The 112,546-nt window shown below is 68.2% G+C and carries 101 protein-coding genes, 1 tRNA gene and 15 pseudogenes (1 of these 117 cut by a window edge); 47 read left to right on the top strand and 70 right to left on the bottom strand.

The annotated features are described in order from the left end of the window. The 6 genes from ACFYO0_RS35915 to ACFYO0_RS35890 form a co-directional block, all read left to right on the top strand. Positions 1-60: the final stretch of a hypothetical protein gene (locus tag ACFYO0_RS35915; protein ID WP_167526229.1), read on the top strand. Its footprint begins 108 nt before the window's first position; only the last 60 of its 168 coding nucleotides appear in the window; the start codon falls outside the window, past its left edge; it ends in the stop codon at positions 58-60. A 182-nt stretch (positions 61-242) separates the two neighbouring features. Beyond that, positions 243-446: an FxLD family lanthipeptide gene (locus ACFYO0_RS35910; protein ID WP_388684676.1), complete on the top strand. Its 204-nt coding sequence runs from the start codon at positions 243-245 to the stop codon at positions 444-446. 79 nt (positions 447-525) lie between these two features. Continuing rightward, the gene (locus ACFYO0_RS35905; RefSeq protein ID WP_388684674.1) at positions 526-3,576 is read left to right on the top strand and encodes a lantibiotic dehydratase; all 3,051 of its coding nucleotides are present in this window, start codon (positions 526-528) and stop codon (positions 3,574-3,576) included. Continuing rightward, positions 3,576-4,751 (top strand): lanthionine synthetase C family protein, encoded by a 1,176-nt coding sequence (locus tag ACFYO0_RS35900; RefSeq protein ID WP_388684672.1) that lies wholly within the window; start codon positions 3,576-3,578, stop codon positions 4,749-4,751. The genes ACFYO0_RS35905 and ACFYO0_RS35900 overlap by 1 nt, the downstream gene beginning before the upstream one ends. 87 nt (positions 4,752-4,838) lie before the next feature. Next, the gene (fxlM, locus tag ACFYO0_RS35895; protein WP_388684671.1) at positions 4,839-6,062 is read left to right on the top strand and encodes a methyltransferase, FxLD system; all 1,224 of its coding nucleotides are present in this window, start codon (positions 4,839-4,841) and stop codon (positions 6,060-6,062) included. Between the two features lie 270 nt (positions 6,063-6,332). Further along, entirely contained in the window at positions 6,333-8,687 is a 2,355-nt protein-coding gene (locus ACFYO0_RS35890; protein ID WP_388684668.1) for a hypothetical protein, read from the top strand. Between the two features lie 53 nt (positions 8,688-8,740). Here ACFYO0_RS35890 and haaN read toward each other — a convergent pair whose 3' ends face one another. From haaN to haaT, 4 genes are all read right to left on the bottom strand, one after another. Further along, complete coding sequence (gene haaN / locus ACFYO0_RS35885; protein WP_388684666.1) at positions 8,741-9,226, bottom strand: cyclophane-containing RiPP N-acetyltransferase HaaN; 486 nt, start codon at positions 9,224-9,226, stop codon at positions 8,741-8,743. A gap of 92 nt (positions 9,227-9,318) precedes the next feature. Then, the gene (locus ACFYO0_RS35880; RefSeq protein ID WP_388684664.1) at positions 9,319-10,476 is read right to left on the bottom strand and encodes an FxsB family cyclophane-forming radical SAM/SPASM peptide maturase; all 1,158 of its coding nucleotides are present in this window, start codon (positions 10,474-10,476) and stop codon (positions 9,319-9,321) included. Between the two features lie 13 nt (positions 10,477-10,489). Then, positions 10,490-10,693, bottom strand: coding sequence for a HaaA family cyclophane-containing RiPP peptide (gene haaA / locus ACFYO0_RS35875; RefSeq protein WP_388684661.1), 204 nt, complete (start codon positions 10,691-10,693; stop codon positions 10,490-10,492). A 139-nt stretch (positions 10,694-10,832) separates the two neighbouring features. Next, positions 10,833-13,589 (bottom strand): cyclophane-containing RiPP biosynthesis TPR protein HaaT, encoded by a 2,757-nt coding sequence (haaT, locus tag ACFYO0_RS35870; RefSeq protein WP_388684659.1) that lies wholly within the window; start codon positions 13,587-13,589, stop codon positions 10,833-10,835. 532 nt (positions 13,590-14,121) lie between these two features. On the opposite strand from haaT, the gene ACFYO0_RS35865 reads away from it, so the two are divergent. The 3 genes from ACFYO0_RS35865 to ACFYO0_RS35855 all read left to right on the top strand — a co-directional run bounded on the left by ACFYO0_RS35865 (position 14,122) and on the right by ACFYO0_RS35855 (position 16,244). Next, positions 14,122-14,871 carry a DUF317 domain-containing protein gene (locus ACFYO0_RS35865; protein WP_388684658.1) on the top strand — a complete coding sequence of 250 codons (750 nt, stop codon included), beginning with the start codon at positions 14,122-14,124 and terminating at the stop codon, positions 14,869-14,871. 122 nt (positions 14,872-14,993) lie between these two features. Further along, complete coding sequence (locus ACFYO0_RS35860; protein ID WP_388684657.1) at positions 14,994-15,440, top strand: hypothetical protein; 447 nt, start codon at positions 14,994-14,996, stop codon at positions 15,438-15,440. Positions 15,441-15,533: 93 nt separating this feature from the next. Beyond that, on the top strand, positions 15,534-16,244 hold the full coding sequence (locus ACFYO0_RS35855) for a hypothetical protein (RefSeq protein WP_388684656.1): 711 nt from the start codon (positions 15,534-15,536) through the stop codon (positions 16,242-16,244). 199 nt (positions 16,245-16,443) lie between these two features. On the opposite strand, the gene ACFYO0_RS35850 is transcribed toward ACFYO0_RS35855, so the two are convergent. The 11 genes from ACFYO0_RS35850 to ACFYO0_RS35800 all read right to left on the bottom strand — a co-directional run bounded on the left by ACFYO0_RS35850 (position 16,444) and on the right by ACFYO0_RS35800 (position 25,272). Next, on the bottom strand, positions 16,444-17,445 hold the full coding sequence (locus ACFYO0_RS35850) for a ParB N-terminal domain-containing protein (protein ID WP_388684653.1): 1,002 nt from the start codon (positions 17,443-17,445) through the stop codon (positions 16,444-16,446). Between the two features lie 67 nt (positions 17,446-17,512). Beyond that, positions 17,513-19,234 carry a relaxase/mobilization nuclease domain-containing protein gene (locus tag ACFYO0_RS35845; protein WP_388684651.1) on the bottom strand — a complete coding sequence of 574 codons (1,722 nt, stop codon included), beginning with the start codon at positions 19,232-19,234 and terminating at the stop codon, positions 17,513-17,515. Then, a complete protein-coding gene (locus tag ACFYO0_RS35840) occupies positions 19,231-19,878 on the bottom strand; it encodes a MobC family plasmid mobilization relaxosome protein (RefSeq protein WP_388684648.1) in 648 nt (215 codons plus the stop codon). The genes ACFYO0_RS35845 and ACFYO0_RS35840 overlap by 4 nt, the downstream gene beginning before the upstream one ends. A 40-nt stretch (positions 19,879-19,918) precedes the next feature. After that, positions 19,919-20,353: a hypothetical protein gene (locus ACFYO0_RS35835; RefSeq protein WP_388684646.1), complete on the bottom strand. Its 435-nt coding sequence runs from the start codon at positions 20,351-20,353 to the stop codon at positions 19,919-19,921. Between the two features lie 49 nt (positions 20,354-20,402). Further along, complete coding sequence (locus tag ACFYO0_RS35830) at positions 20,403-20,666, bottom strand: hypothetical protein (RefSeq protein ID WP_388684644.1); 264 nt, start codon at positions 20,664-20,666, stop codon at positions 20,403-20,405. Further along, positions 20,663-21,613, bottom strand: a complete 951-nt coding sequence (locus tag ACFYO0_RS35825) for a hypothetical protein (RefSeq protein WP_388684642.1) — start codon at positions 21,611-21,613, stop codon at positions 20,663-20,665. The genes ACFYO0_RS35830 and ACFYO0_RS35825 overlap by 4 nt, the downstream gene beginning before the upstream one ends. Next, entirely contained in the window at positions 21,610-22,299 is a 690-nt protein-coding gene (locus ACFYO0_RS35820) for a hypothetical protein (protein WP_388684640.1), read from the bottom strand. Before ACFYO0_RS35820 ends, ACFYO0_RS35825 begins: the two co-directional genes overlap by 4 nt. Before the next feature lie 9 nt (positions 22,300-22,308). Continuing rightward, a complete protein-coding gene (locus ACFYO0_RS35815; RefSeq protein WP_388684637.1) occupies positions 22,309-22,668 on the bottom strand; it encodes a hypothetical protein in 360 nt (119 codons plus the stop codon). After that, the gene (locus tag ACFYO0_RS35810) at positions 22,665-23,027 is read right to left on the bottom strand and encodes a hypothetical protein (RefSeq protein WP_388684634.1); all 363 of its coding nucleotides are present in this window, start codon (positions 23,025-23,027) and stop codon (positions 22,665-22,667) included. The genes ACFYO0_RS35815 and ACFYO0_RS35810 overlap by 4 nt, the downstream gene beginning before the upstream one ends. A gap of 421 nt (positions 23,028-23,448) precedes the next feature. Further along, a complete protein-coding gene (locus tag ACFYO0_RS35805; RefSeq protein ID WP_388684632.1) occupies positions 23,449-23,652 on the bottom strand; it encodes a hypothetical protein in 204 nt (67 codons plus the stop codon). 177 nt (positions 23,653-23,829) lie between these two features. Continuing rightward, the gene (locus tag ACFYO0_RS35800) at positions 23,830-25,272 is read right to left on the bottom strand and encodes a recombinase family protein (protein ID WP_388684629.1); all 1,443 of its coding nucleotides are present in this window, start codon (positions 25,270-25,272) and stop codon (positions 23,830-23,832) included. Between the two features lie 23 nt (positions 25,273-25,295). On the opposite strand from ACFYO0_RS35800, the pseudogene ACFYO0_RS35795 reads away from it, so the two are divergent. Continuing rightward, a pseudogene (locus tag ACFYO0_RS35795) lies at positions 25,296-25,733 on the top strand (aminotransferase class I/II-fold pyridoxal phosphate-dependent enzyme); the annotation flags it as partial. Positions 25,734-25,971: 238 nt separating this feature from the next. On the opposite strand, the gene ACFYO0_RS35790 reads toward ACFYO0_RS35795, so the two are convergent. The 4 genes from ACFYO0_RS35790 to ACFYO0_RS35775 all read right to left on the bottom strand — a co-directional run bounded on the left by ACFYO0_RS35790 (position 25,972) and on the right by ACFYO0_RS35775 (position 30,658). Next, positions 25,972-26,280, bottom strand: coding sequence for a hypothetical protein (locus ACFYO0_RS35790; protein WP_388684627.1), 309 nt, complete (start codon positions 26,278-26,280; stop codon positions 25,972-25,974). 334 nt (positions 26,281-26,614) lie between these two features. Continuing rightward, on the bottom strand, positions 26,615-27,151 hold the full coding sequence (locus ACFYO0_RS35785; protein WP_386342559.1) for a YbjN domain-containing protein: 537 nt from the start codon (positions 27,149-27,151) through the stop codon (positions 26,615-26,617). A 244-nt stretch (positions 27,152-27,395) separates the two neighbouring features. After that, entirely contained in the window at positions 27,396-30,008 is a 2,613-nt protein-coding gene (clpB, locus tag ACFYO0_RS35780) for an ATP-dependent chaperone ClpB (protein ID WP_388684625.1), read from the bottom strand. 314 nt (positions 30,009-30,322) lie between these two features. Beyond that, positions 30,323-30,658: a hypothetical protein gene (locus ACFYO0_RS35775; protein WP_119101612.1), complete on the bottom strand. Its 336-nt coding sequence runs from the start codon at positions 30,656-30,658 to the stop codon at positions 30,323-30,325. A 450-nt stretch (positions 30,659-31,108) separates the two neighbouring features. On the opposite strand from ACFYO0_RS35775, the gene ACFYO0_RS35770 reads away from it, so the two are divergent. Then, entirely contained in the window at positions 31,109-32,062 is a 954-nt protein-coding gene (locus tag ACFYO0_RS35770; protein ID WP_388684622.1) for a helix-turn-helix transcriptional regulator, read from the top strand. Beyond that, positions 32,059-33,027: a LuxR C-terminal-related transcriptional regulator gene (locus tag ACFYO0_RS35765; RefSeq protein ID WP_388684620.1), complete on the top strand. Its 969-nt coding sequence runs from the start codon at positions 32,059-32,061 to the stop codon at positions 33,025-33,027. Before ACFYO0_RS35770 ends, ACFYO0_RS35765 begins: the two co-directional genes overlap by 4 nt. Here the strand turns inward: ACFYO0_RS35765 and ACFYO0_RS35760 are convergent. Beyond that, complete coding sequence (locus ACFYO0_RS35760; protein WP_388684618.1) at positions 32,999-34,042, bottom strand: LuxR C-terminal-related transcriptional regulator; 1,044 nt, start codon at positions 34,040-34,042, stop codon at positions 32,999-33,001. The genes ACFYO0_RS35765 and ACFYO0_RS35760 overlap by 29 nt on opposite strands. A gap of 368 nt (positions 34,043-34,410) precedes the next feature. Between ACFYO0_RS35760 and ACFYO0_RS35755 the strand changes: the two genes are divergently transcribed. From ACFYO0_RS35755 to ACFYO0_RS35740, 4 genes are all read left to right on the top strand, one after another. Then, positions 34,411-34,710 (top strand): helix-turn-helix transcriptional regulator, encoded by a 300-nt coding sequence (locus ACFYO0_RS35755; protein ID WP_388684615.1) that lies wholly within the window; start codon positions 34,411-34,413, stop codon positions 34,708-34,710. 483 nt (positions 34,711-35,193) lie between these two features. Beyond that, the gene (locus ACFYO0_RS35750; protein ID WP_388684612.1) at positions 35,194-37,059 is read left to right on the top strand and encodes a hypothetical protein; all 1,866 of its coding nucleotides are present in this window, start codon (positions 35,194-35,196) and stop codon (positions 37,057-37,059) included. Continuing rightward, on the top strand, positions 36,975-37,748 hold the full coding sequence (locus tag ACFYO0_RS35745) for a hypothetical protein (protein ID WP_388684610.1): 774 nt from the start codon (positions 36,975-36,977) through the stop codon (positions 37,746-37,748). Before ACFYO0_RS35750 ends, ACFYO0_RS35745 begins: the two co-directional genes overlap by 85 nt. An 80-nt stretch (positions 37,749-37,828) precedes the next feature. After that, positions 37,829-38,380, top strand: coding sequence for an SMI1/KNR4 family protein (locus ACFYO0_RS35740; protein ID WP_388684608.1), 552 nt, complete (start codon positions 37,829-37,831; stop codon positions 38,378-38,380). Positions 38,381-38,444: 64 nt separating this feature from the next. Here ACFYO0_RS35740 and ACFYO0_RS35735 read toward each other — a convergent pair. After that, positions 38,445-38,591 (bottom strand): annotated as a pseudogene (locus ACFYO0_RS35735) (cytidine deaminase); the annotation flags it as partial. Positions 38,592-38,610: 19 nt separating this feature from the next. Here ACFYO0_RS35735 and ACFYO0_RS35730 point away from each other — a divergent pair. Next, a complete protein-coding gene (locus tag ACFYO0_RS35730) occupies positions 38,611-39,492 on the top strand; it encodes a helix-turn-helix domain-containing protein (RefSeq protein WP_388684605.1) in 882 nt (293 codons plus the stop codon). A 12-nt stretch (positions 39,493-39,504) separates the two neighbouring features. Next, positions 39,505-39,690, top strand: coding sequence for a DUF397 domain-containing protein (locus tag ACFYO0_RS35725; RefSeq protein ID WP_388684602.1), 186 nt, complete (start codon positions 39,505-39,507; stop codon positions 39,688-39,690). Between the two features lie 118 nt (positions 39,691-39,808). Here the strand turns inward: ACFYO0_RS35725 and ACFYO0_RS35720 are convergent, their stop codons facing one another. Further along, positions 39,809-41,266, bottom strand: coding sequence for an ATP-binding protein (locus ACFYO0_RS35720; protein WP_388684600.1), 1,458 nt, complete (start codon positions 41,264-41,266; stop codon positions 39,809-39,811). Between the two features lie 213 nt (positions 41,267-41,479). Between ACFYO0_RS35720 and ACFYO0_RS35715 the strand changes: the two genes are divergently transcribed. From ACFYO0_RS35715 to ACFYO0_RS35700, 4 genes are all read left to right on the top strand, one after another. Further along, positions 41,480-43,024: a circularly permuted type 2 ATP-grasp protein gene (locus ACFYO0_RS35715; RefSeq protein ID WP_388684598.1), complete on the top strand. Its 1,545-nt coding sequence runs from the start codon at positions 41,480-41,482 to the stop codon at positions 43,022-43,024. 56 nt (positions 43,025-43,080) lie between these two features. Then, complete coding sequence (locus ACFYO0_RS35710) at positions 43,081-44,013, top strand: alpha-E domain-containing protein (protein WP_388684596.1); 933 nt, start codon at positions 43,081-43,083, stop codon at positions 44,011-44,013. A 7-nt stretch (positions 44,014-44,020) separates the two neighbouring features. Then, positions 44,021-44,863 (top strand): transglutaminase domain-containing protein, encoded by an 843-nt coding sequence (locus ACFYO0_RS35705; RefSeq protein WP_388684594.1) that lies wholly within the window; start codon positions 44,021-44,023, stop codon positions 44,861-44,863. Positions 44,864-44,927: 64 nt separating this feature from the next. After that, the gene (locus ACFYO0_RS35700; protein ID WP_388684592.1) at positions 44,928-45,203 is read left to right on the top strand and encodes a DUF1876 domain-containing protein; all 276 of its coding nucleotides are present in this window, start codon (positions 44,928-44,930) and stop codon (positions 45,201-45,203) included. Between the two features lie 89 nt (positions 45,204-45,292). Here ACFYO0_RS35700 and ACFYO0_RS35695 read toward each other — a convergent pair whose 3' ends face one another. Beyond that, positions 45,293-46,408, bottom strand: a complete 1,116-nt coding sequence (locus tag ACFYO0_RS35695) for a sugar ABC transporter substrate-binding protein (protein WP_388684589.1) — start codon at positions 46,406-46,408, stop codon at positions 45,293-45,295. A 228-nt stretch (positions 46,409-46,636) separates the two neighbouring features. Between ACFYO0_RS35695 and ACFYO0_RS35690 the strand changes: the two genes are divergently transcribed. After that, positions 46,637-47,212: a dihydrofolate reductase family protein gene (locus tag ACFYO0_RS35690; RefSeq protein WP_388684587.1), complete on the top strand. Its 576-nt coding sequence runs from the start codon at positions 46,637-46,639 to the stop codon at positions 47,210-47,212. Position 47,213: 1 nt separating this feature from the next. Here ACFYO0_RS35690 and ACFYO0_RS35685 read toward each other — a convergent pair whose 3' ends face one another. Further along, positions 47,214-47,573, bottom strand: a complete 360-nt coding sequence (locus ACFYO0_RS35685) for a hypothetical protein (protein ID WP_388684585.1) — start codon at positions 47,571-47,573, stop codon at positions 47,214-47,216. A gap of 40 nt (positions 47,574-47,613) precedes the next feature. Then, the gene (locus ACFYO0_RS35680) at positions 47,614-48,066 is read right to left on the bottom strand and encodes a helix-turn-helix domain-containing protein (RefSeq protein WP_388684583.1); all 453 of its coding nucleotides are present in this window, start codon (positions 48,064-48,066) and stop codon (positions 47,614-47,616) included. A 355-nt stretch (positions 48,067-48,421) separates the two neighbouring features. Here ACFYO0_RS35680 and ACFYO0_RS35675 point away from each other — a divergent pair, with 355 nt between their 5' ends. Next, positions 48,422-48,676 carry a hypothetical protein gene (locus ACFYO0_RS35675; protein ID WP_386342548.1) on the top strand — a complete coding sequence of 85 codons (255 nt, stop codon included), beginning with the start codon at positions 48,422-48,424 and terminating at the stop codon, positions 48,674-48,676. 110 nt (positions 48,677-48,786) lie between these two features. Here ACFYO0_RS35675 and ACFYO0_RS35670 read toward each other — a convergent pair whose 3' ends face one another. The 4 genes from ACFYO0_RS35670 to dnaK form a co-directional block, all read right to left on the bottom strand. Beyond that, positions 48,787-49,236: a heat shock protein transcriptional repressor HspR gene (locus ACFYO0_RS35670; RefSeq protein WP_165341470.1), complete on the bottom strand. Its 450-nt coding sequence runs from the start codon at positions 49,234-49,236 to the stop codon at positions 48,787-48,789. A gap of 7 nt (positions 49,237-49,243) precedes the next feature. After that, on the bottom strand, positions 49,244-50,449 hold the full coding sequence (gene dnaJ / locus ACFYO0_RS35665) for a molecular chaperone DnaJ (protein ID WP_388684579.1): 1,206 nt from the start codon (positions 50,447-50,449) through the stop codon (positions 49,244-49,246). Positions 50,450-50,533: 84 nt separating this feature from the next. Further along, on the bottom strand, positions 50,534-51,241 hold the full coding sequence (gene grpE / locus ACFYO0_RS35660) for a nucleotide exchange factor GrpE (protein ID WP_388684577.1): 708 nt from the start codon (positions 51,239-51,241) through the stop codon (positions 50,534-50,536). Beyond that, positions 51,238-53,103, bottom strand: a complete 1,866-nt coding sequence (gene dnaK, locus ACFYO0_RS35655; protein WP_388684574.1) for a molecular chaperone DnaK — start codon at positions 53,101-53,103, stop codon at positions 51,238-51,240. The genes grpE and dnaK overlap by 4 nt, the downstream gene beginning before the upstream one ends. A gap of 432 nt (positions 53,104-53,535) precedes the next feature. Between dnaK and ACFYO0_RS35650 the strand changes: the two genes are divergently transcribed. The 3 genes from ACFYO0_RS35650 (at position 53,536) to ACFYO0_RS35640 (ending at position 57,874) form a co-directional block, all read left to right on the top strand. Beyond that, complete coding sequence (locus ACFYO0_RS35650) at positions 53,536-53,814, top strand: hypothetical protein (RefSeq protein ID WP_388684571.1); 279 nt, start codon at positions 53,536-53,538, stop codon at positions 53,812-53,814. Between the two features lie 175 nt (positions 53,815-53,989). After that, on the top strand, positions 53,990-56,281 hold the full coding sequence (locus ACFYO0_RS35645; RefSeq protein ID WP_388684568.1) for a (Fe-S)-binding protein: 2,292 nt from the start codon (positions 53,990-53,992) through the stop codon (positions 56,279-56,281). 87 nt (positions 56,282-56,368) lie between these two features. Then, complete coding sequence (locus ACFYO0_RS35640; RefSeq protein WP_388684567.1) at positions 56,369-57,874, top strand: FG-GAP repeat domain-containing protein; 1,506 nt, start codon at positions 56,369-56,371, stop codon at positions 57,872-57,874. Between the two features lie 148 nt (positions 57,875-58,022). Here ACFYO0_RS35640 and ACFYO0_RS35635 read toward each other — a convergent pair whose 3' ends face one another. After that, a complete protein-coding gene (locus ACFYO0_RS35635; RefSeq protein ID WP_388684564.1) occupies positions 58,023-60,233 on the bottom strand; it encodes a S1 family peptidase in 2,211 nt (736 codons plus the stop codon). A 34-nt stretch (positions 60,234-60,267) separates the two neighbouring features. Beyond that, positions 60,268-60,768, bottom strand: a complete 501-nt coding sequence (locus tag ACFYO0_RS35630) for a hypothetical protein (protein ID WP_388684562.1) — start codon at positions 60,766-60,768, stop codon at positions 60,268-60,270. Between the two features lie 623 nt (positions 60,769-61,391). Between ACFYO0_RS35630 and ACFYO0_RS35625 the strand changes: the two genes are divergently transcribed. Next, positions 61,392-64,769, top strand: a complete 3,378-nt coding sequence (locus tag ACFYO0_RS35625) for a hypothetical protein (RefSeq protein ID WP_388684559.1) — start codon at positions 61,392-61,394, stop codon at positions 64,767-64,769. 102 nt (positions 64,770-64,871) lie between these two features. After that, entirely contained in the window at positions 64,872-65,255 is a 384-nt protein-coding gene (locus ACFYO0_RS35620) for a hypothetical protein (RefSeq protein ID WP_388684557.1), read from the top strand. Positions 65,256-65,429: 174 nt separating this feature from the next. On the opposite strand, the gene ACFYO0_RS35615 is transcribed toward ACFYO0_RS35620, so the two are convergent. Then, entirely contained in the window at positions 65,430-65,666 is a 237-nt protein-coding gene (locus ACFYO0_RS35615) for a DUF397 domain-containing protein (RefSeq protein WP_388684554.1), read from the bottom strand. An 11-nt stretch (positions 65,667-65,677) separates the two neighbouring features. After that, on the bottom strand, positions 65,678-66,520 hold the full coding sequence (locus ACFYO0_RS35610) for a helix-turn-helix domain-containing protein (RefSeq protein WP_388684551.1): 843 nt from the start codon (positions 66,518-66,520) through the stop codon (positions 65,678-65,680). A 218-nt stretch (positions 66,521-66,738) separates the two neighbouring features. Here ACFYO0_RS35610 and ACFYO0_RS35605 point away from each other — a divergent pair, with 218 nt between their 5' ends. Next, positions 66,739-67,122, top strand: coding sequence for an ATP-binding protein (locus ACFYO0_RS35605; protein WP_388684548.1), 384 nt, complete (start codon positions 66,739-66,741; stop codon positions 67,120-67,122). 17 nt (positions 67,123-67,139) lie between these two features. Here the strand turns inward: ACFYO0_RS35605 and ACFYO0_RS35600 are convergent. Then, positions 67,140-67,409: pseudogene (locus ACFYO0_RS35600) on the bottom strand (copper amine oxidase); the annotation flags it as partial. A gap of 260 nt (positions 67,410-67,669) precedes the next feature. Between ACFYO0_RS35600 and ACFYO0_RS35595 the strand changes: the two are divergent. The 4 genes from ACFYO0_RS35595 (at position 67,670) to ACFYO0_RS35580 (ending at position 70,865) form a co-directional block, all read left to right on the top strand. Then, positions 67,670-68,065, top strand: coding sequence for a nuclear transport factor 2 family protein (locus ACFYO0_RS35595; RefSeq protein ID WP_388684546.1), 396 nt, complete (start codon positions 67,670-67,672; stop codon positions 68,063-68,065). A 131-nt stretch (positions 68,066-68,196) separates the two neighbouring features. Further along, the gene (locus tag ACFYO0_RS35590) at positions 68,197-69,165 is read left to right on the top strand and encodes a YIP1 family protein (RefSeq protein WP_388684543.1); all 969 of its coding nucleotides are present in this window, start codon (positions 68,197-68,199) and stop codon (positions 69,163-69,165) included. A gap of 118 nt (positions 69,166-69,283) precedes the next feature. Continuing rightward, complete coding sequence (locus ACFYO0_RS35585; protein WP_388684541.1) at positions 69,284-70,576, top strand: sulfite oxidase; 1,293 nt, start codon at positions 69,284-69,286, stop codon at positions 70,574-70,576. 94 nt (positions 70,577-70,670) lie between these two features. Beyond that, positions 70,671-70,865 carry a DUF5988 family protein gene (locus ACFYO0_RS35580; RefSeq protein ID WP_388684884.1) on the top strand — a complete coding sequence of 65 codons (195 nt, stop codon included), beginning with the start codon at positions 70,671-70,673 and terminating at the stop codon, positions 70,863-70,865. Here the strand turns inward: ACFYO0_RS35580 and ACFYO0_RS35575 are convergent. Together ACFYO0_RS35575 and dcd are read right to left on the bottom strand one after the other, a co-directional pair. After that, positions 70,829-71,341 (bottom strand): phosphoribosyltransferase, encoded by a 513-nt coding sequence (locus tag ACFYO0_RS35575; protein ID WP_388684539.1) that lies wholly within the window; start codon positions 71,339-71,341, stop codon positions 70,829-70,831. The two genes, ACFYO0_RS35580 and ACFYO0_RS35575, sit on opposite strands and share 37 nt — an antisense overlap. 16 nt (positions 71,342-71,357) lie before the next feature. Beyond that, the gene (gene dcd / locus ACFYO0_RS35570) at positions 71,358-71,933 is read right to left on the bottom strand and encodes a dCTP deaminase (RefSeq protein WP_328770027.1); all 576 of its coding nucleotides are present in this window, start codon (positions 71,931-71,933) and stop codon (positions 71,358-71,360) included. Between the two features lie 621 nt (positions 71,934-72,554). On the opposite strand from dcd, the gene ACFYO0_RS35565 reads away from it, so the two are divergent. Next, positions 72,555-72,628, top strand: a tRNA-Gly gene (locus ACFYO0_RS35565). Positions 72,629-72,677: 49 nt separating this feature from the next. Here the strand turns inward: ACFYO0_RS35565 and ACFYO0_RS35560 are convergent. From ACFYO0_RS35560 to ACFYO0_RS35495, 14 genes and pseudogenes are all read right to left on the bottom strand, one after another. Further along, positions 72,678-73,868 carry a tyrosine-type recombinase/integrase gene (locus ACFYO0_RS35560; RefSeq protein WP_388684537.1) on the bottom strand — a complete coding sequence of 397 codons (1,191 nt, stop codon included), beginning with the start codon at positions 73,866-73,868 and terminating at the stop codon, positions 72,678-72,680. Continuing rightward, positions 73,868-74,080, bottom strand: coding sequence for an excisionase family DNA-binding protein (locus tag ACFYO0_RS35555; RefSeq protein WP_388684535.1), 213 nt, complete (start codon positions 74,078-74,080; stop codon positions 73,868-73,870). The genes ACFYO0_RS35560 and ACFYO0_RS35555 overlap by 1 nt, the downstream gene beginning before the upstream one ends. Then, positions 74,073-75,386, bottom strand: coding sequence for a replication initiator (locus tag ACFYO0_RS35550; RefSeq protein WP_388684533.1), 1,314 nt, complete (start codon positions 75,384-75,386; stop codon positions 74,073-74,075). Before ACFYO0_RS35550 ends, ACFYO0_RS35555 begins: the two co-directional genes overlap by 8 nt. Before the next feature lie 134 nt (positions 75,387-75,520). Further along, positions 75,521-75,775, bottom strand: a pseudogene (locus tag ACFYO0_RS35545) (SpdD protein); the annotation flags it as partial. 14 nt (positions 75,776-75,789) lie between these two features. Beyond that, a complete protein-coding gene (locus ACFYO0_RS35540) occupies positions 75,790-75,984 on the bottom strand; it encodes a hypothetical protein (RefSeq protein WP_033321456.1) in 195 nt (64 codons plus the stop codon). Positions 75,985-75,993: 9 nt separating this feature from the next. Beyond that, the gene (locus ACFYO0_RS35535) at positions 75,994-76,185 is read right to left on the bottom strand and encodes a mobile element transfer protein (protein ID WP_388684530.1); all 192 of its coding nucleotides are present in this window, start codon (positions 76,183-76,185) and stop codon (positions 75,994-75,996) included. Further along, positions 76,185-76,394 (bottom strand): hypothetical protein, encoded by a 210-nt coding sequence (locus ACFYO0_RS35530; RefSeq protein WP_388684527.1) that lies wholly within the window; start codon positions 76,392-76,394, stop codon positions 76,185-76,187. Before ACFYO0_RS35530 ends, ACFYO0_RS35535 begins: the two co-directional genes overlap by 1 nt. 18 nt (positions 76,395-76,412) lie before the next feature. Further along, positions 76,413-77,024 (bottom strand): DUF2637 domain-containing protein, encoded by a 612-nt coding sequence (locus ACFYO0_RS35525; RefSeq protein WP_388684523.1) that lies wholly within the window; start codon positions 77,022-77,024, stop codon positions 76,413-76,415. Next, the gene (locus tag ACFYO0_RS35520) at positions 77,024-77,284 is read right to left on the bottom strand and encodes a hypothetical protein (protein WP_388684520.1); all 261 of its coding nucleotides are present in this window, start codon (positions 77,282-77,284) and stop codon (positions 77,024-77,026) included. The genes ACFYO0_RS35525 and ACFYO0_RS35520 overlap by 1 nt, the downstream gene beginning before the upstream one ends. A gap of 81 nt (positions 77,285-77,365) precedes the next feature. After that, on the bottom strand, positions 77,366-78,727 hold the full coding sequence (locus tag ACFYO0_RS35515; RefSeq protein WP_388684518.1) for an FtsK/SpoIIIE domain-containing protein: 1,362 nt from the start codon (positions 78,725-78,727) through the stop codon (positions 77,366-77,368). Positions 78,728-78,744: 17 nt separating this feature from the next. Then, entirely contained in the window at positions 78,745-79,095 is a 351-nt protein-coding gene (locus tag ACFYO0_RS35510) for a hypothetical protein (RefSeq protein ID WP_388684516.1), read from the bottom strand. A gap of 123 nt (positions 79,096-79,218) precedes the next feature. Continuing rightward, positions 79,219-79,947, bottom strand: a complete 729-nt coding sequence (locus tag ACFYO0_RS35505; RefSeq protein ID WP_388684514.1) for a GntR family transcriptional regulator — start codon at positions 79,945-79,947, stop codon at positions 79,219-79,221. A gap of 62 nt (positions 79,948-80,009) precedes the next feature. After that, positions 80,010-80,300, bottom strand: a pseudogene (locus tag ACFYO0_RS35500) (ATP-binding protein); the annotation flags it as partial. Positions 80,301-80,751: 451 nt separating this feature from the next. Next, positions 80,752-81,645 (bottom strand): annotated as a pseudogene (locus ACFYO0_RS35495) (DMT family transporter); the annotation flags it as partial. A gap of 189 nt (positions 81,646-81,834) precedes the next feature. Between ACFYO0_RS35495 and ACFYO0_RS35490 the strand changes: the two are divergent. Further along, positions 81,835-82,761 (top strand): LysR family transcriptional regulator, encoded by a 927-nt coding sequence (locus tag ACFYO0_RS35490; RefSeq protein WP_388684511.1) that lies wholly within the window; start codon positions 81,835-81,837, stop codon positions 82,759-82,761. Positions 82,762-82,897: 136 nt separating this feature from the next. Here ACFYO0_RS35490 and ACFYO0_RS35485 read toward each other — a convergent pair. Beyond that, positions 82,898-84,106: pseudogene (locus ACFYO0_RS35485) on the bottom strand (IS481 family transposase); the annotation flags it as partial. A gap of 637 nt (positions 84,107-84,743) precedes the next feature. On the opposite strand from ACFYO0_RS35485, the gene ACFYO0_RS35480 reads away from it, so the two are divergent. From ACFYO0_RS35480 to ACFYO0_RS35470, 3 genes are read left to right on the top strand one after another with little or no spacing between them, the layout of a single operon-like run. After that, a complete protein-coding gene (locus ACFYO0_RS35480) occupies positions 84,744-86,231 on the top strand; it encodes a reverse transcriptase domain-containing protein (RefSeq protein WP_388684509.1) in 1,488 nt (495 codons plus the stop codon). Positions 86,232-86,233: 2 nt separating this feature from the next. Further along, complete coding sequence (locus tag ACFYO0_RS35475; protein ID WP_388684507.1) at positions 86,234-86,842, top strand: hypothetical protein; 609 nt, start codon at positions 86,234-86,236, stop codon at positions 86,840-86,842. Positions 86,843-86,893: 51 nt separating this feature from the next. Further along, complete coding sequence (locus ACFYO0_RS35470; RefSeq protein WP_388684505.1) at positions 86,894-87,418, top strand: hypothetical protein; 525 nt, start codon at positions 86,894-86,896, stop codon at positions 87,416-87,418. Between the two features lie 914 nt (positions 87,419-88,332). Here ACFYO0_RS35470 and ACFYO0_RS35465 read toward each other — a convergent pair. Continuing rightward, positions 88,333-88,793 (bottom strand): annotated as a pseudogene (locus tag ACFYO0_RS35465) (site-specific integrase); the annotation flags it as partial. On the opposite strand from ACFYO0_RS35465, the pseudogene ACFYO0_RS35460 reads away from it, so the two are divergent. After that, positions 88,788-89,402 (top strand): annotated as a pseudogene (locus ACFYO0_RS35460) (ISAzo13 family transposase); the annotation flags it as partial. The pseudogenes ACFYO0_RS35465 and ACFYO0_RS35460 overlap by 6 nt on opposite strands. 103 nt (positions 89,403-89,505) lie before the next feature. Here ACFYO0_RS35460 and ACFYO0_RS35455 read toward each other — a convergent pair. The 3 genes from ACFYO0_RS35455 to ACFYO0_RS35445 are packed head-to-tail and all read right to left on the bottom strand — an operon-like array spanning position 89,506 to position 93,350. Then, positions 89,506-90,897, bottom strand: coding sequence for a hypothetical protein (locus tag ACFYO0_RS35455; protein ID WP_388684502.1), 1,392 nt, complete (start codon positions 90,895-90,897; stop codon positions 89,506-89,508). A 59-nt stretch (positions 90,898-90,956) separates the two neighbouring features. Next, positions 90,957-92,327: an MFS transporter gene (locus ACFYO0_RS35450; protein ID WP_388684499.1), complete on the bottom strand. Its 1,371-nt coding sequence runs from the start codon at positions 92,325-92,327 to the stop codon at positions 90,957-90,959. Positions 92,328-92,348: 21 nt separating this feature from the next. Beyond that, entirely contained in the window at positions 92,349-93,350 is a 1,002-nt protein-coding gene (locus ACFYO0_RS35445; RefSeq protein WP_388684497.1) for an MBL fold metallo-hydrolase, read from the bottom strand. Positions 93,351-93,476: 126 nt separating this feature from the next. On the opposite strand from ACFYO0_RS35445, the gene ACFYO0_RS35440 reads away from it, so the two are divergent. Then, on the top strand, positions 93,477-94,373 hold the full coding sequence (locus tag ACFYO0_RS35440) for a LysR family transcriptional regulator (protein ID WP_388684495.1): 897 nt from the start codon (positions 93,477-93,479) through the stop codon (positions 94,371-94,373). A 434-nt stretch (positions 94,374-94,807) separates the two neighbouring features. On the opposite strand, the pseudogene ACFYO0_RS35435 reads toward ACFYO0_RS35440, so the two are convergent. The 3 pseudogenes from ACFYO0_RS35435 to ACFYO0_RS35425 all read right to left on the bottom strand — a co-directional run. Beyond that, positions 94,808-95,119, bottom strand: a pseudogene (locus ACFYO0_RS35435) (transposase); the annotation flags it as partial. Then, positions 95,109-96,094: pseudogene (locus tag ACFYO0_RS35430) on the bottom strand (sensor histidine kinase); the annotation flags it as partial. The pseudogenes ACFYO0_RS35435 and ACFYO0_RS35430, both read right to left, overlap by 11 nt. After that, positions 96,091-96,219, bottom strand: a pseudogene (locus tag ACFYO0_RS35425) (DNA-binding response regulator); the annotation flags it as partial. The pseudogenes ACFYO0_RS35430 and ACFYO0_RS35425, both read right to left, overlap by 4 nt. On the opposite strand from ACFYO0_RS35425, the gene ACFYO0_RS35420 reads away from it, so the two are divergent. After that, positions 96,211-96,378, top strand: a complete 168-nt coding sequence (locus ACFYO0_RS35420) for a hypothetical protein (RefSeq protein WP_388684493.1) — start codon at positions 96,211-96,213, stop codon at positions 96,376-96,378. The pseudogene ACFYO0_RS35425 and the gene ACFYO0_RS35420 sit on opposite strands and share 9 nt — an antisense overlap. A 138-nt stretch (positions 96,379-96,516) precedes the next feature. Next, positions 96,517-97,803: a DUF418 domain-containing protein gene (locus ACFYO0_RS35415; RefSeq protein WP_388684491.1), complete on the top strand. Its 1,287-nt coding sequence runs from the start codon at positions 96,517-96,519 to the stop codon at positions 97,801-97,803. 965 nt (positions 97,804-98,768) lie between these two features. Here ACFYO0_RS35415 and ACFYO0_RS35410 read toward each other — a convergent pair. Then, a complete protein-coding gene (locus ACFYO0_RS35410; protein WP_388684488.1) occupies positions 98,769-100,571 on the bottom strand; it encodes an ABC transporter ATP-binding protein in 1,803 nt (600 codons plus the stop codon). 507 nt (positions 100,572-101,078) lie between these two features. Here ACFYO0_RS35410 and ACFYO0_RS35405 point away from each other — a divergent pair. Beyond that, positions 101,079-101,501: pseudogene (locus ACFYO0_RS35405) on the top strand (PIN domain nuclease). 435 nt (positions 101,502-101,936) lie between these two features. Here ACFYO0_RS35405 and ACFYO0_RS35400 read toward each other — a convergent pair. The 8 genes and pseudogenes from ACFYO0_RS35400 to ACFYO0_RS35365 form a co-directional block, all read right to left on the bottom strand. Beyond that, positions 101,937-102,350: pseudogene (locus ACFYO0_RS35400) on the bottom strand (GNAT family N-acetyltransferase); the annotation flags it as partial. A 52-nt stretch (positions 102,351-102,402) separates the two neighbouring features. After that, positions 102,403-102,954: an RICIN domain-containing protein gene (locus ACFYO0_RS35395; RefSeq protein WP_388684487.1), complete on the bottom strand. Its 552-nt coding sequence runs from the start codon at positions 102,952-102,954 to the stop codon at positions 102,403-102,405. Positions 102,955-103,097: 143 nt separating this feature from the next. Next, positions 103,098-103,289, bottom strand: coding sequence for a hypothetical protein (locus ACFYO0_RS35390; protein WP_388684485.1), 192 nt, complete (start codon positions 103,287-103,289; stop codon positions 103,098-103,100). Between the two features lie 359 nt (positions 103,290-103,648). Next, a complete protein-coding gene (locus tag ACFYO0_RS35385) occupies positions 103,649-103,957 on the bottom strand; it encodes a transposase (RefSeq protein ID WP_388684483.1) in 309 nt (102 codons plus the stop codon). 190 nt (positions 103,958-104,147) lie between these two features. After that, entirely contained in the window at positions 104,148-104,903 is a 756-nt protein-coding gene (locus ACFYO0_RS35380) for a metallophosphoesterase (RefSeq protein WP_388684480.1), read from the bottom strand. A 420-nt stretch (positions 104,904-105,323) separates the two neighbouring features. After that, entirely contained in the window at positions 105,324-105,590 is a 267-nt protein-coding gene (locus tag ACFYO0_RS35375; RefSeq protein ID WP_388684478.1) for a hypothetical protein, read from the bottom strand. Positions 105,591-105,977: 387 nt separating this feature from the next. Next, positions 105,978-106,394: a hypothetical protein gene (locus ACFYO0_RS35370; RefSeq protein WP_388684475.1), complete on the bottom strand. Its 417-nt coding sequence runs from the start codon at positions 106,392-106,394 to the stop codon at positions 105,978-105,980. Positions 106,395-106,507: 113 nt separating this feature from the next. Further along, complete coding sequence (locus ACFYO0_RS35365) at positions 106,508-107,227, bottom strand: DUF5677 domain-containing protein (protein WP_388684473.1); 720 nt, start codon at positions 107,225-107,227, stop codon at positions 106,508-106,510. A gap of 254 nt (positions 107,228-107,481) precedes the next feature. Between ACFYO0_RS35365 and ACFYO0_RS35360 the strand changes: the two are divergent. Both ACFYO0_RS35360 and ACFYO0_RS35355 read left to right on the top strand, forming a co-directional pair. After that, a pseudogene (locus tag ACFYO0_RS35360) lies at positions 107,482-108,098 on the top strand (DUF1152 domain-containing protein); the annotation flags it as partial. Between the two features lie 43 nt (positions 108,099-108,141). Then, complete coding sequence (locus ACFYO0_RS35355; protein ID WP_388684471.1) at positions 108,142-108,927, top strand: DeoR/GlpR family DNA-binding transcription regulator; 786 nt, start codon at positions 108,142-108,144, stop codon at positions 108,925-108,927. 353 nt (positions 108,928-109,280) lie between these two features. On the opposite strand, the gene ACFYO0_RS35350 is transcribed toward ACFYO0_RS35355, so the two are convergent. The 3 genes from ACFYO0_RS35350 to ACFYO0_RS35340 all read right to left on the bottom strand — a co-directional run bounded on the left by ACFYO0_RS35350 (position 109,281) and on the right by ACFYO0_RS35340 (position 112,052). Further along, complete coding sequence (locus ACFYO0_RS35350) at positions 109,281-109,688, bottom strand: SseB family protein (protein ID WP_388684469.1); 408 nt, start codon at positions 109,686-109,688, stop codon at positions 109,281-109,283. Positions 109,689-109,934: 246 nt separating this feature from the next. Next, entirely contained in the window at positions 109,935-111,200 is a 1,266-nt protein-coding gene (locus tag ACFYO0_RS35345) for an IS701 family transposase (RefSeq protein ID WP_388684881.1), read from the bottom strand. A 435-nt stretch (positions 111,201-111,635) separates the two neighbouring features. Beyond that, a complete protein-coding gene (locus ACFYO0_RS35340; protein ID WP_388684467.1) occupies positions 111,636-112,052 on the bottom strand; it encodes a TetR/AcrR family transcriptional regulator in 417 nt (138 codons plus the stop codon). A 95-nt stretch (positions 112,053-112,147) separates the two neighbouring features. Here ACFYO0_RS35340 and ACFYO0_RS35335 point away from each other — a divergent pair, with 95 nt between their 5' ends. Next, positions 112,148-112,348: a type II toxin-antitoxin system VapB family antitoxin gene (locus ACFYO0_RS35335; protein WP_388684465.1), complete on the top strand. Its 201-nt coding sequence runs from the start codon at positions 112,148-112,150 to the stop codon at positions 112,346-112,348. Positions 112,349-112,546 lie beyond the last annotated feature (198 nt).

Below are 112,546 nucleotides of genomic sequence, written 5' to 3'. Positions count from 1 at the left end.
CTGCCCGTCCTGGTGACCGGCACAACGTTGACCACGCTCTACGCGGGCCAGTTCCGGTAGCGGCCCGTGTCCTCGACCCCCCTCTCCGGATGCTCCGAATCCATGTCCCCCACGGAATCCGGTCAACCGGAGAGGGGCCGCACCCAAGGTGCGAACGCAGAAACCCGGCCCTGCGGCTATCCATACGCAGGCCGGGCGGCACGACGAACCGTTCGGATCCTTCCGACAGAAGAGGAAGTGCGATGACCGCAACCATGCTCGCCCCGATCACAACGGCCACCACCGGGGCGTCCGCTGCGACGGCCGCCCCCGGAGCGTCCGCCGATCCGTTCGACGTCGACCTGACCATCGTCACGGAGATCGGCGCCGACCTGCTCCCCAAGGCGTGCGGCACCGGCGACGGGTGTGCGCCGTCCTGTGCCTCGTCCTGCGCCAGCGCCGTCTGACGGCGGCTCGTGCACGGGGTCGGGGGCGCAGCCGCCCCCGACCCCGCTCGTTCACAGCACTGACGGCGGAGGCATGGAGATGGGAAGCGACGGAAAGCTCTACCAGCACACGGGCGCGGCGCTGCTGCGGGCCGCCGCGATGCCGCTGACGGGTCTGCCGACATGGTGGCCTGATTCGTCCGACACGGAGGCGTGCGGCAAGTGGCTGAAGCAGGTGTGGGCCGATGCGCGGTTCGCCGACGCCGTACGGCAGGCAAGCGGCGATCTCGCCTCTCGGGTCGACGCGATCTGCGCTGGGCAGCCGACACGCTCCAAGCAGGTCCGGCGCGCCGCCATGGCCACCGTCCGCTACTTGTTGCGCGCCAGCGGACGACCGACCCCGTTCGGTCTCTTCGCGGGAGTCACCGCGGCCAGCGTGGGCTCGACCCCGCACGTGAGGTGGGGCGACGCCCACCGGGCCGTGGCGCGGGTGGATACCGAGTGGCTGGACGACGTCATCGTCAGCTTGGAGGCGTGCCCGGCCCTGCTGGAGCGCCTGGATGTCGTCCTGAACAACCTGGCGGCGCGCCGCGGCGGACGCCTTCACGTCCCGCACGGCGGACCGATGGGCGCCACCGTTCGGCGCACCAGCGCGGTACGCGTGATCGAGGACCTGGCACGTCGGCCGGTCCACTTCGCCGCCCTTGCCGAACAGTTGGCCGCCTCCTTCCCTCGAACCGAGCCGCAGAACATCCGCACGCTGCTCGGCGCGCTGGTGCGCGAGAAATTCCTGATCACCAGTTTGCGCGCGCCGATGACCAACACCGATCCGCTGTCCCACCTGATTGACCGGCTGCACGGCGCGGACGCAGGCACGGTGCCGCAGGTCGCGCAGGTTCTGCACGAGCTGGAAGCAGTGCAACGCGCCGTACACGAGCACAACCGGCGCCCGGCGAGCGCGCAAGGGCTGGCTCGGGAGGAACTCACGGGTCGACTGCGTGGGCTCTCCGACGCGGGCCGAAGCCCCTTGGCCGTAGACCTGCGGCTGGACGCCGAGGTACGGATTCCCGAGAGCGTCGCGCAGGAGATGGAGAGGGCTGCCGACGCCCTACTGCGGCTCACGCGCCGACCGGCGGGCCAGGGCGTGTGGAAGGAGTACCAGGTCGCGTTCTGGGAGCGGTATGGCACCGGCACGCTCGTGCCGGTGAAGGAGGTCGTCGACCCGGCGTCCGGGCTCGGCTATCCAGCCGAGTACCCCGGCAGCCGCATGACCGCACCGCCCCCGACAGTCTCCGAGCGTGACGAGCGGCTGCTGGCCCTGGCCTGGCAGTCACTGGCTGACGGCAGCAGGGAGATCGCCCTCACCGACGACCTGATCGACCGCCTGGCCGGCGATGCGCCGACCGGACAGGAGGCACCACCCCACGTGGAGATGTGCGCGCGCCTGCACGCCGACAGCCTGTCCGCCCTGGAGGACGGGGACTTCACGCTCACTGTGACACCGGCACGCGCCGCGGGAACGCTCACCTCCCGGTTCACTCCGGTCGCCACCGGCACGGGACTCGACGAGGTCTACTGCCAAGTTCCCACGGGCGTCGAGAACGCGCTGACCGCGCAGCTCTCCTTTCCGCCGCTGTACCCGTACACAGAGAACGTCGCTCGCATCCCCGCTTATCTTCCACACGTGATCCCGTTGAGCGAGCACCGCAGCCCGGATGACACCGCGCCGACGTTCATCGACGTCGACGACCTCGCGGTCACGGCCACGCACACCCGGCTGTACCTGGTCAGCATCTCCCGCCGTCGTCTGGTGGACCCGCAGGTCTTCCACGCCATGGCCCTGGACAAGCAACCCCCGCCCCTGGCCAGGTTCCTGGCGCACCTGACCCGCTCCTTCGGCCCTGCCTGGACCAGCTTCGACTGGGGGCCGAACGGCGCACGGCTGCCGTTCCTGCCGCGCGTCCGCTACGGGCGCGTGATCCTCTCTCCCAGTCGCTGGGACGTGACCGCCGACGACCTTCCAAGCCGCGGCGCGGACATGCGGGAGTGGACCGACGCCCTCGGCCGGTGGCGGAAGCGGTGGCACTGCCACGGTGCCGTCGAGCTGCGGGAGGACGACCGGACACGTCGGCTCCAACTCGACGTGCCCGCACACGCCACCGTCCTACGCGCCCACCTGGACCGGGAAGGCCACGCCGTGCTGACGGAGGCGCCGGCCGAGGAGACCTACGGCTGGATCGGCGGCCACGTCCATGAGATCGCCCTGCCGATGACCAGCACCCGCCCGCCGATATCCGACCCGCTCTCCGGCTTCCTCCCCGTGCTCACCAACAGCACCCTCGGACCCGTACCGGGGGCGGTACAGGCACCCTGGCTGAACGCCAAGATCTACAGCCACCCCGAACAGCTCGATGAGCTGATCGGCACCCACCTCGCGAGGCTCGTGACCCAGCTCCCAGGTACGCCCGAATGGTGGTTCGTCCGCTACCGCACCCCGCACGACCTCGACCACCTCCGCTTGCGCATCCGCACCCGCAGCCCCGGGCAGTACACCGCCTGCACCGAGCTCGTCGCCGGATGGGCCGCCGGGCTGCGCCGCGAGGGGCTCAGCAGCAGGCTCGTGTTCGACACGTACACCCCGGAGATCGGCCGCTACGGCCCCGGCGCCGCCCTGCGCAGTGCCGAGGCGGTGTTCACGGCCGACTCGGCTTATGCTCTCGCCACCCTGCAGAACATGGGAGCCGACGGCATCGACGGACGCGCGCTGGCCGCGGCCGGCATGGTGGACATCGCCTGCGGCTTGCTCGGCCCCGACGAGGGCATGCAGTGGCTGGCGAACCGCCCCGCGCCTCCAGCTCGCGTCGAGCGAGGCGTCAGCGACCAGGCCATCGAACTCGTTCGCCGCACTACGCCTCATGCCCGGGGCTGGGGCGAAGAGCTCGCCCAAGCGTGGCACGGTCGCGCCGTGGCCTTGGCGCTGTATCGCGAGGGCCTCGCCGAGAGCATGGACCTCGACTCCGTCCTGGAATCCTTGCTGCACATGCACCACAACCGCCTGCGTGGCCTGGACCGGGAGGACGAGAGGATCTGCCGCCGCCTTGCCCGTCAGTCCGCCGTCGCATGGGCCGCCTGGCCGGGGGAGAGCCGCTGATGAACTACGACGCGCCGCCCACACCCACCGGGCCCGGCTGGGGGCAGTCGCTGTACTCCGGCGCGGCGGGGGTCGCGCTGCTGCACGCCGTCAGGGCCCACACCGGCGTAGAGGACCGGGACGCGCTCCGGCCGTGGGCCACCGCCATGCTCAAGGGCCCGATCCAGGCCGCCCCCGAGGCATCCGGTCTGTACGAGGGCGCTCCGGCCGTCGCGTACGTCCTCAGCTTCACGCACACGAACACCGCCACGCGCGCCCTGGCGACCCTGGACACACACCTCGCCGACGTCACAGGCCAACGACTCAAGCGTGCACATGCCCGCATCGATCGCGGCGCGTTGCCCACCCTGGGCGAGTACGACCTCATCAGCGGACTGACCGGGCTGGGCGTATACCACCTGCACCGCGGCAACAAGACGGAGCTTCAGGGCGTCCTTGCCTACCTGGTGCGGCTGACGGAACCGATCACCATCGAAGCGCAACGTCTGCCCGGCTGGTGGACGGGAGACAGCCCCGATCTGCGACCGACGCCGCGTTGGCCCGGCGGACACGGCAACTTCGGCCTCGCCCACGGCATCACCGGACCGTTGGCGCTGCTGGCCACGGCCCTGCGACACGGCCACACGGTGCCCGGACAGACGCAAGCCATCACCCAGATCTGCGACTGGCTCGACCGGTGGCGCAACGGCGCCGACTCGCGCGCCTGGTGGCCGGACCTGATCACCCGAGCCGAACACCGACGCGGCGAGCTCCAGCGCCCAGGACCGAGACGCCCGTCCTGGTGCTACGGCACCCCCGGCATCGCCCGCGCCCAGCAACTCGCCGGCATCGCCCTCGGCGACCGTGACCGGCAACGGCAAGCTGAGCAGGCCCTGGCCGGATGTCTGGCCGACGACCAGCAGCTCGCCCAGCTCACCGACGCATCCCTTTGCCACGGCTGGGCGGGGCTCATACAGACCGTCTCCCGTGCCTCCGCGGACGCCCTTGACCACGAACTCGCGTCGCATCTACGCCACCTGAACGTCCGGCTCAACAAGCACCTGGACCACCACGGACTGCCGGACGGCGCCGGCCTGATGGACGGCACGGCAGGTATCCACCTGGTCCGTCTCGCCGACCCCGTCAACACGGCGATCACCGCCCCCTGGGACCGCTGCCTGCTCCTGACAGGGTGACGCCGCGAACCGCATCCGCACACCAGAACAAATGAGAACGATCTGCCCCTGCCGTACGCACAGCCGGGCACCTTCCGAAAGGACGCGATGAACACCACCACTGGCGCCTCCCCCGAGGACCTGCGCAACCGCCTGGTCGACGCCATCCTCAAAGAGAACCTCTCCGGCCTCCGCGACGCACACGTCGAAACCGCCATGCGGACCGTACCCCGCCACGCCTTCCTCCCCGACGCACCCATCGAGGAGGCGTACGCCAACAAGAGCGTGACGATCAAGGAGAACCCCGACGAGGACGCACTCCCGCTGAGCTGCGCCTCCCAGCCCGACGTCGTGCACTTCATGCTGGTCCAGCTCGCCGTCCGCGAAGGCGACAACGTCTTCGAGATCGGGGCCGGCACCGGCTACAACGCCGCCCTGCTCAAGCACCTCACCGGGAAGTCCGGACAGGTCACCACATGCGACATCGACCCCGACGTGACCGCCTACACCCGCCGGACGCTGGACGCCAACGGATACGAAGACGTTCGCGTCGTAACGAGGGACGGCGCCCTCGGCGCCCCGGAGTTCAGCCCGTACGACCGAATGATCGCCACGGTCGGCATGTGGGACCTCCCCGGCGCCTGGTGGGACCAGCTCGCCGTCGGCGGACGCCTCGTGGTTCCACTGCGGTGGCGCGGGCTCTCCAGGGCCGTGGCCTTCCAACGCGAGGAGGGGCGGATGCGGTCCGACTCCGTCAAGATGTGCGGCTTCCTCCCGGTGATCGGCCAGGACGGAGAGCGGGACGGCTACATCGACGACGACCGGCTCGTCAGGCTCTACTGGGACGAGGACCAGTCCATCGCCCCGGAACTTCTTCGCGACGCGCTCACCCGACCGAAGTCGGTCGTCTGGACCGGTGTGACGGTCGGGCCCGTCGAGTCGTTCGACGGCGTCTGGCTGCGGCTGAGCGCCACCGAGCGAGCGACCTGCCGCATCACTGCGAAGCCCGCAGCGGTGGAGGCCGGCCTCCACCGCCCCGCCTCACCCGCCCTGAGCCCCGCCCTCGTCGAGAGGGACTCCATCGCGTACCTCACTCTGGAGCGGACCGCCGAAGACCCCGAGACAGAACCCCGGTTCCGGCTGGGAGCCGTCGGCTATGGCCCGGCCGGCGCCGATCTCGCCGAGCGGATCTGCGCGCAGATCCGCGCCTGGAGCCCGGCCCGGACCGCCGAACCCGTCGTCACGGCCTACCCCGCAGACACACCGGACAGCGACCTCGCCGACGGAGCCGTGATCGACCGGCCCTCCGCGCGGCTCGTCATCGCCTACTGATCCTGACGCAGGCGGGCGTGGCCATTGGCAGGTGCGGCCGCGCCCACCGTCGGTGCACCGCCGCATGGCCCACCGCCCCGGATTGACTGCGGTGGCGGTCACCGGAAAAGCACTCGCCTCCGAGGCCGTCGGCGCCGGGGCTCCGCCGGAGGCGAGGACGACGGCACCGCCGGGCACGTCGTCGCCAAGTGGCGCGCCACACGAGGTTGTAGCAGCCTGTAACTGAGGAGCAATTGCTGAGCAAGCCATGCCGTCAAGGAAGTGGACCAGATGGCTGCTGAAGATGCTGTCCTCGGATCAACAGCATTCTGGGATGTTGCTCGCACCGTGCTCTTGATCGGTATAGGTCTCCTCATCTGTGCACGGCTCGTCGCACTCTTGGTGAGGCGCAACGCCAGAACTGCAATGGATGACCTGGGCTGGGCTTGGAGAGCCTGGGGCGGGTTTGGTCTGCTGGCGCTGGCGACAGCCGCGTGGAGCGGCTTCGCGCGTGGACGCGGTACCGTGCCCACCTGGGTGGTCATATCCACCCTGTCCGTCTGCGGAGCCGCCATCGTTACTGCTTTGGCGTTTGAGCTCGTGTGTCTCCGTCCTCCTTGGAAGAAGGTTCCTGAGTGCACGCGCCTTTTGGCGCCGGCTCACGTTGACGGGCGACCTCAGTCGCAGGATGCCGCCCAGCCTCGTCCCGACGACGACCTGGATGGCGGCCGCCGTAAACGTCGAACGCTGAGCACTCGCCAACTGCTGTTGCTCATTTCGGCGGGTTGTCTCGCTCTGGCAGCGGGCGTCACCGTGTTGACCATCTTCCTGCCACACGACGGTCGTTCCGGATACCCGGCTCTCGCCGTAGGAACAGTTCTCGGGTTGTACTACTTCGGGTACGTCGGGCTGGGTAAACGGCTGCGAGTGCGACTGAAGGTGGTCGGCCCGGATGGCAGCAAGTACCCCCCAGGTGTCGCCTATGTGGCAGCCCTGCTCGAGACCATGGGAAGACACAAGCCCCGCGGGCTCAACGCGCCTGAGGGCGCTGACGTGTTGCAGTTGCCGAGCGAGGCGATCTCTGCACTTCCAGCCACAGAGGGCAAAATTGTTGCCGCACTGCTGAGCGTGCTGCAGGCTCTTACGTCGGTCAACCCTTGGCATGCCCAAGTGGTGATCGTCGACGACAATACGGTCACCGTCGAACTCAGCCGGAATGGCAGGCCCACGGACTCCGCTCTCATGACCAAGGCCAACTTGGCCCTGGGAGACGGCAGGTCGGCTCAGACAGGCGGGGGCTCCCCGACACGCCCTGAGCTACTTACCGCAGCTGCGGCCTTCCTCCTGATTCGGCTCAGCGAGCGCCACACCGTCCTCGAAGAGGGCCTGTGCGGGACGAGTAGGTGGCGCAGTCTCGCCTGCCAAGTACTCGCTGGCACTGGGCCTTACAGCGACCACATGAGGGAGCAGCTCTTCGCAACAGCCATCGAAAAGGATCGCAACAACAACGCGGCCCGCCTCGGATACTTCTATTACCGCTCCGGGACAACGGTGGGTACGGCCAAGAACGAGAAAGACTACGTGGACCGTCTCGAGCATTTCTGCGCGCACCTGTCGAAGCCGGAATTGGCAAGCGATGAAGGTTACATTGCGCTACGCCTGCGGGCTATGTTGACACTCATCAATGCGCGCCTCAACTACGTACTTACCTTGTCTGGCCAAACTGCAGACCGGCGACGCAGGGGAACACGCCACCTGGCCCGTCCCGCTGCAGCTCGAACCGGCAACACAAATATTGATGACCAGAAAAGGTGGGCCTACGCGGAATGCAATGACTTGCTAGACAGTATCGACGAGCTAACAGGTGACGCGGTTCTGCGGCAGCGGGGAACCGGGACGCTGAAAACACCTCGTGAACGTAGGGAATCCTTTGCAGTAGAAATGCGTCCCATGGTTGAAATATTCCGCGCTGCCGCCCGAGGCGAGCCACCAAAACTCGCTCGGGTGGACGCGAAGCCATCGGAGTGGTACGCCCAGGCATGCGCCGAAGTCGGCGCCGAGTCCGGTAGCTACGTGACAGCCCTGGCCGAACTGGAGATGGCACTCGGTGACGACGCTCTTCGGAGGGAAGCTCCCCACGATCCGTCCTTGCAACCGCTACTCAAGGCCCGACCCGCAGACCTCATGGCTTTGATCGATAAACAGCGCCTCTCCGACATTTCAGCTTTTGAGTCCCATCTTAAACAACTCGAGAAGGATGGTGTGCGTTTCACCGAAGAGCTCTTGGCTCGCAGTGAAGGGGAAGCTAATAGCAAGACCCTCGCGGAGTCCCTCCGTGTGCCCCCTAGCACTGTTCAATGGATGCGCGAGGTGTGTCAGATCATCGATGCTTGCCCCGATAGAACCCAGGCCATACCGTGGATGAACCTCCTTGTTCAGGAGGGAGTGGAAACCTGTGCATCCATGGTACGCGCACTGAATGATGAGGCAGAAAAATCACGCCTAGAGAAACTTGCCTGCAATTTTGACGCGAGGCCGCTTACCGAAGAAGAGCTCGGGAAATGGGTGAGAAAACTGAGCGACCGTAGACACACCCGTCTGAAGAGGCAACTGCAGGGCCACGCCCGCCACCGGGGATCCCGATGACGCCCCGGCTCACACCAGCCGCAGTGACCGGCGCTCTTCAAGGGGGAAACCTCTCATTCTGAGGCCGCTCCGGTGTCGACTCGGTAGACGATCTTCCCGTCGAACTCCGCGAACCCGAGTGACTTGTAGAAGGCCCGTGCCCCCGGGTTGTCGCTGTCGGTCATCCATTCCACGCGGCTACACCCGGGGCGCGCCGCGGCGATGGCACGGAGTTCGTCCATGAGGCGGGCACCGACGCCCTGCCGTCGGAGCGTGCCACGGACGTAAAGCTCCTTAAGGAAGAGGGAGTGCGAGGAGCCGGCGGCCGGCCAGAGGAGGGAATAGGCGGCGAGGCCCACGATGTCCCCGGTCTCGTCCTCGACGAGCAGGGCGGAAGCCAGCGGTGGCACGCCGAAGAGGGCTTCTTCCACCTGGAGGCGGCGCTCCTCGATCGGCTGGATATCTGTGTCGGTCGCCCCGTAGAACCGCTCGATCTCCTCGATCAACTCGGCCACGGCCGGGACGTCCCGCTTCTCCGCGGGACGGATCGTCACGGTCATCGGCGCCTCCTGTCCTTCCTCGATTGCTTCGGTCGCTGCTGCACTCGTTCGTTCCAACGCGTGATCCCCTCCTGGCGGTACGGCACACGCGTCTACGGCGGCGACGCGGGCGCGTAGGGGTTCCAGCCGTGCTGCCGCAGGGAGCCCTGGACGTGCTGGATGAGGTACTCCAGGTCCGCGCAGTAGACAGATGGGTTCCGGTAGCCCTGGGCTTCGCTGAAGCGGTTTGGGAGGTAGCCACCGCCGCACACGTCCACGAGTGGGCAGGCGCGGCACTGCTCGGCGAGCGCCTCTTTGCCGTGCTGCCGGTGCAGCAGCTTCGGGTGCGACAGCGCTTCGTCGAAGGAGTGGCGGAGGACGTCGAGCCCGAGCCAGGAGGCGCCCTCCTCGACCGACCGCAGGGTGTCCACGGCCTCGATGGAGCCGTCGGACTCGATCACGACGCTCGTCGGCGGGGCCAGGCCGAGTGTCTCCACCGAGCCGCGCACGCCAGAGCTGAGGGCCACGATGTCCTCCAGCATCCGGACGCTGTGCCGATACTCGGGCCGGGCGAGCCAGGCGTCGTACACCTTGCTCATCCACAGCCCGTACTCGGGCACGCTCGGGTCGGCGCGGTGCGGCGGGTCGTCGTGGGTCGCGTGCGGCAGGCCGAAGTCGATCACGGGCGGTTCGAACGCCGCCAGGTAGTCGTGGACCTCCACGGGGTCGTTGGCCAGGTCCACGACGGCGAGCAGCCCCGCGAACAGGTGTGGCCGCGACCGCAGGAGTTCGATGCCGCGCACGGCGGAGGCGGCGCTCGACCGCCCGGCGTGCGTCAGCCGGTGCCGGTCATTCGCACGCGGCGGTCCGTCGAGGCTGACGCCCACCGCGACCTCGTACTGTTCGAAGAGGTCCAGCCACGCACCGGAAAGAAGAGTCCCGTTGGTCTGGAGCTCGAAGAGGACCCGGGTCCCCGCCGGCGCGGCGGCACGGACGGCCTCCAGCAGACCGGCCATGTGCCCGGCGCCAACGAGAAGCGGCTCTCCACCGTGCAGTACGACGTGGATGGTCCGAAGGCGGTGTGCGGAGGCGTGCTCACCTATCCGCCGGGCCGCAGCCCACACCACAGCGAGGTCCATTCGGGCGGGCAGGCGCCGCGCCGCCTGGTCCTTGGAGTTGAAGACGAAGCAGTAGTCGCAGTCGATATTGCAGCGGTTGGCGACCTTGAGGATGAACGTCCGGAAAGGAACGGGGCCTTCGGGTTCTGTCATCGAGCGGACGTGCTCACAGCGGCCAGGGCCAGATGAGCGAGGCCGCGTGGGCACCGTCGCCGACCCGGGCCGTCGCGCCCTCCTCTGCCTCCAGCCGTTGCCGGACACGGACGGCCACGCGATCCAGGACGGCAGTGCCGGCCGCCGTCGGCTCCCTGGACGCCGGGCCGGCGGGCGTGATGGTGCGTGGCTCGGTGACGGACGTGGGTGACGGCATTCAACGCTCCTCGTGAGGTACGTGCCGGAGGTGGCACGGTGCGACGGGGTTGAAGCGACAGATCAGCCGGAAACGTAGCATCCTCAACCACCCACCTGGCACAGGAATTTCGGCCACTTGGTCGGCGTCAGCCGGACCGCTACACCAGTAACCGTTCGATGTCGTCCACGGACGCGCTCACTCCCAACCGCCGGTAGAGAGTCACGGCGGCTCGCAGCGAGCCCACGCCGTGACCAGGCCCGTCAACCGTCCAGTCGCAGCGGCCGATACCCTCCAGCGCCCGCGCCTCCTCCAGCGGGCAGCGGATGTCCCGCGCGAGCGTGAGCGCCTGACCAAAGTGCCGACGGGCGGCTGTCGGTTCATCGGAGGTGAACAGCAGCATCCCCCAGTGGTTCAGTGCCTCCGCCTCGCCGCACCGGTCACCCAGGCCCCGCAGGATCTCCAAACCGCGCTGGAACGCGTCGATCGCACCGTCGCGCTCACCGACGATCCCGCGCGCCACGCCCAGCTCGCTCAGCGAGGCGGCCTCACCCCCGCGGCTGCCGAGCTCGCGATAGGCCCCCAGGGCCTCCTCCAGAAGCCGGATCGCCTCTGCCGCATCCCCGGTCACACGCTCCACGACGCCAAGGTGACGGACGCTGTTCGCGCGGCCGAACCGTTCACCGAGCTCAGTGAAGTGCGTCAGGGCCTGGCTGTGTGCCGTCCGCGCTGCCTCGATGTCTCCGGTCAGCCGTCGGACGACGCCCAACTCGTTCAGCGCGTAAGCCTGGTGAACACGGTCGTCCAGCTCCAGGTAGATGTCGAACGCTTCCTGGTGATGCCGCGCGGCCAGGTCGTACGCGCCCATGAGGCAGCGCACGACGCCCAGGTCCCGCAGGGAGTTCGCCTCTCCGTACCGGTCACCGAGTTCCCGGTAGATCGCCAGGGCCTCGCTCTGTGCCTCCACAGCCGCGTCGAACCGGCTCAACTGCCGGTGTGTCATGCCGAGGTCCGCGAGCGCGTTCGCCTGCCCGAGCCGGTACCCCAGCTCTCGGTAGAGGGCGAGGGCCTCGGTCTGGGCGCGGGCCGCGTCCTCGTTGTCCGCGGTCAGGTACCAGACAATGCCGAGCTGGTTCAGTGCCTCGGCCTTGCCACGCCGGTCGTCGACCGCTTCGTACGCCGTCACCGCGTCGTTGAGGGCCTCGATCGCCTGTGGGTAGGCAGCCATGAAACGGCGTACGACACCCAGCTCGGCGAGGGCATCACCCCGCGCCCGCTGGTCGCCGGTATGGCGGGCGGCCTCGGCAGCGGTCCGATGGAGCGCGACGGCCTGGTCCCAGGGGCCGGCCTGGCGCAGGAAGGGCGCCATGGCCGCAGCGAGTCGGACCACGAGGTCGTACAGGGCGAGGCCGTTCGCCCGACGGACGCAGGCCAGGATGTTGGCCCGCTCGGTCTCCAGCCAGCTCAGGGCATCCGCCCGCGACTCAAGGACCGGGGTCTCCACCCGCGAGGTGTCGTCCGGCGCCGGCGGCACCGCGGCTCCGCTGCGCCCGATGTGCCCGTTCGCGACGGCGAGAGCGGCCAGGTAGTAGGTGCACACACGCTGGACGGCCTGTACGTGGTCCATGCTGTCTCCCTCGGCAGCGAGACCGCGAGCGTAGTCGCGCAGGAGATCATGCAGCCGGTACCGACTCCCCGGGTGCTCATCGATCAGGTGGTCGTCGTAGAGCGCCTCAAGGTGCCGACGGGCCACCACGACCGAGACCTCACCAAGCGCCGCACCGACGTGCGAGTCGAGATCGGTGCCGGGGAAGACCCCGAGCTGTCGGAAGAAGTGCTGCCGCTCCGGCGCGAGATCCCGATAGGAGAGATCGAACGTCGCGGTGACGGCACGTTCCCCGGCACGCAACTCTCCCAGCCGGTCCCGCGCCGCCACCAGCCGCCCGCGCAGGTCCTCGGCGCTCCAAGACGGATGGTGCCGCAACCGTGCCGCGAGCAGCGACACCCCCAGCGGCAGACACCCGCACAGCCGCACCAACTCGTCCACCACATCCCGGCCGAGAGCGTCGGCCGGCCGCCCACTGAGCCGCACGAAGAGGTCGACCGCGTGATCCGGCGGCAGCGCGTCCACCGACATGACCACCTCCTCGTTCGCCACCAGCCGCTTGCGACTGGTCACCAACACCAGACACCCGCTCCCACCGGGGAGCAGTGGCTCCAACTGTCGGTAGCTGGCCGCGTTGTCGAGAATCAGCAGCGCCTTCTTGCCCGCGAGCCTGCTCCGCCACATGGCGGCCCGGGCCTCCGTAACCGCTCCGACGTCGTCACCGACGGGAATCTGCTGTGTCGGCACGCCGGCGGCCGCGAGAAGCGAGGCGAGCGCCTCGCCGGCCTGCACCGGGGTACGCCCCGGCGTGTGCCCGTTGAGGTTCACGAAGAGCTGTCCGTCGGGGAACCGCTCGGAGAGCAGGTGGCCGGCGTGCACGGCGAAGGTGGTCTTCCCGACGCCTGGCATGCCGTCGATCACGTGAACGGGCAGCCCCTCGCCACGCTCCTGTGAGGCCCGCACCGAGCCCACCAGCCGCTCCAGCTCCGCGGCACGGTCGGTGAACGCGGCGGTGTCGCGCGGCAACGAACGCAGCACCTGGGCGGCCCCGGGTGGCCCCACTCCATCCTCCGGTCGCCCCGTTGGGGTGGGAGGCCGAGTCTCGGAGAGCCCGGCGAGCAGGGCCGTCAGCCCCGCCATCGCCACGCCCAACACGACGAACGAGAACCAGGCGTGCTCCTGTAACCACCCCAGCCAACCGGGCCACCGCGACTCATCGGACACGGCGTTCGTGACGAGCCCGACCAGCATCGTGGTCACAGCGCCGCCTCCGGCGACGACGGCGATCGCGAGTCCGCGCCGGAGTCTCATGCGGAGGCCCCAGCAGCCGAGGGAACGGCCGATTCCCCCCTGGTGCCGCTGATGAGACACCACGCACTGCCAACCGACCTGGTCACGAAGGCAACCCCCGAGTAGAACGCCCCAGCTTCCCTAACGGAACAGTCCTCGTAGACCTTGGTCAAGGGCGCGTCTGCGCCATGGGGGTGCACCAGCTTCCGCAAGGCGCGCTGTCGGCTACGACAACGGCAGGGCTAGGACTCCCAGGCTAGTCGATCAAGTGCGGGATGTGGACCGCGCTGCGTGCCATCGGTGGCCGTCCGTCGTGGGCCACCGCGACGTATGCCGCTGGCGATCACACGCCGGAGCTGCGATGGGCGCGGCCCGCCTCTTTGGGCAATCCTGTCCATCTTTCCACTAGTTCGCCACAGGCAGACAGGAAAGATCCCGAAACGACTGGCGAACAGCCGCACAGCCATGTCACCCTCCAACACCTTGCCGGAAGACCTGGTCAGGGAAGTGATGCCGATGATCCTGGACGGCCAGTGTTCTACCCCACGAGCTCATGGAGGCGCCCCTGCTCCCGCACCACTCCAGCGACCGCTCCCGACCGGACTTGCCGGACCCGGTGTACTGGGTCACCCCGCGTCATCTGGCCGGCGACGACGGTGTGCTCGCCGAACGGATCGGCGACATCCTGTCCGACCTCGGCTGGCGCATGTGGCCCGCCTCCCGTCACACCCTTCTGTACGTAAGCCCGGACGGGCTGCGTGGCGCCGAGTGGATCCTCGCGGCCTACCCGTTCGAGCTGGGCGGTCTGCCCGTCGCCTGGCAGCTGAGCGCCCGCGCGCATGCCGCCTCCGCGATGCCGGAGTGGAACGCGTACTTCACCACCGGCGTCTCCTACGAGGCGCTCGCCGATCTCCTCATGGCGCTCGACGCCCGTGAGGCGCCCGACGTCGCCTTCAAGGAGCCCGAAACGGTCCTCGACGCGCTCAGTGTCCGGGGCTGGATCCGCGACGTGGACCGGCCCCACACCACTGCCACGGACCCAGGGTTCTCCTCCTGCGTCTCTCAGGAGATGCTGCCGCCGCTCATCCAGGACGCCGACCCGCGGCCGGATTTGGTGGGTTGGCAGGCGTGGGCGGAGCCCGTGCCCGGTGCGCCGTATCTGTGGTGCGCCAGCTTCAGCGCCAGCGTCCCCCATGACCTGGTCGCCGCGTTCGCCTCCTCGCTCGCCTCCCCGGTGCCGGTGCCTCGCCACACTGTGCCCAAGATCGCGGAGAGGCGGCTCACTATCGTCCGCCGCAGCTGACAACACCTGCCGCAGAGGAGCTGCTGTTGTGCGGCCCGTCACCGAATCCCCCCGAGTTGCAGCCGGCCAGACGTATGAGGAGCGTCCCCCGCGCCTGCCCTATGACAGAGAAGGAGAGAGTCTTGTTCTTTCGACGCACTCGCGAGGACCGCGCGTTCCGTGAAGCCCAGCGTGCGGGCCACGAGTTGCTCCTGCGGCTGCAGTCCGCACGGCCGTGGCCCGACTGCCCCGAGCCGATCACACAGGCCCCTGCCGCGGAGGAAACGGTGGTGCCTCATTTCCTGCCGCCGGAGTTGCGGGTGCCGTCGCGCCATGAGGTGGCCGGGATGATGATGCGCTGGCTGCAGCCGCTCGTCGTCGACGGCGAGGTCCGTACGTGTCCCGGGTGCGGTGCGTACCGGGACTGGATCGTCTTCTGCATGCGCGACGACTCGGTGTGGCTGCGCTGTCGGGCGGGCCACGAGACAAAGGAGCCCGGCCTGGATGCGGCCTGGTTCAACCGCCACTCCGGTCCCGTCGACCGGTTCCACCCCACTCTCGAAGAGGGCCTGCGCCACCTCGGCCATTGACCTACCGAAACCCCCACTCCCCTTCGTACTGCCGGCGCCTGGAGGGCCGGCCTGGTCAGACCGTCCGTTTCGCAGGCCACAAAGGGGTTTTCTATGCGCGTTCACACCACGACCGTCCTCAGCTTCAGCGCCCTCGCCGTCCTGGCCCTGGCGGGCTGTTCCCATGGCAGCGCCACCTCCTCCGGCCCGAGGTCGTCCACGACCATCCCGGTGCACCCGGACGGCCAGAGTGCCCCGGCGCCCACTCCCCTGTCCTCGACCGCACTGGCCAAGCGGCTCCTGGACGAGAGCGACCTCGGCGAGGGCTACACCCGCATGCCACAGCGCACTGCGGGGCACGACGACGTGACCGTGATCGACTGTCCCACGCTGGGGGAACTCGCTGGCGATGCAGCGGCCGGTGGCAGCCTCGATTTCCCGCGCAACGCGAAGGCGTCCTTCACCTATGCAGGCGGCCCCGGTTCCGAGGTAGCCGAGGAGTTGTACAGCGACACTGAGGACAAGCTCTCCCGAGAGGTAGGCCGGATCTTCGAGGCGATGACCTCCTGCCCCACCTACCAGGTCCTCGCCGGCGGTACCCCCGTCACGGTCACGACTCAGAAGGCGCTCGTCGCCCGCCAGCTGGGCGACGAGCAGTGGAGCCAGCTGCTGACCTTCACCGTCGGCGGGCGCAGCAGCATCGTCAAGCAGACGGCCGTCCGCACCGGGACGGTGGTCGTCGTGGTCTCCGGTAGCCCCGGCCTTGTTGATGCCCATGTGCGCAAGGCGGTCGCCAAGGTCACAGCGGTCAGGCTCACGGGGTGATGAGGCGGGATCGGCAGGCACGGACGGAGCCGCAGGTCCCAGGGTCAAGGCCGGTTCTCATAGCGTCAGATCCCTGCCCTGGTCGCGGAGTTGCCTGTCGTTTCCCCACGGTGGTGAGCCCCGTGACCTGGGCGGGCTTCACCGCCTTCGCCCCTGGAGGCCGGAGCCAACAAGGCCGGCCGCCAGGGGCGCCGCCGTGTCAGGCCAGGGCGGTCAGGTTCTGCACGAGGGAGCGGACTTCGGGCGTGAGGCCGTCAAGGATGTCCCGCCTGTAGGGGGTGTCGGGTCGGGCAGCGAGGTCTTGGACCGTAGCCCAGTTCTCGGCGACCACCTGGAGAGCCTGCTGCGCTTGCTGGACAGCGTTCCGCCGGTGGACGAGGAACTCTTCGGCGCGCTCGTGGGCCTGCTCCCAGGTAATGTCTCCCCGCTCGACGAGCTGGGCCAGGGGCGGGGTGGGATCGCCGTCGGAGAGGCGGAGAGCGTCCGTGTGCTGCACGGACTGCCGGAGCTGTTCTTCGTGCTGCCGCTGGTCGAGTGCGGCTATGGCGTCGTCGAGGGTGCGGAGCCCCTCGCTGACCTGTTCGGCGAAGTCGGGGGCGTGCTCGCGCAGGCGGCCGTGCTGGGCCTCGATCTCGGCAGAGCGGGCCTGGTGTTCGCGGACCGTGCTGTAGGCGGCATCGAGGCTGAGCTTGCCGCTGCGGACCTGCTCGGCGAGGTGGGGGTTGTGCTTGAGGACCGTGGCCGCGTTGGAGAGGCGGGTCAGGCTGATGCTGTGGACCTTGGCCTGGTGGCGCAGGGAGTGTTCCGAAAAGGAACGGGCCATCGCGACGATCATCGCCTGCTGGCCCTTGCTGATGTGCCGGCGGCGCAGGTTGTGGGCGAGTATCAGCCCCTTGGGGTCGCTGCCGGTATAGGTGGTGAAGCGCGGCTCGACGCCGGCGATCTCGCAGGCGGCCAGACGGTTACGTCCGTCGAGGAGGACGCCGTCGGCGCTCAGGACGATGGCCTCGTGCTGGCCCTCGGTCTTGATGGACTCGGCCAGGTCGTGCAGCTCGTCGGCGCTGAGCTTAGGGAACATGTCGGCGGTGGGGTGGGTCTGGATGATGTGCTCCTTGTCGGGTGGGGTGCCGGTGGCGCGCCGCAGATGTTCTGCGGCGTCGTAAGGCCGGGGACAGGGCTGTTGTCGTTGATCGGTCGTCATCGTGACTTCGGTGGTTCTCGGTAGCGGGTGCGAGGCGTGCGCGGCCGCTGCGTGAGGGGGCTGGTGCTCACCGCGGCCGGTGAGTGCGGGATGGCGGTGGCGCGGATGTGGGGGGTGTCGCGGCGGTGGCCCGCGCTGTGGACAGGACGTGGGGGATGTGAGGGCTACGGGATTGTGCGGCTCGTGCACCTGGGCCGGGGGCGTGCCGGTCGCCGAGGCGTTGGATGCGCCAGACGAGAACTTCGGATGCCGATTTGGCGTCGCTCAAGGAGCGTTGCTGGGCTGCCTGTCGGAGGACGGCTGCGGGGTTGTGGCCGGCGGCTTCGGCGGCGGCGAGGGCGGCTGTGAGTGCGGGCCAGGCAGCCTCGGTGAGGATCTGTCCGGAGTGGGAAGGCAGGACCTCGTGCAGGGTCCGGGCGTACCGATGGACGGTGCCGTCGGAAGGCCGACGCCCGGCGAGTACGGCGAGGCTGGTGGGGGCGATCTGGTCGTAGGCGGCCTGGAGATGGATGAGCGTTTGCCGGGCTGCTGCCACCTGCCGGTCGTGGTGGTGCAGCGCGCTGCGGCGCTGGGCTGCGAGGACGACGAGGATGGCGACGTCCAGGAGCATGGCCAGGCCGGTGTGGTCCGCGGGCTGGTAGCGCATGGCCTTCAGAGCACCGCGCAGGGCGCGGGCGTGCTGGTGGTCGGCGCGGGCACGGGTGTGGGCCGCGTGCTCGAAGGCGACGGCGGCGCGGTGGAGTTCGGCCTTGAGATGGACGGGGGCGTGGGCGGGCAAGGCGTAGAGGACTTCGCTGAAGGCGGTCAGGTGGGCTTGGGCGGCGCTGTCGGTGGCGTGATCGAGGTGGTGGGGGATGCGTTCTGCGGCGGCGGTGGCCTGGTGCCAAGGGCTGCGGCGGTAGTGGCCGGCTGGTGAGGCTGCCGTGGCGGTGTGCGCTTCGGCGGCGGCCAGACGCTGCTGGATCTGCGGGAGGGACAGGTCGGTGGCGAGGCTGGAGCCGGAGTACCAGATGGGTGTGCCGTCGTCAGGCAGGGCGACCTTGTAGCCGCCGAGGTCGCCGGAGGGCAGAGTGCGTGTTTCGACTTGAAGGCCGGCGTCGGCGAGCAGGTTGAAGAACTCGTCCAGGTCCTTCGCGTGGGAGAGCGCGGTGCGCACGGTGTGCCGAAGCTGCTCGCGAGCCGTCTTGTGGTGGCCCAGCCGTTTGGCCTTCTCCTGCTCGGCGCGGGTGGGGCGCTTCGCCGCCGGAGTGCCGGTGGCGGCTTCGGGGCCGCGCGGAACCTGGGTGAGGCCGAAGTCCTTCTCGATCCTGGCGAGTTCGGTCATGGCGCGGTGGTAGTCGTTCCAGTTCCGCGGCGGGCGCAGATCGCCGCGGACTTTGGTGGCGACGATGTGGATGTGGTCGTCCGCATGGCGCACGGCCACCCACCGGCAGCCGTCCGGATCGCCCTCCGGTGCGATGCCGGTCGCATGGACCATGCGCTTGGCGATCGTCGCCCACTCGGCATCGGTCAGGAGGCGGTCCTCGGGCGCGGCGCGCACCGAGCAGTGCCACACGTGCCCCTCGGGTGCCTTGTCGCCGGCCTGCTCGACCCGCAGATCCAGGGCCTTGGTGAGCTGGCCGAGCCGCTGCTTGTGCCCGGGACTGTCATACGGGCCGGGGTCAGGAACGAAGTCATCCCAGGATGCGACGATGTGCTGGTCGGTGTGTTCGTTGGCGCGGCCCTTGTCGAAGAGGTAAGCCAGGACGCCGTAGGTGTTGCTGCCCGGCTTGACGATGTTCGCGATCAACTTAGGCCGCCCGCCTTCTGCCCGGCTGCCCGGAAGGCCGCGTCGTCGATCGCCCGGACCGTGTCGTGGGCGGTGGCGAGCAGGCGCTCGGCCCGCTGAAGGATCGCGGCGTCCACAGGGTGTGGATCGCCGCCAGAGTTGAGGCGGCGGGCGATCTGGTTGACGTTGTTGCCGATCCGGGCGATCTGCGCCCGCTGGGTGGCGAGCTCGTCGACCGCATCGTCGTAGACAGTGCGAGGGGCCGCGACGGTGATCTCACCGCGGACGCGGGCCATGGTGGCGTCGGCGATGTATCGCGCCATGGTCACGTGCTCGGCTTTCGCCGCCGACTGGATGTCGTGCTTCTCATGCGGCGCAAAGCGGGCGGTTACGTGCTCGGAGCGCTGCGCGTCGAGGTTCGCGCGGCGGTGCGGCGTGTGCTGCTTGGCCCCAGTGACGAGACCGGTCGGCTGTTCGCCGGCGCTCACCCACTCCTGCTCTGGCACGCCCTCGTGCCGGAGCTGCTCCTCCGCCACCCCCGGGGCGGAGGTGTTCGCGATGGACCGGCCTATGGACGGTCCATCGCTATTGCTTGCTGCGCGTGTGACGGGAGTGGTGACCATCTGCTTCTGGGGGATGGGGAGTTCGGCGTACTGGTCGCGCACGAAGAGGTGTCCTTGTGTCGGGGTTGCGGGGGTGGTGGGTTCAGACGGCACGCGGTTGCGTGTTGAGCTCGGCGAACTGCTCGGCGGCGAGGTCGAGCAGATCCACCAGGTGCCGCTTCGGGAGGCGAGCGGCGGTCGTCAGGGCGTCGTCGATGCGAGGGTCGAGGGTGCTGACGGCATCCAGTCCGGCGGCGCGGGCGACAACCAGGCGCAGCTCGGCCTCAAGCCAGGCCCAGTGCTCGGTGGAGGGCACCGGGATCCCGTCGCCGACTCCGCCCCTGAGCCGGCTCAGGTAGTCACCGCCGGCGGACAGGATGTCGGGCAGGGGGATGTCGTCGCCGGCCATCCAACGGCCCTGGTCGAGCAGGGTGAGGATGGCGCAACGCAGCATGCTCATCTCGTCGCGTTCCGGAGCGGTGCAGATCGGGCAGGCGTCGTCGTGGCAGGTCCAGGCGGACACGGTCGAACGGGGCATGGCAGGTGGGCCTTTCAGCGATGGGTGGTCAGAGGTGCGGGGGGAGCGTTCAGTGGGGGTGGCCTGTACGGGCGGGCGCCTGGTGCTCGGCCTTGACCGCGTTGACGACGCTCTGGGCAAGGTCGGTGCCGACCTGATGGCCGTCGGCACGGACGGCTGCCTTGAGGGAGTCACGCGAGAGGCGACCCGTCTCGCGGTAGATGCGCTCCGCGTACGCGATGAGGACATGCCGCGGCAGGTCGGGCTTGCGACCCGGGCGTTTCGGCTCCGGCTTCTCGCCAGGCTCGGCAACCGTGTCTCTGCCCGTACTCACCTCCGCACCTGGATCAGTAGCGGATTGAGGGCGGACGATGGATTCCGGGCGGTCCGACCGGTGTACGCCTTCGTCGCCCGGATTCGGTACGGCCTCCGGGCACTCGGGCCTTGCCCGCTTCGCCGCGGCAGTGCGGGACTGACTGACTCGGTCTCCGGGCGTCTCCCACCGTTCGGGCAGCGGGAGCGAGGCCAACCGGGTGGCCTGCTGTCGGGTCCCGAGCTTCCGCAGCAGCAGCTCGTCCTGGCGAAGATCACCGTCGACGTCGGCCCTCTCCAGCGCTTCGTCTCGGGCATCGCTTCGATGCGGAGGATCAACGTGACGGCCCGGCTCAGGGCGCGCTCGCGGATGAGTCGTGCGGCATCGGCGTCCTGGTCGTGGATGCCCAGGCGCGCCAGGAGTCGCTCGCGTGCCTGCCGGCCGAGGATCGCGAGCAGGCTGCGTGAGGCGGCCTCGGGGGTGTGGTTGCGTAGCTCGATTCCCATGGCCAGGTGCCAGAGGACTGCGGCCATGACCGGGCCGATCAGGGCGCGGACCGTGCCGCCGACGGGACCGGACTCGGCGTAGGCGGGGATGATCTGTCCTCCGGTGATCACCCATACCAGGACGCCAGGCGGCCCCGGCGCCTGCCTGGGACCCTTCAGGTTCTGGCGCGCCATCAAGGCCATTGCGAACAAGGCCAGTTCAGCGGTGGCGAACATGAAGGCGCGCTCGACGGTGCTGCCCATGTCGAGGTAGTCGGCGGCGAAGCGCCAGCTGGTGTCCGCGCTATAGGCGGTGCAGCCGATTGCGGCGACAGCGGCAACCGGGATGGCGGCGGTACCACGTCGCTGCCCGACACCGGGCTTCTGGGCGCGTCGGCGCAGCAGCCATCCAGCGAGCAAGGCGACGACGAGGAACGGCGCGCCAATCGCGAGCAGGGACGAGGGTTCGAAGGCGTAGGTCACGCAGCTCCCTGTCGGGTGATTTTCGCGGCGGCGAGGTCGAGGCGCGTCGGGTGGGGCGTGGTGCGGGGCGCATTGCCTCGCGCGCGGCCGTCAAGGCCCACGCGTCGACTGCGGCAGGGTTCGCCCTCGCGGGCATGGCACCACGGGCACCGGACGCCAAGGGCGTCCGGGAGCCCTGCGGCGACGGCGGCCTCGCGTGCGGCACGGGCCGGACGGTAGGGAGCGAGCGCGGCGCGGACTGTCGGTGGGACGCACGATCCGATGGCGCGCAGACGGGCCTCCACGTCGGGGTGCGGGCCACCGTTGGTGAGCTGTCGGTGCGTCGAGGGCGCAGCCGTTCCGGTGGCCACGGCCTGCCGGGTGCCGAGCAGTTCGGCCCGCCATGCGGTCGGGTCGTCGGGGTCGGCGGCCGGCGCGGGGTCGGTGTGCCGGTCGAGACGGTCACGGCGGTACGTGCGCCACGCGCGGGCGACATCCACGGGCAGGATCGGGTAGGGCGAGTCGAGGACGTGCGCCCGAATCGCCCCGCGCACATCCCAGCCGTGGTCCGTGGCGAAGGGGACATCGTGGAGCAGTTCGTGCCACTGGGCGAGCTGGTCGCGGGCCTCGCCTGGGTCGGTACGGATCGTGCGGGGGTCCAGGCGGCCGATGTAGGCGAGGACGGCGGCGACTTCGCGGCGTTCCAAGGGGGTGAGTTACTCCATTCCTGTCGGTTCGTCGAGGGCGGCGAGGAGGGCGGCGGTGTGTGCTTCGGCGCGGGTCATGCCGCCTGCGAGTGGGGCGGCACCGCCGGGCAGGGCGCGCAGGTTCGGCCGTTCCGGGGTGGGAGTGCGTTCCCGGGCGATCCATGTGCGCCAGTCGGCGCCCCACGCGGCGGCTGGGCGGGGCGCCCACGTCGCCCGGTAGGTGCGCCATTTCTCGTCGGCCGCCCGCAGGCCGTGCTCGCCGAGTCGGGCGAGGTGCCCGTCGCGCCGCAGCCAGGCCCAGGTGGCGTCGTCGATCTCCCACTGGGCGGCGGTGATGAGGGAGGCAGAGCTGCTGCTCTTACCGTTCACCTTCGGTTCACTACCGTTCTGGGGGTCGGAATCCGTGCCCCCGGAGGGGCCGAATTCCGGTCCCCCTCGTCTGCTTGGTCGGCGAGGAAGGAGGCGGCGATCGGGAGGTGGTAGTACGTCTCTCCGCGCGGCCCCTTGCGGCCCGCGAGCTGCGTCAGCTCCCCGCTGGCGATCAGCTTCGTGAGGGCGTCGCGCACGGCCGTACGGGAGGCGTTCGAGCGCTTCATGAGGGTGGGCACGGACGCGTACGCGATGCAGCGGCGATCGCGGCACCGGTCGGCGATCAGGGCGAGGACCATGCGGGCGGTGCCCTTGCTGTTGCTGTGGTCCCACACCCATTCGCGGGCGTCGTAGCTCATCGGGTGGCGGCTCCTTCATCAGGGCAGGCGGGTGCGACGGGCCCTCTTCGGGCGGTGCACAGGGTGGGGGTGGGGGTGGGGCACCGTCCCCGGTGCCGACGTGTCGGTGAGGGCCGCGAGGGCACCGGGGGGATGAGACCCGGCCACCGTTGATTCCTTGGCCCAGAGCGCGCGCGCTGGGGTTCCTGTCCGCGCGGGCCAGCGCTCCAGGCGGAACACCAAGACAGCCACACCCGCGCGCGAAGATCCAGCGTTCGGCCGAGAAACCACACAGCTCACGGCGAACGCGTCCTTGGCGGCGTATCCGAAGCTGCCAGCCGGTGCGCTGATGCCGGTTGCTAGCGGCTGCAGGGCCGCCCTGCGAGTCAGTGCCGGCCGTCCTCGGACCCGCGACGAGGCAGGACCGTTCGTCCGGCTCCGGTCAGGCTGCCTGGACGTAGGTCGAGTTAGAGAGCAGGTCCGCGAGCCGCGTGGCGCTCCGTGGGCTGATCGTCGTCGTGAACCCCGCGCATACGCGCTGGAGAGCGGCGTCCCTCGCCGAGTCCACCTTCTGACGGACGGCGCGGGCTCCTTCGGGGGCGATGACGGGCTGGATGACGGCGGGTTCGGTCTGGCGTTGGGGCATGGACGTCCTCAGGGCGGCGTTCGGTCGGCGACCCGCCGGTGTGTGGTGAGGGCCGGCGGGTTGGCTGGGGAGGTCCATGCTCCGGAGAATCGCCGGTTAGGCTAACCGGCGATCGTCGGCTATGTTGCGTCCTTCATCGCCTCGGTCGGCAGGGCGAATTCCACCGGCCTCGCCCCGCTACAGCGGGTTCTGCTCGATGCTGATCCGGTCCCAGTCCATGAACCGGCCGAACTTCTTCGGCTCGTCGATGACCACCCCGGAGAACAGGAACCGCAGCACCGCGTTGCGCCGCTCATCCGTCATGTCCTCGGCGTCCCAGGCGGCCCGCGCGCCCGCGCCCGTCAGCCCGTCGAGAAGCACCATCGGCCGGACGACGACCTTGCGCTGCGCCTTCGCGATGCGATCGGTGATCTCCTTGCGCATCTTGCGGTACTCCGCCGTGGAGATCTCCTTCGCGGTCCACATCTGGTTCAGTTCGCCGAGCAGCCGCTGGTCGTCCTCCAACTCCTCGGTCACGCTCTCGGAGAGGTTGCTGCTGGCGAGTCGGCCGTCCACCCGTAGCTTGCCGAGCAGCTCAACTGCGGCGTCGGCGACGAAGTCCTCCAGCGTCTGGGCCATGATCGACCGGGTGCACTTCTTCTCGTCGTTCCGGCCCCGGCGGTTGCACTGGTAGACCGGGCCGGTGCCCTTCGCCGTACCCGACATCAGCGTCCCGCACCGCCCGCACATCACCAGGCCGCGCAGCAGGTAATAGCGCTGTGCGGGCTTGCTGAGCGCCTCCCGGTACACCGCCGACCGGTACTCGCGCCGCGTCCGCACCTCCGCCCACACGCCCGCGTCGATGATCGCGGGCCAGGCGCCGGGGCCGGCCTCCTCGCCCTGATGCATGCGGATTCCGGCGACGTGCCGTGAGTCGAGCAGCGCACGGACGGTGCCGCTGTTCCATGCCTTGCCGCCGGCCGTGCGGATGCCCCGCCTGTGCAGGTCCTTCGCGATGGGCGCCGCGCCTTCGCCCTTCAGGTAGCGGTCGAACACCTCCCGGACGATCTCGGCCTCTTCCTCGACGATCTTCATCCCGTCCTTGGTGTAACCGAAGCGCCTCACTCCACCCTGCGGCCTGCCCTCCCGTGCCCGGTCCTGCATCGCGGACTTCAACCGCCGTGAGGTGTCGTCCGAGGAGCGGCAGGCGTGCGCGACCTCGATGCGGAGGATGAAGCGGTCGTCGGGGTCGGAGAGGTCCCGCCGGTTCGCCTCGCCATGGAGGGTGATGGCGTGGTCGTCGGAGACCTGGAGCAGCTCCTCCAGGTCCCGGGGCTGCCGCATGAGCCGGTCAGGGTGGTAGGCGATGATGTGCCGGAAGGTACGGTTCCGGGCATCCTCCAGCAGGCGGTCCCAACCTGGCCGCTTGCGTTTGCGACTCCAAGCAGAGCGGCTGTTGTCCACGAAGATGTGGGCGGGATCGATGACGAAGCCGCGCCTTTCGGCGATCTCGCGGCAGATCCGCTCCTGGCGATCGACGCCCGTCTGATCGTCGTCGTCCGCCTGGGATATACGGCAGTAGATGGCGGCCGGCTCACCGGCGGTGCTGGAGTTGCCCCTGGTGGGCCTGTTGCGCGACATGTGAATGAGTGTACGAACGAGGAGTCGCCTGGGTGACGGCATCACCCGCGCTGGTCACAGCCGTGCGCTCGGCCAAGCAGTTCCTGACGTATGTCGCCTCCGGGCCCTTCCAATACGCCGTGGCCGAGGCCCTGCGCCTGCCCGACGCGTACTTCGCGGACTTCCACGCGGACATGCTGGCCAAACGGGACCTGCTCGCGGGCGGCCTGGAGCAGGCGGGCTTCAAGGTCTTCCGCCCGGCCGGCACGTACTTCATCACCACCGACATCCGGACCCTCGGCGAAAGCGACGGCTTCGCCTTCTGCCGCGCACTGCCGGAGCGCTGCGGGGTGGTGGCCATCCCCAACGCCGTCTTCTACGACCACCGTGAGCAGGGCGCACCCTTCGTGCGATTCGCCTTCTGCAAGCGGACGACGGTGCTGGAAGAGGCGGCCTCCCGACTCAAGACGCTGGCCGCATAACAGCCGACAGGCGTACCCGAAAGGGTACCGGCCATACGAACACGGTTGCTCCGAGCCGCCGCGCACCCAGTGGCGCGATGGATGGACGGGCACGACTGTTGACGCGGAGTTGGACGACCAGGTGGGGCGACTGGATTCAGGGGGAGCTGTGGCTGCTCCCGTCCTGGTTGGTTCGCCGACGGCTCGGGTTCACTGCCACCCTGGCGAACAGGCCCCCTGACACCTGGCGGGCCGGTGCTCATGACCCGATGGAGGTTTCCCCGCCGGTCCTCCTGCTCGACCACCGGGCCGACCGACCCCACGCGACCCGCGCCGCCGCGAGCGCCCGGCCGCGGCAGCTGCGCAACTGGCTCCGGGACAGCCTGGCCCGCTGCCCGCCGCCCGCGATCAGGGCGTTGACCGACGCCATCGGGTCGCCTCCGACCGTCCGCGCCACCAAGGCCCCGACCACCAGCGGGACCAGCGCCACCGAGAGGGCCGAACCGGTGGCGGTGACCGTGGCGGTGACGTTCCGGAGAGGGCGCGGGCGTGTGGTGTCCGTGGTCATGACGGCAGTGCACCAGCCGCCCGGGATCCGGGGATACCGGGCAACATACTCAGTCGCTGCGGCCGGGATACTCAGGTCACGCGGCGGGCAGGGCGAGCGCGAGCCGTGCGCTTCGCGTTCTGCAAGCGCACGGAGGTGCTGCAGGCGGCCTCGGAACGACTGCTCAAGCTGCGGCAGTAGCGTGAGCTGCGGCTTTGCCGAAGTCCGGTGCTGTACCGCGCCCCCGTCAAGGCGGCAGCGAAAAGCCCGGTCAGGGCGCGCGAACTTGCTGGTCGCGCCCCTGACCGGGCTCTCGTACGCATACGGGGCCGAGCCCCCGGGCAAAACGCGGAGGTTACTCCTCGTCGTCCTCGGGCTTCTCGGCGTCGTTGACCTCCTGCTCGAGGCCGAGCTGCTCGACAAGCCACTTGTCGAACTCGATGGCGGCCCGCACCCAGCTGACCGTCGAGGACACGAAGTGCTCCAGGCTGACACCGGTACCGATCAGCATCTGCGCCTCGCCGATGAGGCGGACGGTGCCGTCGTCGTGCGTGTGGCTGTAGACCTTGGGCCACAGCGTGCGCCGGTTCCAGTCGTCGATCGACTCGAGGAGCTGGGGCTTCTCGTCGATCTTGTGCGGCCGGTCGTAGAACGTCCGAACCGAGAAGACCTGCTGGTCCCCCTCGCCACGGAACATGAAGTACGTACGGAACTGCTCCCACGGCGCAGCGAGGTCACCCTCGTCGTCGACGACGTACTTCAGCTCCATCTGGTCCAGGAGCTGCTTCACGAGGTCCTGATCCGGGACGACGGGGCCCGCCGGTCCGCCGCTCTGCGGCTCTGGCTCGGGCTGGCCCCCGAAGTTCGGAATCGAGGACGGGTCGATGGACATACTTGGACACTCCTGTGCTCGTCTGGCTCGTCCGGCCATAGCTGAGACCAGACGTACACAGCCCACCCTCTCTCTCTTGCCCCGTGACCGGCAACCGCCCCAGGGGAAGGGCTTGCGAATGTGGCCGAATGAGCGGCGCGATGGCCAGGGGGAGATGCGTGCGCGCGCCCCCTGGCCCTCGGAACCACCGCCGAAACCACAGCCGGAATCACAGCAGAAATCACAGCCGAAATCACAGCTGGAATTACAGCGTCTTGCCCGTAGCCGGCCCCACGATCAACCCGTCGCCGAAGGAGTCCACCCGTACCGTGTCGCCGTCCTTCACCTCGCCTGCGAGGATCTCCTTGGCGAGGCGGTCGCCGATCGCGGTCTGGACGAGGCGGCGGAGGGGGCGGGCGCCGTAGGCCGGGTCCATGCCCTCGTCCGCCAGCCAGGTCAGGGCCTCGTCGGTGACCTCGAGGGTGAGGCGGCGTTCGGCGAGGCGCTTGGTGAGTCGGTCGATCTGGAGCCTGGCGATGCGTTCCAGTTCGGGCTTCGTCAGGGCCGAGAAGACGACCAGGTCGTCGAGGCGGTTCAGGAACTCCGGCTTGAAGGAGGCGCGGACCACCTCAAGGACCTGCTCCTTCTTCTCCGCCTCGGTGATGGTCGGATCGACCAGGAACTGGCTGCCCAGGTTCGAGGTGAGGATCAGGATCGCGTTGCGGAAGTCGACCGTTCGGCCCTGTCCGTCCGTGAGGCGTCCGTCGTCCAGCACCTGGAGCAGGATGTCGAAGACCTCCGCGTGCGCCTTCTCGACCTCGTCCAGCAGCACCACGCTGTACGGGCGGCGGCGGACCGCCTCCGTCAGCTGGCCGCCCTCCTCGTAGCCGACATAGCCGGGCGGGGCGCCGACCAGCCGCGCCACGCTGTGCTTCTCGCTGTACTCCGACATGTCGATACGGACCATCGCCCGCTCGTCGTCGAAGAGGAAGTCCGCGAGCGCCTTGGCCAGTTCGGTCTTGCCGACACCCGTCGGTCCGAGGAAGAGGAAGGATCCGGTGGGACGGTCGGGGTCCGAGATACCCGCACGCGTGCGGCGTACGGCATCCGAGACGGCCCGTACGGCCTCGGTCTGGCCGATCAGGCGGCGTCCCAACTCCTCCTCCATGCGCAGCAGTTTCTGCGTCTCGCCCTCCAGGAGCCGCCCGGAGGGGATACCGGTCCAGGCGGCGACGACGTCCGCGATGTCGTCCGCGCCGACCTCCTCCTTCACCATCGTGTCGGACTTGGACCCCGACTTCGACGCCTCCTCCTCTTCCTCGGAGGCGGCCTCCAAGTCCCTTTCCACGGCGGGGATCTCGCCGTACAGCAGCTTGGAGGCGGTGTCGAAGTCGCCGTCGCGCTGGGCGCGTTCGGCCTGCCCGCGCAGTTCGTCGAGCTTCTCCTTCAGTTCACCGACCCGGTTGAGGGACTGCTTCTCCTTCTCCCAGCGGGCGGTGAGGCCGCGCAGCTCCTCCTCCTTGTCGGCGAGATCGCGGCGCAGCTTCTCCAGGCGCTCACGGGAGGCGGGGTCGGTCTCCTTGCTGAGGGCGAGCTCCTCCATCCGCAACCGGTCGACGGTGCGCTGGAGTTCGTCGATCTCGACGGGAGACGAGTCGATCTCCATACGAAGCCGGGAGGCTGCCTCGTCGACGAGGTCGATCGCCTTGTCGGGCAGGAAGCGGGAGGTGATGTACCGGTCGGAGAGCGTGGCGGCGGCGACCAGCGCGCTGTCCGCGATCACCACCTTGTGATGGGCCTCGTACCGCCCCTTGAGCCCGCGCAGAATCGCGATCGAGTCCTCGACGGTCGGCTCGGCGACCAGCACCTGCTGGAAGCGCCGCTCCAGCGCCGCGTCCTTCTCGATGCGCTCGCGGTACTCGTCGAGGGTCGTGGCACCGACCATGCGCAGCTCACCGCGCGCGAGCATGGGCTTGAGCATGTTGCCCGCGTCCATGGCGGAGTCTCCGCCGGCGCCCGCGCCCACGACGGTGTGCAGCTCGTCGATGAACGTGATGATCTGCCCGTCGGACTCCTTGATCTCCGCGAGCACGGTCTTCAGCCGCTCCTCGAACTCACCGCGGTACTTGGCGCCCGCCACCATCGCGCCCAGATCCAGCGCGACGAGCCGCTTGTCCTTCAGGGACTCGGGCACATCGCCCTTGACGATGCGCTGGGCCAGCCCTTCGACGACCGCGGTCTTGCCGACGCCGGGCTCGCCGATGAGGACGGGGTTGTTCTTCGTACGCCGGGACAGCACCTGCACGACGCGCCGGATCTCCTGGTCCCGCCCGATGACCGGGTCGAGCTTCCCCTCACGTGCGGCGGCCGTGAAGTCGGTGCCGAACTTCTCGAGTGCCTTGTACTGGCCCTCTGGATCCGGTGTGGTCACGCGGCGCCCTCCCCTCGCTTTCTGGAAGGCCTCCAGCAGCTTCTTCGCACTGGCGCCCTGCTGGGAGAGTACGTCCCCCGTCTGGCCGCCCTTCGCGGCGATGCCGATGAGCAGGTGCTCCGTGGAGAGGTACTCGTCGCCCAGTTCCTTGGCCCGCTCCGTGGCATCGGCGATGACGGCGAGCAGCTCGCGGTTGGGCTGCGGCGGCGCGACGGTCGAGCCGGTCACGCTGGGGAGCGCGCTCAGTACGCGCTCGGCGCCGGTCCGTACGGCCGCCTGGTCCGCCTCTGTCGCGGCCAGCAGGTCGGTGATGTTCTCGTTCTCCTGCCCCTCGAGCAGTGCGAGCAGCAGGTGCGCGGGGGTGAGATCCGGGTGCCCCTCGGACACGGCCCGATTGCTGGCCGTGTTGATCGCGTCCCGGCTCCTGTTGGTCAGCTCGGCGTCCACGTCCGCTGTCTCCTCCTTGCGTCAGCCGTCGTCAGCCGTCGTTCAGTCGTCGTTCAGTCGTCACTCAACGCTGACTTCAGCAACGTACACAAAGTTGAGTCTATTCCACTCAAGGCGGTACGGGAGGCCTGTCAAGAAGGCCGGTACGCGCGGCGACGGGAAAGCGACGGAAACCAGCCGCGCTTCACAGCGCCCAGAACAGGCCCATACCAGGAGATTCCGCGCAAACGACAGCGGCGTCACCGTGTTCAGGTCACGGTGACGCCGCTGCGGGGGGAAGCACCTGAGCGATTTACTACGACGGGGGAATCGCGTCAGGCGCTGCGGGGGGTGGCTGAGATGGTTCGTACGTCCGGGGCTTCCGGCTCGACCAGCCGGTGGTCGCGCTGGTCGAGGTTCACAAAGATCATTCCGTACCGGATGGCGCACCGCACGGGCTGCGGCGCTCCTCGCGGGCGCCGTAGACACCGGTACGCCCGCACGTCGTCGTCCTCGTCCCGGGTGACGACGACCGGCTCTCCGAAGACGGTCACCATCAGTGAGTCACCACTGTGGGGGATGGCGGTGACCAGGTCGATGAAGTGCCAGCCGGAGCGGTAGGCGGTGGCCATTTCTCTGCGGAAGGAGCGGTCGTCGGGTGGGGTGGTCATGACTCGGCGGCCCACGAGCTGTCGTGTCCGGACCAGGAGCTGTCATCGTCGCCGCCGGTGGACGCCGGACTGCCCCAGCTACTGTCGCCGGGATCGGCGGCACGCGCCGGACTGACCCAGCTACTGTCGCCGGGATCGGCGGCAGGCGCGGCATTCACGCTCCAGGAACTGTCGCCTGCTCTAGCATCAACCTTCGTACCGTCGAGGCCACTCAGCACCCCGAAGGCCACAACGGCGGAGAAGGCGGCGGCAAGCGCCGAGCGAAGCATTCTCTTATGCATAGTCGGCTTCGTCCTCATTTGAAGGTCACCTCTCCCCCGTCGATTACGACGATGGCGCATTCAGGCACGTCATGGCCACCGAATGGATGCATCATGTTCCTGCACGTTCAGGACCCTGGGGGGTGGAGATTTGGGGACAAGCGAGACTAAGCAGACACATCCTCATGCGGTGACTGAGCTGTGCGAGGAGGGTCGCCGTCTCTATGGGAACGCTCTGCGTACGGGACGCATCGCCCGCGCGGACGTGGAGTCCGCTCCCTGTCTGATGGAGTTCACCCTGCTTCACCCCGACCCCGACGATGCGAACTGGCTGCGCCCGGTGCCCCCGTCGATCGCCCTGGCTCAGCGGCTGCACCCCATAGAGCGCGAGATCAGCAAGCGAAGGCAGCTGTCGATCGAGCTCGCCGACGCTTTCGAGCCGTTCATGGCCCTCAGCGCCCAGGCGACGTCGACCACTCACTCGATCACGGTGCTGGAGGGCATAGAGCGGATCAATGCGGCACTCGATCTGGCCACGGCCCAGTGCCAGTCCGAGATGCTCACGGTCCAGCCGAGCCGCCGCCGTCTCGAGCACACCCTCACTCAAGCGCTGGAGCGCGACAGGCCGTTGATCGAACGGGGTTGCCGCATCCGGACGCTCTACCAGCACACGGCCCGCCACAGCCCCGAGACACTGGCCTACGTGGCCCAGTTCTCCAGCGGCAAGGTGGAGTACCGCACCATCGACGAACTCGTCGAGCGACTCATCATCTGCGACGAGACCGTCGCCTTCATCCCCACGCGCGACGACGGGCAGGTCGCCCTCGAACTCCGTCATCCCGGACTCGTCCGCTACCTGATCAAGGTCTTCGAATTCATGTGGGCCCGTTCAGTCCCCCTGGATGCCAACGCCCCCTACGAAACCGCCCCCGACGGCATCACCGACATCCAGCACTCCATAGCGAAGCTGCTCGTCGAGGGCTACGTCGACGAGGCAATAGCCAGGCGCCTCGGCATGAACGTACGCACCTGCCGAGCCCACATAGCCAAGCTCGCCACGGCTCTGGGCAGCGGCAGCCGGGCCCAACTCGGTTTCCTCATCGCCGAGTCGGGGATCCTGAAGCAGGAGGAGGCCGCGGAGTGACGACCGGGCACCTGAATCATGGGGCAGAGGAACTGTGCGAGGCAGGCGCGAAGGTGTACGCGCAAGCCCTTCGCGAAGGGCGCGTACGCAGCGCGGACGCCGGCGAAGTCTCCTGTCTCGTCGACTTCGGACTGCTGCACCCGGCAGTCGGGGATCCGAACTGGTTGGAACCCGTCGCCCCAGTTGTTGCCTTGCACCGGTTGCTGCGGATCTCCGAGGAACGCATCGCGGATGAACGGCGGCGCGAGGCCCGGCTGACCACGGTGTTCGAGCCGCTCATGCGGATCGACGGTCGTCATACGTCAGTGGCCCCGACGATCAGCATCCTCAACGGCAGACAGCGGATCAATCGAGCCATCGCCGAGACCATGGCCGACGCGAACGAGGAACTCCTCGCCATCCAGCCCCGCGCCAATTACGGCGATCCGCATGAGGTGCCTCGAGCCGACGTCATGGATCGTGACCAGGCCCTGCTCGACCGCGGAGGCCGCATACGCACCCTTTACCAGCACACGACGCGCTACCTGCCCTTCGTCCTCGCCCGCTACGAAGAGCTGCGGGGTGACGCAGAGGCCCGTACGCTCGACGAGGTCACCGACCGCCTCATCGTCGTCGACCGCGCGGTCGCCTTCATCCCCGCAAACAAGGACGGCACCCTCGCCCTGGAAGTCGGCCACCCCGCGCTCGTCGAGTACTTCGTCACCACCTTCGACCGCCTCTGGCGACTGGCCACCCCCATGTACCCCGAAGCCGTCCAGCGCCCGTCACTCGATGGCATCACCCCTCGCCAACGTGCCATCGCAAGCCTCCTCATCGAAGGCCACACAGACACCGTGATCGCCGAACGCCTCGGCATGAACGTCCGCACCGCCCGCGTCCACATCGCCAAACTCGCCGAAACCCTGGGCAGCGAAAGCCGCGCCCAACTCGGCTACCTCATCGGCCAGTCGGGGATTCTGGAGTAGCGGGGCCGGGTGCGATGAGGGGCTGAAGGTCCGGGGAGCGCGGCGGGCCGTCGAGGCCCACCTGGGCGATGCGGACGCCGAGCTGCGTGCGGCTGGCGGCGCCCAGGGTCTCCGCGAGACGGGCGATGTGGGCCCGGCAGGTACGAACACTGATGCCCAGTCGCTCCGCGACCACCGCGTCCTGGTGGCCCTCTGCCAGCAGCGCCGCGATGGAGCGTTCGCGGTGGGTGATGCCCTCAATTCCGGTGTCCGGGAGGGGCGCGGTGAGGGGGATCGCGAGGCGCCAGAGCCGTTCGAAGACGGTGACCAGGTAGTCGACCAGCGCCGGGTGCCGCAGCTCCAGCGCGATCGTGCGGTCGGGGCTTGCGGGGATCAGGGCGACCGTCCGGTCGAAGACGATGAGCCGCTCAGGGACCTCGTCGAGGGTACGGGCCTCGGCCGCGTCGCCCATCAGCTCCATGTAGTTGAGCAGTCCCTGACCATGCCGGGCGACGTGCGTGTACAGGTCGCGCATCCGTACGCCCCTCCGGCGGAGCGCGAGCGCCCGGTGCAACCCTTCGGAGAGCTCGTCCTCACGGCGGATGCCACCGGGCTGGACGGCCAGCACCTCGGACGTGCACGCCTCGGTTGCGGTATCCATGGCGGCACGGATCCGGGGCAGTCCGTCCAGCACCCGGATCGCCACTCCCTCGGCAGGCGACCGCGCGTCGCCGCCCAAGGAGGCGTACCACTCGAAGGCGGACACGGTCGCACCCACACGCGACTGCGCCGCAACGACGTCCTCGTGCATCTCCCGCAGCAACCGCGTCATGACCTCCTGCGGCGACGTCGGCACTAGATACCGCATGTCGTCGGGGTCGGGGTGCAACAGCGCCAGCTCGACCAGACAGGGCACGGTCTCGGCATCCTCACGGGACACCCGGCCACGCCGCACGGCCCGGGAGTACACCCGGTCCCCCGCATCGCACAGACGGTCAGCACCGTGCGGATGCGCCTGCCTCCCGTGCCCGGTCATCTCCCCAACCCCCGGTTCCAGCCTCTTCGGAGCGCAACTATGCGCGGCTCACACCGCCTCCGCAACACTGCTTGCCCGCATCCGTGCCCTCAATAGACACACTTGATGACTATTTGTTCACCCCTCAGGCACGGCCCGCTGCAACAACATGAGGCTGGTACACCCATACGTGGTGGCACGATCCTTGGCCATCACGGGACTTCGACCAAGCCCGTTGCGAAGCGCCCCTGGAAGGCAATGTCCCGCCTCAGGACTGCACCTCAAGAACTTTGGTGGGTACGCAAATTCCGCATCGTAGCGGTTAGTCGCAAGCCGTGACTGTCGCGCCAACCCGGGGGGGCTACACGAGGATGCCGACACAAGAGCACATGGCAAACAAGGATGCTCCGATACCGGAGTTCGCGCCATTCCGAGTCATAGACCTGATAGATCGGCTCAGCAAGAGTCGCGTTGAGGCATTGACGCCGCGTGAGAGAGAGGTCATTTCACTTCTTGGCGGCGGGGCAAGTAATAGAAGCATCGCCACGATGCTTGGCATAACGGAGCGTACAGTAAAGGCCCACATTCCGCGGATAACCGACAAACTCGACGTGAACGGCCGGTACAAGGCGGCTGTTGTGGCGGTATTGGAGTCAACCGGCACAGTTACGGGACCTGGCGGTCGCTGATCAGGCGATACGCCCTCATAGAGAGAGGTTGAGTGAGGCCTCTCTCAGCGAATACACAGTCGGTGCTCCAGCGAGAGGTCCTGCGCCTTCGCGGGGCGCCTGGAAGTCGCGCCCTCACAGATTGCCACCCGGCAAACATGTAAGCCGAGGGCATATGCGCATCTGCCCTGGGAGATCCACCCTCGGAGGGATGCCGCACGTGCCCTTTTCCATGCGCGGAGCAAAGAGCCCCTAGCGTCATGCAGCTCTTCGACTGATTCCCCCGGAGTTTATCCCGGGACGCACGCGAGCGAAGTTGAGACGTTCGCAAGCCCAACGAGCCTGCTTACCTAATCAGAACCTCACGTCGCAATGCGTCCAGCTACGCCTGCAAATGACCTCGAACGAACACCGCGGGTGAACGCGAGATAGATAGCAGGTTGCGGCGCCGTACGTCCAGATCCAGGAGAAATAAGCCTCAATTAGCGATGAACGGAGAGCCGAGTGAGAAGAACCAAGTCACTATGGGCAGCGGTAGCGTTAGCGTTCTGCACGCTGCTCCTGCTGCCAACAGTAAGCCTCGGGCAGCAGCTGCCTGAAACCGCCACCCCAGGCGCCGAGGACACGCAGAGCGACCGGATCACAGGAAAGACACCAAACGACAAAGACAGCCGCGAAAGAATCAGCGGTAAGGCGCCGTCCCAGCACGGTCCAGACGCCACCAAGCCTGACCAGCACGGGGAAGACCAACTGGGAGAGCTGTCGAAGGAGACCAGACAGCAGGCGAGAGAGCGTACCGACTTTGTCGCCAAACTCCGCGCCAAAGGAGAGAACCAAAGGGCAGCCATTCAGGCAACACCGTCAACCTGTGAGTCCGCTCCGGTTGACACGGACGCAGGTGCGGCCCTCGACCACATGACATGGTGCAAGATCACCCATGTCGTACACATCTCCGAGGAATGCGACGAGAACGGCTGTGATGAACTTGGCTGGATGAAGTTCCGCATGACAGTTCTCGCAGAAGGAGGCCAAGGAAACAATCCCGAGGAACGCAACATCGTGGCGACGGTCAGGCTGGATCAGCCAGAAGTCATCAAGGGCGTGCCGAGGATGACAGATATTCTGCATCTCACCGGCTCATGCAGCGACCTCGACCCCGAGACGCCGACCTGTGAGGTGCTCGGCAGTGCACATCGCACGCTCGCAGAATGGCAGTTCAACAGCACTGCCTACATCAACTTCATTTCACCCGACGGCGGTATAGGCATCGACAATATAGCAGAGTATGCGTTCGGCTTCGAGCTCAAGGGGAACCGGAAGACAGAAATAGTCGCAGGTGACTATTTCCGATGCGACTCCGCATCCTACATGCGTTACAACTACGGCTGCGTATTCCATGTCGTGGAAGAAGTGTTCGACCTGACGGCCGATAGCCGGACGCAAGAATCAGCGGACCTCATCTGGACCGCCCAAAATAACTCTGACAAGACCTTCCCGGTGAGCGAGTCCACCAAGAAGATTCCCGGATCGGTGAACGGGATAGAAACTCTGACCCGAACAGCCGCCGAAAACATCAGCCCGAACAGGACAAAATCACAGAGCCAATGCAGACTCTTCTTCGGCGAAGAGTACACGAGAGGAGAACGGCAGTGCGACGAATACCCGCAAGCCTCCACCAACCAAGGTGCAAGAAAGGGTGGTGAAGGCTACACGCATTTCGCAGTAAAACCCATCAACGGCACCCACAACAGAAATGCGGGAACCGACCTCGGGGACTTCTATGAAGATCAGCGGATCCTGCGCAACCAAGATCCTTTCTACGTCAAGGTGGTGAACCCTGACGGCAGCGAATACAAAGGACCGCGGGAGCCGAGCGGCGTCGCTACGAAGGTCAGCTACCGCCAGTGCCCGAACAATGACCTCCCGGAGGTCAAGGAAGTCGAGACCAAGGCGCCACCTGAGGGACTGCTGCTCAACTACGCGAAGAACACGCCTGACGGTTGGACCGGCGGCGATTCAACCTACTCGTTCAGGCTACCCGACGGGCGTCAACTGTATCTGTTCTCCGATACCTTCCTCGGGCCACTGAACGCCGACGGGACGCGGCCGACCAGCGCGAAATTTATCAACAGCTCCTTCGTGATACGGAGCGGGGATACGCTTACCACCGTCCACGGAGGCAGCAAGTCCAACCCGAAGGCGCTTATGCCGCCAGCGATCGACAATCGCTGGTACTGGCTCGGCGTATGGTCTCCAACATCGGTGGCGTCGACTATCTCCAGATCATGTTCCAGGAGTACCGAGGCACCAACGACGGAACTGAATTGCCGTTCGAATGGGTCCGCAACGTGGTCGCCACCTTCGACTTGAATGATCTCACCAAGCCAATCTGGATCGACCCCCTTCCTTCAGAGACCGGGGTGTCCTGGGGTTCAGCCCTGCTGCCGGCATCACGCAGCGGAGACGGCCACACCTACATTTACGGCGTCAGCAATGACCCGACGAACAAGAAGATGCACATCGCGCGGGTGCCCGGTGACGACCTGACCAAGGTCGATGAGTGGCAGTACTTGAACCTCTCGCCAACCGGAAGCAACAACTGGATGAAGAATGAGAAGGGGGGCACCACCTACCTCAACGGGATAGCCAACGAGTACAGCGTTACCCCGTGGAATGGCCAGTTCGTCGTTATCAGCCAAGACAGCACCGAGGCGTTCAGCGGCAAGGTCCGCATCTGGTCAGGCTGTGACCCCTTCGGCACCTTCGGCTCGTGGGTCGGTCACGACGAGGTCTACCGGATGCCTGAAGTAGGCCTGTTCGGCAACTACGGGGATCCAGACATCTTCGCCTACAACGCACACGCCCATCCCATTCTGCAGTCCGGCGATCGATGGACGCTGTCGTACAACGTCAACTCGTTCGACAATCGCTGGTCCGATGCGGGTGCACACTTCCGCGACCCGAGCATCTACAAGCCGCGCTTCGTCTCGTTCCGGTTGGTACCCGGCGCTGGCACACGCGCCAGCAAACAGTTCAAGCTCGCCGACTTGCCGAACTGAACCGGAGAGGTGCCCTGCGTCACATATCGTGGGGCACCACTCCACCCCAGCATGGCCCGGGCAATCAGGAGGGGATCACAATGGCGCTTCACCCCATCAGTCACTCGTGGTGGCGCATCGAGAATTGGGTCCGCGGCCAAGGCGTAATGGAGCAACTTCCCCCGCCAGCCGCCCAGCATGACATCACACTGATCGAGCAACGCCTCGACCTGCAGCTTCCGAAGGAGATCACGGAGCTACTGCTCTGCCACAACGGCAGCGGCAGGTTTCTGCTCCCGCCTTGCTTCAAGGTCCTCAACGCCAGAGGCATAGTGGAGAGTTGGGAGTTGAAGGCAGACACTTCGGCACAGAGCAAGTATTACCCCTATCGCCCTCATTACGTCCCATTCGCTGCAGATGGTGCGGGGACGGTGCTCTACTTGGACGCCAGCGGTACAGCAGAACCAGCGGTCCATGAGCACGACAGGGAAGGCGGATCGCCTGACATCACGTCACACCCGATGTGGGAGTCGATCACCTCGCTCATGCATCACACAGCTGAAGCGCTGGAGTTCGGCGGCGTGCTGGGGCGCTACCTCCCCCCGAGCGAAGAAACCGACTTCCTTGAATGGCGGTTCGCCGATCTTGACTGATGGGCCAACTGATCAGCGGTTGTGCCGCATCAGGCAACGTTCGCCCTGTCGTCGGCTGGCGTCGTCAGCCCGTGCTGAGTGGCGCGGTTTTCTCGGCGTTGAGCTGGTGGTCGGCCCAGACGTAGCTTTCGGGCAGCAGGTCGGTGATGAGGACGGTCCGGATGCGGTCACCCTTTCCGACGATGACCTTGAGGGCGGGGAAGTAGTCGAGAGCGGACGAGGAGTAGCCCGTGGGACTGCGCACCACCATCAGCGAGCGCCAGCGACGACTCGGAGCCGAGCTCAAGCAACTGCGCGAACAGGCAGGGTTGAGCGCCGGTAAGGCCGCCGAGCAGATCGGCATGGGCCGCGCCCAGCTGAGCCAGATCGAGACCGCGAAGACGACGATCCTCACGGCGCGACTCCGCGAGCTGTGCCGCACCTATGGATGCACAGATGAGACGTACATCGATGCACTGGTGGCCCTGTCAGAGGCGACAGGCAAGGGCTGGTGGACCGCGTACAAGAACCGCATCGGCCCCGCCGCCCTTGACCTTGCGGAACTGGAGGCCGGCTCCACCGTGCTACGCGCGCATGAGTCGCTGCTGATTCCAGGGCTGTTCCAGACCGAGGACTACACCCGCGCCATCCTTGCCAGCGCCAAGCCAGCCCACGGGACCATCGACGACGCAGTTGCCTTTCGCCAGGAGCGGCAGCACATCCTGACCGATGACGATCCGCCCACCGTGCACGCCGTCATCCACGAAAGCGCGCTGCGGATGCGCTTCGGCGGCGCCGCCGTCATGCGTGCGCAGCTGCTGCACCTCATCGAGCTGGCGCACCTTCCCCACGTGACCATCCAGGTCTACCCGTTCGAGGCCGACGTGTACGCCGCGTACACGGGGAACTTCCTCTACGCGAGGCCCGCGGTCGATCGCTTGAGCACGGTCGTCCTGGAACACCCCATTGCGTCGCTGCACCTGGGCGACAGCAAACACCTTGCTGAATACGGCGCGCTGTTCGATGCTCTGACCGAACATGCACTCGCCCCGATCGACGCGCGGGCGAAGCCCGAGACGCACGCCGACAAGGACTCGCTGTCCCTGATCCAGCACGTGCTCTACACCTACTGAGGAAAGCCGAGAATGCCCCAACTCACCTGGCAGAAGTCGTCGTTCAGCGGCGGAGCCGAGGGGAACTGCATCAATGTCGCCGTAGCCCCTGACGGAACGATCCACCTCCGCGAGAGCGACGACCCCCGCAACGTTCTCACCACCGCCGCCCAGGGCTTCGCCGCTCTCCTCGACAACCTCCGGCGAAGCGCTACTTGATGCCGAGATGTTCGGCGACCACCGCGTCCTGAAAGCCCTACGCGAGCAACCGCGGTTCCGGTGGTGGCGGCATGCACGCATCCATTCGGCGGGCCCGTGATCCGCCCGCGGCCCCGACTCACTCCCCCCGGTACAACCGCTCGAGGTCAATCAACTGGACGGACGGATCCGATCCAGCAGTGGCTCGAAGGCCGTCGCTGAACCCCGCCCCGCTGAAGCACAGCAGCCGCGTACCGGCGACGTCCGTACCCGAGCGCTTGCGCAACAGCCCGCGGATGCGGCGAAGTCGGTCGAGGTGGCCTGTGCCCATGGTCTCGTTCCACTTGGCCTCGCCGATGGCCAGCAGGACCTCGCGGCCGTCGTCCGTACGTCCGAAGACCGCCAGGTCGACCTCCTGGCTGGTCCTGGCCTCAGGGTCCGCGACCGTGCCGGACTCGACGCGGGTTCGCTGCCCGCCCAGAGTGTCGGCGGCGGCGTACCAACGGGCCCACGTTCGGCAGATCTGCTCGAAGTGCGGGCCGACGACCTTGCTGCGGAAGGTGGACTGCGACCGCTCCCAGACGGCCGGTGCCTGTCCCGGCCGTTCCAGGTCGCTCCAATCCGGGCGCATGACTGCGTAGTAGAAGGTGAGGATGGGCTCGGCGATCCTGTAAGCGGAACGTCTGCCGTGGAAGGCGTCCGGATCGCGCGTGATCATGCCGGTGTCCTCGAGGACGGTCAGCGCGTGGCCGAGGTCGGTGGACTTGCGCTCCAGGAAGCTCGCGATGCCGCCCCGGGTGTGGTTGCCCTGGGCGATGGCAGCGAGGACGCCGTGGTAGAGCGCGGTGTCACGCAGGTCCGGCTCCTCGGCGAGGAGGAAGCGTGCCTCGCGGAAGAGGGGGCGGCCAGGATTGAGGACGTTGCGCAGTATCCAGGGGCCGAAGTCGTCGAGGTCGGCGGGCGTGTCGCCGAGCACGAACTCACGGCCGTAGGCGGGAGTGCCGCCCACCACGGAGTTGAGCACGAGAGCCAGGCGGGCGTCCTCGATGCCCCAGAACCGGGCGGCGGACCGGTAGTCGAGTGTCGGCACGACCAGTTCCAGGCTCGCCCGGCCGCGCAGCGGCGCCGTACCGGAGAGCAGGTTCCCCATGAAGGACAGCGCCGATCCGCACAGCAGCAGCCGGACGGGACCGCCCTCCCGGCGCCCCTGCGGCCCGAGGGCTCGCTGGAGCAGTGACGGCAGCTCGGGCGAGGCCTTGACCAAGAACGGGAACTCGTCGAGTACGACGGTCAGTGGTCCGGTGTCCGGCGTCGCGAGCCGCATCATCGCCTCGACGGCCTCGTCCCAGTGCGCGAACCGGTACGGCGTCCGCCGCCCCTGGAACCGGGCCATCGCCGCGCCGAACTGCCGTAGCGATTCGGCCTCGGTGGCCTCACTGGCCGCGAAGAAGAACCCGCCGTTCGCCCGGCACACCCCGTCCAGCAGAAAGGTCTTGCCCTGCCGCCGCCGACCGGACACCACGCCCAATGTGGCCTCGGGCCCCTGGTAACCCGCGTAGCGCACGAGCTCGGCCCACTCGAAGTCACGGTCGAACATGGTCTCAGGTTTCTCGGGCTTGGGAATCACGGGGCCTCCGGGTCTGCCGCGTCCTGTCGGCGGGGTCCATAAGCAGGGAATTTATTATAGGCGTGTTTATCATTGGTTGCGCACGCCATCGGCGCAGTTGGCACCTCACCTCTAGATCACCCCGTGAGCTCCCCGAAATCCCCGAGTGATCACCCCGTTACCTGCCGCACCTACCGTCAGGCCATGGCGGACATATTTGACGCATACGCGTTGGCCGACGCGTGGGACGAGATGTTTGAGCGGCCGGGTGAAGTCAGGACCGCCTACGAGCCGGTGCTGGCAGCGCTTCAACCGATGGAACCGGCCGAACTCCGGTTCAGGGCCGACCAGATGGCACGCGCGTTCACGGACCGCGGCGTGACCTACGCCTTCGCGGGCGAGGAAAGACCCTGGCCGCTGGACCTCGTGCCCCGGGTCCTCGACGCTCTCGAATGGGACCTGATCCAGCGCGGGGTCGCACAACGGGTCAGGGCCCTGGAGGCCTACCTCGCCGACGCGTACGGGCCGTGCCGGGCCTTCGAGGACGGGGTGGTGCCCTGGCGGCTGCTTCTCAACTCCGGGCACTTCCACCGGGCCGCGCACGGTGTGGAACCGCCGGGCGGTGTACGCATCCATGTCGCCGGCATCGATCTCGTACGCGACGAGGCGGGCGACTTCCGGGTCCTGGAGGACAACGTACGGGTCCCGTCCGGGGTCTCGTACGTCATCGAGAACCGGCGCGCGATGACCCGGATCTTCCCCTCCCTCTTCGCCGAGCAGCATGTGTGCCCGGTCGACGGCTACGGGCAGCGCCTGCTCGCGGCGCTGCGCGCGGCCGCGCCCGACGGCGTCGGCGACCCGCGTGTCGTCGTCCTCACCCCCGGCCCGAACAACGCCGCCTACTTCGAACACGCCCTGCTGGCCCGGCTGATGGGCGTGCAACTCGTCGAGGGCCACGATCTCGTGTGCCGCGGGAACCGCGTCTGGATGCGGACGACGCGCGGCGAGATGCCGGTCCATGTCGTATACCGGCGGCTCGACGACGACTTCCTCGACCCGCTCCACTTCCGCCCCGACTCGGTGATCGGCTGCCCGGGCATCATGAGCGCCGCCCAGGCGGGGAATGTCACACTCGCGAACGCCGTCGGCAACGGCATCGCGGACGACAAGCTGCTCTATACGTACGTACCGGATCTCATTCGGTACTACCTCGCCGAGGAACCCGTCATCCCCAATGTCGAATCGTTTCGCCCCGAGGAACCGGAGCAGTTGGAGGCGGTCCTCGACCAGCTCGACCAGCTGGTCGTGAAGCCGGTCGACGGAGCGGGCGGGCAGGGCATCGTCATCGGTCCGCACGCGGACAAGGCCACACTGGATCGCGTACGCAAAGAGGTCATCGCCGATCCGCGCGGCTGGATCGCCCAGCGTCCCGTCGCCCTGTCCACGTCCCCCACGCTTGCGGGCGACCGGATGGCGCCGCGCCACATCGATCTGCGGCCTTTCGCCGTGAACGACGGCAGCGAGGTGTGGGTGCTGCCGGGCGGGCTCACCCGCGTTGCCCTCCAGGAGGGCAACCTCATCGTCAACTCCAGTCAGGGCGGCGGCTCCAAGGACACCTGGGTGCTCGCGGAGGGTCCGGCGGGCGGGCGGCTCCCGGAGGAGCCCGGCACCGTACCGGACGTCGCCCCGCGCCAGCTCGGCCCCGACGGGGAACGCCTCGTCCCGCAGGAAGGGGCGCAACAGCAGTGACGACCACGCACCGGACACCCCCGGACGGAGCGAACACTGATCGAGGAGGTACGGCCGTGAACGACGTGATCCTCTCCCGCATCGCCGAAGCGCTGACCTGGACGGGCCGGTACGTCGAGCGGGCGGACGCCACGGGCCGCATCCTCGACGCGTATCTGCACCGGCTGCTGGAGGACCCCTGGAGGGACGAGGACGTGGCCTGCCGCTCGCTGTACGCGATCCTCGGCGTCGACGCGGGCGACACACGCGTGGACATGCAGCAGGTACTGGACCAGCTGGCCTTCGACGCCCGCTCGACCTGCTCCATCGAGGGAGCGCTGGGGGCCGCCCGCCTCAATGCCCGCAGCGCCCGCGAGGCGGTCTCCTCCGAGATGTGGGAGTGCCTCAACTCCACCTGGCACGCCCTCGCCGACCAGCGCATGGCGGCCCGCCGCACCGGCCCGTACGCCTATCTCGAACTCGTACGCCGCCGGGCCGCGCTCTTCTTCGGCCTGGCCGACTCGACGATGAGCCGCGACGACAGCTGGCGCTTCGTGGTCCTCGGCCGGAGTCTGGAGCGGGTGGACATGACCGTACGGCTGCTGTCCGTACGGGTACTGGACGCCCCCCACGCGCCGGACTGGCCGACGCTGCTGAGCGCGAGCGGGGCGGACGAGGCGTACGCCCGCGTGTACGGCGGCTTCGGGGACACGGCCCGCGTGGCCGAATTCCTCATCATGGACCGGGAGTTCCCGCGTTCGGTACTGCACGCGCTGACCACGGCGGAGGAGTGCCTGGCGGCGCTCGGCCGCCCGCGCCAGGATCCGGCACGCCGCCCGATAGGCCGGATGCGCACGCTTCTGGAGTACCAGGACTCAACAGCTCTCGAAGACGTACTCCCGTCCCTGCTCGGGGAGTTGCAGACATCCTGCATGGCCTCCGCCGAGGCGGTCGCGGAGAAGTTCTTCCCGTACCAGGGGCCCGTCGAGTGGGCCCAGGAAGGAGCGTGAGCACGCCATGACGAGACGGCTCCGTATCCGGCACACCACGAAGGTGTCGTACGCCCAGGCCGCGGTCTCCTCCCACAACGAGGTCCGCATGACGCCGCTGACGCTCCCGAGCCAGACCACGCTGGACGCCCGCGTCCTGGTGAACCCCTCCACCCCGACCTGGTCGTACTGGGACTACTGGGGCACCCAGGTCACCGGCTTCGACCTGATGGAACCGCACGCGGACCTGATGATCACGGCGGTGAGCCTGGTCGAGACGGCCCCGCCGGGCGGGCTCCCCTCGGCCCCGACCTGGGCGGAGGTGGCCGAACGGGTCGCGAACTCCCGCCTGTTGGAGTACGCGGCACCGACATCCCGTACGACCATGCCCGACGCACTCGTCGAGCGGGCCCGCACGGCCGCGGCCGGCCTCGACCCGCACGAGACGGCGGTGGCGGTGTCGTCCATGGTCGCCGACCACGTCAGGTACATCCCCGGCTCCACCGGCGTGAACACCGCCGCCGCCGAGGCCTGGGAACAGGGCGCCGGCGTCTGCCAGGACATCGCCCACCTCACGGCGGGCCTGCTGCGTGCCCTCGGCCTGCCCACCCGCTATGTCTCCGGCTACCTCCACCCCGACCGCGACGCGGAGCTCCACCGCCCCGTCGAAGGCCAGAGCCACGCCTGGGTCGAGTACTGGGCGGGCGACTGGACCGGCTACGACCCCACCAACCGCGTCCGCGTCGACGAGTCCCACGTGGTCGTGGGCCGGGGCCGCGACTACGACGACGTCACCCCGCACAAGGGGGTGTACCGGGGGGTGGCCGGAGGGCCTCCCGAGGTGACCGTGGAGTTCACGCGGGTGGCGTAAGTGGGGCAGGCGGGCGGATCCTGTTGGTGGTAGCCATAGCCGGCCGTCTCCGGAGGTGATCGCGATGACCCACTCGGCTGTCGGATGGCACGTGGAGCTGGAATTCGAGGAGGACGACCACCGCACCCGCGCCGCCGCCCTCGTACGACTCCGTGATGGAAGCGAGGTACGAGCCCACGGCTACGCCAAACGCCACCCCACCGACTCCAACCAGCCAAGGGTGGGCGAAGAAGTGGCAGGAGCCAGGGCCCTGAACGAACTGGCCATGAAACTCCTGACCAAGGCCCACGACGAAATAGACGAGGCCTCCGGCCGGACGTCACGTCCACTGAATGCGTGACGTGGGGACGGTTGCGATGCCGTCCCGGTGAGGGCGGGACCATCCGGCTCCCGCCCCTGCCTCCTCCTGCCCGGAAGCCGGACCCCTACCTATTTCTTCAGGCCGAGTTCCTCGCATGCCGTCTCGTACTTGGACGTGCAGATGTCCGAGACCTTGTAGATGCCGTCGTTGATGACCGTGTCCTCGATGTTGTCCTTCGTCAGGGGGGAGACGAGGACGAGGTGGGCCGGGATGTTCTCCTTCGTCGGGCTGTCCACCTTGTCGCGGGTGAGTGCGTCGAACTCGATGCCCCAGCCGCGGGCCACGGCCACGGCCAGCTCGGCGGCGGTCTCGGCCTCTTCGGGGTAGGGCTTGTAGACGCTCATGTACTGCTCGCCGGAGACGATGCGCTGCACCGCCTCGAGTTCCGCGTCCTGGCCGGTGATCGGCGGCAGGTCGGTCACGCCGGCCGCCTTCAGAGCGGAGACGATGCCACCCGCCATGCCGTCGTTGGCGGAGTACACCCCGTCGATGTTCGCGGCGCCGATGGAGGAGATCGCGGCCATCATGTTGGCCCGCGCGTTCGACGGCTTCCAGTCCTTGGTGTCGTACTGCTTGGCGATGGTCACCTTGTCGCTGAGTTCGGCGAGGGCGGACTTCTTGAACTGGGCCGCGTTCGGGTCGGTGACCGCACCGTTCATCATGACGATCTTCTCGGACCTGCCGCCGTCCAGGACCTCGGCCAGCGCACGGCCCTGCACCTCCCCGACCTGCTGGTTGTCGAAGGAGACGTACGCGTCGATGGGGCCCTCGGCCAGCCGGTCGTATGCGATGACGGGGATGTCCGCGTCCTTCGCCTTCTGCACGCCGTCCGCGATGTCCTTGGCGTCCACCGCGTCCAGGAGCACCACGTCGACCTTGTCGTCGACCATCCGCTGGAGCTGGTTCCTCTGCTCGCCGGCGTCCTGGTCGGCGTTGGCGTATACGACCTCGCCCTTGCCGTTGGTCAGCTCGTCGACCTTCTTCTTGATGATGGGGTGGTCGAACTTCTCGTAGCGCTGGTTCGCCTTCTCCGGCAGCAGCAGACCCACCGTGATGTCGTCGCCCCTGGTCGGCTTCGCCGATCCGCCCTCCGTGCTGTCTTCGAGCACACCACATGAGGCGAGCGAGAGAGTCATGGTGGACACGGCCAGGGATATGGCGATACGACGCATACGGCTGTTCACTTCTGGTGCCTTCCGAACGAGAGCGCAGTTTTGCGACCCAGGTGACAAAAAGCCAACGCGGGCGTATCAAATGCGTCAAGGAATTCTGTCTAACGAGATCACAACAGCACTCTGCGTGGTTGTCGTGAAGACACAGAGGTGAAGATCTGGAGGACCGGCGGGCGAGGATGGAGCATACGTGATCGCCTGTCCATCGGCAGTTCACCCACCGCGAGCCCGGGAGCCCCGATGCGCAAGATCACGCTGAGTATGTCCGTGTCCCTCGACGGTTACTTCGCGGGTCCGAACGGCGAACTCGACTGGCATCTGGTCGACGACGAGGTGCACCGCCACTTCAACGAGCGCATCAAGCCGATGGGCGGCTTCCTGCACGGGCGGGTCATGCACGAGCTGATGGTCGGCTACTGGCCGACCGCCGACGAGGACCCCTCGGCCACGGAGCCCGTGCGCGAGTTCGCGGCCATCTATCGGGACATGCCGAAGATCGTGTACTCCCGCACCCTGGAGCCGGGTCCAGCCGACTGGAACACGACCGTCGTACGGGAAGTCGTGCCCGAGGAAGTCAGGGCCCTCAAGGAGCAGCCCGGCGGCGACCTCGGAATCGGCGGTGCGGAACTCGCGGCGGAGTTCCGCCGCCACGACCTGATCGACGAGTACCTGCTCTACGTCGTTCCGGTCATCCTGGGCCGCGGACGTCCCCTCTTCCCGGAATCGGACGCCACCACCCGCCTCCGTCTCGCCGCGACCCACACCTTCGGCAACGGCCTCGTGCTCCTGCGCTACGAGCGAGCCGGCGCGTCCTGAGTCAGTCCCCGTCGTCCGGTGGGTGTTCAGGGAAGCGGAGGAGGCGGGGCGGGGGGAGCGGGAAGTGTTCGCCGTCGGGGTGCCGGCGGCGGACGCCGTCGTCGGTACGCGCGTTGGGGGCGGACTCGGGATGGGTGGCGGTGCGGGCGTCGGAGGACGGCGGTTCGGTCGCTCGGGCGTGCTCGTGCCAGCCGGCGCGGAACCAGTTCAGCTGCTGCCGTTGCAGCTCCTCCTCGGTGAGCACGCGGACGCCCTCCGGTCCGGCCGCCCGGACCTTCTCGCCGAGTCCGATGAGCAGTTCGCCCATCAGCCTGGAGACGCGTTCCGCCTCGTCACCCCGGCCGCCGCCCGGATTCCCCATGTGCCGCACTCCCTCGACTCCCTCGCGCTGCCCCCTCGCGTCAATCGCCCTCAGGCAGGAACTGCCTCGCCACCTTGGCGAACAGCTCCCGCAGTTCGGGCGGGACACCCATCCTGCGAGCCGCCTCCTCGGGACTCAGCGCCGTATGGCCGTCCCCGGCCGCGGGGTACCCGCCGCCCGCGATGACCGGCAGGTCGTCCTCCGTCAGCCGCCCCGACCGGATGAGCATCTCGCGCAGCGGCACGCCCAGTACGGCCGCGATACGCCGCATCGTCTCAAGGTCGGGCATGGACTGACGCTGCAACAGCCGGCTCACGGCGGCCCGATGCACTCCGGCATCGTCGGCGAGCTTCGAACGACCGCCCCCACGCGGGCTGTCGATGTCGTAGCCACGGCCGCGCAGCAGTTCCTCGATCCAGCCGGCGAACTCGTCGAGCCCCTCGGCCCGGTATCTGCGATCTGAATGGGCATCGGCCTGTGAGCTGGAACGCATATGTCCGCTCTCCCCTCGTCGCGCGGACAACGTACCGATCGCCCTCGCGCCAAGGTGTGTGCGCGCTCGCGCGTAACCGTGGAGATTCGGCAACGACCGCCAGATCAGCGGCAGTTGACGTACGGCCTGGAGCGTCACCATCGCGCCCACCTCCACGGAGGGTAGTCACTTGCGTACGCGCTCGCACCATGCAAGTCTATTCGCTCGCTCCCTGTTATCGAACACATGTTCCCACACTCGGGGCGAAGAAGAGCGGGGAAGGCCGAAGAGAGGAGCGCCACGATGACCGATGCCACGCGCAGAACGTTTCGTACGGACCGGCTGCTGCGCGAGGACGCCGGGACGGAGGCCGACCATGACGACGACTGAGGCCGACGAAGTCGCACTGGAGCTGGAACGCCTGCGCCGCTCGGTAGACGTCGGCTTCGCCACCACCCGTGGCGACCTGGCCCTCCTGCTCCAGCGCGCCGACCAGACGGACAAGACCCTCGACGAACACGAAACCCGCCTCGAGTCACTGGAACGCGCCCGATGGCCCCTGCCGTCCCTGGCGGCCCTCACGTCATGCATCGCCCTGGCAGTGACGCTTTGGCAGGCGGCGGGGCGCTGACCGCCGACGTACGCACACATCCCGATCGGCGACTTCGGTGTCGTACGACATGCAGGGGCCCGGAGGATCGACGATCAACCTCCGGGCCCCTGCACGCTGTTGCGCTGTCCCTAGTCCGACTGCTGGCGCTTCGGGCGCCACACCACCAGTGCGCTCGTCTGCTGGACGTCCTGGTACGGGACCAGGTCGCGGCGGTACGAGGCGTGCACCGCGGCCTCGCGTTGCTGCATCGCTGCGGCGGCGCCGTCCAGGGCCGCTTGCAGTTCCGCTACGCGGGACTGGAGGGCGGCGACCTGGTTCTCCAGTTCGATGATGCGTTTGATGCCGGCCAGGTTGATGCCCTCGTCCTGCGACAACTGCTGGACCGTGCGCAGCAGTTCGATGTCGCGGGCCGAGTAGCGCCGGCCCCGTCCGGCTGTGCGGTCGGGGGAGACCAGGCCGAGGCGGTCGTACTGGCGCAGGGTCTGGGGGTGCAGACCGGAGAGCTGGGCCGCCACCGAGATGACGTACACCGGAGTTTCCTCGGTCAGCTCGTACGGATTGCGTCGACGGCCATCCATGGTGTCCTCATGCTCCCTTCGCCGCCTGGAACAGCTCCGCCCGCGGGTCCTCGCCCGCGGTCGCCTCGCGGTACGCCTCGAGCGCGTCACGCGCCTTGCCCGACACATCCTTGGGAACCGCGACCTCGACGGTGACCAGCAGGTCCCCGCGGGTGCCGTCCTTGCGGACCGCGCCCTTGCCCCGGGCGCGCATCGTCCGCCCGTTGGGCGTGCCCGGCGGCAGTTTCAGGGTGACCGGCGGCCCGCCCAGAGTCGGCACCCGGACCTCCCCGCCCAGCGCCGCCTCGGCGAACGTCACCGGCACCGTCACCGTGAGATTGTCGCCCTTGCGGCCGAAGACCGGGTGGGTGCCCACATGCACGATGACGTACAAGTCGCCCGCCGGACCGCCCCGTTCACCCGGCGCGCCCTTGCCGCGCAGCCGGATCCGCTGGCCGTCGCTGACGCCCGCGGGGATCCGGACCTGCATCGTGCGCGACGACTTGGCCCGGCCGCTGCCCTTGCAGATCTCGCAGGGGGTTTCCGCCATCAGACCGCGGCCCTTGCAGTCGGGGCACGGATCGGTGAGCGAGAAACCGCCGCCCGAACCGCGCGCCACCTGCCCCGTGCCGACGCACGTCGGGCACACGCGCGGCGTGCCGTTCGCGTCGCCGGTGCCCGAACAGGCCTTGCAGGGCGACTGCGAGGACATCCGCAGCGGAACCGTCGCGCCGTCCACCGCCTCCGTGAAGCTCAGCGTGACCTCGGACTCGATGTCCTGGCCGCGCCTGGGCTGCGTACGTGTGCCGGTGCCCGCGCCGCCCCGGTTGAACAGGCCCCCGAAGACGTCACCGAGGCCGCCGCCGAATCCGCCGCCGGCACCGCCGCCGGCACCGCCCGCCCCGCCCTGGCCGGGTCCGCCTCCGAAGAGGTCGCCCAGGTCGAAGTTGAACGTGCCGCCGGCGCCCGCGCCGGGGCCCGGCCTGAAGCCGCCGTTGCCGAAGAGGGTGCGCGCCTCGTCGTACTCCTTGCGCTTCTTGGGATCGCCGAGGACGTCGTTCGCCTCGGAGATCTCCTTGAAGCGCTCCTCCGCCTTGGCGTTCCCCTTGTTGGCGTCCGGGTGGTACTCGCGGGCGAGCTTGCGGTACGCCTTCTTGATCTCGGCCTCGGTGGCGTCCTTGGGGACGCCGAGGACCTTGTAGTAGTCCTTCTCGATGAAGTCCTTCGTGCTCATCCTCGACGTCCCTCCTTCCTTCTCACGCGCCATACGGTCCGTACGTTCATTCGTACGCGCCATACGCCCCGTACGTCGCCGAAGTCAGCCCTCGTCCGGGCCACCGTTCTCCTTGTCGTCGGCCGGCGACTGCGACGAATCCGCCTCGTCGGCCTTGACGGTCTGCGCGCCCGGCTGCGGCTCGGCCACCGCCACCCGCGCGGGGCGGATGGTGCGCTCGCCGAAGCGATACCCAGGCTGCAGAATCGCCACGCACGTCGTCTCCGTGACGTCCGGCGCGTAACTGTGCATCAGGGCCTCGTGGATCGTCGGGTCGAAGGGCTCGCCCTCCTTGCCGAACTGCTGGAGGCCCAGCTTCGCCGCGACGGTCTCCAGCGACTCGGCCACCGACTTGAAGCCGCCGACCAGTTCGCCGTGATCCCGCGCGCGGCCGATGTCGTCGAGTACGGGCAGGAGCTCGGTCAGGAGGTTCGCGATGGCGATCTCCTTGACCTGGATCCGGTCCCGCTCGACCCGGCGGCGGTAGTTCTGGTACTCGGCCTGGAGCCGCTGGAGGTCCGCCGTGCGCTCACCGAGCGCCGTACGCACCTGGTCCAGCTGCGCCGTCAGGGCCGCCGTCTGCTGTGCTGCCTGCTGGGCTGCTGCCGCGTCCCCGGCCGGGGCCGCCCCCTCCTGAGGGGCGGCCTTCGGCTCCGCGTCATCAGGTGTGGCGCCGGAAGGGACGTCGGGCTGCTGCTGAGGCTGAGCCTGCTGCGGCTGCTGCTCGTCGAAGCCCGGGGTCTCCTCCGTCACGCGGCACCGTCCTTCCGGTCCTCGTCGACGATCTCGGCGTCAACGACATCGTCGTCGGCCTTGGCCTGCGCGCCGCCGTCGGCGGCACCCTCAGGACCGCCCGGGCCGTCCGCGGCCTGCGCGCCGCCCTGAGCGTCGGCGTACATCGCCTGGCCCACCTTCTGCGAGACCGCGGCGACCTTCTCGGTGGCCGTACGGATCTCGGCGGTGTCCTCGCCCTTGAGCGCGGTCTTCAGCTCCTCGACAGCGGTCTCGACCTCGGTCTTGACCTCGCCGGGGACCTTGTCCTCATTGTCCTTGAGGAACTTCTCCGTCTGGTAGACGAGCTGCTCGCCCTGGTTACGGCTCTCGGCGGCCTCACGGCGGGCGTGGTCCTCCTCCGCGTACTTCTCGGCCTCCTGGCGCATGCGGTCGACCTCGTCCTTCGGCAGCGAGGAGCCGCCGGTGACGGTCATCTTCTGCTCCTTGCCCGTGCCCAGGTCCTTCGCGGTCACGTGCATGATGCCGTTGGCGTCGATGTCGAAGGCGACCTCGATCTGCGGGACACCGCGGGGCGCCGGCGGCAGACCGGTCAGCTCGAACATCCCGAGCTTCTTGTTGTACGCCGCGATCTCGCGCTCGCCCTGGTAGACCTGGATCTGCACGGACGGCTGGTTGTCCTCGGCGGTGGTGAAGATCTCGGACCGCTTGGTCGGGATCGTCGTGTTCCGCTCGATGAGCTTCGTCATGATGCCGCCCTTGGTCTCGATACCGAGGGACAGCGGGGTCACGTCGAGGAGCAGTACGTCCTTGACCTCACCCTTGAGGACACCGGCCTGCAGCGCGGCGCCGATGGCGACGACCTCGTCCGGGTTGACGCCCTTGTTGGCGTCCTTGCCGGCGGTCAGGTCCTTGACCAGCTCGGCGACGGCGGGCATACGGGTGGAGCCACCGACGAGAACGACGTGGTCGATCTCGCTCAGCTGAATGCCGGCGTCCTTGATGACGTTGTGGAACGGCGTCTTGCAGCGCTCCAGGAGGTCGGCCGTCAGCTGCTGGAACTGGGCGCGGGTGAGCTTCTCGTCCAGGTGCAGCGGGCCTTCGGCGGACGCGGTGATGTAGGGCAGGTTGATCGAGGTCTCCGTGGAGGACGACAGCTCGATCTTGGCCTTCTCCGCGGCCTCACGCAGGCGCTGGAGGGCCATCTTGTCCTTGCCCAGGTCCACGCCGTGGCCACTGGCGAACTGCTTCACCAGGTAGTCGACGACGCGCTGGTCCCAGTCGTCACCACCGAGGTGGTTGTCACCGTTGGTGGCCTTCACCTCGACGACGCCGTCGCCGATCTCGAGCAGCGAGACGTCGAAGGTGCCGCCACCGAGGTCGAAGACGAGGATCGTCTGGTCGTCCTTGTCGAGGCCGTACGCCAGGGCGGCGGCCGTCGGCTCGTTGACGATCCGCAGGACGTTCAGGCCCGCGATCTCGCCGGCCTCCTTGGTGGCCTGGCGCTCCGAGTCGTTGAAGTACGCCGGGACGGTGATGACCGCGTCCGTGACCTTCTCACCCAGGTACGACTCCGCGTCCCGCTTCAGCTTCTGCAGGATGAAGGCGGAGATCTGCTGCGGGTTGAACGGCTTGTTGTCGAGCTCGATCTTCCAGTCCGTGCCCATGTGCCGCTTCACGGAGCGGATGGTCCGGTCTACGTTGGTGACCGCCTGGCGCTTGGCGACCTCGCCGACGAGCACCTCGCCGTTCTTGGCGAAGGCGACGACGGACGGCGTGGTCCTGGCGCCCTCGGCGTTGGTGATGACGGTGGGCTCACCGCCCTCCAGAACGCTGACGACGGAGTTAGTCGTGCCCAGGTCGATGCCGACCGCACGTGCCATTGTGATTCCTCCAGCTGACTTGAGTGGAACGGACTCAAGTGTGCACGACGCTGAGCGCTGGGTCAAAAGGCATGAGTGGGGGAGGCTCAACTTTTATATGAACCTTACGTTCAGGGGCCCGAGTGGCTCCGGGCCCGCGTCGTCGTCGCGCTCCTCCAGGGCGGCACGGCGTATCCGCCGGCCTGGGGCCGGGCCGTGCCCGAGAGCCCGGGCCACGGGGCAGCACCTACGACTTCGACCGCAGTCTGTACTACCGCTCGACCGTGCTGTTGCTCTTCGCGGTCTGTGCGCTTGCCGCCTGGCGGGCCGCGGGAGCCGCGACAGGCGCCCGCCCGTGGGGCCCGGAGTGGCAGGCCTGGGCGGCGCCGGCCGCACTGGGTGCGGGATGGCTGGTCTTCGTGACAACGCAGCGGGCTGACTAGCTCCTACGGCATGCAGGAGGCCCTCAATTCGTTGGACCATCTCCTGTCTCTCGGCGACGGCGGCATGTACAGCGTCCGCGCCGTCGGCCGGATCGGCCTGCCTCCGGCGGCCCTGTGCTACTCCTTCCTGGCGCTCACGGAGCTCTGGGGCAGCGGTGTCGCCACGCTCGTCCTGGTCGCCGTGATCGGCACCGGAACGGCCATGTGTCTGCGCGGCGCCCATCTGGAGGAACGCGACTACGACCGCTCCCACCCCGGACGCCGTCTCGTCCTGGAGCCGCTCCTCTGACAGGGCGCACGCCACTCAGGCAACCCTCAGTAGCACAGATCACCGCGCCGCTGGCTACAGTGCGGCACAGGATGCGGGTACTCTGAGAAGTACGTAAGTTACCGCTTAGTAATCTCGAGGACGACCTTCGCGGACCTCCTCGACGAATCCCCTCGCAGGCCCGAGGAGCCCCCAAATGCAACTCGCCGCGATCGTCGTGTCGCTGGTCCTGACCGTGATCGGCGTTGCTCTGCTCGCGCGTGCCGTCGGCCAGTTCGTCCGGCACTTCAAGCTCGGCCAGCCCGTTCCCGCCGGCAGTCGGACCGACAACCCCTGGGACCGCAGCGTGACGCTGGTCAAGGAGTTCCTCGGCCACACACGCATGAACCGCTGGGGCATCGTCGGCTTCGCCCACTGGTTCGTCGCGGTCGGCTTCCTGACCCTCCCGCCCACCCTCGCGCAGGCGTACGGGCAGCTCTTCGAGGCCGACTGGACCCTCCCGGTCATCGGCGGCTTCCTGCCGTTCGAGATGTACATCGAGTTCATCGGCGTGATGACCGTCATCGGCATCGCCGTACTCATCGTCATCCGGCTGCTCAGCCTGCCCTCCCGGGCCGGCCGCAAGTCCCGGTTCGCGGGCTCCAAGGCCTGGCAGGCGTACTTCGTCGAGTACGTCATCCTCACCATCGGCCTGGCGATCTACACGCTGCGTGGCCTGGAGGGCGCGATCCACCACGTGGAGCACTACGAGGCCGCGTACTTCGCCTCGTACCCGCTGGTGCTCGCCTTCGAGGGGCTGAGCGTCGGAACGCTCCAGAACCTGATCTACCTCACCGCGATGATCAAGGTCAGTGTGTCGCTGATCTGGATGATCACCGTCTCGGTGAACACCAACATGGGTGTCGCCTGGCACCGCTTCCTCGCCTTCCCCAACATCTGGTTCAAGCGCAACGCCGACGGCTCGACGGCCCTCGGCGCGCTGCAGCCGATGACCAGCGGCGGCAAGCCCATCGACTTCACCGACCCCGGCGAGGACGACGTCTTCGGTGTCAGCCAGGTCGAGCAGTTCTCCTGGAAGGGTCTGCTGGACTTCTCGACGTGTACGGAGTGCGGGCGTTGTCAGTCGCAGTGCCCGGCCTGGAACACCGGCAAGCCGCTGTCTCCGAAGCTGCTGATCATGTCGCTGCGGGACCACGCGCATGCCAAGGCCCCCTACCTGCTGGCCGGCGGCGGCAAGACCATGGAGGGCGAGGAGAAGGCGAGCGAGGAGCAGCTGAAGGACGTACCCGCCGCCGCGCTCGCCGAGGCCGAGCGGCCGCTGATCGGCACCCTTGAGGAGAACGGCGTCATCGACCCGGACGTCCTGTGGTCCTGCACCACCTGCGGCGCCTGTGTCGAGCAGTGCCCCGTCGACATCGAGCACGTCGACCACATCGTCGACATGCGCCGCTACCAGGTGATGATCGAGAGCGCGTTCCCGAGCGAGGCGGGCACGATGCTCAAGAACCTGGAGAAGAAGGGCAACCCCTGGGGCCTGGCCAAGAAGCAGCGCCTGGAGTGGCTGAAGGAAGTCGACTTCGAGGTGCCGGTCGTCGGCAAGGACATCGAGGACCTCTCCGAGGTCGAGTACCTGTACTGGGTCGGCTGCGCCGGCGCCTTGGAGGACCGGGCCAAGAAGACCACCAAGGCCTTCGCCGAGCTGCTGCACATGGCGGGCGTGAAGTTCGCGATCATGGGCGGCGACGAGAAGTGCACCGGTGACTCCGCGCGGCGTCTGGGCAACGAGCCGCTGTTCCAGGAGCTCGGCATGGAGAACGTCATGGCCCTGAACATGGCGTTCGGCGAGGAGATGGACGACGAGGGCAACGTCACGCCCGAGTCGAAGAAGCCGAAGTCGGCGAAGAAGATCGTCGCCACCTGCCCGCACTGCCTCAACACGATCGGCAACGAGTACCCGCAGATCGGCGGCGACTACGAGGTCATCCACCACACCCAGCTGCTCCAGCACCTGGTGGACGAGGGCAAGCTGGTCCCGGTCACCCCGGTCGAGGGCATCATCACCTACCACGACCCGTGCTACCTGGGCCGCCACAACAAGATCTACACGCCCCCGCGCGAGATCATCGCCAACGTCCCGGGCCTGCGGAACGAGGAGATGCACCGCCACAAGGAGCGCGGCTTCTGCTGTGGCGCCGGTGGCGCGCGGATGTGGATGGAGGAGCGGATCGGCAAGCGCATCAACGACGAGCGTGTCGATGAGGCCCTGTCGCTGAACCCCGACATCGTCTCCACGGCCTGCCCGTTCTGCCTCGTCATGCTGACCGACTCGGTCAACGGCAAGAAGAACGACGGCAAGGCGAAGGAGTCCATCCAGGTCGTGGACGTGGCCCAGCTGCTCCTCGACTCCGTCAGGACGCCGGTCGACGACGAGCCGCCGGCGGGCGGGACCGAGTCGGAGAGCGAGCCGGAGCCGCAGCCGGTCAAGTAACGGCGGCCCGACGGCAACGGGTACGGCTGGATAACGAAGCACCCCATGTCCCTGGTTCAAACCGGGGGCATGGGGTGTTGTCGTTGAATGAGAGCGACAAGGGGTGCGGCTCTGGTCACCTGCGCCGTCCTGCTGGGCGCCGTCGTCACCGGATGCGACACGGCTGGCGAGGGCTCCGGGGACGGCGGAAGCAGGGGTACGGGGCCGGGGACGCCCTCCGCCCCCACGCCCCCGAACGCCACCTCCACCGGCTTCACGCTCGGCGCCCTCGCCCAGGGTCCCGACCACCCCGCCGCCGGGCAGTCGCAGAACCGCCCCCGCGAAGGCGACCTCAACGGCGACGGATACGACGACGTGGCCCTCGCCCGCACCGGCGCCGTCTACGTCGTCTACGGCTCGGCGGACGGCCCCGACCCCCGCACCCGTACCTCCCTCGCCGTGGGCGGCGGTCACCCGGGCCGTGACGCCGACAACATGCCCCGGCTGCACCGCGCCGACCTGGACGGAGACGGGTTCACCGATCTGCTGGTCACGGTGAACGACGGCAAGCAGTACGCGCTGTGGGGCGGGGCGCGCGGAATCACCGGGATACGCCAACTCGCCATCGGCGGCGATGCGCTGCGCGAACTCGGTCCAGCGGGTGACGACTTCGGTAGTGTCGCCGACTTCGACGGGGACGGCAGCGGTGACGTCTTCCGCCTCGGCCGCCCCGACCGGTCCGCAGGGGTCGTCTTCCACGGCCCCTTCGACCGCCGTACGGGCAAACCGGCCCGCCAGGCCGAACTCACCGGCCCCGTCCCCGCCGACAGCGCGCCCTACCAGTCCACCTCCGAGGACTACGACGGCGACGGCCGCGCCGAGCTGACCGTGTGGTTCGAGTGGACGGACCCCGACAGCGAGGGCGACGGCGACCTGAGCGTCCGAGGGGTGCACCACTTCCGCGGTACGGCGCGTGGCCCCGTTCTGGCGCAGGAGTCCGAGCAGGGCGAGGAGTTCGCGGGGCATCCCGGGGATGTGGACGGGGACGGCGACGACGAGCTGTACAAGGCGAGCTTTGCCGCCCACGACCAGAAGATCACGGTCAGCGTCAACTCCACGCCGGGAAAGGCGAGTTCCGCGTCGCCGGTCACCCTGGCCGTCCTCCCCGGCCTCAACTCCGGCTGCTGCGGCGGAACCGAGGGCCGAGCGGTCGGTGACGTCACGGGCGACGGACGGCCCGACCTCGTACTGAGTGCGCCCGCGATCAACAGCGCCCACGGGCTCGTCTTCCTGATCCCGGACCTCGCCCACGTCACCCCAGCCACCGAACCCCAGGCGGTCGACCTGGAGTCCACGGGTGTGGACGGAGAGAACCGCGACCCCGGAGAGGGCGACAAGCAGTACATCCGTCACCGCCTGATCTCCAAGCCGCCCCTGCTCGACGTAAACGGCGACGGCCGCCTCGACGTGGTCGCCGCCTCCGGCAACCGACGGTCCGAGGACGGTTCCGCCACGCGCCGTACGACGGGTTTCTGGGTCTTCCCTGGCTCCCCGGACGGCCTGGACACCGAGGCCTCACAGCACGTCGCGGAGGAGGAGCTGGGCCTCGAGTGACCGAAAAGGCGCCTGACGGGAATCCTCCCGGTCAGGCGCCTTTCTCATGTACCGCTCAGGACAGGGCCCTGTTCGCGCCGTTCATGGACACCTACGGACTCCAGTCCTCCGGGGGCCGGCTCTCGCCGGCCCCCGGAGGACACGTGGGTTACCGCGCCGCGTAGCCGAAGCGGGCGCCGACCGACGGGAGGCCGCCCTGGCCGGGCCGGTAGGAGGTGACCGCGGCGACCGCGCCACCCGCGGTCACGTTGGACATCGGCAGGGCGTGAACGGCGCCGGAGCTCGGGCCGTAGGGCATGCCGACGTACAGGTGGGTTCCGGTGAAGTGGATGCTGCGCCCGAGGAACTGGTTGGCACCCGGGGTGCCGGGGATCCCGTCGCCGTCGCCCGGCTCCAGCCATCTGTCGTTGGCACCGGGCGCGCCCAGGAGCGAGAAGGTCTGGACCGCACCCGCGTTCGCCGTCGTGCCGATGGCCTCGTTCGGCACTCCGACGGCCAGCTTCATCGTCGCCGTGGTGCTCACCGCGCGCGGCGCGGTGTTCACGGCGGTCACGGTCGAGCCGAAGCGATCGCCTGCCTCGGAGGTGCCGGACACGTCGTCGGTGGCGCTGCCCGAAGAGAGTCCGTTGAGCTGGCTGTACGTGCCCGAGGCAGTGACGCGGAAGGTGAGGACGTTGCCCGTGTCGACCTTGTTGGCGCCGTCGACGGTCAAGTCCTCACCGGGCGAACCGACCGCGAGGATCGACTCGTTGGCGGTCGCCGCGCCCGACGGGCGGTACGGAGCCAGGGCCAGGGACTTCCCGAACTCGTCACCGGCCTCGGCACCGCCGGAAACCGTGTCCAGGTCCTGGTCGAGACCGAAGCGCGGGGTGGGGCGGCCCTCGGAGTTCAGCGTGTGGCTGAAGACCGCCAGGTTGCCGGCGTCCGCGTTGGCTCCGATGGCCTCACCGGGAGCGCCGACGGCGATGTGGTTGGCGTCGGCCGCGACGGTGCTGCCGAAGCCGTCGTTCGCCTCCACGGCGCCCGGCACATCCGTGGCGTCCTGGTGGGTGACGATGTTGGTGGAGCCGTACAGGTACACGGCCATGCCCGCCTTGGCGGCGCCGCTGAGGCCCTCGCCGGGCGCGCCGATCACCGCGAACGGCTCACCGGCCGCGCTGGTACCGGCGGCGACGGCGTGGCCCATGCGGTCGCCCGCCTCGGGGGACGAGACGGCCAGGGAACCGTTGCCGGCGCCCTGCTCGAAGTGGGTGGCCTTCTTCGCACCCGTGCCGAGGCCGCCCACCGCGCCGTACAGGATGTCGGCGAAACCGGCGTCCGTGACGCTGCCGACGTCCTCGGCGGGGGTGCCGACGACCAGGTCGGTGCACCCGTCCTCGTTGTAGTCGACGGTGTCGATGGCCTCACCGAACCAGTCGCTCGCCTCGGAGCCGCCCGGCACCCAGTCGAGGTCCTGGTTGATCTCGGCGGTGCCCTTGCCGCCGCCGTACACGATGCGGACCACACCCGCGTCGGCGGCAGCGCCGACGGTCGCCTTGGGGTCGGCGATGGCGATGTCCTCGACGGCGTCGCAGTTGAAGTCGGTGATGCGGTTCGCGCCGACCTTGGAGTTCACCCAGGAGGCCAGGTCGTCGACGCGGGCGGCGATGCCGCCGGTGTCGGTCACGGTCGCGTCGATCCCGAAGCAACCTCCCTGGTACGACTGGCTGTTCAGGGCGACCAGCTGGTGCGTGCCGCCCGCCACTCGGACCACAGGGCCGCCGGTGTCACCCATGCAGGCGGCCGCGCCGTCCTTGCCGGTGACCGTGGCCGTGGTGGCGGCGGAAGCGTCCACCGAGAACGCGCCGGTGTGCAGCTTGAGCGGCGCCCACTCGGTCTTGGTGCGCCCGTACCCGGCGAACCTCAGCTCCTCGCCCGCGGCGGGCGCGGTGGTGGTCAGGGCGACGGGGGCGACATTGGTGACCGGCCGGTTCAGGCGTGCCAGGACCACATCGCGGTCGTTACGCGGGACGAGCTCCACGACCTCGCGTACGGCACCGTCGGTGCCGGTCAGGTCGGAGCGGCCGATGGTCGCGGTCGTCTTCAGCGCCGGCTTGCCGGCGGGCACCGCGAGACTGGCGGCGGGGTTGTCGGCGAAACAGCTGGCGGCGGTGAGCAGCCACTCTCGGTCGACCAGGACGCCGGAGCAGCCGCGGTCGTGGCCGCCGATGATGAGCTGCGCGGTGTAGGCGTACGTGGTGTCACCGGAGGCGACCTCGGGGCCGGTCACGGCGGCGGCGGGCGTCGCGGACAGCGCGAGCGAGCCGGCCGCCAGGGCCGCGCCGAGCGCGGCGAGGCGAAGGCGTCTGGTGGAGTGCATGAAGGTCGTGTCCTCTGTTCCTGCTGTGTGACGGCTACTTGGCGGAGCGGATTTCCACGAGCATGTGCTCGCGGCCCTGTTCGTCCGCGCTCTCGCCGACGGCGGTCCAGGTGTTCTTGTCCAGGTCGAAGGACTTCTCCTCCACACCCACGGTCATGTCGACCTGGGTCGTGTAGTCGTTGCCCTTCATGGAGTAGACCGAGGGGATCTCCAGGGTCAGCCAGCCGGAGTTGCCCACGACCTTGAAGCACACCTTGCCGGAGCTCCGCCGTGCCAGGACCTCGATGAAGCCCGTGCCGCTGGCGCAGTCCACCAGCGTGATGTGCCCGTCACCGCGCTTGAGGACGATGTTCTGCTCGGCCAGGATCTTGTCCGCGTTGGGGTAGTTGAAGTCCTCGACCGCGTAGCCGGGCGCGCCGTCGGCGACCGTCGACGCGGCACGGTCCTGGGGAGAGGTGGCGGCGCCGGTGAGCGCGCCCGACAGGGCCGCCCACGCCAGGGCACCGGCCGCCGTCGCGGCGGCGAGAGTGCGCACGAGGAATCTCTTCCGCTGCTTGTTTTCCGTGAATTCCGAAGATTCGGTACGGGCCTTCATCGTGCTCCAAGAGTCGTCGGTTCCGTCCCCCGGGCGGAACAGTTCATAAAGGTGGGGACGGCGCTCCGATGGCACGTCAGGCCAGAAGAGACCCACGGCAACGAAACCGTCTGACGAGGATTTCCACTGCGCCATAACGCACAAAGGAGAGGCGGCTTGCACGTGTCTTTGTGCGAGCCGCTGGGCTTCTCCATGCAATCCGCCTCTTCACGACCTGTCCACTTCGTCAACTACCCGAAAATGGACGCAAGTTCGACAACAAGTGTGAACCCCGTCACCTTCCCGGAAGGTTGCGTTAACACTTGTGAAAAACTTGTGGTGATTCGTTGGCGCAGTTTCTCGTGGCACGAGAATTTCCACTCGGTGGGGTTCCGAGGGGATTTGAGAGCAAGTCAGGCATCACCTTGACAGGGGCTACTGAAAGGGCTCTCCAGGTGTCCGGTTAACCTGCCTTTGTCCAGCAACAATTGACGACCCCTAAGAAATATGAATGGCTAGGATGTCGCGTCACGAATGATTTCCGTCGAGTGCCGCACGGCACTTACCTGGAGGACGACATCCCTATGGAGACAGCGTTCTGGAGCCGGCGACGCCTGCTCGGCACCCTCGCCGCCGTCACGGCCGCCGCCGCCACACCCGGGGCGCTGGCCCCGCCGGCCCGCGCCGCGACAGCGGTGACGGATGAACCGCCCAAACCGTTCGAGCTGCCGGGCACGGAGCGGGCGAAGGTGGTCAAGGCGTGGCTGACGGGCGGTAAGGCGACCAAGGCCGCCGCGGCGGACGCGCTGTACGGCACGGACGCGGACATACAGACGTTCCTCACCACGACGCTCCCGAAGGTGACGGCGGAGGACAATCGCGTCGCGGTCGCCACCTATCTCGCGAGATCCGGTGTGGGGCTGCGGCGTGAGGCGTCCGCGGCCCTGGGCGGCGGGGACAGCACGGTGGCCGCCTTCCTCGACGGCGGCTTCAGATCCGCCCTGCTGGAAGACCTGCAGGTGGCCACGTCCACGGTCTCGGCCACCGGCGGCAAGGGGGTCAAGCGCGAGGCGTCCGCGGCCCTGGACGCCGGCACCGAGCAGGCCCTCGCGGCCTTCCTGTCCCGGGGCCGGTTCGCCGCCCGCGAGGAGGACCAGCGGGTAGAGACCGCCACCATGCTGATGTCCGCCGGCCCGGAGGTACAGAAGTACGCGGACCGCGCGCTCAGCGGCGGTCGTCAAGAGGTGGAGTGGTTCCTGGACACCGGGCAGCACATCGCGCGCGCCCGCGACCAGGAGGCCGCGACGATCGAGGAACTGGTCGCCGTGGTGGAGCGCGAGGGCAAGCGCGCCCAGGCGGAGACCGACCTCGCCGTCGAGGCCTCCGAACGGGCCAAGGCCGCCGCGGAGAAGGCGAAGGAGGCGGCCGAGAAGGCCGCGGCGGAGGCCGAGGCGGCCAAGGACGACGTGGCGAAGTCCGGTGCGGCGGCCCGCAAGGCCGCGAGCGCCGCTCAGGGTGCCGCGAAGGCCGCCCGCAACGCCATCAGCGCCTCCCAGTCCGCGGTCGCGGCCTCGCGTCGCGCCTCGTTCGCCGCGACCGCCGCCGCGCAGGCCGCCGCCACCGCGGGCAGCGCCGCAGCTCGCGCGTACAACGCGGCGATCGCCGCCTCCAAGGACGCCTCCAAGGCCGACGCGGCGAAGAACGCCGCCATCGCGGCGCGCAACGGCGCCGTGCGTGCCCGTACGGCGGCCAAGGCCGCCGACTACGCGGCCACCGCGGCCTCGCAGGCGGCCGGTGCGGGTTCCGCCGCCGCGTCCGCCGCCCGCAACGCGGCCGCCGCCGCCAACGCCTCGGCGCAGGCGGCCACTGCTGCGGGCGTCGCCCAGTCCGAGGCCGCGGAGGCCAAGCGCCAGGCAGCGATCGCGAACAACGCCGCGACCCGCGCCACCAACGCCGCCTCCACCGCACAGGCCCTGGCCAACCAGGCCGCGTCCGCCGCGCGCACCGCACGCGATGCCGCCAACTCCGCGGCGGCACACGCCGACAAGGCCGCCGACGCGGCCGAGGAAGCGGTCAAATATGCGGGTCAGGCCATCGACTACGCCAACAAGTCCACCGCGCACGCGGCCGAGGCGATCAATGCCGCCAACACCGCCACCAAGGCCGTCGAGGACGCCCAGGCAGTGGAACAGGCGGCCCGGGCGGCTGAATCGGCGCGCCTGGAGGAGGACAAGCAGGACGGCCTGGCGGAGGCCAGGCTGCTCGCCCAGATGGAAGCGGAGGAGCGGGCCGCACAGGCAAACCTGCGCACGCAGGACCAGCAGACCGCACAGGCCCTCAAGGACCAGATCGCGAGCGCCGAGAAGGCGCTGGCGGACGGTGATCTCGCGCTGGCCGCCACGCTGGGCCGCAAGGCAGCCATGGGCATGGCGGCCGCGAAGGGAGCCTGGGCGCGGGAGGCCGCCCAGTTCGCACTGGCCGGTACGGATGCGGACGTCCACGCCTGGATCGACGCCGACCGGGCCCTCGCCGAGGACCAGGACGACCGGGAGACGGCCCTTCACATCGCGGAGGTTGGCTCCGCCAACGTCGGAAACGCCGTCCACGCGGCGCTGACGAGCGAAGCCGCCGACGCCGTGAAGGCCTTCCTGACCGACGGGCTGATCAAGGCCGTGGCCGAGGACAACCGCGTCAGCATCGCCGGCGTCCTCTCCACCAGTCCCGGGCCGGCCGTCACGGCCGCGGCCAACGCGGCGCTCGACGCGAACACTCCTCAGGCGCTGCGGGACTTCTTCGACCGCACCTACGCCGAGGCGGTACGGGACGACGACGGGGTCGCCACCGCTGCGCTGCTCAACTCCGGGGGCATCTACACCAAGGCCTACGCGGAGGTCGCCCTGGAGGGCCCGACGTGGATGCGCCGGAACTTCATCGCCCTCGCGCAGTACAAGGCGGCTCAGCTCGACCACGACTCGGCCACGCACATCGCCGCGATCCGGGGCGCGATCGCCGCGGCCGCGAAGATCGCCTACAAGGCGCAGGAGAACGCGCAACTCGCGTCGAAGGCGGCCGCGGAGGCGCGCAACGCGGCGGACCAGGCCAAGGAATGGGCGGACAGGGCGCTCGCCTCGTCGAAGCAGGCCGACACGTACGCCGCGCAGGCCAGGCAGAACGCCGACGACGCGGACAGGTCCGCCCAGGCCGCCCAGGAGTCCGCGAACCGGGCGAAGTCCGCGGCGGAGACGGCCCGCAAGGCGGGTCGTGCGGCCAACTACTCGGCGAACCGGGCCATCGACTCGGCCCGCAGCGCCGTGCGCTCCTCGTACAGCGCCCAGGCCTCTGCGAACAGCGCGCGCCAGTCCGCCATTGCCGCGGGCCAGGACGCGAAGGCGGCAGCGGCGGCGGCCACCGACGCCCGCCGTATCGTCACGGAGAAGCGCAGGGCGGAGGCGGCGGAGGCCGCGCGCAAGGCCGCCGAGGCGGCGCAGAAGGCCAAGGACGAGGCGAGGAACCCGGCCGACAGCCCGACACACGACAAGACCAACTCGGGTGGCAGCGAGGGCGACAAGGACGAGTGGTGGAACGACGCCCAGTTCTACGCCGACGCGTTCAACTGGATCAGCATCGGCTCCGGATTCCTCGCCGCGGGGCTTGCCTTCGCCGCGCCGTGGACGGGCCCGTTCGCACCGTTCGTCGCCGGCGCGGCAGGGGTCCTCGGCTGGGTCTCCGTGGGGTCGGCCGCACTCAGCACGCTGTTCACGGGCATCGAGCACGGCTTCGACAGCGCCGAGTTCGCGGGTTCCCTCGTCGGAACCAGCCTGGGGCTGCTCACGTTCGGCCAGTCCAAGTGGATCGGGGCCACACTGGACGGCGTGGTGTCGCCCATCGCCAAGCGGGCCACGCAGCTCGGCAGCGACATCATCTCGCCCATCACCGGTACGCTGACTTCCCTTTTCGGATAATCACCGGATGACAGCCGACCGCTGATCCGACCAGCGGGGGACCGGTCCCGGGGGCCGGCCCCCGGGACCGGTCCCCCGCCCTGGCACAGAAGGACACCTCCCATGCTCGCGTCCGTACCCATCGGGTGGCTGTGGCTGTTGGCCGCGGCGTCCACCGCCCTGTCCAGCTTCCTCTTGGGCAGATGGATCCCCCTGCGGAAGTTCCGTATCGCCTACCCGGTGATCATGGTCGTCGGCGGCGCGGTCCTGATCGTCGTCTGCCGCTTGAAGGACATCGACCTGAACGGGGCGCTCGTCATGTACTCGTCTGCCCACATCGGCCTGACACTCGGCCTGCTCCCCCAGCGGAAACTGTTCAAAGAGGTGCTCGAGCGGTGGCGCAGGGGTGAGCCCACGAACCACATCAAGATCCCGCGCCGGCACCAGGTCTTCCTCGCCGTCAGCGTGGTCGCCGTCCTACTCGCCGGCTTCGCGCTGACCCGCTGAACCGCGTCCGGGACGCGAGGCCGCAAGGCGAGTGTCGGCGCCACGTCCCGGACCGGGCGGGCGCTGGACCTGAGCCGCGGCAGCAGTGAGGACCTGCTGGTGATGGGGGTGCTCATCACCGTGGTGAGTACGGTTCCTTCGATGGACCTGACAGCGCGCTGGCGGCGCAGCCGCTCAGCCAGCCCGTAGGTGACGTATGAGGGCGGCGAGGCCGGTACCACTGGTTGCTATTACGGTGCCGGGCTCGTCGTTTTCGCGGAGGAGGAGGGGCTGGTGGGCGGCGAGTTCGACGCAGTGGGCGTCGTCATCGCCGCCGGAGAACGTCGACTTCTGCCGACCGACTTCGACACAGTTCGCCGCGTCACCACCGCTGGAGAACGACGACTTCTGCCATGCGATCTCGTGTCCCATGTCCTTACCTCTCACGAGTCTTTTACGAGTCGGTGGATCAACTCCCGGGACTCTACGGCCCCCAGCGCAGCTCCTTCCAGCTTGCGGAGTACCTCGCGATAGCGGGCCAGCTGCGCCTCTGCATCCAGGAAAGCAGTGCCGTGCTGGTTGTCCACCACGACGGTGTCCAACTGCGGCACCGAACCTCGCGCGTACGCCATCGCATCGACGACTCCGGCGAAGCCATCCACGTCGAACGGCACGACGCGCACGGCCACTTGGGGAAGCTCGGACCGCTCCAGGATCTGTAGCAGCTGTTCCCGTGCCACCTTGCGGTCAGCAACCCTGATCCGCAGCGCGGCTTCATGGATCAGCGCCAGATATTGCATCCCCTCCAGGGCCTGCTGGCGGCGCAGCCTGAACTCCACGCGCAGTGCCAGCTCCTCCTCGGACAACTTCGGCACCGACGCACCGAAGATCGCCCGAACCTGCTCCTCCGACTGGAGCAGGCCGGGAATGTGTACGCACTCGAAGTTACTCAAGTGCGTTGCGTGGTATTCCAGTTCGGCCAGATCCAGGTAACCGGACGGCACACGCCCCCGGTACTCCTCCCACCAACCCCGCACCCGCTCGGTTGCCATGGCGGCGAGCGCGTCGACGTGGGCGGCGTCGTCACACGCGTACTGGCTGGCCCAATGCCGTACGCGCTCGGCGCTCACCCCGACACGGGCCGCTTCGGTGGCGGAAAGCTTGCTCTCGGCGATGCCCAACGCCCGCGCAGCCTCCCGGCCGGTGAGCCCCGCCCGTTCCCGCAGCTTGCGCAGCTCAGCACCGAGCCGTTCCTGACGTGCCGTGATGATGCTCCGTGCTGGCATGTGCCCGTTCCCTCCCGGGAGTTGAGAACCCCAGTATCCCGGTCCAGCTTGACGGGGATCAACTTAACCCCATACCGTCAGTGACGCGCCGCACACGCTGCGGAACCGCCGGGGCCCCGGAAGCGCACCGCACCGCCACGCCATGGCGGGCGCGACAGAGCCACCGCCCGGCACCGCCGCGCCCATCCCCTCGATCACCCCCGCCCTGGGAGACCCGTATGCCCAAGTCCTGGGAATACACCCTCTACGTCCCCAACGACCCACGAGCCGTCCGCATCTGCCGCCGTACCCTCCGCGACATCCTCGCCGCCCACCACCTCCCCGCCCTCATCGAACCCGCCCAACTCCTCGCCTCCGAGCTGCTCGGCAACGCCATCCGGCATACCGAGGGCCCGGCTGCCCTCAAGGTCAGGCAGTCCGGGCCCTCGTTCCGGCTCGGCGCATGGGACACGGACCCGAAGCCGCCGGCGACCACGCCCGACCCGAGTACGTCGGGACACGGGCTGCGCATCGTGGACGCGTACGCCGACGACTGGGGCTGGTTCCAGGTCAACCCCGGAGGGAACGGCGGCAAATACGTCTGGTGCGAGCTCGGTCAGTAACTCGGCCCGCAACTCCGTCAGTTGCGGCCGTTGTAGTCCGGCCCGTGCAAGTGGTCCGGAGTCAGCGGGCTCATGTCCGTCTCGTCGCGCGGGACGATCTGGAAGCCCTGCCAGTGCACCGGCATCGGGGTCTGGTCCTCGTCGCGGGCTACGTGGTGGAAGCCGACGTTCACCCAGACGACCGGGCGGGCGAGAGCCTCGCCGTTCACGTACTTGGCCACGTTGGACAGACAGTTGGGGTTGAGGCGGCGGTTGTCGCCGGCGTACTCCTCGCAGGCCTTGTACTGGGGGTGGCGCTCAGCGCCGACGGCCACACCTTCGGGTACTCGCGGGCCGAAGCAATGAGCGACTCCGTCACACGACAGTCGATCACGGTGTGGGACGTCGCGGCCCACCGCAAGCGGGCGAACCGAACATTCCGCACCGCAGGACGTGCGAGGGCTGATACACGGGGGCTACTCGCTCCCAGTGGCTCACCTGGCGGCAGAGGCGAACAATTGCCTACGTAAGCCGTATATCCACGGAGCCACGGAAGGTGGCGAGCACCATGGCTGAACACCCGCACGCAGCACTGGTACGCAAGGGCTACGAGGCCTTCCAGCGCGGTGACATGGACACCCTGCGCGGGCTGATGTCCGGGGACGCCACGCACCACACCCCGGGCACCCACCCGCTGGCGGGCGACTTCAAGGGCCAGGACGCGATCATCGACATGTACCGCAGGCTCAACGAGGAGACGAACGGCACCATGCGTGTCGAACTGCGCCATGTCCTCGTCGACGGCCGGGGCCACGCGGTCACCCTGCACCGCTTCACGGCCGAGCGGGGTGACAAGCAGCTCGACGAGAACGGAGGCATCGTCTTCCGGATCGTCGGAGACAAGATCACCGACCTCGACGAATGTATCGAGGACATCGAGAGGAGCAACGAGTTCTGGTCGTGACGCGGGCACGACGCACGACTCGCGACGCATGACGTACGGCAACGGCAACGCGCTACCCGTACGCGCGTACCGCAAAAACCTGAGCCGACCCTGAGCAGCCACTGAAAACCGGCTGGACAACCCCTTAGGGGATGTCACAGCTCAGCGTCAAAGCCGGGTCCGTTCTCCCGGGCCCGGCGCACGGCTCTGTGAGACCAGGTACGTTCGATTACGTGGCTGGATTCAGGATCGGACGCGGCCGGGACAACCGCACCCAAGCAAGCCCGCAACAGCAAGGGCGGCAGCAACCGTACGGACAGCAGGCGCCTCCGGGCCGCCCGTCGTACGGCTACCCCCCTGCGCCGCAGGCTCACCAGTACGGCAACGGCGGACAGCAGTGGCCCCAGGCGAACGGCCACGGCGAGCCGGAGTACTTCGGTGACCACGGTCATCACGCCCAGGGCCCGGACCCGTACGCGGCGAACAACCCGGGCCACACCCAGGCGTTCGGGATCGGCGAGGACCCGTACAACCAGGGCGGCACCTACCGCGCCGGCCAGACGCCGGCACCCCCGGTGGGGCCGCGGCTGCACTGGAAGGAACTGCTGAGCGGCGTCATCATGCGCCCGAACCAGACGTTCCTGCAGATGCGCGACTACACGATGTGGGGCCCGGCCCTGATCGTGACGTTCCTGTACGGCCTGCTGGCGGTCTTCGGCTTCGACGGCGCACGCGAGGACGCGATCAACGCGACGCTCTCCAACGCCGTCCCCATCGTCCTGACCACGGCGGTCGCGATCGTGCTCAGCGCCTTCATCCTGGGCGTGGTCACCCACACCCTCGCGCGCCAGCTCGGCGGCGACGGCGCCTGGCAGCCCACGGTCGGCCTCTCCATGCTGATCATGTCGCTCACGGACACCCCCCGCCTGGTCGTGGCCCTCTTCATGGGTGGCGACGCGCCGTTCGTCCAGATCCTGGGCTGGGTGACCTGGCTGGGAGCCGCCGCCCTGTTCACGCTGATGGTCAAGAAGTCCCATGACCTTCCGTGGCCGAAGGCCCTGGGCGCCTCGGCGATCCAGCTGATCGCCCTGCTGTCGATCATCAAGCTGGGGACGTTCTGAGCCTGGCCGAGCACTCAGGCGGTACGACCGGCGCAGCACATGTCACATGTGCTGCGCCGCAGCATTTCCTGGGCCGGTTGGTCTCGCGTGGCACGGCTCGCGAGCGCACGATGGACTCATGGACGGACGCGACGCACGCGACGTACGGGCCAAGCGGGATGGGCAAGCCGAGCACATCGTGCCGCACGACGGGCCTCTCGGTGACGCCCACGCAAGCGTCGAGCACGCAGGTGACGCGCACGCCGCCGACGCGCACATCAGCGCGCTGCGGGCCGTCAGCGCACCGTCGCGCGTGGCCGAGCCCGCCGAGGGCATCAGCGCGGAGGAACTCGCGCTCGCGGCCCGCAATCACGGGCTGCCACTGGAGGCCCTGCGGTACGAGGTCACACCGCCCGGACTGCACTACGTACTCGTCCACTACGACATCCCCACCGTCGACGCCGCCGGCGCCGACGACTGGACGCTCACCGTGCGGGGCCACGTACGTACACAGCTGTCACTGGACATGACGACCCTGCGCTCGTTCCCGGCCGTCACACACCGGGTGACGATGGAGTGCGCGGGCAACGGCCGGGCCCGGCTCACCCCCCGGCCCGTGAGCCAGCCCTGGCTGGTCGAGGCGGTCGGCACCGCCGACTGGAAGGGGGTCCCGCTGCGTACGCTGCTTGCCGAGGCCCAGGTCGAGCCGGACGCCGTCGAGGCCGTGTTCACCGGCGCCGACCATGGCGTGGAACGCGGCGTGGAGCAGGACTACCAGCGCAGCCTCCCCCTCGCCGACGCCACCGCCGACGACCCCGAGGTCCTGGTGGCGTACGAGATGAACGGCGCCCCACTGCCACCCCAGCACGGCCACCCCGTACGCCTCGTGGTGCCCGGCTGGTACGGCATGGCCCATGTGAAATGGCTCCGCGACATCGCCCTGACCAGCACGCCCTTCACGGGATTCCAGCAGGCGGTGGCCTACCGTTACCGTCGCTCGGCCGACAACCCGGACGACCCCGGCGAACCGGTCACCCGTATCGCCCCGCGCGCGCTGATGATCCCGCCGGGCTTCCCCGACTTCATGTCCCGCACCCGCGTCGTACGCCCCGGCCCCGTGCAGTTGGAGGGCCGCGCCTGGTCGGGCCACGCCCCGGTGACAAAGGTCGAGGTGAGCACGGACGACGGCGAGACCTGGACGGAGGCCGCCCTCGAGACCGGTCTGGACGACCACGGTCCCAAGAGGAGCTCATGGGCATGGCGGAGCTGGCGTACGACATGGACGGCCGCCCCCGGCACCCACGTACTCACCGCCCGCGCGACCGACGCCGCGGGCCACACCCAACCCCTCGACCAGCCCTGGAACCGCGGCGGCTTCGGCAACAACCTCGTCCAGCGGATCCCGGTGGTCTGCCTGCCGCGGGGCGACTGAAGGCGTTGAACCACAGGAGCTCTGGAAAAACATGGCCACGAAGACAGGCGACAGCAGCACGAGCAACACGTCGGACAAATCAGAGGCAGCGGCCCTGGCAGCCCTCGAGGGCGGCCCCGACGACCTGCCCGAGAGGATCGTCCCCGATACGGCCCCGGCGGGCGAGGACCTGAAGATCCCGCACCGCGGCGGCTACGAACACTTCCGCCCGACGTCACGACGCCAGGACACGGCGAAGGGAAAGCTGCCGGTCTACGAGTGGTGGGAGCGTACGGAGATCGCCGAATAGTCCCTCTTCACGACGGGCTCCTGGACGCTCCAAGGAAAGTTGATCCACTCATCGGTCCGCTTCCACACGTACTCGCACTTCACCAGCGACTGTGACTTCTCGTAGATCACGGCGGACCGCACCTCGGCGACATGCTCCAGGCAGAAGTCGTACACGAGCTTCAGCGTCTTGCCGGTGTCGGCAACGTCATCGGCGATGAGCACTTTCTTATTGGTGAAATCGACGACATTCGGAACGGGCGCGAGCATAACGGGCATGTCGAGAGTTGTGCCGACTCCGGTATAAAACTCGATATTCACCAGATGAAGATTCTTGCAATCGAGCGCATAAGCAAGGCCGCCCGCGACGAAAACACCCCCACGGGCTATGGAGAGGACGAGATCGGGCTCGTACCCGTCATCGGCGATGGCTTGCGCCAACTCCCGTACCGCCCCGCCGAACTGCTCGTAGCTGAGATTCTCGCGTACGTCGCTCATGCCGGCCCTGCCGCCCTCACACCTGGGTCCGATGGAAGTTGAGGAAGGACCGCGAGGCGGTGGGTCCGCGCTGCCCCTGGTAACGGGACCCGTACCGCTCGGAGCCATAAGGGAATTCAGCGGGCGAACTGAGCCGGAACATGCACAGTTGGCCGATCTTCATACCCGGCCACAGCTTGATGGGAAGCGTGGCGAGATTGGAAAGCTCGAGCGTGACATGTCCGGAGAATCCAGGGTCGATAAACCCGGCGGTGGAATGCGTGACCAGCCCGAGCCGCCCCAGAGAGCTCTTCCCCTCGAGCCTCGACGCAAGATCATCGGGAAGCGAGATCACCTCGTACGTACTCGCCAGCACGAACTCCCCGGGGTGCAGGATGAACGGCTCGTCCCCGTCCGGCTCGACGAGTCGGGTGAGGTCGGCCTGCTCGATGGAGGGGTCGATATGCGGGTAACGGTGATTCTCGAACACCCGGAAGTAGCGATCGAGCCGCACGTCGACGCTCGACGGCTGCACCATGGAATCGTCGTACGGAGCGATCCGGACCCGCCCGGAGTCGATCTCGGCCCGGATGTCCTTGTCAGAGAGAAGCACGCCCTGAGGATACGCAGAGCGTGGGGGCCCGCCACAATCCACGGACTGTCCGAGCACATCCGAGGACTGTCCGGGGACTACGACGGGCCCCTGCGAGGTGTGGCCGCGGTCTGCCCGTAGCCGTCTGACCGTGGTGGCCGCTTACCGCTTGCCGTCCGCTGGTTGGCCGGTCCGCGTCTCCGTTACCGCATCTCCGTTACCGCTTCTCCATGGCCACGGGTACGACGTTCCGAAGCCGCGCACAGCGCGGACAGCGGATCAGCCGGCCGGGGCCGAGCCGATCCGCCTGCTGCATCGGAAGCTGGGCGGTGCTGAACACGTGCCCTTCGGCACAACGGACGACGGTGCTGCGTTCCATCAAGTCCTCAGAGTCCCTTCCCCAAGAGCCGCGTCTGACTGACGTGAAACGCCACATTACGGGACGAACGGAACGGCCCTCCAGGCGGCACTCCGATCCCGCCCAACCCCTCTCCCACCCCTCCACCGTACGCCCCAACTCCCGCCCCCCGCAGCCCAGTCCACCCCTCGAAAACCACCACAGGCCCCACGGCTTCGACGCCTGGGGCCTGGCATGAGGTACAGTGAACCCGCGTTTCCGACGCCGCTCAGCCGACGTCTTACGCGGGTGTAGTTTAATGGTAGAACATCAGCTTCCCAAGCTGAGAGCGCGAGTTCGATTCTCGTCACCCGCTCCATGATTGAGGCCCAGGTCAGAGACCTGGGCCGTTTTGCTGTCCGCTGTGATCACTCGCCGCGTGCCAGATTCGTGCCAGAACGCTGATCGTCCGGCTCGGCCGCTTGTTCTTCTGGCACGGCCGCAGCTTCCTGGCGTGCCTTGCGTACGGTCGCGTCGAGCCCGGCAGCAACTTCCTGCTGTCGCTCCTCGTCGGAGTGCTGATAGATCAGCGCCGCCTTCTCGGAGGACTGCCCGGCGCGGACCATCGTGTCTTTGAGAGTCGCGCCGGAACGCGTGGACAGAGTGTGTCCGGTGTGCCGGAGATCGTAGAACCGGAAGCCCTCAGGCATGCCGACGATCTCACGCGCCTTGCGCCACCTCCGCCCGAACGTGCTGCGCCGGAAGGGAGCGCCCTTCTCACCGACGAAGAGCAGCCCATCGGGGCCGGGCTCGGCATAGCTCTCCAGGTGCCAGCGGAGCTCCCGGCGGAGGAACGCGGGAAGAATCACAGTCCGAGTTCCTGCCTCAGACTTGGTGTCGCCCAGAACGCGCCGCCCGTTCATCCGCTCCGGCTCGGCGAGGCGGACGCGGACGCGCAGGTTGTCGAGGTCGATGTCCCGACGGCGGAGGCCGGCCAGCTCTTCCGGCCGCATCGGACCGTACGCGCCGAGGTAGACCATGAGCCGCCACCGCATCCCTATGGCGTTGGCGAGCGCGTCGACCTGGGCGACGGTGGCGATGCGCCGCTCAGCCGCTTTCTCTTTACCGGCGCCCTTGATCCGGCACGGATTTCGCGTGATCAGCTCGTCGTCCACGGCCGTCTCCATGATGGCTTTGAGCAGCCGGTACGCCTTGGCCGTGATTGTCTTGGCGCCCGTGATCCGTAGCCGTTCGGCCCGCCACTCGCGGACGCGTGGGGCGGCGATCTCGTCCAAGTCCAAGTCGGCGAAAGCTGTCAGATGCTTGTCGAGGAGGTAGCGGTACAGGTCCTGGGTCAGTGCAGCGAGCTCCCGTTCCTCCACCCACTTGTCGGCGTAGGCCCGAAAGCTCACAGCCCCGGCATCCGGGGCACGCCACTCTCCACGGCGGACCTCTGTCTGCTTTTCAGCAAGCCAGTCGTCAGCGTCCGCCGTCGTCTCGAAGGTGACGGGAGCCGGGCGCATCACGCCGTCAGGCCCCGGATAGCGCGCCTGGTACCGGCCGGACGGAAGCCGTCTGATCGCCCCGAAGCGGCGCCGCTTGCCTTTGCTGTTGGCCATCAGGCGGCCCTCCCACGTCGGGAACGGATTCGCCGCAACGGCCTCACCGTGTGGGACGCAATGAACTCTTCGACCGCGCTTTCCGGGATGCGGACGTGTCGGCCGACCTTCACGTATCGGATGCGCCGCTCCTCGATCAGCCGCCGGGGGAACCGATCCGTGGTGCCGAGCATCTCGGCGACCTGGACGACGGACAGGTAACGGTCAGCCACAGGTGGGCTCTCCTTCCGTTCCGGGGGCGGGTTCGAGGGAGGCGGCGAGCCAGGATTCGCCGCTGCTGAGGCCAGTACCTGCGAACACCCAGTGGGCGAGGACGAGCGTGGTTTCGCCGTCCTGCGGGGCGGTCGGGGTGTCCGGGGTTGCTTGGGCGCGGCGCCATTCGGCGCGGGCGTCGCGGAGGGCGCCGAGGGTGGTGGAGTAGCGGCGGGACTTGGTGGAGAAGTGGCCGCGGAAGCCGAGCATGTGGGCCCAGGCGCGGGGCCGGAGGTCTGCCAGCTCGGGGCGTGCGCCGAGGTCCCAGGCTGTGCGGATCATGCGGCGGGCGTGGTGGGTGATCCGGGCTTGTGCCAGCTCGGCGAGGAACTTGAGCGGCCGGTCCAGGGTGCCGGTCGCCGTCTCAGCGCCTTTCGTGGCGTACTTGGCGATGTACGCCGCTACGGCTCGCTCGGTCAGCTCCTGGCCGTCGTCGAAGTCGGCGGACCGGATTGGGCGTACGTCGAGCTGTCGGCCGAAGGTGAAGGTGTGCGCCCGGCCGTCGACCTCCGGTCCGTTGACGCGTGCTGCGGTCGTGGCGGCGCGGATGGCGTCGGTCAGCAGCTCGGCCGTGGCCCAGGCCGGAGGCGGAGTGTCACCACCTTCCGGGCCGTCGAGGCGGATGACCGCGTGGAAGTGGACGGCTCCGCGCTTCTGGTACTCCGCGACCTTGGCGAAGGAGACGCGCGCATACTCGCGGAATGCGCGTTGGGTGAGTCCGGCGCGCTTGGCGACCTCACGGCGCAGGTAGATGGAGAAGCGGCGCCACAGGGTCCCGGCGTGTGCGTTCCAGAGCACGGCGGCTTCGTAGTCGTACGTGTCGGGGTCAAGAGGCGTGCCGAGAGCCGCATCCTCCTGGTCGTGGTGGACGCCGCAGCGGCAGCCGCGCCCGCCGGAGGGGCGGTTGTGGACCGGGCCGAAGCCGGGGGCGGTGAAGGTGGCGAACACGCGTGGTTGGGCGCCGACTTGTTCAGAAGTGCCTTTGCCCCCGCGTAGTCCGGCGGTGATCAGGTGGTAGGTGTCTCGGCGGTACGTCTCGGCGCAGGACGCACAGCGGGTGGCGCGGCGGTTGTTGCAGCGGACGAGGAGGTGCCCGGCCGGGAGGGTGGCCGAGTCCAGCTGGTGCAGTACGCGGCCGATCTCGCCGGTTGCCATGTTGACCTCGTACTCCGTGCGGTGGCCGTCGAGGCGTACAGGGCGGGTGCAGCCGCCCAGGCCGGAGAGTTGGCGGGCCAGCTCGGGCATGGTGCCGAGGGAGGCCAGCATGGAGAGTTCCGCCAGCGGGGGCGGAGTCTGCCGGGTGATGATGGGAATTCCTTTCGGCTGTTTCGGCGGTTGGGAGGGACGGCTCCGGGGCGGCGGGATGCTTGGCGGCGTTGTGCCGCCCCGGCGGCCGGTCGGCGGTGGTTCGTGTTGCTGATGAGCGAGCGCAGTACGACAGCCGCTATGGCCACGGAGATGGCCGTGACGGCGACGGCCGCCAGGAGCGCGGTGAGTACGACGCCGACGACGACCACGGCGGCGACCGCACCGACTCCGACGCCCACGTACGGGGCGACCGGACGGCCAGCAGGAGCAGCCGGGGCATGGTTCTGCTGAGCAGTGGTGATGGTCGTCGGCGTAGGCGGGGCGTCGGGCAGCTTGGGACGGAACACGGCGGGACTCCTTGTCAGTCGTGGTTGCCGTTGACGACGTCGACACCGGAGCGGGTGCCGGACTCGATGGCGGGGGCGAGGAAGGTGTGCGAGAGCCAGAAGCCGAACAGCGCGATCACAACGGCGACCCAGAGGCGGACACCGAGGAACTTGATCGCGGCCCAGGCGACGACGCCCAGGACGAAGACGAGCGGCAGCGATACGGTCACGGGATCTCCTCAGCGGACGCGGCAGCGGTGGGTGCGGGCGGCCAGTTCGGCGGCGGCGCGGCTGCCGTAGTCCGTCGAGAAGCCGCACCGCGGGGCCGTACAAGCGGCGGTGTGCTTCTCGCGGCCCCGGCCGTCGTAGTAGGTGGCGACCTGGACAGGGCCGATGCGGACGACCCTGCGGAAGCGAGGATTGGTGGGCATCAGGGGGTCTCCTCCTGGTCGTTGTGGTGGTCGTGGGGTTCGCCGGTGAAGTCGGTGGCGTGGTCGGCCAGCCAGCGCAAGATCTCGTTGCCCTCGTAGGTGTCGGCGGCGAGGATGACCGGCTCGGCGATCAGCACGGCTTCGGTGAGGCGGTTCTGTCGGGTCAGCTCGGCGGCGCGCTTGAGCGTGCGGAGCGTGGACGGACGCAACGGGTTGTCTCCTACGAGTCAGGTGAGTTGGGCGGCGATGGCTTCTGCGAGCGGCATCGGGACGCCGAGCCGGGCGCGAAGCGTCGTGGTGTCGATGGCGGTTCCGGTCCGGGCGTGGTGTTCGTCGGCGACCTTGCGGGCGTGGGCGACGAGCGCGGGCGGGACGGGAGTTGGAGAGGGCGGAGCCGATTCCGGCTTCGCGGTGGGCAGTTCGGGTGCCGCAGCGTTCACGGCGGGCTCTGGTTCCGCCGCTGGAACCTCTGTCGGTGTCGGAGCACCGTGGGCCAGCAGGGTTCCGCCGAGGAATGCGACGGCGGGCCATCCGGCGACGAGGATGCGCAGCCAGGCCGGTACATCGCCGAGGTCAAGCAGTCCGGCGGTGGCGACATTGGCGCCCAGCGATGCGGTCAGTGCGACGAGGAACCAGCACCATCCGGCCGCTTTCGGCCCGCCGGAGCTGAGCCGCCGCCAGGCCGCCACCAACAGCAGGTCGACGGAGACCGGGTAGGCCCACGCCTTCCATCCCTGTTGTCCGGCGGCGTAGGCCAGGTCGTGCAGGTGGGCGAAGGACAGCGCGGCAGCGATCACCGCTTGGACGAGTACGGCGTCAACGCGGACGGGCAGCCGCATCACCGCTCCTCGTCCGGCTCCTGGTCGCCGCCGGTCAGGGCGGCGGCGTAGGTCTCCAGTGCCTTGACGTAGTCGGTGCAGGCGGCGGCCAGGTCGCGGACGAAGGCCAGGTGGTCGGCGATGGGAACCCGGTCGAAAGCCGAGACGGTCAGGGAGTGGCCCTCTCCGTTGAGAGTGAGGATCGGGGTTCGTCGACTGTCGTACTGGCTGAGGTGGACGTTGGTACCGGCGTCCGCGTAGAAGGACATCGAGGCGGTCACGAGCTTTCCTCTCCGTGTTCAGGCATGGCGGGGTAGGGACTTGGCGCGGGACGGCCGCGCCGGCCGATGGAGCGGGTGCGCTTACTCGGTGACGGGGCGAGGAGCGGCCACGGGCCCGGACTCCTTCACGGGCACGGGCGGGACGTACGGCCGGAAGGGCGTGAGCGCCGGTACGTCAGGCGCGAGATGTGCCGTCTCGCGGCAGGTGGCCGCAGCATCGACGAGGGACAGGTACGGGGTTCGGATACGGGACCAGCCGCCGGACGTGTCGCCGACGACGCCCAGACCGGGCAGCTCGGCGGCGATGGCGCAGGCAGCGCCTACGGCTTCCGGGGCGATGTCGCCGAGCGCCATCTTGGCGGAGGCTTCGTCATTCACGCGGTGGCAGACCCGGCCGGTCAACTGGGCCCGGAGCATGGTGGCGCCCTTCCCCAACTCGGCGCCGAAGCGCTGCCCGCAGACCTCCAGGTAGATCCCGGCGGCCCGGCCGAGCTGAGCGAGCCGAATGAGCTGGGTGACCATCTCATCCCTCCGCTCCTCCTCCTTTCGCGTGGCGACGAGGAAGAGTTCCGCCACCTCGTCGATGAACAGCACGACGGGAGCGGGGCGTTCGCTCTCGGGCAGGCCCCAGATGTCCGAGGTGATCCCCGCGTCCGGGGTGCCGGGGGCGATGCCCTGACGGGCCTTGATCAGGTCGTAGCGGTTCTCCATTTCCTTCACGAGCACAGGCAGCAGCTCGGCCGCCTGCTCCGGATCGGTCGCGAGCGCCGACAGCCGTGCAGCGAAGGGCGCCAGCTCCACGCCCCGCTTGCAGTCGATGCCGACCAGGACCACCGGCTGAGCGGCCAGCTCGGCGAGCAGGTTCCGCAGGTACATGGACTTGCCCGAGAGCGTGGCGCCGAGCACGAGTTCATGCGGTACTGCGCGGTAGTCGCGTACGAACGCGGTCGCGTCCTCTCGCAGTGCCACCGGCACGCGGAGCAACCGGCGGTCGATCCGGCGAGGCATCCGTACTTTCCGCAGGACGTCGAAGCCGACGAGCCGCAGTTCAACGACTCCGGGCTTGATGTCCCGCACGTACACAGCGTGAACGCCCCAGGCGTGCCGCAGCCGTTCGGCCGAGGCTGCCACGTCCGCAGGTTCCTGCCCCGGAGCCAGCCGCAGCCGAAGCCGCAGACCGGTCGTGGTCGGCCGGACCATGCCCCGACGCGGGGGCACCGGCCGGACCTCACGGCGAGTGGTCGCCTTGACGGCCAGTGCCCGCCACCGGGACGGCTCGACCGTCAGGCCGCACGCGTCCATGGTCGAGGAGTACGAGGCCAACAGCCGGGCCACCGAGACCGGTAGCCCGACCGTGGACCAGTACGCCGCCGGGTGGGCATGCCGGGCGTAGGCCGCGCCGCTTATCGCAGCGAGCGACCCGCCCAGCTCGACCCACGTCACCAGGTCCGTAACGGCGATCAGCCCGCCTCAGCGGCCGGGAAGGCACCCGGAGCAATGGCAGTGGCCCGGTAGGCGATGCCGTGCCGCTGCTGGCCGTTGAACACGCTCTCCCACGGCCGCGCCACCAGCCCCGGCAGCGCGACCGGAGCTCCGAGCGTCAGCCCCTCGGAGACACCGCTCTCAGGAACCGTGACCTTGATCAGTGACGACTCCCCCTCCTCGATGTAGACGACTCCGATCGTCATCAGTGCCTCACCGCTCACGGCGTCCTTGGCGATCTCCCCGGTCTGCCGGTCCCGCACCTTCGGCGACGGCGCTTCGGTGAGCAGGATCGTGGCGGTCGAGGCATCAATGCGGATCACACGCACAGAGATTTCTCCTTCTGAGTCGATCAACCTGCCACCTGACAAGTTGACTTAGCAAGTTCGAAGGTAGGGATGCCAGGTTGACTTGTCAAGTCGTTGCCGAGCAGAACCCGCCCTGCTCCAGGCTCAGTTCAGGCGGTAGGTGTCTTCCAGTTCCTGCCGATCGGCAGGTAGCAGCACGTCAGAGACTTGCAGCGCCTGCCCGGAAGCGTCGCACGCGACGACAAGGACGCTCAGGACAGGCACGCCATCTGGCAAGCCCAGTAGCTCACCCTCACCGCTCTCAGGCAGTCGAGCTGAAACCCGTTCCGTCACATGGTCGAAGCGGGCTTTCTTCCGCGCCTCCAAGTGCTTACGAACACTGCCGCTCAGGGCTTCGGAGCTCCCCAGCTCGGTGCCCTCAGCCAGGCCGGCGGGGAAGTACGACGAGACCAACTCGACCGCTTCGCCGTCCTCTTCGACCAGGAACCGGCGCATGAGCACCTTGGCCCGCTTCGGCAGCCCAAGCGCCGAGGCGACCCGCGCCGGAACGGGGACTTCACCGACCTCAACCAGACGTCCCAAGGTCTGCGACTCGTCGCGCTCCAGCGCCTCGCGGCCCCGACGATCCTTCTGCTCAACGACTTCCGGACGCCCCCGGACGATCGTGCCGAACCCCTGCCGGGACTCCAGCCAGCCATCCCGCTTCAGCAGCTCAAGCGCCCGCACGACGGTCGGACGGGACATCCCGAAGGCCTGCACCAGCTGGTTCTCACTGGGCACCCGCGTACCGGGCGAGTACGTGCCGTCCTCGATGCGACGCTGAATCGTCTGCGCGAGGCGCACGTACTTCGGTGGCTCCACTTCATACGCCATGAATGCCGCCCGTCGGGATTGGCCAAGTCAACTGGTCAACCAGACTAGCGAAACTTGCACACTCACAGTAGAAGGGGGCCGAAGCCTCCATTCGACGGCCAGGCATCAGCCACCACGAAGGAGACCACCGTCCCGCCGAAGCGGCTGGGCCCGGAGTGCCACGACTCGGCGATGGTATCGACGAGGAGCAGCCCGCGCCCGTGAGCGTCGTTGGCCTCTGGGCACCGCATCCGCACATTCGCCGGGAACCCCGGATTGTGCACCTCGATCCGGAGCGAGGTCTCCTCGCGGTACCACTCGACTCGCACAAGCCAGGTCTCATCCGACCGTCCGTAGAGAATGGCGTTCGTAGCCTGGGCGGGCACCAAATCCTGGCGACTCGACGACCTGGTCCGCGCCGAGCGTGCGAAACACCCCAGCGAGGGAGCTGCCGAGGGCTGATGGTGCGGTTGTGGTGCACGACCGGGCCACCGGGCTGGACAACAAAGAACCCCCGGGTCTCAGGCCTGGGGGTTTCGCAGGGAGTGGGTGACGAGAGTCGAACTCGTGCTCTCAGCTTGGGAAGCGACGGCGCTTGGATGGGCCTTACGGCTCTGACCAGCGCGGATGACTGCCCGCTGCGGCGGTTGTGTCGTCGGACCGCACCGCTGTTGACCACCCCGCGACCGTGCGTCGGGCGGCCGGGACGTCGGCGGCCACGTCATCGGCGGCGGCGTCTTCGGCGGTCGCATCCTTGGCAGTCGGCTTATCAGGCATCGGCTTCTCGGCCGTCCGCTTCTCGGCCGTCCGCTTCTCGGCGGTCCCAGGCGTGCCTTCCACCGCCTCCCCGTCGGCCGCAGCAGCGGCCGTCGTCCCCGTCCGCCGTGTCATCGCGACGCCCGCGAGGACGACGGCCATGCCCAGCCCCACCCGGATGCTCAGGTTCTCGCCCAGGATGACCGCGCCAAGGAGAACGGAGACCACCGGCAGCAGGTAGCCGACCACGGCCGCGTTGGTGGCGCCCTCGTCGTTGATGATCCGGTAGGTGAGGTGGAACGTGATCGCGGTGCACAGGACACTGAGGGCGACGGCCGCGATCACGACCGTCGGTCCCGGGTTGACCGACTCCAGGCCGCCGATCGGCATGGCGAAAGCGGTCAGTCCGCTCGCGGCGACGAGCTGGGCGGCGGAGAGGGAGATAGTGGGTGTGCCCTTGCCGACCAGGGTGCGGCCCATGTATGTGAACGCGACGGCGTAGCTGGCGGCCGCACCGAGGATGGCGAGGGCGCCCCAGCCGGTGGCCCCGGTCGTCTGCCAGGGGGCGAAGATGAGAGTCACGCCGGCGAAACCGAGCAGGAGGCCCGCGAGGCGGACCGGGCGGAGCTCGCGTTCCGAGCCGAGGGTGAGACCGAGGGCGATCGACCAGAGCGGGGTCGTGGCGTTGAGGACTCCGGCGAGGCCCGAGTCGACGGTCTGCTGGCCCAGGCTGAACAGCGCGAACGGGAGCGCGTTGCAGAAGAAGGCCGCGACGACGATGTGGCGCCAGACGGCGATGCCCCGCGGCATGCGTCGGCCCGACGCGTAGCAGGCGACGGTGAGGACGAGTGCGCCGAGGACGCAGCGGACGAACGTGACCTGAAGTGGGGAGAGCCCGCGCAGTGCAAGCTCGATCCAGAGGAACGTCGAGCCCCACAGCAGGGCGAGCACGACCACCCGCACTGCGCCCCCCAGACTCCGTGTACTGCTGCTCACGTTGCTTTCCTCCTTTTCGGTCCAGCGGCTCGTTCGGTCTCCGGTCCTTCGAACCCGTCCTTCGGACCCGTCCTTCGAACCCGGTCCTTTGAAGGTGCCTCAGCCAAGTTTTGAGGACAAGCAAATGGTTCTACCTATTCTGTTAAGCTCTGCTACATGCTTGACGTGAGGCGACTGCAGGTCCTGCGTGCGGTGGTCACCAGCGGCACAGTCACCGCCGCCGCGGCCCACCTGGGCTACACGCCGTCCGCCGTCAGTCAGCAGATCGCGGTGCTGGAGAGACAGGCCGGTACGGCGCTGCTCGAACGGGTCGGCCGCGGTGTGCGGCCCACGGCCGCCGGTCTGCTGCTCACCGAGCACGCGGCCCTGATCAGCTCGGCGGTCGCCCAGGCGGAGACCGCCCTCGCCGACCTCCGCGCCGGACGCACCGGCCGCTTGTCGGTCCGTTACTTCGCCACGTCGGGGTCCACGTTGGTGGCCCCCGCCCTGGCTCGTCTCCGCGCCGAGCATCCCGGCGTCCGTGTCGACCTTCAACTCACCGACCCGGAGGACCCGTTCCAGGAGGTGGCCCGGGGCCGGGCCGATCTGGCCGTGGTCGTCCAGACGCCTGACCGCGTCGGCGACGGCTTCCGGCTCGTTCACCTTCTCGACGACCCGTACGCCGCCGTACTGCCCCTTGGTCACCCCCTCGCCGACGAGGAGATCCTCGATCTGAACGAGCTGTCCGGCGAGCAGTGGGTCGGCAGCGAGCCGCCCGGGCCGTGCCTGGAACCGGTGATCGACTCCTGTGCGGCGGCCGGCTTCAGCCCCGACTTCGTCATCCAGAGCGAGGACTACGCCACCGCTCAGGGCTTCGTCGCGGCCGGTCTCGGTGTCGGCCTGATGCCGAGGCTGGGACTGCGCAGCCAGCACCCCGGCGTCGTCGTACGCCCGGTCCGGGGTCCTGAACCGTTCCGGGTGATCTCGGCGGCCGTACGGGAGACCTCCCTCGAACAGTCCGCCCTGCGCGGCCTGCTGGATGCGCTGCGGGAAGCGGCCTGCGCCGCCGAGTCGCCCGACGGCCCCGGGGCGGACTTACCGTGACCCACGACTGGTGGCTGTACGACGACCGCCTGCTCGCCGTGGGCCACTTCACCCCCGCGGGCACGCGTCGACGCCGCCGGCGAGGGCCTGGACCCGGGCTGCCGGAGCGGAACTCGCGTGGACAAGCCTCCAGGTGTGTGACCCGCCCCGTCGACCGGGCCGGGCCGAGCCAGAACTGTTTACCCGCGACCTGCAGATTTCCACTCGCAGGCACCACCCGCTCGAACTCCACCGGCCCGCCATGCTCGACCGGCGCCACGCTGTCCGGCCCTTGATTCGGCAGGTCAGACGCCTCCGGCGCCACCGCTGCGGGCCGCAGCTCAGCCGGCTCCGCGGCAGGAGGCGCCGCCACAGGAGCCGTTCGCTGCTGCGGGATGAGCGAGAGCACTCCTGGCACTTTCAAGCCCAGCACATCCCGTTCGTCCTCGGGCACCGGTACGAACCAGTCGGCCGGACTCTGCATGTCCAGAGCCTGGTGCGGACGTGAGGAGTTGTACTCCTCCACCCACGCATCCAGCGCCCCCTGAGCCGCCTCGATGCTCTCGAAACGACCGCAGTCATCGAGGAGTTCGCGCCGCAGCGTCTGGTGGAACCGCTCGACCTTGCCCGTCGTGGTCGGTGACGCCGGCTGGGTCAGCCGGTGCGCGATCCCGTTCTCCCTACAGATCCGGTCGAACAGCACCTCACTGCCCTTGCCGAACCGGTCGGTGAACTGTTTGCCGTTGTCGGTGGCCACTTCCTCCGGCACCCCGAACCTCTGCAAGGCCCGGGCGAACGCCGAGCAGACAGCCCGACCGGTCGCACGCTCGACCACCGACGCGATCACGCAGTACCGGGAATGATCATCCACCCCCGTCACGACCTTCGCCTCGGTCAACTCCCCGGTCACCGGGTTGACCAGCATCACCCCGCCGACGATGTCCATCTGCCACAACTGCATCGCACGGTCCCGCTGCCAGCGCTTGTAATCCGACCGCCTCCGACGCCGAACCCCCGGCTCCACCAGCCCATGCCGCACCAGGATCCGATACACCGTCATCCGCGACGGCACCGGCGCCACCGTCCCGGACCGCTCCAGCACATGAGCGATCCGCCGCGGACCCCACCGGGGATGCTTGCGCCGCAGCTCACACACGGCCGCCTCCACCTCGGCAGACGCCTGATGCGAACACGAGGCCGGCCTGCGCGACCGGTCCGCCAACCCCGCCAGACCCGAAGCCTCATACCGGGACTTCCACCCGCTCACCGTCTGCCGCGACACCCCCAGCTGGGCGGCAACCTCCGTCACCGTCGCACCCGCCAGCACCGCAAGCACAGCCCGGTATCTCTGCTCGACAACCGACAACTCCACCAGCGCCAATCCCGGCCTCCCCACACGCACCGCAACGACGCGCACAGAAAAGCCGAACACGGCCACTGTCAACCATCAGCTGGGACCGAAGTGTCAAGCATCTACCGGGACCGGACAAGACCCAGCCGAAGCCTGAGTAACAACTTTCTCTACGGGTTCAAGGCGGCTCGCTCCGCTCCCCGCGCGCGGCACGGCCCCCAGCCGTGCCTGCGCTCCAGTCTCCGCCCCGCTCCAGCCCGGCCGGCGCCCGTGCCGCGCACACAGCAATCGGCTGCTTGCCGTACAAGAGCTACGTCGTGGCTAGGGCGGTCGGCTCCGCGGCTTTACGGAGCCACTTTGGCGCGAGCCTCGAAGATCATGGCCCCAACGTCGTGCTTTACCGGGCAGGTCCACAGACTGCCCGACGCGCCGCAAGCTTACGGGGCCATGATCACTCGCGCCAAAGCAGCGCCACCCCAAAGCCGCTACGCCGCCCTGGCAGCCTTGTGGCGCGATCACCAGTACCCGCTAGCACTGACCAAAGCACACGCATAACCTATGGGGTTCAAACGGGGAGTACGGATCGGCACCGTAGCTCCAGCAACGACGATGTCGCCCAGGGGACTTGATGCTGAGGCCTTCAGAGCCGCTCATGCGGGAATTGGACTTCGAGCGCGCTCTCGGAGAGGAAAAGGATTGGAAGCCGGACCTCGCTCCAACGCAGCTAATTGATGAAGCCTTCCCGTGCGACGCCGATCAGGAGTACGCAGATTACCTCAAGGGAGTAACTCAAGCGGAGATATCTGAACCGTATGCGGACCTAATCACGGCCAGCAAGTGGCGCCACGGTAGACGACCTCTCCATATCATGCCCATTGGGGAGCGAGTTTTTTACAGAGCGCTCGTCAACCTGCTTGAGGATGACCTACCCAAGTACGAGCGAAGCGGCGAAGCATTCGACGATTTCGAACAGGGCCCTATTGTAAGCGACGAAGTTGACTTCGTCATCAAAGCAGACATAGCCAACTATTTTTCCTCTATAGATCACGAGTTGCTGTCGCGCGAAATTGTAAACCGTAGTGGACGCCAGGAGGTAGCCCAGGTTCTATCTTCATTCTGGCGCTCACTTTTCGATCGGGGGGTAGGAATTCCCCAGATGAGCGAGCCTAGCAAATTGCTAGCCGAGCTACTGACTGAGAATCTTCACAGAAGTCTCATCAGGCGTGGCCTACAGGTGTGGCGTTACGCTGACGATTTTCGAATCGGCGTGAAAACTCGAAGCGACTGTGTCTCAGCCCTCGACGCCATGCATGAGGAGTCACGCAGTCTAGGGCTTTCGCTCAACGACTGGAAAACTCACGTACTTCCGATAGGGCGATACACGGAGCTTATAAATGAGCCCCTGGAACAGGAAAATGCGGCCCGCTCCTCTGTAGTGGAGGATCTTACGGCATGGGACCCATACTCGGATACAGGTAGCGATATCTATATCCCAGATGATGAAGATGTGTATGTCGGTGCCGCCGTGCAACTACTCTCTGAGCTAGCCTCCGAAGAACCTGACGCCGTCCTTGAACATAGCGGTTTGCGGGAACGTCATCGACTGATACGCAAGTCAATAGACATCTTGGAGTTCTTCCAAGATGATTCCGGCTTGCCGTACGTTTCGGAAGCATTGACACAAGAACCCCAACTCACACCCGCAGCCTGTCGATATATGGCCGCCGTGGCAGCAAAGAACCCCGATTCTGTGCGACGAACCATTTTGGAAATACTTACTCAATCCGCACCAAATAAATGGCAGAAGATATGGCTTGCCTGGACCCTTCAAGTACCAAGCCTGGAACTTTCTAATCCAAACCAGGAAGCAGAAGCCTTGAAGGCTTTCATAATGGCATTGCTGGTGGATCGCTCAGAGTTTGCGCGCAGCATTGCACTTTGGACGGCAGCACGCCACAGGATGCTCAACAAGGAGCAGTGGGCTGCAGTCGCCGATTCAACGCGCGGACTGGGGGCTCCGTATGTAGCAGCCTCCCTTTCTGGCATCACGGGCCTTAGCGAGGCGGATCGGAAGCGCCTAACACCCACATCAAAACTTGACGCTTTGGCGGCCGAATGGGGTGCTCGTTGTATCCCCTAGACATGTCCGTAGAGGCCGAAGAAGCATGTCGCTCCATAATGCGGATTTGCGCCGATTGGGAGATCGTGTCACGAAGAATCGATCAAGCGGATATGCGAAACAGGGTGGCCATTTCGAACTCAGACAGTTTGACAGCTGAGCAAAGCGCTCAAACTTTGTCTTATATTTCACGAATGGTCGCAGAATGCGAATACTTTACCTTCGGACGCATAAGAGATATGGCTTCGGCGCATGTGGAGGCAGCCGGCAGTCCGATGCTCACCAAGTTGTACGAGAAGAATAAGTCGACCATTGATTCAACATGGCCCAATGCGCTCGCGTTTGCCAAAGATTCCCTCGGTGTCGATCTCAGGCGCCTGTCCGAATGGAGCTCGTTCCAGCATCTCATCACACTCAGGAACGCATCTGCCCATGGGCGAGGTGAATTCACAGAGAAGCAGCTTAAGAATCCTCAAGAAGTCAAAAAAATGCTACAGGGGCTCTCTGATTTTGGATATTCATTTGACGGGCACAGGATAGTTGCTTATAGAGGGTCGGTTAGAGACTCAAGCCGTGACTGTCGATCATTTGCTCTTGCGGTCGATGCGGCAACCCGGAATCTTCCCAGATGACGGCCACTGGTAAGTGTGTCAGGGCGCCCCGATGCAGCGAGAGGGAGGGCAGTGCAGACCGAGACGTGGGTGGGGCTAATCGGTTTCGGAGGCGCAGTGGTGGGGGCGGGAGGAGCGCTGCTGGGCGGATGGCTCCAGCAGCGGCACCAGGCGAGGATTGCGAAGGCCGAACGCCGGGAGGAGCGCCGGTACACGGCGGGCCAAGCCGCGCTGGACATGCTCATACACTTTCGCCAGGCTACCGCAAACCGGATCGATGAAGAGGAGAGTGAGAACGCCTGGACCGAGGTGTTCGTCGAGTGGAGCGTGACCTTCGACGCTGCCCTCTACGTGGTGCCCGATGCCGACGAGATGCGCGACCGGGTATTCGGCATCATGGGGTTCATTGGATATCACGAGGCTCTGGGCCAAACCCACAGTGAGGCGAATCTTTGGATTGACGCCCTCTGCAAGGAGGCCATCGCGGTGCTCTCCGCCTTCCTGCGGGAGGAACCGCTCCCGGAACCCTCGCAGTTCTTTCTAGATCAGCGAGAAATGGTGAGGGCACACCTCCGAGCCCAGCGAGACCCGTCATGACGCCGGTCAGTCGCTCGTAGCCCAGAAACCTTCATGCCCAACTACGGCCCGCGCCTTGAAGCGGCCAAGGAGCCTCTCCACGCCCATCTGTACGGTGGAGCCGGCGAGTCAGGACGCGACCGACGCACCACAAGCGCACCAGATGGAGCGGGAAACAGCGGGGCACCACGGTGAAGGGGACCAAGGGCGATGAGGCCTGGTGCCAGGCGAACGCCCAGTTCAGCAGCCTTATCCACCCCAAATGATCGCAGCTTCCCAAGCTGCGTCACCTCAGACACAGCAAGGGCCTTGATGCCTACCACCAGCATCAAGGCCCTTCCGGTCGTCAGCTCAGACAGGAAGCAGCAGACCAGCTGCGGAACCTTCTGCGACCGCCGCGGCCACCATCAGAACGGCCTCACGTGACTTTCGCATTTTGCTCATGGTGTTCTCCCTTCGAGTAGCGCGGGCAGTTGCGTTACCTGACGTAGTGCTTCCTAGGACCAGTGCAACGAACCTCAGTGCCAACGCGGCCGAAGCGAGTACGAGGAAGGGCGCAAGGGGAATCGAACCCCAAACTCCTGCCCCTAGTCTCAACTGACGACGCGCCGAGCATACATGGACCACTTCAGCGCGAGTGCTCAAACCGAGCCACAGTCCTGTCGAGAACGGCCGTGCCAGATGCGTGCCAGGTCGTGCGGGGAACCACGGGGAACAGCAGGTACCGAAGCGGTGGTCAGCCAGGGCGCCAACGCGCTCCGCCGCAGGTCAACAGGACACCCCCAGCCGGAGCACCCAAGCTTCCCAAGCTGAGAGCGCGAGTTCGATTCTCGTCACCCGCTCCATGCGAAACCCCCAGGTCAGAGACCCGGGGGTTCTTTGTTGTCCAGACCGGTGCACGGGTGGTGCACCACAACCGCGCCATTAGCTCTCCGTTAGCTTCCGGTGGACTCCTCCTTGTGGTGCGCGGTGTTGTCCTTGTGGTGCTTCGCACGCTCGGCGCTCACCATCTCGTCGAGTCCGGCGGCCACCTCGCGCTGCCGCTCGTTGTCGGAGTGCTGATAGATCAGCGCCGCCTTCTCGGAGGACTGGCCGGCCCGGACCGTGGTGTCCTTCAGCGTCGCACCGGAACGCGTCGAGAGCGTGTGTCCAGTGTGACGAAGATCGTAGAAGCGGAAGCCGTCCGGCAGGCCGACGGCAGTACGGGCACGCCGCCACTTCCGGCCGAAGGATGTCCGGCGGAAGGGAGCTCCCTCCTCACCGACGAAGAGGAGGCCATCAGGCCCCTTCTCTGCGTACCAGGCGAGGTGGCGTTTCACCTCCTTCCCAGGAAGGCCGGAAGGACGACGAAGCGTACGCCCGCGTCCGACTTGGTCGCGCCGGGAGCTGCAGCACCATCGGAGCGACCACGACACGCAGCGGACTGTCCGTCCATGCCGAGCTCGACCCCGGCGCCTACCCCACCGGCGTCACCGTCCCCGACACCGTCATGGAACGCCTGCCCATGACGCCGCACGAGTGGCACGGCACGTGGAACTACACCCTGCGCCCCGAACCACTCGCTCCTGAATTGTCCCCACCCTGCGCAGAGTTCGGACGCTTTCCCACCGGCGACAAGCTCCCCATGTAGCTGCGGCACCCCAGCCTCACCGGACTCGAACCCGCCGCCTTCGACGATCTCGCCGCCCGTTACCAAGCCTGGTGTGCCGGGCATCCGCCGATCTTCCTGCCCGGCAAACGCCCCGACGGCGGCCCCGGCGCCGGCAGCAGACGACTCTCCGTCGCCGACCAGCTTGTCGTCTTCCTCCTCACGAAGCGCTGGTCCATGGCCCGGACACCACTCGCCGAGGCAACCGGCCTGGCCAAGAGCCGGATCGGCGCGACCCTCCGAGAGGCCACACCCGTGCTCACCGCGCTCGGGTACACGGTCCCGGTCGGCGTCCTCACCGTGACCACGACACAACAGCTCGCCGAGATCGCCGGGCACGACCTCACGCCCCCGTAACCCTCACCAAGATCTAGGAGTTATTGTTCGGCAGCTTCCTGAGCCTATGAGGCCGGGGCCTTCTGGTGGCAGGAGACCCCGGCCTCTGTTGTAAACCCGGGGGTCAGGGGCGGTCGGCTGGGTGAGCGAGATCGTAGGGGCGCGGGTAGGGGCCGGGCTGGTAGGCGGTGTAGCGGGCCGGGGTCGTGGGGTCGGCGGCCGCGGCGCGGTTGTTGAGGGCGGCGGCGTCGGTGTCGGGCCAGTGGCCGGTGGTGATGCGGTCTTCCAGGGTGTTGAGGGCGCCGAGGCGTTCGGCCGCGCTGAAGGAACAGTGGCCGGCGTTGTCGACGTAGGCCCGGCGCAGCAGGGCACCGGAGCCGGCTGCGGTCACGGCGCGGTGGTAGGCGTTCTCGACCTGCACCGGCAGAGTCGGATCGCCGATGGTGTGGATGTCCATCTGGGGTTTGGTCAGCTTGCCGGTGAGGGCGCTGGTGGTGCTGGTCTCGGCCAGGGCAGCGGGGTTCTCACTGATCGTGGGGGCGTGATTGAGGGTGGTGAGGTCGTCTTTCAGGGACAGGCCGGCGGACTTGTAGAGCTCGCCCACTCCCTTGGCCACGGAGGACTTCGCCAGCAGCGCGGCGAAGTTCACCCCGGTGGTCCAGGAGGGGTTTCCGCCCGCTCGGGCCTCGGCGTCCTGCCGACGTATGAAGGTGCGCTGCAGGAAGCCCAGGATCGCCGAGTACTGGTTGGCCTCCTGGGCGGCCCAGTCGGTGGGCGCGGGGCGGGTCTGGTTCGCTGAGTTCCAGACCGGGATGTTGTGCAGGGCGGCGGCGAGGGCGATCCGGGCCCGGCCTTCGGGGGTCGACTGCGCCTCGGTGACAGCGGCGGTCAATGCGCCCGCGGCATCGGCGGCGGCCTGCGGGGAGGACAGGTCGGTCAGCGGGATGTCGGCGTCGGGCGCGATCAGGGTCTTGAGGGCGAAGACCGTGTCGAGGGCGTCGTTCCAGTTGGCGACGCCACCCTGGACGAGGCCGCACATCGACAACGATCCGTCGATGCTGTTCCCGTGGCGCTCGGCGATCGCCGTGGTGACCAGGCCGCCGAAGGAGTCGCCCCAGGCGATGGTGCGGCGGGCCGGGCCGAAGCGACTGGTGAAGGCGTCGAGGGTCTGCATCTGGCTGGGAACCGCGTCGGCGATGGCGAAGCCGGTGGTGGCGTAGGAGGAGCCGATGAGTGCGTATCCCTGTGCCAGCAGCAGGGACTGGGTCGTGCCGTCGGGCGCGTCGCGGGCCGGGTTGCTGCTGCCGGGGTCGACGTAGCCGTGGCTGTAGACGAGGACGGTGCCGTTCCAGTCGGCCGGGACATCCATCATGTACGTCGCGCCCGAGGGGAGTCGGCCTTCGACGTGGGTGGTGTCGTTCGTCGCCGAGTGCGCGGCGGGCGACGCGGTGGCCAGGAGGAGCGTCGTGAGGGTGACCGCGACAAGGTTGGCGCAGCGGGCGGCTCTCGGTGCCACAGGGGTCTCCTTCGCGGAGGGTGGGCCGGCGGGTGTGTGGTGCCTGGGCGCGCGGGCGGTCAGCTGACCGGGTTCTCGGCCTCCTGCCGTCCGCCTGTCGCGCTGGTGGCCGGTTCCTGGGGTGACAGGTCGGCGTCACGGGTTTCGGCTATGCGCCAGATGCAGACGATCGTGGCCAGTGCGGACGCGGCGACGAACAGGGCGACGAAATGGGTGTCGCCGTCGCCGTAGGCGAGCAGGCTGGTGGCGATGAGCGGGGAGAAACCGCCGCCGAGCAGCGAGGACAGTTGGTAGCCCAGGGAGGCGCCGGTGTAGCGGTGGCCGGTGCCGAAGCTCTCGGCGGTGACGGCGGGCCAGGGGGCGTACATCACCGGCTGAAGCACGCAGCGGCCGATCAGCAGGGCGGCGAGCATGCCGGCCGTCGACCCGGACTGGATCGTCTGGAACAGCGGGTAGGCGAGTACGACGGTGGCGACGGCGCCGGTGAACATGACCGGGCGGCGACCGTACCGGTCGGACAGGGCGGCGACCGCGGGCAGGATCGGCAAGGAGATCGCGGATCCTATGGCCAGCACGAGCAGGACGGTGGAGCGGTCGTGTCCTTCGTTCACGGCCAGGGTGATGATGAACGTGCTCCACAGGGCCTGGATGACCAGAGGGCCGAGTCCGAGGCCGGTGGTCAGGACGAGGTTGCGCGGATGCCGCAGGACCTCCAGGACGGGCAGTCGTGAAGGCTTGGGATTGGTGCGCTTCTGCGCGGCGAAGGCCGGGCTCTCCGCCACCCGTGAGCGGACGAACAGTCCCACCGCGAGCAGCACGATGCTGAACAGGAAGGGGATGCGCCAGCCCCAGGCGAGGAACTGCTCGTCAGGGAGCCAGGACACCGCCAGGACGGCCAGGGTGGACAGCAGTGATCCGAGCGGGGCGCCCATGGTGGTGAAGCTGCTCCAGAAGCCGCGCCTGCGGCTGCCCGCGTGTTCGGTGGTCATCAGCACCGCGCCGCCCCATTCGCCGCCGATGGCGAAGCCCTGGACGGTGCGCAGGAGGACGAGCAGGACGGGGGCCCAGACCCCGATCGCGGCGTAGGTGGGAAGCAGCCCGATCAGGAAGCTGGCCAGGCCCATCGTCGTCATGGTCGCCATGAGCATGGACTTGCGGCCTACGCGGTCGCCGAAGTGACCGATGATCAGGCCGCCGACGGGGCGGGCGAGGTAGCCGGCGGTGAAGCTGCCGAAGGCGGCGATGGTGCCCACCGCCGGGTCCAGGCTGGGGAAGAACAGCTTGTTGAACACCAGCGCGGCCAGGGTGCCGAACAGCAGGAAGTCGTAGAACTCCATGGCGGTGCCGAGCAGCCCGGAGACGGCCACACGGCGGAGCTGGGTCGGGGAGGGCGGAGCGGGGGTGAGCGGGGCAGGGGTGGGCTGCGACATCGGAGCCTCCGGGGACGCGGTTCAGGAGATGAGCGGGATCCTCTGCAGGTCCTCGCCGACGATCAGCCGGCCGGTGAAGTGCTCACCGGCCTCGTGCCAGCGGGGACGGTCGATCTGGGCGGGGACGAGGTGGTTGAGAACGAGCGTGCCGACGCCGGCCTTCTGGGCGACGCGGCCGACGTCGGGGATGGGGGTGTGCGCCGAGGTGTGATGCGCGATGGTCGCCCGCGCGCGGGGTGTGTCCACGGCGCCGTGGGTGCGCTGCACCCACTGCTCGTCGATGACCTCGTGGACCAGCACGTCGGCGCCGGTCGCGAGCGTGATGACGTTGTCGCAGACCCCGGTGTCGCCGGAGAAGACCACCGACCCGCCGGCGGTGTCGAAACGGAACGCGTACGCGGGGCTCATCGGCGCGTGCTGGACCAGGACTGCCGACACCTCGACCCGGTCGTCCTGGTAGACGGGGAGGGGGTCCATCGGCGGCGCGGCCGCGGTATCCGGGTCGAACGGCACGGAAGCCGGCAGCTCGATGTCGTACGCCTCCAGAAGGCGGCCGGGATGGCTGCGGCCGTTGTCCCGCATCCGGTCGTTGATGTCGGTGGCGAACGCCTGCGCCAGGTGACGTACGGTCGCGGCGAAGCCGGGCATCGGGTCCTCCGGACACACCACGTCCTGCGCCCGGAGATCGGCCGAGGGCGCCGCCACGCGGCCCCGGGAACCGGGCCCGTACAGGTGCACGGGCCGGGTGACGTCCTCCAGGTTCTCGTACCAGCCGAACAGCAACAGGTTGGCCAGGTCGGCGATGTGGTCGGAGTGCAGGTGCGTGACGAAGCCCGCCCGCAACTGGCCGAGGTCCAGGCCGGCGAGCTTGCTCTGGCGGCAGGCACCGTAGCCGAAGTCCACGAGGTAAAGCGCGTCGCCGACGACCACCGCCGAGGCGATGCCCGCTCGGTTCGTACGAAGGCGGGGGCCTCCCGCCGTACCGAGCAGGACGATCTCCGTCCCCGACGTGATCTGCTTCATCGCGTGCGGCTCCTCAACAGGGCGATCGACCGGGCACCTCGATTGCACTCCTGCACGAGCCATACGACAAATACCGATTACCCTCGGAGGGGCATAGGAAATTTCTATATCAGGCTGGGAGGGGCTGTGGAACGCAGGCAGATCGAGTACTTCCTCGCGGTCATCGACCAGGGCAGCATCACCGCGGCCGCCGCCGCACTGCACGTCTCCCAGCCGTCGCTCTCCCACGCCATCAAGCTGCTCGAGTCCGATCTCGGCGCGGAGCTGTTCCACCGCATGCCCCGAGGTGTCCGCCTGACCCCCGCAGGCGAGGCGTTCGCAGGGCAGGCGCGACTGATCGTCCGCGAGATGGAGACCGGCCGGGCCGTGGTGAAAGCCGTGTCGGGGCTCGTCGCGGGACGGCTGGACCTCGTCGCGCTGCCCGGCGTGCTGCTCGACCCGCTCGCCGCGGTGATCGGGCAGTTCCGGTCACGCCATCCCCAGGTCCGCATCCGCGTCACCTCGGCCGAGCGCCCCGAAGAAGTCCGTGAGGCGGTCCGCTCCGGCGCCGTCGAACTCGGCCTGACCGACCGTCTCGACCCCACTGAACGCGACCTCGCCGGCGAGCTCGTCACCGAGCAGGACATGGTGCTCGCCCTGCCGCCCGGCAGCCTCCCGCCACCGGGCGGCGTCGTCCGCGTGCCCGACCTGCTCGACCTCGAAGTGGTCACCGGCGTCCGCGACATGGTGGTCGACATGCTGGCCGGGGCGGGCGTCGACAGCGCCACCGCGTTCACACCCGCCGTCGAGACCGAGTTGCGCGGATCCTCCCTCTACCTCGTCCTCGCCGGCGCCGGCGCCGCGGTCCTTCCCCGCACGCTCGCCGAACTCGGGCGAGCCGGCGGAGTCGTCATCGTTCCCTTCGACCCACCCCAGAGCCGCCACTCGTACGTCCTGCGCCGCGCGGCACCCCTGTCCCCGGCAGCGCAGGCGCTGCACAGCCTGCTGTGCCGTGGGGACAACCGCAGCGCAGGGGCGGTGTGATCGCAAGAGCCAGAGCGACACCATGACGACCAGATCACCGCCGCGCACGACCGTCCGGGCTCCTCGGCCTGGTGACCGACGTTCGACGGAACCGTTCCCGCACCCACCTGCAGTGGGATCGAGGGGCCGAGGTAAGTTCCCGCAGCTGTCGCGCCGCTTGAGTGGCCTCGTGCACCTCGACATGGGCAACGCCGGTCGGAGGGCCGACGGCTGTACGCGGCCTGGTAGGCCAACTCTGAGGGCCGGTACCCCCGTTTCCGGGCCACGAAGACGGCAATGGGGATGAGACGTGACTTCTCGTCATACCGTCCCACCCGCGCGCGGTAGCGTCCCTCGTGAGGCCAACGGAGAGGAAGCACGCAGCATGCCGCAGCCCACGGACAGCACCCGCCCTCAAACCCCGCGCGGACTTCGGCGCGGGCTGGGCAGTCACAGCGAGATGCTTTCGAAGCCAACTTCTCACTGTGCACGTCGTAGCGCGGGGTGGGCCGTGTGTTCTTGCGGCCGGGTGGTCGCCCCGGGCCGGGGCGGGAGGATTTCGGTGCTCTGGCGGGGCATGCTGCCTGCGGGCGCAGGTGCCGAAAGTCGCGGCGGACGCGGGCCGGGGTGAGCCTGTTCGGCGGGCTCGGCTTCTCCCACGGCCGGCGCAGGTCGGCCGCCAGCGGCCGGGCCAGCCGCAGCTGCGTGTAGACGGCGAGGATCAGCCAGGTCCACCGGTCAGCCGCCTCAGGAGTACGACGGGCGGGTGGGGGCGGTGTTGGTGACGGTGACGCCGAAGTGGTGGGCGTCGTGCCACAGGCGTACTTCGGCGCGGGCGCCGGGGGCGTGCTTGCGCACGTTGGTGAGGGCTTCCTGAACCGTGCGGTAGACGGTGCGCTGGGCGGTCGTGCTGATGCCGGGCGGGAGCCCGCCAGTCAGGGTGGTCTCGATGCCGCTGTTGGCGATGAGCTGCTGGAGGTCGGCGAGGGTGGGCTGAGGGGTGAGTTCGGTTTCCTTGCCGCCGGAGGCTCGGAGCAGGGTGACCATGTGGCGGAGTTCGTCGAGGGTGTCGACGCTCAGAGTGCGGATGGTGCGGGCGGCCTCGCGGGCGTCGGGGTCCTTGGCGGCGACCTGGAGGGCTCCGGCCTGGACGGCGATGAGGCTGACCTGGTGAGAGACGACGTCGTGCATCTCGCGGGCCAGCTGGGCGCGTTCGCGGGCGAGGACGGTCTGAGCGTGCAGGGCGCGTTCGTGTTCCCGGGCCTCTTCGACCTCGACGAGCTGGAGGGCCACGTCGTGTCTGGCCTGGACGAGTTGGCCGAACAGCACGGGGGCGGTGGCGGTGGCCAGCGTGTAGACGAACTGAATGAGCGTCCAGGTCCGGTCGTCGGCGAATCCCTCGGACAGGGACCAGGCGAGGGTGCCTGCCGTCGCGTTCAGCAGGCGCAGCCGGCCAGCAGCGGGCGGTTGCGGGTGGACGCGGCCAGTGTGTACAGGGCGGTGATCTGCGCGACCGCCACGTCCATGAACAGGGTCATGGGCAGTGTCAGCAGGAAGACGGCCAGCGGAAAGCGTCTGCGCAGGAACAGCGCTGCGCTGCCGAGGGCGACGCAGGACCAGACGAGGGGGGTGGTTCCCTCGCCGTAGAGGTTGATCCAGGCGTCGAGCACGGCGAGTGCGACGAGGCCCGCGTCGACCGCCCAGGGCGGTACCCGCCGCCACGGTGCCCGGCCCGTGCTCATCGTCCGTTGTTCCGTGCCGCGTCGTCGCTCTTCTCGCTGAGCAGTCCGGCGCGCTCGGCGAGCAGTGCGGCCTGGACACGGCTGGTGACCCGCAGCTTGGTCAGGATCGAGCTGACGTGGTCGTCGAGTACGTGGTCTTCGCCGTGAACGTGGTGCTGCTGTTCGCCTGGGGCGTGCTCGCGGCCCGCGCCGCAGGTCGCACGTGGGGCTCCGCCCTGAGGATCGGCCTGGTGGACGCGCTGCTCGGGCTTGTCGTCGTGGTGGCCAACGCCGTCATCAAGTAGGCGGGTGGGCCGTCCAGGCCCGCTGACCGGCCGGGGGGCTGGTCCGCCGGTCGGCGGGTTGGTCCCGGCCGGTCGGCGGGGGTGTCACCGAAGTCTGCCGGATGGTCCGCCTCCTGACGGCACGGCGAGGTTGTCCGTATGACACAGATACAGCCGCCGCAGGAGACTTCGGCTCCGCAGGAGAACTCGCCTCCACGGCCCGCGACCTCGCCCGGGTCCGACGGGAAGGTCTTGAGCAATCCCTCGATGGGACGTCTGGTCGGGGTGGATCTGGCCCGTGCGCTGGCGGTGTTCGGCATGTACATCGTGCACATCGGCCCGATGCTGGGGAACACGAGCGGCGTCGGTACGTGGGTCCGGTTCCTGGCCGACGGTCACTCGTCGGTCCTGTTCGCCACCCTCGCCGGGTTCTCACTGATGCTGATCGCCGGCCGCCGTGAGCCGAAGACCGGCCTCGCCGGCCGCCAGGCGAAGGCGCGGATCGCGATCCGCGCCGTGATCCTGCTGACGCTCGGCAGCGTGCTGGCGATCGAGTACGGGGACGTCATCATCCTCGGCTTCTACGGCGTCTACTTCCTCCTCGCCCTGCCCCTGCTGCGGCTGTCCGCCAGGACTCTGGCGATCATCGCTGCGGGGCTCGCGCTCGTCACGCCGCAGCTGGCGTTCGTCCTGAAGATGTGGCTGGGCGGGTCCGTCCTGCAGAGCATCAACGCCTACGACCCGCTCGAGAAGCTCAACGACGTGGGAGTCGTCGATCTGCTGCTCACAGGCCTCTATCCGACGATCACGTGGATGCCGTTCCTGATCGCCGGCATGGCGCTGGCCCGCCTCGACCTGTCCGCCCCCGCCGTCCAGCGGCGCCTTGCCGCGCTCGGCGCCGCCCTCACCGTGGCTGCGTACGGCCTGTCCCTGCTGCTTGCGGGCAAGGACGCGGTGTTCGGCGGGATCGGGGGGTCGTCCGGCGGCTCAGGTTCGTGGTCCAGTGGTTCCGGTTCGTGGTCCGGTGGCTCCGGGGCGGGGTCGAGTGGCAGCGGGTCCGGCGAGCAACTCGTGTCGTCGGCCTCGGATTTGCTGGGTGCCGGGCCGCACACCGGCACCACGTTCGACATCATCGGCAGCGTGGGCTTCGCGATCCTCGTGATCGTAGGCGCGACGGTGCTGATGGACCGCCTGCCGCGCCTGCGTCGCCTGGCGAAACCGGTCATCGCCGTGGGCACCATGTCCCTGACGGCCTACGTCGGCCACTTCCTCGCACAGTCCGCGTGGCCCGCTTCCGGCGCCGGCACCACGAAGTCCTGGATGCCCGTGCTCACGTACATCCTGGTGGCGATCGTCTTCGCCGCGATCTGGTCCCGCTTCTTCCGCCGCGGTCCCCTGGAGTACCTGCTCAACGCGGCCACCAAGCCGGCGAAGTACGTCCGATGAGGCGGCCAGGCCGGGGCGGTCGGCCTACATGGCCTGCCCCGGCTCCGGCAGCCCCCGCGGCCCGCAAGGGCTGAGCCCATCACCCTTGCGGGAGGATCGGCCGACTCCGGTCGGCCGTGCGGGCCGACGCCCGACGGGGAATCCTGAAGCGCTGTCACTCCTCGTGGTCCTGGCCTGCACCTACATCCCAGGACGCCCGCCCTGGGCACCCATCCCGCCGATCAGCGGCAGCAACCCTGCCGGCAGCCTGGACTCCGGCCATCCGGAAGGCCGCCCGCGTCGCCGGACGGGTCGACGGCGAACGCGCTCGACCCTCCGGTCCCGCACGACGACACGCTGCCGGCCACCGCGCCACGCGAACCACGCGGACCCGGGCCGATGGCCCGCCGAACGGCTCACACAGGCCCCCGAGCGGCCGGGCTTGGCCCTCTTTCTTCCGTACGTGTCTCTTCCGTACGTGCTGTTGACCGAACCGAATCCACATGACGTTCGTGCTGATCGTGATCACTGCCGTGGTCGCCCGGTGGCCGCCGGATGCCCGCTTGTCGCCCGATGGCTGGAGCGGGGGCACGTCAGAGCCTCTCCGGTGCTGGTCCTCGCGGGAAATGTCACGAGGGTGTTCACACACAGCAGCCGGTTCGCGGCCACTCTCAAGTGGCCTCCTGGCCGTCATGGTTCATGCGTCGGATGCGCGGGTCACCTCCGCCTGATCAGCGCCGTGTGGCGGCCTGCGGCGCGAAAGGCGTACCGGTTCTCGTCGATGAGCCGGTGGTGGCCAGGTGAGGCGGCGGACTGGCGGCGGACTGAACGGGTGAGCGAGCCGCCTGGTGACGCAGGCGCTGTCCTCAGCCTCATGCGTCATGCGTCATGCGGCGCTCCGGTATCCGGCTGCTGTCCGGCGTCACCCCGCCACACAGCCGGGCTGCCCCCGCCGCGCGGCGGGGGCAGCCGGTGGGGCACCCGTCTCACCCGTGGGGGCGTACCGCAGGGGTCAGGAGCTGGGCCGCGGCGAGCTGTGCGTACAGCTCGTCCTTGGCCACCAGCTCCTCATGGGTGCCGATCGCGCGGACCTTGCCGGCGTCCATGACGACGATGCGGTCGGCGTCCGTCACCGTCGACAGGCGGTGCGCCACCACCAGGACAGTGGTCTCGCGCGCCGTCTCGGCGATGACGTCCCGCAGCGCCAGCTCGTTGACGGCGTCGAGCTGCGAAGTCGCCTCGTCCAGCAGCAGCAGCCGGGGTCTGCGCAGCAGTGCGCGCGCGATCGCGACGCGCTGGCGCTCGCCGCCGGACAGCTTCGAGCCGCGGTGTCCGACCAGGGTGTCCAGGCCGTGCGGGAGACGCTCGACGAGGGCGTCAAGCCTGGTCCGGACGAGGACGGCGCGGATGTCGTCGTCCGTCGCGCCGGGCGCGGTGAAGACCAGGTTCTCCCGCAGGGTTCCGGCCAGCACCGGGGCGTCCTGCTCGACGTACCCGATGACGGACCGCAACTCGGGCAGTGGCCACTGGCGTACGTCCTCGCCGTCGACCAGGATTCGGCCGCCGGTCGTCTCGTGGAACCGCTCGATGAGCGAGAAGACCGTCGACTTACCCGCACCCGAAGGCCCGACGAAGGCCGTCATCCCGGCGCCCGGCACCTCGAAGTCCACCTGCTGGTGGATGTACGGCAGCCCGGGCCCGTAGCGGAAGGACACATCCTCGAAGCGGACCGACGCCGGACGCCGTACGGCTACGGTCGCCTCGGGCCGCACCGGCTGCCGCGTGGCCGGCCGCTCTGCCGCAAGGCGGTCCACCTCCTTGATCCGGGAGATCGCGGCCGCGCCCTCCTGGTATTCGGAGGCGGCCTCGACCAGCTTGTACACCGGCTCCATCAGGTAGAAGAGGTACAGCAGGAACGCGATAAGTGTGGAGACGGGGATGTCCCCGGACGCCACCCGCGCCCCGCCGACCGCGAGCACCGCGAGGAACGCCAGCTCGACGGCGAGGTTGTCCGCCGTTCCCAGCAGGGCCTCCCACTTCGCGCCGCGCACGCCGTGGCGCCACGCCCGCCGGGCCGAAGCCTCGACGCGAGCGGTCTCCCGATCCTCGGCGCCGGACGCCTTCACCGTGCGGAACGCGCCGAAGACCCGCTCCAGACCGGTGGACATCTCCCCGACCGCGGCCTGGGAGCGTTCGGCGGCCTGCCCGATCTTCGGCATCACCAGGGCGGCGCCCGCCCCGACGACCGCGACCACGACGAGGGCGACGCCGAGCAGGACGGCGTCCAGGAAGGCCATCACCACGACCGCCGCGATCAGCGTCAGCATGCCGGTCGCGGCGTTGACCACCGCCTGGGTGCTGACGGCCCGCAGCAGCGTGGTGTCGGAGGTCACCCGGGACATCAGATCGCCCGGCTGCACCCGTTCCACCGCCGAGAGCCGCAGCCGCAGCAGCCGGCCGATGAGGCTGCGGCGAGCGGCCAGGACCACCGATTCCGCCATCCGCTCCAGCACATAGGCGCCGAATGCCTCGGCCACCGTGCTCAGCAGCACCAGCACGGTCAGGGCCAGCAGGATGGTGGCGATCGTGCCACCGGACGAGAGCCGGTCGACCAGCGCCTTCGTGGCCAGTGGCTGGAGCAGCCCGCCGGCGGCCCCTGCCAGCGCCAGCAGAAGACCGAGTACGACGGTCCACCGGTGCGGGCGGACGTACCCGTACAGCGCCTTGAGCGTCTCGCGGACGCGCAGGGACTCAGCACCCGTCGCCTCTGGGGCGGATGCGGTGTTCACAGGATTCCTTTCTTACGTGGTCGGCCGCGCACCGCGTCAGCGGCTGCGGGCACCGGGCCGCGCGGGTGCCTCGGGGGTCGGCTCAACGGGCCGGTTCGACTGCCCTCGTGGCGAGCGTGTGCACAACGTCATCGCGGAGCTCAGGGCGTACGACGGCCAGACAGAGGCCGCCCGCCGCCAACGCCATGCCGAGGAACTCCCAGAACTCGCTCCTGCGTCGCCCGGTGTACTGCGACCCGCCGCGCTGCATCGGCCGGTGGCCGGCAGGCGGTGTCGAGCTCCCTCTCGTGCGCGCACGGTGTCATACCACCAGCCTGGAAGCCCGGGCCCTTCTTCGACCATCCGGCGATCGTCGGGTGCACCCCCGCCAGGTGGCTGGCACCGCCGCCTACGAACCCCTCAGGGACCGCCTGGGCGCGCGGGGGCTACGGCTTCCGGCCTCACGCCGGAGGCCGACTCACGCTGCCGCTCACCCCGGAGTGCTGAAACACACCTGGGGCTCGAACAGTGAACGCCGCGCAATACCTGATCGACACCAGCGCGCTCGCCCGCCTGCTGCCCGGCGACGCCGAGCAGTTCGGATGGGACCAGGCAGCTGCAGCCGGGCTCATCGCCACCTGCCCCATCACAGAGCTGGAGTTCTTCTACAGCGCACGTTCCGCCGCCGACCGCGCACAAGGCATCGAGGACATGCGTGCGCTCTTCGGCTGGGTGCCGGTCGACGACCGCGCCTACGACCGCGCCTGGCAGGTTTAGGAGGTCCTCACTCAACGCGGACAGCACCGCAGCGCCGGAGCCGTAGACCTCGTGGTCGCCGCCACGGCCGAACTGCAGGGACTCACCCTGCTGCACCGTGACCGCGACTTCGAGTGCATCGCCGCCGTCACCGGCCAGGCACTCCAGTGGTACGGCCCCGAAGCCGGCAAGTGAGCTAGGACCGAGCGCCCTTCTGTTCCCAGGAAGTCGTCCCCGGACAGGGGCCTACTTCGCCGGAAGGCTGCGCTTTCGCCAAGCGTCTCGGAGCCGGTCATCCGACATGGCCGAGTCAAGCGCAGAGCCCGTTCATACAGGCGTTCTACCCCTCTTTCTTCGAAGGCGTGCCCATAGCGTGCCCGTAAGAGCGGACAACCACGGTCACCAGGGGTGCGATGACGCCCGCGCAACAGCATCGCCACAGCGAATCCATGCAGGTCAACAGCCATGTGGCTGTCCGAGCGCCGTCGCTTCCCAAGCTGAGAGCGCGAGTTCGATTCTCGTCACCCGCTCCATGTGAAACCCCCAGGTCAGGGACCCGGGGGTTCTTTGTTGCCCAGACCGGTGGCCCGGTCACGCACCACAACCGCACCATAAGAGCTGGGCTATGGCTCAATCGGACGGCGTGACCGAGGACCGCATGCCGAGCCACTGCTCAGCGTCCCAGGCCCGGAACCGCTCTACCTCGGTGAACCCCAGCTTTGCCGCGAGGCGCATCGAGCCGACGTTGGCGGTCTGGGTGGCGAGCACCACCGGGTCGCCGGGAAGGACGCCGTCGAACCAGTCGAGTGCCGCCGCGCACGCCTCGAAGGCGTACCCGAATCCCCATGCCCGCGACAGGAACAGGTAGCCGAGATCGGCCTTCCCCGCGGCAGCCGGGCGATGGTGCTCCGGTGCTGCCGAAGCCCGCACCCGCGGGATCACCCACACGACCTTCCGCCGCCTCACCGAGGCACTCGGCCTCCCCGGCACCCAGCGCCAAGCCCTCAGAGGACTTCTCGTCGGAAGCCGCCCTGGACAATACGAAGGCCCTCTCTGGTCCATCGTAGGGAGCTAGCCAGCCAACCCGACTCTGCATTCAGGAGCCGTCTTCCGGTATCACGAATGGCATGGCCAATAGCCACTGCTGGTTACCCCCGTCATGCGGCTCCCAGAACACGGGCATCGTCCTTGCCTCAGCGTCGTGAGGGCAATCCAACGCATGGCCTGTTCCCGCATTGATGATGCGATGCGCCCGAAGCCCAGGAGCGGGGAAGACGGCCCACCGTTGCCAAGCCGCACCGTTATCACTGCGCCCCCGCATGCGGGGGTGATGACCGGCCGCTGATGCCTGACCATCCAGCAGCAAGTTGTTGCTCGCGGAGATGATATGCACCTCCCGCCCATGGCCAGACGCCTCCAGGTACCACAACTGATGCGGTTGGCCATGTGGCCCCCAAAGGTGCGGATGGCTGCCATCTGCACTGTGAAGTGCAGTGTCAAGTGCCAACCCGCTGCTCACTGAAATAAGCAGGAACGGGCCGCTCGGTTGACGTCCACGACGCTTGAAGAACGCACCTACATCGTTCGTGCCTATCTTCAGAAACGGAAGACCTATCTCGGCACTGACCTGACGGTCTCTCGGAAGCATGGCCGCCATCCTAGGTTGGCGCGTTATTCGTCGTGCGATGTTTGCAGGATCTTGAAACGGTGCGGCAACCCCCCGGAGGACAGAGGTGTCTAGTCCCAGGTGATGTTTGACGTTCTGGTCCCAGTTGATGCTTGACGGTGGGCCTAGACAACATCGGAAACCTTGAAGGGCTTGTTCGCTTTCACGTGCCGGACGGGGATGTCGGTGGTGCGCTGGATGACGCGGACCTGGCCGTCCAGGTGGACGGTGAGGGTCGCTTCCGCCACGTGCACGGTCACGGTCCTGCCCGCGTACGGGCGGCCGCGCCCGGCGGCGCGCTGCGTGCATGCGGGCAAGGGCGGGACGTCATCCGCGAGTACAAGATGATGCCTGCGGCGAGGGATCGGCCGGCACCGGGATAGAGGGGGGCGCCGTTCCCGACTGCGGGTCCGTAGGGGCGTGCGCGGGGAGCTTCCACCCCGTCCGCCGCCGACCCAGGCAGAGCCGAGCAGACGCGGCCCATGGCGTCCAGGTCGTTCGTACAGTGGCACGCTCCACCTGGACGCCATGAACCACGCCGCTCCACGGAGTGTGGGTCGACGGCGGACGGGATGGAAGCTGGGATAAGTGGTGGGTTGAGGCTGTCAGGAGGCGATGGACAGTTCCCGCAGTACGGGCTCGACCCCCAGGTGAGGGTGCTCGTCGAGGAGCGCAGTCACCTGGGCCGGGTCGAGTCGGGCTGGGCCGCGAAAAAAGCCGAGGCCGTCCGCAGGACCTCGTTCGCCCGCTTGAGCTGGGCGTTCTCCTTGCGCAGCGCGGCGAGCTCGGCGCGCTCGTCGGTGGTGAGCCGGTCGCCGCGCTCACCGGCGTCCGCCTCGGCCTGCCGGATCCAGCCGCGCAGCGCCTCCGGGTGCACCCCGAGGTCGACGGCCAGCTTCTTGATCTGCGGCTTCGGATCGGCAGTGCGATACATCCGTACCGCACGCTCACGCAACTCCAACGAGTACTTTCTGGGGGCAGCCATGGTCGATGTTCCTCTCATGAGTCCCATCTGCCCCTCTGTCACCGACCTCCGCATCTCGGGGGAACCTCACCCGTAGTTCGCATCGAGGGGCAGGCGGGGCCGCCTCTGGGCCGTCCGAGTCCCCTCGGCAGTGGCCAACGATGCCCCAACGAGGACAATCGGTAGTGCCCCGAGGCTCATAACTGGGCCATCAGTTGGTGACGCATCGGTAATGGGTGGTCAGCCGTCCTTCATCGTCCAGGACGTGGAAGGCGAGCGCGGGAGGCTGATCCAGGTCGACGTAATCCTGAGGGTGGGCGCGGCGCTCCCAGGGGAGGCGGAGGGTGGAGGCGACTCCCGGGGCCACCAGCAGCGGGCGCTCGGCGAAGGTGGTGGCCGCGGGGGTGTGGGCGTGCCCGCACAGGAAGGCCACGAGATGGGGGTGCCGGTCGGCGAGTGCAGCCAGCCGCTCCTCCCCGAACTGGCGAATCCCGTCAATGAAGGGCTCGTGCAGCAGGGCCGGGGGGTGGTGGAAGCCGACCAGGACGGGCACCCTTTCGGGGGTTTGGGCCAGCACGTCCTCCAGCCACGTGAGCGTCTCGTCCTCGAGGTAGCCCTCGTGCTTGCCCGGCACCGAGGAGTCGCACAGCGCGATGACGGCATCGGCGGCGCGGTGCACCTGGTTGACCGGGGCCACCGACCCCGGTTGCCCCAGCAGGTGTTGACGGAACGCGGCGCGGTCGTCGTGGTTGCCGGGGCAGACCAGCATCGGGTGCCGGGAGACCAGCAGTTTGCGAGCCTCCTCGTACTCGGTGGGCAGGGCGTGGTCGGCAATGTCACCGGTTACCAGGACGGCATCCAGGTCGTAGGGGAGGTCGTCGAGGTAATCCATGACAGTTCGGGTGCGGTCGATGCTGCGTTGCCCGTCGTCGATATGGATGTCGCTGAGGTGAGCGATTACGACCACTTTCGGGACCCCTTCTTCACTTCGTCTACTCGGCCATGAACCTACGGGGCCAACTGGCTATGGAGACGGACTGTTACTCGATGGCACCGCGCGCCGCCTCGCCCAGGACCTCGCCGATGTACCTGGCGTCGGATTCGCTGGTGCGCCAGTTGCTGAACGCGGCTCGCAGCGCCGGCCTGTCCGAGGGAACTTACGAGGCATGGGCCGGCCGACCCAGGCCCCGACGCGTGCCACAGTCGTGCCACATCAGGCGGTCAACCACAGTCAACGACGGTTCATGGCGGCACCGAGGTGCCGCTGACGTGGATTCCACGCCGTGGCCGACTTGACCAGGGCGAAGGCTCCGTAGAGCACTCCCAGGCTTACAGCAGTGATCATGAGTTGCAGCGAGGTCCTGGACCGTTCGACCGCCCGCGTGGTTCAGCTTTCGGCCCTACCCGCGCACCAGACCACGAGCCGGTCTGCCATGTTGTCAATCTCCTGCCGCGTTGGTGCCAGGCCGAAGTGATCTCCCATTTCGGACCACAGGAACTCGCTGATCTCCGCTCTCCCGGCCCCGCGGTGCAGGCGGCTGAGGAGCGGGGCAATCATGCAGTCGTACTCGTCATTCACAGCGTCGGCAACCCCGATGGGATCCCACTCGTTCAACAGGTGCCGAAGACCGTCCTGCGCATCTATGGGCTTCATGTGGCCATGATTCCAGCCTGCGTGGAGCGCCTCACTACGGGTTCGAGCGGGGGTGGGGCTGACATCAACGACGGTGGACACGTACAGATCCCGGCGGTGCCCTGTGGAGTGGAAGCACGACTCATGACATGACGGTCCAGCAGCGGACCAGTACGTCGATCGAACTCCTAAAGCGGTGATCGCTCGACCCACCGCTGCAGGCGGGCGAAGGCCACCAGTAACCGCACCACTAGGTCCGAGCGCACCACTCGAGCCATCCGCGACCACTCAACCGCCTGAAGCAGTGGCGAGGCATCGCCACCCGCTACGAGAAGACCGCGCCATCTACCTGGCCGGACTCCACATCGCAGGCATCTTCCTCTGATCCGACCGCTGATTCGCCTGAGACTACGTCCTGGCGATCTCTCGCCGGAGCTGCTGGGTAAAGCGGCGAAGGAGGTCCAACGTCTCATGGTGCTCGGCCCTGCGATCGTCCCTGCCCTCACTGGGCCGGGACTTCCAGACTCGACGCGCGAGAATGTTGGCGAGTTCGACGGTGTCGTCGGCACACACTAGGTAGAGGGCCGACCGGGCTTCCTGCATCCGGCCCGCCAGCTCGTTGCCCCCAGCACCGTCGTCACTCAGCTGTGTTTCCCGGAGGTAGTCGATCAGCTGAGTCACGGCAGTGTTGAAGCCGATCCCGGCTTTGAGCTTCTGTTCGCGAAGCCACATGCGGTCTTGTCGGCGCGCGGTGAACCAAGAACCGAACACGGCCCCTATGAGGCCGAAACCGGCGCCGATGGCCACGGACAGGATGTTCACCACGGTCAGCTCAGCTCCCCCCGACACACGATCAACGCCAGGCTACAGAAGCCGTCGAAGGTGCCCAACCGATGAGCGCTCACGCACCAAGGATTCGGTGATCCGAAAGAGACGGCCTAACTGATCGCAGGCAGGATCGGCGGCAGCCCGAGGTCTCTTGCCGCCGAGCGCAAGAACTGCTTGCGCGGCTTCCCGCTGACCATCTCATCGAATGCCCGACCCGCCCAGATGACGCACATGGCAGCGGTCGCCTCCACAACGGAGTTGCCCGTTCGGGGCTCGCTGCGGAGGCTGGGCGGTTCCGTTGCCGTCTCGATGAAGGTGAAGGCGCCGACCGTACTCGGGTGAGCGAAGCCGCAGAGGTGGCGGTACACCGAATAGAGCTCCCTCTTGGGATCGATCTCGTCGCACTGCGTCTGGAACTTGCGGAAGGCCTCGCTCTCGTCAGTCTTCTCGACCGGCTCACTCTTGATCAGGTCAATGAGGTCTTGCGGCAGTTTGAACGCCTTCTCCAGGTCCGTTAGCGCGGCCAGGTTCGTACGTCCGCCCTCAGCCAGCACCCCGAGCGCACCTGCGTCGCCCTTCTGCGAGAGCCAGTGCAAGCTGATGGTTGTCTCGAACATCGTCCGAAGCAGAGGCAGCGACTCGTGGCCGTACCCGAGATCCACGAGATGCAAGGCCGCCTCCGCGAGGCGATGCACCTCAGCACACCAACCGTGCCCGATAAGTACAGATCGGTATCTGCGCTGCTTCGTCTCGATCTGCCCAGCTCCGCGGTAGTCAGCGACGATCTTCTCGACGGCCTCGCGGTACTGCTGAGGCGTGACGTCACCCATGCGCTTTCCCTATTTTCGTTGGGGTTGCAGGCTACTTGACCATCAGCAGGCCGATTCATGAATTTCGTCCGCCCTTCAGCGCCCTCAGGAAGCACCCCCTTGAACGTCATATGGGAGGGCGCCGTGACGCCCTCCCACTTACAAGATGCGAGGCAGGGCCCCGCCTAGGAATTGGACCCCTGTGCCTTACGGAGATCCTTCTCACGTTCCGCACGCACCATCTCATCGAGCCCGGCCGCCACGTCGCGCTGCCGCTCGTCGTCGGAGTGCTGATAGATCAGTGCGGCCTTCTCAAATTCGACGACCTGCGCACTGCACTCGGCCCCGTTTGTCCACACCTTCACATCGAAGGAGGTGGAGCCGATCAGCTCGGTCCTGGAGTGGCACCCGTCCGAGGCGACCGGGATGCTCGCGGCAACGGCCCGAGGCGTACGCGGCACCTGCGAGGTACGGGACGCAGGCCTGCCCGTACCTCTCACGGACGAGGGTCCGAGGGTCCACGAGGTCGACATGGACGAGGCGTTGAGCCGCAATCAGCTGGCGCGCGGTCCTGGCAACCGAGAGCCTGGACGAGGTCGAGGCACACAGCCGCGAAATCTGCGGCTACTCGGAGATCGACTACGAGCGCAACAAGGCCACATGGCTCAAGGAGCAGCCGACGACCGAGTTGGACGCCCAGACCGTCTTGCCAGCGCTCGACAGGTTCGAGACCGAGGCCGCAGCACGTGGCATCACCCACACCACGTTCCGCCACATCACCGAGGTCCTGAACTTCAACAGCCGCCAGCGTCAAGACCTTCGCGAACTGCTGATCAACTGCCGTCCGGAGCAGTACACAGCACCACTGTGGAGCATCGTCCCCACTGTCTGAGCAAAGGGTGTAGCGGTCAAGCGATGACCTGTAGTGTCGCTGCGTGCTGGCTGAACAACGACACCAACTCATCCTGCGGGCGCTGCGGTTCGGCGGCACCGTCACCGTGACCGAACTCTCAGACCAGCTGGGTGCCAGTGCGGCGACCATTCGCCGGGACCTGCTCAAGCTGGAAGAGGACGGGTTACTCACCCGCGTCCATGGGGGAGCACTCGTCCGACGTCCGAGTGCCGAAGAGGGTCCTACACCTTTTGCCGAGTCCGCCGACGTTCGGGTAGATGAGAAGGACGCGATAGCCGCCGAGGCCGCCACTATGATCAAGGACGGCCAGTCGATCATTCTCGACTCCGGCACAACGGTCTACCAGTTGGCGCGCCAGTTGCATGGACGCCAACTCACCGTGATCACTAACAACCTTGTGGTGTACGAGGAACTCGCGCAAGAGGAAAGCATTGAACTGATGCTGCTCGGCGGCATGGTCATACGCGAGTCACGCTCGCTGGACGGTTTCATGACCGAGAACCACCTCCGCCACGTGCACGCTGACTGGCTGTTCATGGGTGCTTGCGGCATTCGCTCCGGCGGCCAGGTCATGGACACCACGGTCAACGAAGTACCTGCAAGACGCGCCATGATTGCTGCTAGCGACAAGGTCGTACTCCTCGCAGACACAGGCAAGTTCCCCGGAACGGGCATGGTGAAGATCTGCGACCCCGAGGACCTGGATGCAGTCGTGACCAACACATCCTCGGACACGGCAACGTGTACAGCCCTGGAAGAGGCAGGCGTGACGGTGATACGGACGGCTCCGGCCACAATCAGCGCCTAACGACTGCTGACACGGGACGCGCGATGTAGGTGACAGGCTTATGCCGGAGTGGATCTGTGCTCGCTCACAAGATCACGAGTTCAACTCATCGCTGAGTAACAACCTTCTCTACGGGTTCAAGGCGGCTTGCTCCGCTCGCCGCGCGCGGCCCGGCCCCGGCCGAGCCTGCGCTCCTGTCTTCCGCCCCGCTCCAGCCCGGCCGGCGCCCATGCCGCGCTCTACAGCAATCAGCCGCCTGATGCCAGAGAAGGCGTACGTCATGGCTGGGGCGGTCGGCTCCACGGCTTTACGGAGGCCATGATCACTCGCGCCAAAGCAGCTCCCGGCCAAAGTCGCTACGCCGACCTGTCCTTTCAGGCGAGGCAGCGGGCGAGCAGCCACCGCGCTTCGTGTGCGGACAGGGTCAGCGAGTCCTCGTTCCCGGCATCGATAACCAGCACTACTTCATCGGTCGGCCAATAAGCGGCCAACTGCCGCAAGGTGACAGGCCGGTAGCAGGGCACCTGGGGGAAGGCCTCGCGTAGCCGCTCCTCCGACGTGAAGACCATGACCGCAGGCGCGAAATTCACGCTTTCGATCACCGGCAGCACAAACCGCACGAACTCACTGCGGCCACGGGTGTATCGGATCCCGCTGACCGCCGGGATCAACACATCACAACCCGCCAGCGCCTCCAACGCCCGGCTGTCGGGCACTCTGGCCAGATCGCGCAGAGCATCCCGCGCTACTGCCTCGAAGAGCTCGGCGGGGATCTCAGTCATGGCACCATACCTTTGCTGGACGAGCCCGCCACTCGATACATCGCGCCTACCCGCGATCAGCCCTGTCATGCGGGGAGACCGGCCGCGACGGTGCCGGACAGGCCGTTTTCACAGGTGTCGTACGTCCGAACCACTCGAAGCTGGGACTGCGGGGCCAAGTGATCAGCCGTACCCAAGCACGGATAATCTTCGGTCAGTATCAGGCGATCTGGGACGACCTAATACTCCAGCTGTAGATCGGGATCTTCACGGCCGGCCTGCCGCTTGTTGTCGGTAGAGGCACTGGCGTGCGCGGGCTTGATGCCGGCGTCGCCAGTGTGACCAGCGCAGGCGGTGTGCCAGGTCGTGGACTGGGCTGATCAGTGCCGCGAACAGGTGCTGAATCTCGTTGCCGGTCAAGGGGATTAGGCCGTCGGGGGAGGGTCGGTCGCGGCGTTCGGTGGCTGCGGTGATGGCGAGGAAGGCGTGGGCGAGCATGGCGAGGGTGACCCAGCGGTGCCAGGAGGTCCAGCGGCGGACCTGGTGCTCGTCCAGGCCGGCCAGGCCCTTTCCGGCTTGGAACGTCTCCTCGATCGTCCAGCGCCGTCCGGCCACCCGCACCAGCTCGGACAGCGGCACCGGGCGGGGCGAGAAGCAGCGGTAGTAGGCGAGTTCGGCGGTGCGGCGGTTGCGGCGGACCAACAGGCACCACTGGCCGAGCCGACCGGTGAGGCCGTGGATGTCGATCTGTGCCCAGTCGTAGTACCGCTCGCCCTTCGCGCCTGCCCCGGCCGACTGCCGCTGCCGGGCCCGCTTCGGGATCCGCGCGGCCAGGGTCTTCGCCTGGATCTTCCCGGCGTGCGTCATGACGGGGTGAGTGCTGGAGACGGCCAGGACGTAGCCGGTCCGGCGGTGTTCCAGGGTGGTCCGCAGGTGCGGGTTGTCGCCGTAGACCTCGTCTCCCGCGACCCAGCGCGCGGGTGTTCCCGCGTCCAGGGCACGCTCGACCATGCGGGCGGCGAGTTGGGGCTTGGTGGCGAAGGTCAGACCGTCGGGGATGCCCGCGCTCCGGCAGCGGTCCGGGTCCTCTGCCCACGAGCGCGGCACGTACGGGGCCCGGTCGATGGCAACGTGTCCGCGGGCGGCGGAGTACACGAGATAGACGGCGACTTGGGCGTTCTCGATGCGGCCGGCCGTGCCGGTGTACTGGCGCTGGACGCCGACGGTCGCCGTGCCCTTCTTCAGATCGTCCGTCTCGTCAACCACGAGCACCGCCTCGGTGTCGTGCAGGTGCTCGATCACGTAGGCGCGTATGTCGTCCCGGACCGCGTCGGCGTCCCATTTCGCGCGGTGGAGCAGGTGCTGCATGCCGTCCGGAGTGGCGTCGCCCGCGTGCTCGGCCAGGGTCCAGCAGTTCTTGCGCGGTAGGTCCGACAGCAGCCCGGAGACCAACCGCCGCACCCGGCGGCGGGGTTCAACTCGGGCGAACCGGCCCGCGATCCGCTCATCAGAGCCTCGAAGGCCTCCTGCCAGTGGGCAGGCACTACGCTGGCGCCCGAGGCCGCCGCGTGATCATTGGTTGTCCACACAACACCTAATGATCAATGACGGCCTCACCTGCTTGGACGCCACCAGAACCAGTAGTCGAGACCGTCGGCCCGGTAGCGAGCCCCCGCATCGAACCGCACCTCGCCCACCAGTTGCCTTGCGTCATCAGGCGCCTGACGGTGCGGAGCCAGGAGCAGCGCCAGCTCGTCGTAGCGGGCGTCGATCCCGGATGCCAGCCCACGTAGCGGCGGACCTCGTACTGGTCCAGGCCGCACTCATTCTTCGCCGCCTGGAAGCAATTCTCTTGTGCACACTCCGCGCCTGATCCAGCCGCGAGCCCGCCCGTCCCGATCTTGTTCATCAACCAGTCGATAGATCAACGAGATCATCTGCAAGGCAGGTCGCCAGGAGTGGCGCGTCTCAGCCGCCGTCCCGGATCGCCGCGAGGCACTGGTCGTAGAGGTCCGCCAGGTCGAGTCGCCCTTCGCTCGCGGCCCAGAGTTCAGTCGCCGTGTCGACGCAGGCGAAGACCGCCGCGACGATCGCCTTGGCGCGCAGGTCGGGGGCCGGGCCGGCGGCGCTGCCCAGGCGGGCCTGGACGATCGGGACGAGTTCGGTCTGCCAGCGCAGCCGCTTCTCGATGTAGCGGGCGCGCAGTGAGGGAGTCTCGAAGATCAGGCGGGACAGCTCCAGCACCCGTTCCGGGGCGGGGTTGGCGGTGAGGATCGCCTCGAATCCGGCCCGCAGGGCGTCCCAGGCGGACACCTCGGCCGGCTGCTGCTCGATGGTCTGCTTCAGCAGCTCACCCAGCGCCTCCTGGTCGCCGCAGTCAAGCAACGTTCGCCCTGTTGTTGGTCCTGTGCGTGAACCTCAGCGGGACGAGTCGCTGCTGTGGGGCTGTTAGAGTCCCGGACCGACGAAAGGGGCCGCTCATGGCAAAGGTCAACATCAGTCTCGATGCCGAACTGGTGGTGGAAGTGATGGTCATGGCCGGGGTCGGCTCGCCCCAGGACGCCGTCGAAGCGGTCGTGCGTGACTACATCGCCCGGGGACACCGTACTGAGGCACGCACCGAGCTCAAAGACCAGAGCCTGCGCGAGGTCGAGGTCAAACCGCAGGAGTCTCAAGGCTGACCAATGTGATCGCGTGACGTCGCTCCAGTTCCGTTGTCACGCGTGGCGAAACCGCCACGGCGACGACCGGCACCCACGCGCCGAAGACAGGGCGAAGGTTGCCTACTGAGGTCTTCGGATTGTTGTCGGTCGGTGGGTGAGCGTGAGTCCGGTGCCGGTGAGGCAGCCATCGATCAGGTCGGGGCGGAACTGAATGTG

It is taken from the genome of Streptomyces sp. NPDC006365 (assembly GCF_042870755.1).
Classification (GTDB): Bacteria; Actinomycetota; Actinomycetes; order Streptomycetales; family Streptomycetaceae; genus Streptomyces; species Streptomyces xiangluensis.
The sequence above is the reverse complement of the archived record's forward strand: the minus strand, read 5'-3'. Positions and strand labels throughout refer to the sequence as shown.

Excerpts from the sequence above, each read along its gene's own strand:
- ACFYO0_RS35910 (WP_388684676.1), top strand. The coding sequence starts at position 243 with ATGACCGCAACCATGCTCGCCCCGATCACAACGGCCACCACCGGGGCG.
- ACFYO0_RS35905 (WP_388684674.1), top strand. The coding sequence starts at position 526 with ATGGGAAGCGACGGAAAGCTCTACCAGCACACGGGCGCGGCGCTGCTG.
- ACFYO0_RS35900 (WP_388684672.1), top strand. The coding sequence starts at position 3,576 with ATGAACTACGACGCGCCGCCCACACCCACCGGGCCCGGCTGGGGGCAG.
- fxlM (WP_388684671.1), top strand. The coding sequence starts at position 4,839 with ATGAACACCACCACTGGCGCCTCCCCCGAGGACCTGCGCAACCGCCTG.
- ACFYO0_RS35890 (WP_388684668.1), top strand. The coding sequence starts at position 6,333 with ATGGCTGCTGAAGATGCTGTCCTCGGATCAACAGCATTCTGGGATGTT.
- haaN (WP_388684666.1), bottom strand. The coding sequence starts at position 9,226 with ATGACCGTGACGATCCGTCCCGCGGAGAAGCGGGACGTCCCGGCCGTG.
- ACFYO0_RS35880 (WP_388684664.1), bottom strand. The coding sequence starts at position 10,476 with ATGACAGAACCCGAAGGCCCCGTTCCTTTCCGGACGTTCATCCTCAAG.
- haaA (WP_388684661.1), bottom strand. The coding sequence starts at position 10,693 with ATGCCGTCACCCACGTCCGTCACCGAGCCACGCACCATCACGCCCGCC.
- haaT (WP_388684659.1), bottom strand. The coding sequence starts at position 13,589 with ATGAGACTCCGGCGCGGACTCGCGATCGCCGTCGTCGCCGGAGGCGGC.
- ACFYO0_RS35865 (WP_388684658.1), top strand. The coding sequence starts at position 14,122 with ATGGAGGCGCCCCTGCTCCCGCACCACTCCAGCGACCGCTCCCGACCG.
- ACFYO0_RS35855 (WP_388684656.1), top strand. The coding sequence starts at position 15,534 with ATGCGCGTTCACACCACGACCGTCCTCAGCTTCAGCGCCCTCGCCGTC.
- ACFYO0_RS35850 (WP_388684653.1), bottom strand. The coding sequence starts at position 17,445 with ATGACGACCGATCAACGACAACAGCCCTGTCCCCGGCCTTACGACGCC.
- ACFYO0_RS35835 (WP_388684646.1), bottom strand. The coding sequence starts at position 20,353 with ATGCCCCGTTCGACCGTGTCCGCCTGGACCTGCCACGACGACGCCTGC.
- ACFYO0_RS35810 (WP_388684634.1), bottom strand. The coding sequence starts at position 23,027 with ATGAGCTACGACGCCCGCGAATGGGTGTGGGACCACAGCAACAGCAAG.
- ACFYO0_RS35805 (WP_388684632.1), bottom strand. The coding sequence starts at position 23,652 with ATGCCCCAACGCCAGACCGAACCCGCCGTCATCCAGCCCGTCATCGCC.
- ACFYO0_RS35800 (WP_388684629.1), bottom strand. The coding sequence starts at position 25,272 with ATGTCGCGCAACAGGCCCACCAGGGGCAACTCCAGCACCGCCGGTGAG.
- ACFYO0_RS35790 (WP_388684627.1), bottom strand. The coding sequence starts at position 26,280 with ATGACCACGGACACCACACGCCCGCGCCCTCTCCGGAACGTCACCGCC.
- ACFYO0_RS35785 (WP_386342559.1), bottom strand. The coding sequence starts at position 27,151 with ATGTCCATCGACCCGTCCTCGATTCCGAACTTCGGGGGCCAGCCCGAG.
- ACFYO0_RS35775 (WP_119101612.1), bottom strand. The coding sequence starts at position 30,658 with ATGACCACCCCACCCGACGACCGCTCCTTCCGCAGAGAAATGGCCACC.
- ACFYO0_RS35760 (WP_388684618.1), bottom strand. The coding sequence starts at position 34,042 with ATGACCGGGCACGGGAGGCAGGCGCATCCGCACGGTGCTGACCGTCTG.
- ACFYO0_RS35755 (WP_388684615.1), top strand. The coding sequence starts at position 34,411 with ATGGCAAACAAGGATGCTCCGATACCGGAGTTCGCGCCATTCCGAGTC.
- ACFYO0_RS35745 (WP_388684610.1), top strand. The coding sequence starts at position 36,975 with ATGTTCCAGGAGTACCGAGGCACCAACGACGGAACTGAATTGCCGTTC.
- ACFYO0_RS35740 (WP_388684608.1), top strand. The coding sequence starts at position 37,829 with ATGGCGCTTCACCCCATCAGTCACTCGTGGTGGCGCATCGAGAATTGG.
- ACFYO0_RS35725 (WP_388684602.1), top strand. The coding sequence starts at position 39,505 with ATGCCCCAACTCACCTGGCAGAAGTCGTCGTTCAGCGGCGGAGCCGAG.
- ACFYO0_RS35720 (WP_388684600.1), bottom strand. The coding sequence starts at position 41,266 with ATGTTCGACCGTGACTTCGAGTGGGCCGAGCTCGTGCGCTACGCGGGT.
- ACFYO0_RS35715 (WP_388684598.1), top strand. The coding sequence starts at position 41,480 with ATGGCGGACATATTTGACGCATACGCGTTGGCCGACGCGTGGGACGAG.
- ACFYO0_RS35705 (WP_388684594.1), top strand. The coding sequence starts at position 44,021 with ATGACGAGACGGCTCCGTATCCGGCACACCACGAAGGTGTCGTACGCC.
- ACFYO0_RS35700 (WP_388684592.1), top strand. The coding sequence starts at position 44,928 with ATGACCCACTCGGCTGTCGGATGGCACGTGGAGCTGGAATTCGAGGAG.
- ACFYO0_RS35690 (WP_388684587.1), top strand. The coding sequence starts at position 46,637 with ATGCGCAAGATCACGCTGAGTATGTCCGTGTCCCTCGACGGTTACTTC.
- ACFYO0_RS35685 (WP_388684585.1), bottom strand. The coding sequence starts at position 47,573 with ATGGGGAATCCGGGCGGCGGCCGGGGTGACGAGGCGGAACGCGTCTCC.
- ACFYO0_RS35680 (WP_388684583.1), bottom strand. The coding sequence starts at position 48,066 with ATGCGTTCCAGCTCACAGGCCGATGCCCATTCAGATCGCAGATACCGG.
- ACFYO0_RS35675 (WP_386342548.1), top strand. The coding sequence starts at position 48,422 with ATGACGACGACTGAGGCCGACGAAGTCGCACTGGAGCTGGAACGCCTG.
- ACFYO0_RS35670 (WP_165341470.1), bottom strand. The coding sequence starts at position 49,236 with ATGGATGGCCGTCGACGCAATCCGTACGAGCTGACCGAGGAAACTCCG.
- dnaJ (WP_388684579.1), bottom strand. The coding sequence starts at position 50,449 with ATGAGCACGAAGGACTTCATCGAGAAGGACTACTACAAGGTCCTCGGC.
- dnaK (WP_388684574.1), bottom strand. The coding sequence starts at position 53,103 with ATGGCACGTGCGGTCGGCATCGACCTGGGCACGACTAACTCCGTCGTC.
- ACFYO0_RS35650 (WP_388684571.1), top strand. The coding sequence starts at position 53,536 with ATGCAGGAGGCCCTCAATTCGTTGGACCATCTCCTGTCTCTCGGCGAC.
- ACFYO0_RS35645 (WP_388684568.1), top strand. The coding sequence starts at position 53,990 with ATGCAACTCGCCGCGATCGTCGTGTCGCTGGTCCTGACCGTGATCGGC.
- ACFYO0_RS35640 (WP_388684567.1), top strand. The coding sequence starts at position 56,369 with ATGAGAGCGACAAGGGGTGCGGCTCTGGTCACCTGCGCCGTCCTGCTG.
- ACFYO0_RS35635 (WP_388684564.1), bottom strand. The coding sequence starts at position 60,233 with ATGCACTCCACCAGACGCCTTCGCCTCGCCGCGCTCGGCGCGGCCCTG.
- ACFYO0_RS35625 (WP_388684559.1), top strand. The coding sequence starts at position 61,392 with ATGGAGACAGCGTTCTGGAGCCGGCGACGCCTGCTCGGCACCCTCGCC.
- ACFYO0_RS35620 (WP_388684557.1), top strand. The coding sequence starts at position 64,872 with ATGCTCGCGTCCGTACCCATCGGGTGGCTGTGGCTGTTGGCCGCGGCG.
- ACFYO0_RS35615 (WP_388684554.1), bottom strand. The coding sequence starts at position 65,666 with ATGGGACACGAGATCGCATGGCAGAAGTCGTCGTTCTCCAGCGGTGGT.
- ACFYO0_RS35610 (WP_388684551.1), bottom strand. The coding sequence starts at position 66,520 with ATGCCAGCACGGAGCATCATCACGGCACGTCAGGAACGGCTCGGTGCT.
- ACFYO0_RS35605 (WP_388684548.1), top strand. The coding sequence starts at position 66,739 with ATGCCCAAGTCCTGGGAATACACCCTCTACGTCCCCAACGACCCACGA.
- ACFYO0_RS35595 (WP_388684546.1), top strand. The coding sequence starts at position 67,670 with ATGGCTGAACACCCGCACGCAGCACTGGTACGCAAGGGCTACGAGGCC.
- ACFYO0_RS35590 (WP_388684543.1), top strand. The coding sequence starts at position 68,197 with ATGTCACAGCTCAGCGTCAAAGCCGGGTCCGTTCTCCCGGGCCCGGCG.
- ACFYO0_RS35585 (WP_388684541.1), top strand. The coding sequence starts at position 69,284 with ATGGACGGACGCGACGCACGCGACGTACGGGCCAAGCGGGATGGGCAA.
- ACFYO0_RS35575 (WP_388684539.1), bottom strand. The coding sequence starts at position 71,341 with ATGAGCGACGTACGCGAGAATCTCAGCTACGAGCAGTTCGGCGGGGCG.
- ACFYO0_RS35560 (WP_388684537.1), bottom strand. The coding sequence starts at position 73,868 with ATGGCCAACAGCAAAGGCAAGCGGCGCCGCTTCGGGGCGATCAGACGG.
- ACFYO0_RS35550 (WP_388684533.1), bottom strand. The coding sequence starts at position 75,386 with ATGCTGGCCTCCCTCGGCACCATGCCCGAGCTGGCCCGCCAACTCTCC.
- ACFYO0_RS35535 (WP_388684530.1), bottom strand. The coding sequence starts at position 76,185 with ATGCCCACCAATCCTCGCTTCCGCAGGGTCGTCCGCATCGGCCCTGTC.
- ACFYO0_RS35525 (WP_388684523.1), bottom strand. The coding sequence starts at position 77,024 with ATGCGGCTGCCCGTCCGCGTTGACGCCGTACTCGTCCAAGCGGTGATC.
- ACFYO0_RS35505 (WP_388684514.1), bottom strand. The coding sequence starts at position 79,947 with ATGGCGTATGAAGTGGAGCCACCGAAGTACGTGCGCCTCGCGCAGACG.
- ACFYO0_RS35490 (WP_388684511.1), top strand. The coding sequence starts at position 81,835 with ATGCTTGACGTGAGGCGACTGCAGGTCCTGCGTGCGGTGGTCACCAGC.
- ACFYO0_RS35480 (WP_388684509.1), top strand. The coding sequence starts at position 84,744 with ATGCGGGAATTGGACTTCGAGCGCGCTCTCGGAGAGGAAAAGGATTGG.
- ACFYO0_RS35475 (WP_388684507.1), top strand. The coding sequence starts at position 86,234 with ATGTCCGTAGAGGCCGAAGAAGCATGTCGCTCCATAATGCGGATTTGC.
- ACFYO0_RS35450 (WP_388684499.1), bottom strand. The coding sequence starts at position 92,327 with ATGTCGCAGCCCACCCCTGCCCCGCTCACCCCCGCTCCGCCCTCCCCG.
- ACFYO0_RS35445 (WP_388684497.1), bottom strand. The coding sequence starts at position 93,350 with ATGAAGCAGATCACGTCGGGGACGGAGATCGTCCTGCTCGGTACGGCG.
- ACFYO0_RS35415 (WP_388684491.1), top strand. The coding sequence starts at position 96,517 with ATGACACAGATACAGCCGCCGCAGGAGACTTCGGCTCCGCAGGAGAAC.
- ACFYO0_RS35395 (WP_388684487.1), bottom strand. The coding sequence starts at position 102,954 with ATGCTTCCGAGAGACCGTCAGGTCAGTGCCGAGATAGGTCTTCCGTTT.
- ACFYO0_RS35385 (WP_388684483.1), bottom strand. The coding sequence starts at position 103,957 with ATGGCTGCCCCCAGAAAGTACTCGTTGGAGTTGCGTGAGCGTGCGGTA.
- ACFYO0_RS35375 (WP_388684478.1), bottom strand. The coding sequence starts at position 105,590 with ATGAAGCCCATAGATGCGCAGGACGGTCTTCGGCACCTGTTGAACGAG.
- ACFYO0_RS35365 (WP_388684473.1), bottom strand. The coding sequence starts at position 107,227 with ATGGGTGACGTCACGCCTCAGCAGTACCGCGAGGCCGTCGAGAAGATC.
- ACFYO0_RS35350 (WP_388684469.1), bottom strand. The coding sequence starts at position 109,688 with ATGACTGAGATCCCCGCCGAGCTCTTCGAGGCAGTAGCGCGGGATGCT.
- ACFYO0_RS35335 (WP_388684465.1), top strand. The coding sequence starts at position 112,148 with ATGGCAAAGGTCAACATCAGTCTCGATGCCGAACTGGTGGTGGAAGTG.